Here is a 113,765-nt window from a genome sequence, read left to right on the forward strand (position 1 = left end):
GTCGCCCCGGCGCAGAACGTGGTGATGGCCGATCATGACGGCATCGCCATGGTGATGTTCGGCGCCATGCCGGGGCGCGATCCGAAGATGCAGGGCCAGGGGCGGTTGCCGTCGCTGGGCTGGATGGCGGAGAACCGCTGGGGGCCGCGCCTGCCCTATGCCGACAACCCGCGCTTCACCGATCCGACCGGCGGGATCGTCGGGAACACCAACAACAAGACCATCGACCGCAGCTTCCCGCGCCATGTCACCTTCGACTGGGGCGATACCCAGCGGGTGCAGCGCTGGACCCGGCTGATGCAGGAACGCGAGGTGCATAGCCGCGAAAGCTTCATCGCCGCGCAGCTTGACACCACATCGCCCACCGCGCGCACGCTTCTGCCGCTGATCGCCGCCGATCTGTGGTTCACGGGCGAGGCCGCGCCCGAAGGCACGCCGGAACGGCTGCGGCAGGACGCGCTGGGCCTTCTGGCCGAATGGGACGGCGACATGAACGAACACCTGCCGGAGCCGTTGATCTACGCCGCCTGGGTCCGCGCGCTTCAGACCCGCCTGCTGCGGGATGAGCTTGGGCCGCTTTCGGACAGCATCACCTCGGTCCAGCCACTCTTTATCGAGCGGGTCTATCGTGACGTGGGCGGCGCGGCGCGCTGGTGCGACATCATGCAATCGGCGCCGGTGGAAACCTGTACCGAGATCGCGCGGATGGCGCTGGACGACGCGCTTTTGCAGTTGTCCGAGAAATACGGGCGCAATGTCGAAAGCTGGCGCTGGGGCGATGCGCATCAGGCGATGCAGGACCACGAGGTGTTGGGGAAATTCCCGGTGCTGAAATGGATCGTGAATATCCGCCAGTCGACCAGCGGCGGCGACAATACGCTGAACCGGGGGCTGACCTCGGGGCGCGGGCCGGACCCTTACATGAACGTCAACGGGGCGGGCTATCGCGGGGTTTACGATTTCGCCGATCCCGACAGTTCGGTCTTCATCATCTCAACCGGCCAGTCGGGCCATCCGCTCAGCCGCTATTACGACGATATGAGCGAGCTTTGGCGGCGCGGCGAATATGTGCCGATGTCGCTGGACCCGGCGCTGGCGCGGGCGGCGGCGACGGGGATCACCCGGCTGCACCCGGCGGGCGCCGCGCGGGCCGCCAACTGAGGCGCCGGGCGCGCGACAATATCGCGCCCGTGCAACGACTGCAAAGCACCAGATAGTTCCGCCTTTTTCGTCAGAAGCATTGCCTCTGACCTGGCGGCCTACGTCGAAGCGGCCCTTCGCTGCGATGGTCATGAGCGTCGGTTGTGCGGGACTTTTCTGCCGTTTGAAAGGCCGGGCATTGCCCGACCGCGGGTGGGCGTAGGGCGGGCTGTTCGGCAGCACTTTATGGTGAGATCCACAGCCAACGGCTGTTCGGGGCAAGACGGTGCCGTATCGCCCGCCCGGTGGGGCGGTCGGGCGATGCCCGGCGGCGCGGGACGCGCCTTGGTTCCGGGCAAGAGGGAATGACTGCGAAGGCCTCAGCGCCGCCGTTCGCCGCGGCGTGGATGAACGGCAGCTTCGGGTGCTGATGGGCGCCACCTGGCCCGTGAAAGGCAAGCCTTTCTGACGAAAAAGGTAATCCGCCTCCGCGCTGAGACTTTGCTCCCTGTTTCCAAACGATATTTCTCCGCGCCGGAGGCAGAACTGTGTGCTGCCGCCAACGACTGGGTGTCGCGTGGTGCCTTCGACGCGAAAGGGCTGCAACCATACGAAAAATTCGCTATGCTCGGCTGGCGCGGGGACGGTGCGGAAGGATTTTCATGACGACGCCTATTTGCACGATCTTCGGCGGCCGGGCCGCCCGCGCGGAATTTGTGTCAAAGGCCGTGACCCCGTGACCGATCCCGCCCCCCTGCCCGTCCCGACCCTGAGCCTCGTCATCGCCGCCTATAACGAAGAGGACGTGCTGCACATCCTGTTCGAGCGGCTTGAAACCGTGATGGCCGGGCTTGGCGAAAGCTATGAGATCGTCTGCGTCAACGACGGCAGCCGCGACCGCACGGCCCAGATCCTGAACGCCGCGCATGAGGCCGATCCGCGGATCAAGGTCATTCACCTGGCGCGCAATTTCGGCAAGGAGCTGGCCCTGACCGCGGGCCTCGACTTTGCCACCGGCAAGGCGGTGATCCCTCTCGATGCCGATCTTCAGGACCCGCCGGAACTGATCGCGGATTTCCTGCGGCTCTGGCGCGAGGGCTATGACGTCGTCTTTGCCGTGCGTGAGGCGCGCGACACCGACAGCTGGCTGAAGCGCACGACGGCGGGGGCGTTCTATGCCACGCTGGGGCGCATGTCGAATGTGCGCATCCCGGCCAATGCGGGCGATTTCCGGCTGATGGACCGCCGCGTGGTCGATGCGCTGAAGCAGTTGCGCGAACGCAACCGCTTCATGAAGGGGCTGTTCTCCTGGGTCGGGTTCCGCCAGACCTCCATCCCCTATCGGCGGCCCGAACGCGCGGCGGGCAAGACCAAGTTCAACTACTGGAAGCTGTGGAATTTCGCGCTGGACGGGATCACCGGCTATTCCACCCTGCCCTTGCGGATCGCGGGCTATTCCGGCCTGATCTTCGCGCTTGTGGCGATGATCTACGGCCTTTTTCTGCTGCTGAGGACAGTGGTCCTTGGTGTCGATCTGCCTGGCTATGCCTCGATGATGGTGGCGGTGATCTTCATGGGCGGCGTGCAGCTTGTCGTGCTGGGGATCATCGGGGAATATCTCGGCCGCATGTATGATGAGGCCAAGCAGCGCCCGCTTTACGTCGTCGACAGCGTCAAGGGGCTTGAGACGCCGCCGCTCGTCGCCGTAGCCCTACCGCAGCCGGTGCGGGAGAGGGCATGACCCTGCCGGGGCGGTCAGGGCCGCTGACAGCGCGGGGCAGCCTTCTGGCGGCGGCGCTGCTTTATGTCGCCGTGACCGCCTATGGGGTGGCGAACGACGGCTACCATTCCGACGACTGGCGCCACCTGACCGGCGCCTCGCCGCTTTGGGTGGCGGTGGAGGGGCGCTGGCTTCTGGACCTGATCTATCGCGATCTGCTGGGGGAGCGGTTCCTGCTGCCGGTGCAACTGCTGCTGGCGTTCCCGTGCCTTTTCGGGGTGGCATGGCTGCTGGCGCGGCGCGCGGTGCCTGAGGGGTATCAGGGCCTTGGCGCGGTGCTGATCTTCGGCCTTGGCGTCAACCATCCCTTCATGTCGGACGCGCTGACCTTTGCGTCGAACGTCTTCGCCTATCCGCTGGCGCTTTTCCTCTCCGTCGCCGCCTTCGTGCTGGTGGAGGAAAGCCGGGGCCGGTCCGTGGCGGCGCAGGCGGGGTTGGCCGCGCTGGCCGCACTTCTCCTGTCCTTCAGCGTCGGCATCTACCAGACCTTCGCGGTCGCCGGGCTGATCGTGCCGGTGCTGGCGCTGGTCAGGGCCGACCGGGTGGCTTTCGCCGCCGCGGTCAGGCTGGCGGGGATCGGGGCGCTGGTCTCCGTCGCCGCCATCGCGCTTTACCTTGCCGAATGGCGCCTTTACGCGGCGCTTCAGGGCGTGACCATCGCGTCAGAGAGGTTTCAGGCCGCGGGTGCGGCGGGGATGGCGGCAAAGCTGGGGCAGTTGCCCGGCCTGATCCGCAGCCTGCAAACCGGCACGCTGATGGCGCTGCCCTTCGTGCTGCGCGCCACCATGGGGATGCTGTCGCTGGCCGTTCTGGCGCTGGGCGCTGTCGCCGCGCTCAGGATGCTGGCGGGGCAACTGCCGGGCGGCCGCATCCTTGGGCCACTGCGCATCGGGCTGGGGCTGGGCCTTGCGCTTTTCGTCTTTCCGGTTCTCTTTTGGGTGGCCTATGAGGGCGACACCGTCCCCGCCCGCGCCTTCGGTTATTTCGGCTTTTGGGTCGCGGCCCTTCTGCTGGCCACGCTGACCATGGCCGTTACCGGCCATGTCCTGCGCATCGCGGGGTTAAGCGGCGCCGCGCTGGGCGGCATGATCTTCGCCCTGACCGCCAGCGCCTTCTGGTCCGACACCGCGCGGTCCGGCCAGCGCGATATCGAACTGGCGCGCGCGATCGAGGCCCGCATCACCACCCTGCCCGGCTATGACGGCGGCCCCTTTCGCCTGGTCGGTGGCGTTACCAACCCCGATCTGGACTGGGGGACGCTGGCGAACTGGTCGAGCTTTCATGGCGGCAACCCGAGTATCGGCATCTTCCGCGAGCTTTACGGGCAGGACCATTACACCGCCTCCCTCCCCGCCAGCCCGCGCGCCTGCCGGGCCTTTCCGGCGGACGGGTCGGCCTTTGTCCTGAACGGTATGGCCTATCTCTGCCTTGAGAATTTCCCCGCCTTCACCGACGACCTTCGCTGCGCCGCCCTGACAGGCCTGCCGGGGCAAAGCCTGTGCCTTGGCCCGAAGATCATGGTCCATGTCGGCCCGACCTGCCTGCCAACCGGGCCGGACGATCCGGCGCTGACCGTCGCCTTCCGCAGCGCGGGCCAGCCCTACGCGCCCGAACGCAATTTCAGCGTGGCGAGCTTTGCCGTGCCGCTGGACGGGCGCTGCGCCACGCTGGCGCTGGCCCCGGCCAGCCCAAAGCTCTCCACGCTTGAGGTCGCTTTGCGCGGGGGGGACGGTGCGCCGCTCTGGCAGCAGGACATCGCCGTTGCCGACATGACCGCGCCCTGAAGGGCTATTTCACCGTCAATACGCCCGGCGGATAGATCACGCCCTCCGGCCCCGGCCCGCCTTCGGCGGCAAGCGCCTTCAAAAGCGTATCGCCCAGAAGCCGCCCGGCCTCCTGAATATCCTCGTAGATACAGTCCACCTCGGGGTCGATCAGGCCAAGCAGGCTCGAGGAGACCTTGACGACGGCGTTGTAATCCCGCCCGCGCAGCAGGCCGCGCGGTTTCAGGCCCGCCGTGGCGGCAAGGAAGGTCAGCTCGCCGGGAAAGATGAACCCGTCGGGGACATCGGCCAGCCCCTCGGCCCAGGCGCGGACGGTTTCGGGGGGCGAGTCGATCGACAGCCGGTCGGGGATGGTGACGGACAGCCCGCGCTCCTCCGCCGCGCGGTGAACGCCCGCGTGAAGATGGCCGGCGAAGGTGTATTCCGCAGGCGGCAGGATGATGCAGAGCGATCGCGCGCCCAGATCGGCCAGCCGGATCGCCGCGTTATAGGCAAAGTCGCGGTTGTCGAAATCGACGAAGGGGTGGCGCGTGGACAGCGTCGTTCGGCCATGGCAGGCGAAGGGCACACCCCGGTCCAGCAGGAAGCGGACCCGGCTGTCATCTTCCCGCGTGCGCGAAAAGATCAGCCCGTCGGCAAGGTTGTTGCGCACGACATGCAGGACCGGCGCAAGGCTGTCGGCGCCCGCGACCTGGGGAAAGACCGTCAGGTGATAGCCGGTCCCGGCCAGCGCGCCGGTCAGCCCCGCCAGCAATTCGTTGGTGAAGCCGAGGATTTCCTGATGCGGGTCAAGGATCAGGCTGATGACCTTGGTCCGCCCGGTGCGCAGGCGTTGCGCCGCGCGGTCGGGGACATAGCCCAGCCGTTCGGCGGCCTCGGCCACGATCTGACGCGTCGATTCGGCGATCTTGGGGTCCTTGGCCAGCGCCCGGCTGACGGTCGCCACCGCAAAGCCGGTATCGGCGGCCAGCGTGCGCAGGGTCGGCCGGGTCCGTGCGGTGCCTTCCTTCTCCCTGATATCGCCTGCCACGCGCCCTCCCCCTCACCGCGAAAACCGGGGCCATGATCCCCGCTGAAACCTTCGTCCCGCCATGCTATAATGCCGCCTTCGGGGACTGCAATAAAACGTTACAAAAATCTCTTGCCGCATCAAGAGAGATTTTGTAACGATTTAAAAAGCCATAAACCAATGGGAGGAAATCATGGCATTCGTTCGCAAGCTCGCCCTCGGCGGGGCTGTTGCCGCGTTGATGGGCACCACCTCGGTCGCCTCTGCCGCCGAACAGGTGGAAGTACTCCACTGGTGGACCTCGGGCGGTGAGGCCGCGGCCCTTAACGTGTTGAAGGAAGACCTGGCCAAGAAGGGCGTCGAATGGCTGGACATGCCGGTCGCCGGTGGCGGGGGTGAGGCCGCGATGACGGCGCTGCGCGCCCGCGTGACGGCAGGCAACCCGCCGACCGCCGTGCAGATGCTGGGCTTCGACATCAAGGACTGGGCCAAGGAAGGCGCGCTTGGCAACCTTGATGAGGTCGCGACGGCCGAGGGCTGGGACGCGGTGATCCCCGGCGCGCTTCAGGAGTTTTCCAAATATGACGGCCACTGGGTTGCAGCGCCCGTGAACGTCCATTCGACCAACTGGGTCTGGATCAACAAGGCGGCGCTGGACGCGACCGGGCTTGGCGTTCCGGCCAACTGGGATGAGCTTGTCGCCGTTCTCGACAAGATGAAGGAAAACGGCATCACGCCCTTGGCCCATGGCGGTCAGGCCTGGCAGGACGCGACGATCTTCGACGCGGTCGTGCTGTCGATGGGCAATGACTTCTACAAGCGTTCGATGATCGACCTCGATCCGGCCGCGCTGAACAGCCCGGAAATGGTCGAGGTGTTCAACCGCATGACCAAGCTGCGGTCCTATGTCGATGACAACTTCTCTGGCCGCGACTGGAACCTCGCCTCGGCGATGGTGATCAACAACGAAGCCGGCATGCAGATGATGGGCGACTGGGCCAAGGGCGAGTTCCTGAAGGCCGGCAAGGTGCCGGGCACCGATTTCGTCTGCATCCGTTTCCCCGGCACGCAGGGCTCCGTCACCTTCAACTCCGACCAGTTCGCGATGTTCAACGTGACCGATGCCGACGCCAAGGCGGCTCAGGCCAAGATGGCCTCCTCGGTCGAAGACCCGGTGTTCCAGTCGGCCTTCAACGTCGTCAAGGGATCGGTCCCGGCGCGGACCGACGTGCCTGACACCGACTTTGACGATTGCGGCAAGAAGGGCATCGCCGACCTCGCCGAAGCCAACGGCAATGGCGGGCTTTTCGGCTCCATGGCGCATGGCCATGCCGCCCCGGCGGCGATCAAGAACGCCGTCTATGACGTCGTCACCGCCCAGTTCAACGGCGAATACGATGCCGAAACGGCGGCGGCGGAACTGGCCAACGCGGTCGCCGAGGCGCAGTAACGCCCTCCTCCTGCGGGGCCTTCTCCCGGCCCCGCAGCCTGACCGGCCCCGGCATGAGGGGGCCGGCACACCCTTCGGGAGGTAACGGGACATGATCGACCGCTTGCAGCAATGGCTGCCCCGGCTCGTGCTTGCGCCGAGCTTCATCGTCATCCTTCTCTTCGTCTACGGCTTCATCGCCTATACAGGCGTCTTGTCCTTTACCGACAGCAAGATGCTGGCGAGCTATGACTTCGTGGGGTTCGAGAATTACGCCAAGCTTTTCGGGCTGACGAACTGGAAGACGGCGCTGGTGAACCTCGCGATCTTCGCGACGCTCTACATCGTCATCTGTTCCGTCGTGGGCCTTCTGATCGCGATCCTTCTGGACCAGAAGATCCGCGCCGAGGGCCTCTTGCGGCCGATCTACCTGTACCCGATGGCGCTTAGCTTCATCGTCACCGGGACGGCGTGGAAATGGTTTCTTGACCCCGGTATCGGGCTTGAGAACATCATGCATCTCTGGGGGTGGGACAGCTTTTCCTTCACCTGGATCAAGGACCGCGATTTCGCGATCTATACGCTGGTGATCGCCGCTGTCTGGCAATCCTCGGGCTTTGTCATGGCGATGTTCCTGGCAGGTCTCAGGGGCGTGGATAACGAGATCATCCGCGCCGCCCAGATCGACGGCGCGACCGGCATCCGCATCTATACGCGGATCATCGTGCCGATGATGCGGCCGGTGTTCCTGTCGGCCTTCGTCGTGCTGATGCATCTGGCGATCAAGGTCTATGACCTTGTGATCGCCATGACCGGCGGCGGGCCGGGCCGGGCGACGGAAATGCCCGCGACCTTCATGTATTCCTACACCTTCACCCGCAACCAGATGGGCATTGGCGCGACCTCGGCCGTCATCATGCTGATGATGATCTTCGCCATCGTCGTGCCTTACGTCTACAGCGAACTGTCCAGAGGAGGCCGGAGATGAGCGGCGGCACCAGTCAGGATGTCGCGATCCGTGGCAACACGGTCACGCGCATCATCATCCATGTCGTGCTGTTCCTGTTTGCGGTCTATTACCTGCTGCCGCTTTGGGTGATGCTCGTCAATTCGGTCAAGCCGCTGGACGAAATCCGTGGCGGCAACATGATCGCCACGCCGCAGCACTGGACGTTCGAGCCGTGGTTGCAGGCCTGGTCGCAGGCCCAGATCGGGGTGCAGGCGACGGGGCTGAAGCCTTATTTCCTGAACTCCATCATGATGGTGGTTCCCGCCGTCGCGATCTCCACCATCCTTGGCGCGCTGAACGGCTATGTCCTGACCAAGTGGCGCTTCAAGGGCGACGGGATCGTCTTCGCGATGCTGCTTTTGTCCTGCTTCATCCCGTTTCAGATCGTGTTGATCCCGATGGCGCGGGTGCTGGGGGTTCTGGGGCTGGCGGGCACCATTCCGGGGCTTGTCCTTGTCCATGTCGTCTATGGGCTTGGCTTCACGACGCTCTTTTTCCGCAACTACTACGCCGCCTTCCCGACCGAGCTGATCCGGGCGGCGCAGATCGACGGGGCGGGGTTCTTCCGCATCTTCTTCCGTATCCTGCTGCCCTCCTCGGCGCCGATCATCGTGGTGTCGGTCATCTGGCAGTTCACGAATATCTGGAACGACTTCCTCTTCGGGGCATCCTTCTCGGACGTCGACTCGGTGCCGATGACGGTCGCCTTGAACAACCTCGTGAACTCCTCCACCGGCGTGAAGGAATACAACGTCCATTTCGCGGGCGCGATCCTTGCCGCCCTTCCCACCCTCATCGTCTACGTCCTGTCGGGCCGCTACTTCGTGCGCGGGCTGATGGCGGGCGCGGTCAAAGGATAAGTCATGGCCTCTCTGACCATTCGCAACCTCAAGAAGAACTACGGCGCGGTGGAGATCCTGAAAGGGATCGACATCGAGATCGAGGATGGCGGTTTCCTTGTCCTCGTCGGCCCGTCGGGCTGCGGCAAGTCCACGCTGCTGAACACCATCGCGGGGCTTGAGGACATTACTTCGGGCGACATCCTGATCGGCGACAAGTCGATCGCCGGGCTGCACCCGTCGAAGCGCGACATCGCCATGGTGTTCCAGTCCTACGCGCTTTACCCCAACATGACGGTGGCCAAGAACATCGCCTTCGGGATGGAAATGCGCGGCGTGTCGAAGGCCGAGCGGGACAAGGCCGTGGCCGATGTGGCGGAGCTCTTGCAGATTTCCCAACTCCTCGACCGCAAGCCGAGCCAGTTGTCGGGCGGCCAACGGCAGCGGGTGGCGATGGGCCGCGCGCTGGTCCGCGATCCGCAGGTGTTCCTGTTCGACGAACCCTTGTCGAACCTTGACGCCAAGCTGCGGGTGGACATGCGGACAGAGATCAAGCGCATGCACCTGCGCATGGCCACGACCACGGTCTATGTCACCCATGACCAGATCGAGGCGCTGACGCTGGCGACCAAGATCGCGGTCCTGAAGGACGGCGAGTTGCAACAGTTCGGTACCCCGGACGAAATCTATAACGACCCCGCCAATGTCTTCGTGGCCGAGTTCATGGGCTCACCGTCGATGAACATGCTGACCGTGCCGGTGGAGGAGGACGCGAAGGGCCTCTTCCTGACCCTGACGCGGGCCGGGGGCGACGCGCTGCGCCTGCCGCTGCCCGCCTCCGCCGCCATGAAGGCCCGCATCGGCAAGCCGGTGATCTTCGGGCTGCGGCCCGAGGCGATGACCGACCCCGCCAGCGCCGACCGGCAGGGGGCGGAAATCCTTGAGGATCAGTTCCTTGTCGATGTGGTCGAACCCGCGGGCGCCGATGTCTTTGCCGTCACGGTGCTGAACGGCACCCCCCTGACCGCGCGGATGAAGCCCTCCGCGCGGGTGAAGGAAGGTGAAATGGCACCCTTCGCGCTGAACCTCTCCCGCGCGGTCTTCTTCGACCCCGACACGCAGGTCCGCCTGCGTTAGGGCGATGGCGGACACAACGCTTTGCCATCTGCGGTCGCGTTTCGGACGGGGGACCGTCCGGGCGCTGTCGGGCGCGCTGGTCGATCTGGAATTCGATCTCGGCGGGCGGGTGATCCGCCCGCTGGCCTCTGCGCCATGGGGCGTGTTGCCGCCGATGGCGGACCCGCAACCCGCCGCCCATCTGACGGCGCTCGGGGGCGAATGGCCCTGTGTCCCCTTCGGCCGCAGTTCCGCCGACCCGGTCAAGCACGGGCATGGCACCGATACCGACTGGCATCTGATCGCGGCGGGACCGGCGCAGGCAACGCTTGCCATCGACTATCCCACGGGCCACGCGGTCCGGCGGCTGGAACGCACCGTCACGCTTTCGGACGACGCCCCGCGCGTGGAATTCAGCCTGACCATCCACGCCACCCGTGCCGCCACGATCCCCGTCGGCCTGCACCCGATCTTGGCCTTTCCCGACCATGGCACCCTGCGCCTGACGCCCGCGGCCCATGGCGCGATCCGCACCGCGCCCGCATCCCTGGCCCCCGCCAACGCCTCCCTTGCCCCCGATCAAGCCATCGGCCCCGACGGCATCGCGCGGCGGCGTGATGGCACCACCACCTGTCTCTGGGATCAGCCGGGGCGGCAGGGCGAGGACCTGATCCTTGTCCAGAACTGCGCGGGAGGTGTGGAGGCCGACGACGGCACCACCCTCACCCGCCTGACATGGGAAGCCAGCGCCCTGCCCCATCTCCTCATCTGGATCGCCAATCCCGGCCTTGGGCAGGAACCCCGCCTGAAGGGCTTTCGTGGCCTCGGGCTTGAACCCGTCGCGGCCCATTTCGACGCCACGCCCGCGGGTCAGGGCCTGACCCTGTCGCCCGACCGCCCGACCATCATCCGCTATGCCATCGACTGCCGACCCAGCCGCCCAAAGGAGCCCCGGCCATGAACCGTTCCGACGTCAACGAAATCCTGCTATCCGCCGACCGCTTCATCCGCTCCTTCGGCTATGTCCTGCCGCCCTTCGCCTACTGGACGCCCGATCAGATGAAAGCCGCCCCGCATGGCGAGATCGTGCGCCGCGCGATGGGCTGGGACATCACCGATTATGGTCAGGGCAGGTTCGAGGAGCTGGGGCTGTTCCTTTTCACCGTGCGCAACGGCCTGACCGCCGACCTGCGGACCGGCGGCGGCATGGTCTATGCCGAAAAGATCATGATCAGCCGCGAGCGTCAGATTTCCCCCATGCACCGCCATTTCCTCAAGACCGAGGACATCATCAATCGCGGTGGCGGCGATCTGGTGCTTGAACTTTTCATGGCGGGCGAAGACGGCACCATCGACCGCGACGCCGAGGTCAGCGTGCTGGTCGATGGCAGCCGCAGGCGGCAGAAGGGCGGCGAACACCTGCGCCTGAAGCCCGGCGAAAGCGTCACCCTGACACCGACGGTCTGGCATGCCTTCTGGGGCGAAAACGGTGACGTGCTGATCGGTGAGGTCTCTACCGTCAACGATGACAGCACCGACAACTGGTTCGAGATGGACATCCCGCGCTACACGAAGATCGCCGAGGATACCGATCCGGTGCATCTTCTGGTGTCGGATTACGCGACCTGGCTGGGCTAAGGCGTTTCGAGCTTGCGTTCGGTAAGTAAGTATCAGAATTTGAACGAAATAAGTTCGAATTCCGATTCAGTGCAAACCCGAAATGCCATAAGGCCGGGGTCAGGCCCCGCCGCCGCGCGTGTGGCTGACAAAGACCCAAAGTGCGTATAGTCCCGCCGCCGCGAACAGCATCGCCCAGCCGGGGGAGCCGAAGACAAGTTCCACCACCGCCCAGAGAAGCGCCAGCCCGACAACCGCGACGCGGACCCAGACGGGCCGGAAGAACGGGTGGTCGGGATCGAGGAGTTTCATGGGCGGGGCCTTTCGGGGCTGGCGCGGGGCGCATGAAGATTGCCGCGTAGCGCTTTGATTTTCAATCGTTCCGGCCGCAGAGGTGCGCGACCGTCCCGCCGAACTCCCCCAAAGTTAACCCCGTCACGGCGTCCCTGTCCATCCGCTTCGCCCAGATAAAAAAACCGCCGCATTCCCTTGCGGGGTGCGGCGGGGAAGTGGCGATTTCCGACATCCGGGCGCTTGGGCTTGGGGAAGCCGCGTGACAGGGGACAGGCGCATATACCGGCGGAGAACCGCGAGGCAGAAAACCGTGAAAAACTCAGATCAGGTTGGGCAGATGCAGCGCGACGATCAGCATCGCGACCAGCGAGGCAACCCCGGCGGCGTCGCGCGCCAGCGTGTCGCGGTTGCGAAGGATGACGGATTTGATGTCCTTGGCCATGCTCTGTCCTCATTCAGATCGTCTTGTTGCTTATTTGTTCTCATATCGGAACCGATCTGTAAAGAACTTTTTAAGAACATTTGCGGACAAAGCGGAACGAAGCGGCTAACCCACGGAAATCAAACGGATCGCGCGGTCCTGTTCCATCAGCCACAGCAACACCCGCGCCGCCTTGCCGCGCGGTGTTTCCAGCACCGGATCGTCGGCCAGAAGCTTGCGCGCGTCCGATTGCGCGACGGCCATCAGCGCCGACTGGCGTTCCAGATCGGCGATGCGGAACTTTGGCAGGCCCGATTGCGCGGTACCGATCAGGTCGCCCGCGCCGCGCATCGCCAAATCCTCCTCGGCGATGCGGAACCCGTCCTCGGTCTCGCGCAGGATCTGCAACCGCCGCTCCGCCGTTTCGCCCAAGGGCGGCTGGTACATCAGCAGACAGGTCGATTCGGCCGCCCCCCGCCCGACGCGCCCCCGCAACTGGTGAAGCTGCGCGAGGCCAAAGGTCTCTGCCCGCTCGATCACCATGATCGAGGCATTGGGGACGTTGACGCCGACCTCGATCACCGTCGTCGCAACCAGAACCTTGCTGCGCCCGGCGACGAAATCGGCCATCGCGGCATCCTTGTCGGCGGGCGGCATCTGGCCGTGGACAAGGCCCACGACGCCCTCGCCCAAAGCCGCGCGCAGCGCCTTGAAACGGTCCTCGGCCGCCGTAAGGTCCACGACCTCACTTTCCTCGACCAGCGGGCAGACCCAATAGGCCTGCCGCCCCTCGGCCACCGCCTGCCTCAGATGGCCGACCACCTCATCGTAGCGTCCGGCCGAGATCAGCGCCGTCTTCACCGGCTTGCGCCCCGCCGGTTTTTCGTCCAGCACCGACACGTCCATGTCGCCATATTGCGCGAGGCTCAGCGAACGCGGGATTGGCGTCGCCGTCATCACCAGCACATCCGCAGCCCCGCCCTTGGCGCCCAGCTCCATCCGCTGCGCGACGCCGAAACGGTGCTGTTCATCGACGATCGCCAGCCGCAGGTCGTGAAACGCCACGTCCTTCTGGAACACGGCATGGGTGCCGACGAGGATGCCGATCCGACCGGAGGCGAGTGCCGCAAGCTTGCGCGCCCTCTCCTGCCCCTTGTCGCGGCCCGTCAGCAATTCCAGCACCACGCCCGCGCTTTCGGCCAGGGGCCGCAGGCTGTCGAGATGCTGCCGGGCGAGGATTTCCGTGGGGGCCATCATCACCCCCTGCCCGCCCGCCTCGACCGCGATCAGCAGCGCGAGGAAGGCGACCAGCGTCTTGCCCGCGCCGACATCGCCCTGCAACAGCCGGCTCATCCTGCGGTCCGAGGCCATGTCGCCCGCGATCTCGGCCACGGCGCGGATCTGGGCGTTGGTCGGGGCGTAGGGCAGCGCGGCCAGAACCTTGTCCTGCAAGGCTTTCGTCCCGACCGTCGCCCGCCCCTTGCCACGCCGCATCGAGGCGCGGGCCAGCGCCAGCGTCAGTTGATGGGCCATCAATTCGTCATAGGCCAGCCGCTGCCGCGCAGGCGCCTCGGCCGCCACATCGGCCAGACCGGCGGGCGCGTGCGCAGCCTTCAGCGCCACATCCCAATCCGCCCACCCCTCCCGCGCCTTCAGCGCCGGGTCGATCCAGTCGGGAAGCGCAGGCACCCGCGTCAGCGCCGATGTAGCCGCCTTCTGCATCACCTTCTGCGTCAGCCCGGCGGTCAGGGGATAGACCGGCTCATGCGCGGGCAGATCGCCCGCCTCCTCGGGGGGAAGCACATGATCAGGGTGGACCATCTGCGCCATGCCGTCGAACAGTTCGATCTTGCCGGAAACCACGCGCCGCTGCCCGGTCGGCAGCAGGCGTTGCAGATAATCGCCGCGCGCGTGGAAGAAGACGAGCTGAAACTCCGTCTCGGCATCGCGGACGAAAACCCGCGCCGGGCCGCCCTTGCGCCGCGCCGGCACATGGGCGCCGACCGTCACCTCAACCGTCAGGGTCGAGGGGAACTGCGCGCCGTTGATCGTGTCGCGGCGGCGGCGGTCGATCACCGCATAGGGCAGCGTGAAGATCAGGTCACGCGGCCGTTCCACCCCCATCTGCGCCAGAAGTTTCGCCGATTTCGGGCCGACACCGTCCAGCGTCTCAACCCCGGCGAACAGCGGGAAGAGGATCGCCGGGCGGCTCATCCGCCGATCAGCCGAAGCCAGGCATCCTCGTCGATCAACTCGACGCCAAGCCGTTCGGCATCCTTCGCCTTCGACCCCGCCCCCGGCCCCGCGACGACAAGGTCGGTCTTGGCCGAGACCGAGCCGGACACCTTCGCCCCCAGCGCCTCGGCCCGCGCCTTGGCCTCGGCCCGCGTCATCTTTTCCAACGTGCCGGTGAAGACGACGGTCTTGCCCGCGACCGGCGATGTCGTCGCCCGCGCCTCGGGCGGCAGGTCGGTCAGATGCGCGGTCAGCTTGTCGATGGCGGCGCGTTCCTGCGGGTTGGCGAGCCCGTCGGAGAGCGACAGCGCCATGACAGGGCCGATACCGTCGGTTTCGACGAGGTCGGTCCAGGCCGATTGCGCCTCGGCCGGGACTGCGGCGGCGGCGATGGCGGCCTTGCGGGCCTCGCTGACACGGGCGCGGCGGGCATCAAGGGCGGCGGCGCGGCGCTCTGCCTCCTCCGCCAGATCGGCGGCGCGATGGGCAAGGGCCGCGGGACGGGCGCGATCCAGCGCCGCGACCAGCGCCGCCCAGCTTCCATAGTGGCGGGCAAGGTCCTGCGCGGCCACCTCGCCCACATGGCGGATACCCAGCGCGAAGATCAGGCGGGAAAGCGGGATATTCCGTTTGTCTTCAATGGCCTGGAAGAGGTTTCTGACAGATTTCTCGCCAAACCCGTCGCGGTTCTTCAGCTTCGTCAGGTTCGCGTCGTCCCGCGCCGCGAGGGTGAAGATATCCACCGGCTCCCGGATCGGGAGGGTGTCGTCGTGAAAGAACATCTCGATCTGCTTCGCGCCCAGCCCCTCGATGTCGAAAGCGGCGCGGGAGACGAAATGTTTCAGCTTTTCAACGGCCTGCGCGGGGCAGATCAGGCCGCCGGTGCAGCGCCGCACCGCGTCGCCTTCCTCGCGCACCGCGTCCGATCCGCATTCCGGGCAGGTCACCGGAAAGACGTAAGGCACCGCATCGCCGGGCCGCTGCGTCAGGTCCACATCGGCGACCTTCGGGATCACGTCGCCCGCGCGATAGACCTGCACCCAGTCGCCGACGCGAATGTCCTTGCCGCCCCGGATCTCCTCCCCGCTGGCCGACCGCCCGGCGATGTAATCCTCATTATGCAGCGTCGCGTTCGACACGACGACACCGCCCACCGTCACCGGCACCAGACGCGCGACGGGCGACAGCGCGCCGGTGCGGCCGACCTGGATGTCGATCGCCTCAAGCCGGGTCCAGGCCAGTTCGGCGGGGAACTTGTGCGCGATGGCCCAGCGGGGGGTGGAGGAGCGGAAGCCGAGCCGGGCTTGCAGGTCAAGCGCGTTGACCTTGTAGACCACCCCGTCGATGTCATAGCCGAGCGTCGCGCGGCCCTGTTCGATCCGGCGATACTGGTCCAGCATCTCCGCCGGTCCGGCGCAAAGGCGGGTCAGCGGGTTGGTCTGAAAGCCAAGCGTGGCAAGCCGGTCGATGGCGCCCATCTGCGTGTCGGAAAGCGGCTCTGACAGCGCGCCCCAGGCATAGGCGAAAAAGCGCAGCGGCCGCCCGGCGGTGATCGTGGCGTCAAGCTGGCGCAGCGATCCGGCGGCGGCGTTGCGGGGGTTGGCGAAGGTCTTGGCGTCCTTCCCGGCCTGCCGCGCGTTCAGCGCCGCGAAATCGGCATGGCTCATATAGACCTCGCCGCGCACCTCAAGCAGGTCCGGCGCACCGGTCAGGGTTTCGGGAATGTCGGCGATGGTGCGGGCGTTGGCGGTGACGTTTTCCCCCGTCTCGCCATCGCCGCGCGTCGCCGCCTGCACCAGACGCCCGCCTTCGTAACGCAGCGACAGCGACAGCCCGTCGATCTTCGGCTCCGCCGTATAGGCAAGCGGGGCGTCCGGGCCGAGGCCAAGGAAATTGCGGATGCTCTTGTCGAAGGCCGCGACCTCATCGGCGTCAAAGGCATTGGCGAGGCTCAGCATCGGGACCGCGTGGCGGGTCTTGGCGAAGGTCTCGGAGGGCGCGGCGCCGACCTGATCGCTGGGACTGTCATCGGCCTTGAGATCGGGAAAGCGGGTCTCGATCGCCAGCAGACGGCGCTTCAGCGCGTCATAGGCGGCGTCCGAAATTTCCGGCGCGTCCTCGGTATGATAGGCGCGGTTGGCCTCCCTTATGGCGCGGGTCAGGGCGGCCACCTCCCCGGCGGCGGCCGCGTGGGTCAGGGTCGCGACGTCAGGACGTTCGGACATGTGGGGCAGTCTCCCTCAGGCAGGCCAGACAGCGATAACGTGGCCCACCCCGCCTGTCCAGAAGCCGGTCAGCTAGCCAAGCCGCAGCCGAAGAAGGCGTGGCGCGACCCGGCCAAGGGGCGGCGGCAGGCCGGTGGCGTCGAAGGGATCGGCCCCCTCGATCCGCCAGCGCGGGAAGGCGCGGGCAAGCGCATCCTCGTCCAGCCCGCGCGGCAGCGGCCCTCGCCGTCCAGGCGCCCAGACCAAAAGGACCAGCGCCGCGCCCGGCGCGGCCAGCGCCGTGATCCCCGCCGCCGCGGCGGCCAGATCGCCGGGCGAAAGCCCGTGCAAAGCACCGAAATCCCAGAAGAAATCGAACATGCCAAGGGCCATCGCCCCTTCAAGACGGGTCAGATCTGCCTGACAGAAGCGGACCGAAACCCCGGACGAGGCGGCCCTTTGCCGCGCCTGGCGCAGCGCACCGGGAACATTGTCGACCCCCGTCACCTGCCAGCCGCGCCGGGCGAGGTCGACCGACCAATGCCCGCGCCCGCAGCCGATGTCGAGCGCCCGCCCCGGCCCGCCGCGCGCGACCGTGACCGCGTCGAAACAGGCCGCGACCTGGCGCGAGGCGACCGGATGGGTCGCCGCCGCTTCCCAGGGCGTCAGCCCCAGACGATAGGCTATCTTGAAAAACAGGCTCACGGCGGCAAAGGATAGTCACCGCCCGGCGCCGTGAACAGCCGTCACGAAAGGCCCCGGCGGTCCCCCGCCGAAGCCCGTGGCATTACCTCAGGCGCCGACGGCGAGCTTGCGCGGTGCCATCTCGCCCATCGGTTCGCGCAGCACATAGCCGCGGCCCCAGACGGTCTCGATATAGTTCTCGCCGCCCGTCGCCTCGGCCAGTTTCTTGCGCAGCTTGCAGATGAAGACGTCGATGATCTTCAGCTCCGGCTCATCCATGCCGCCGTAGAGATGGTTCAGGAACATCTCTTTGGTCAGCGTGGTCCCCTTGCGCAGGCTCAAAAGCTCAAGCATCTGGTATTCCTTGCCGGTCAGATGCACCGCCTGCCCGTCCGCCTCGACCGTCTTGGCGTCGAGGTTGACAGCGATCTTGCCGGTATGGATCACCGATTGCGCATGGCCCTTGGACCGGCGGATGATCGCATGGATGCGCGCGATCAGCTCTTCCCGGTGGAACGGCTTGGTCAGATAGTCATCGGCGCCGAAGCCGAAGCTGCGGACCTTGTTTTCGGTGTCATCCGTCCCGGTCAGGATCAGGATCGGTGTGTCCACCTTGGCCATCCGCAACTGGCGCAACACCTCATGCCCGGTCATGTCGGGCAGGTTGAGGTCCAGGAGGATCAGGTCGTAGTCGTAAAGCTTCGCCAGGTCGACGCCCTCTTCGCCCAGGTCGGTGCAATAGACATTCAGGTTCGCGTGGCCCAGCATCAGCTCGATACTGCGCGAGGTGGTCGGGTCGTCCTCTACCAACAGAATTCTCATCTGGCGTACTCCACATTAATCCCTCGATCACGGAGAGCTTGGCTCAGATTGGTTAACCACAAGTTACTGGTACGCGGGCCTTCCGCGAATCTACTCACGGTTGTCGGTAACGCTGGATCGCGGTAACTTTGAGGCCGCTTTCGCCATATTTCGTCACCGCGGCCCGCCAAAGCTCAAACTCCTCCTCGGACAGCGCGTAGCGTTCAAGCGCCTCGGTCAGCGGCAAGAGCCCACAGGTCACCGCCTGCACGACGCGGACCTTGCGGCTGGCCACCCAGCGGCGGGTATTTTCCGGCGGCAGGTCCGCCCGTGTCAGGATCGTGCCATCCGGCAGCGTAACGGCCCTTGGCCCGTCGATTTTCTTCAGGTACATGTCTCACCCCTTGGTCTTCACCCGGGGACAAACCTTGACGCGCAGCCTTAAGGACGGGTGAAACCGGACATTGTGAGTGTTTCGGATTTTCCTATATTCCTACCGATCCGAAGGAGAAAAAGATGGCGCTCGATCATGGCCAACTGAATTCGCTGGGCTTTTCCAAGGCCCCCGCCGACACGCGGGTCGTCGTCGCCATGTCGGGCGGCGTGGACAGTTCCGTGGTCGCCGCGATGCTGAAGGACGAAGGCTATGACGTCGTCGGCGTGACCTTGCAGCTTTACGATCACGGCGCGGCGCTGGCCAAGAAGGGCGCCTGCTGCGCCGGTCAGGACATCCACGACGCCCGCCGCGTGGCCGAGGCGATGGGGTTCCCGCATTATGTCCTTGATTACGAAAACATCTTCCGCGACGCGGTGATCGACGAATTTGCCGACGCCTATCTGGCGGGCGCGACGCCGGTCCCCTGCATCCGCTGCAATGAGAGGGTGAAGTTCAAGGACCTGCTGGCAACCGCCAGGGACCTTGACGCCGATTGCATGGCAACCGGGCATTACATCCAGCGCAAGCTGGGTGAGGCCGGGCCGGAACTGCATTCGGCCGCCGATCCGAACCGCGATCAGAGCTATTTCCTTTTCTCCACCACGCCGGAACAACTGGCCTTCCTGCGCTTCCCGCTGGGCCATCTGGCGTCGAAAACCGAAACGCGGGCGCTGGCGGCGAAATACGGGCTGTCGGTCGCCGACAAGCCCGACAGCCAGGACATCTGCTTTGTCCCGAACGGCAATTATGCCAGCGTGATCGAAAAGCTGCGCCCCGGCGCCGCCGATCCGGGGGAGATCGTGGATATGGAGGGCAATGTCCTTGGCACCCACCGGGGCGTGATCCATTACACCATCGGCCAGCGCCGCGGGCTTGGTATCGGCGGGCTGGAAGACCCGCTTTACGTCGTGCGGCTGGACCCCGATGCGCGCCGCGTCATCGTCGGCCCGAAAGAGGCGCTGTCGACCCGCATCGTTCCGGTGCGGGAGATCAACTGGCTGGGCGACGGGGCGTTCGACGCGCGCGCGGAATGGCCGGTCTCGGTCAAGGTCCGCTCAACCCGCCCGCCGCGCCCGGCGGTGATCCGGCCCTTGTCGCCGACAACGGCAGAGGTGGAGCTTCTGGACCCCGAGGAAGGCGTCAGCCCCGGACAGGCCTGCGTCTTCTACGAAACCGGCGGCAGCCGCATCCTTGGCGGCGGCTGGATCTGGCGCGGGTACTAAGGCGTTTCGGGTTTTCGTTGAGAAAGCAAGTATCAGAATTCGAACGAAATAAGTTCGAATTCTGAGTCAGTGTAAACCCGAAATGCTTTAAAGCCGCGCCAGCACTGACCGCGCCGCGCGCAGGCCCGGCGCCTCGCCGCCCGCGCCAAGGCGCTCCATCGTCAGGGCCATGGCGGCGAATTGCCGTTCGCGCGCGTCCTTGTCGTCGATCAGCGCCATCAGCGCATTGGCGATCGGTCCCGGCTGGCAGGCGGGGCCAAGATATTCCGGCACCGCGCGGGTGTCCGAGACGATATTGACCAGCGTTACCGTGTCGATCAGCGCCGCGCGTTTCATCATCCACCAGGTCAGGCGGTTGAAATCATGTGCGATCACCATCGGCACATGGTTCGCCGCAAGCTCAAGGCTGACGGTGCCGGAGGCGGCCAGCGCCAGATCGGCGGCGGCGAAGGCGGCGCGCTTGTCCTCGGCCGTCTCGACCACCAGCGGCGCGACCTTCCAGCGCGCGGCAAGGTCGCGGACAAGGCCCGCCACGCCCTTGACCGTCGGCAGGACGACGCGCAGGTCGGGTTCACGGTCGCGCAGCCGCGCGATCGCCTCTTCAAAGCGCGGGGCAAGGCGGCTGACCTCGCCCTTCCGCGAGCCGGGCAGGCAGAGGAGGACCGGCTGATCGGGGCTGATGGCGTGGGTGTCGCGAAAGGCCGCCGCCTCATCTGCCGTCCCGCGCCGTTCGGCCACGACCGGATGGCCGACGAAATCGCAGCTCATCCCGGCGGCTTCCATATAGGGCGGCTCGAACGGGAAGAGCGCAAGGACATGATCCACCACCCCGGCCATCTTCGCCGCGCGGCCCGGACGCCAGGCCCAGACGGTCGGCGCGACGTAATGGGTGACGAACTGCCCCGGATCGGCGGCGCGGACAAGGCGCGCGACGCGCAGGCAGAAATCGGGGCTGTCGATGGTGATCAGCGCGTCGGGCTTCAGCGCGGTGACGGCGGCGGCGGCCTCGGCGATGCGGCGCTTCAACTGGCGGTATTTCGGCAGGACCTCAATCAGCCCCATGACCGAAAGCTCCTCCATCGGGAACAGGCTTTGCAGCCCCTCGGCCTCCATCTTCGGGCCGCCGACACCGTGAAATTCCACCCCCGGCGCCAGTGTCCTCATCCCCGCCATCAACGCCGCCCCCAGAGCGTCGCCCGAGGCTTCACCGGCGATCAGGAAGATCTTCATGGCTCCCGCGCCCAAAGGAACAGCCCCGCCGCCGCCGCCGCTGCGACCATCGCGGGGCGGTCGAGAAGGATCACGCCGCCTGCCTCCCACGCGATCCCGGCAAGGCCCGCCTTGGCGGCGCGCTCCACCGTGCCGGGGCCAAGCGTCGGCAGGTCGATCCGGCGGTCCTGACCGGGTTTCGGCGCCTTGTAGAAGACGCCGCGCCCGGCCTTCGGATCGGGACGGAGCGCCCCGGCATGGGCGCCGGCAAAGTCCAGCATCGCATCGGTGCCGGGCAGCGTCTCGACCGCGAGGCAAAGCCCCTGCGCCACCACCGCCCCCTGCCCCAGATCGAGCGGACCAAGCGCCGCGACGATCTCTGCCGCGCGGGCGGCGTCGGAACGATCGGCGGCGGACGGATCACCGGTCAGCAGCCCCGCAGCGGGGACCAGATCGGGCGCCACGGCATCGGCGCCGGTCACCGTGAACCCCCAGTCCTCGAAAATCGCGATCACGGCGCGCAAGAGCGCGTCGTCGCCCGACTGAAGCGCGCCCAGAAGGCGCGGCACCAGCGTGGCGGTCCGCGCGTCGATCAGTTCCGCCTCGATCGGCGGGCGGCGCATGGACCCGGCGAAGACGACGCGTTCCACGCCCTGATCGGCCAGCGCGTCAAGGAAAGGCACCAGACGTTCCACCCGGAACCGGAGCGGATCGGCGAGGTCAGAGGGGAAACCCTCCATCTCGGCCACCACGAACGCCTCCCCCCGGTCGCGAAGCGCCGAGGCGAGCGCCACCGGCAGCGCGCCCTGCCCCGCGATGATCGCCGTCACGCTCATCGCGGCGTCAGGAAGGATCGGTCAGAGGGGCCAAGGATGAAGTCCAGCACTTCCTTCACCAGCGCGTTGTCGCTGCCCTTGGCGGCCTCGGCGCGGGCGGTGTCGCGGAACGTCCCCTGCGCCAGCGCGCCCAGAAGATCGCGCAGCGCCGCGATATCCGCCCGCCCCGCGCCGCGCCGTTTCAGCCCGACAAGGTTCAGCCCGTCCAGCGTCCCGCGCGGCCCCTGCACAAGGCCGTAAGGCACCACGTCGGCGGTCACCATGGTGACAGCCCCGATCATCGCCCCGCGCCCGATGCGGACGAACTGATGCACGCCGGAAAGGCCGCCGACGATCACCCCGTCTTCCAACACGCAATGCCCGGCAAGGGCCGCGTTGTTCACAAGGATCACATGGTCGCCCAACTGGCAGTCATGGGCGACATGGCTTCCGGCCATGAAAAGCCCGTCATTGCCCACCCGCGTGATGCCCCCGCCGCCCTCGGTGCCGGGGTTCATGGTGACGTTTTCGCGGATGCGGTTGCGCGCGCCGATGATCAGCCGCGTCTCCTCGCCCTTGAACTTCAGGTCCTGCGGGATCTCGCCCAGCGTGGTGAAGGGGAAGACGACCGTCTCTTCGCCGATCTCCGTCTGGCCGGTGATGACGACATGGGATTTCAGTTCAACCCCGCGCGCCAGCACGACCTTGGGGCCGACGACGCAGAACGGCCCGATCCGGCAATCCGGGCCGACGACCGCCCCCGGCTCGATCACCGCCGAGGGATGGATAGTCGCGCTGGGGTCCAGAGACATCGTCAGTCCCTGAGGTCCATCATCGCGGCGATGTCCGCCTCGCAGCAGATATCGTCACCGACCTTGGCGACACCGTGGAATTTCCAGATCTTGCCGCCGCCGCGCTTCACGGTCATGTGCAGTTCCAGCCTGTCGCCCGGCACCACCATGCGGCGGAACCGGCAGCCGTCGATGGTCAGGAAATAGGTCAGCAGATCGCGGCCCACCACGTCCATCGAAATGCCGACCAGCACCGCCGCCGCCTGCGCCATCGCCTCGACGACGAGGACACCGGGCATGATCGGCTTGGACGGGAAATGGCCCTGGAAATGCGGCTCGTTGAAGGTGACGTTCTTGATCCCGACACAGCCCTTGTCAGGGACGATGTCGATCACCTTGTCGATCAGCAGAAAGGGATAGCGATGCGGAATGATCCGCTGGATGAGGTCAAGATCGGCCTCGGTGATCGCGTCCACGCTCATGCGCGCTCCTTCCGGGATTGTTTTGGCGATAGCTAGCAACTCCCCCCCGGCGAGGCAAGCATGCCGTCGGTCTAGTTGCCACCCCCGGCGGCGTCGGGCGCGGGCGCAGGCTCTGGCGCGGCGGGCTTTGGCGCCGGGCGCACGGCCTCTGGCTCGGCCCCCGGTTCGGGGGCGGGATCGGGGGCGTCGGTGCCTGCGCCGACCTCATCGTTGATGGCGCGGATCATCTCATCCGTCACGTCGATGGCATCCGCCGAAACGAAGATCGCGCGGGAATCGAGGACCACGACCGCGCCGCGCCTGCGCAACACCTCGCCCATCACCGGCAGGGCGGCGGTGTAGAAGCTCTGCCGCTCGGCCTCCGCAATCCGGCCGATGGCGCGACCCTTGGCGTCCTGCACCCGGCGCAGTTCCACCACCCGCGCGTCGAAATCGTCGGCCTCCTTGCGGAAGGCTTCGGGGTCCATCGTCGGGCGGGCATCGGTCAGCGCGCGTTCCTCGGCCACCAGCTGCGCCTCAAGCGCGCGGTTCTCGGCCGCAAGGCGCGATGACACCTCGGCCAGATGCTCCGCCGCGCGCTTGCCCCAGTCAGAGGTCGCGTAAAGCCGGTCCTGATCTATGGTCAGGATCGCGCTTTGCGCCGCCGGGGGCGTTCCATCCTGCGCAAGAAGCGGCGAGGCCAGAAGCACCGCCGCCAGCCATGCGAACCGTAGCCGCATCAGAACTTCGTCGAGATCGTCAGATCGAAATTCTGGGTCTTGTCATAGCTTTGCTTGTCGAGCGCCTTGGAGAAGTTGAAGCGCAGGGGACCGATCGGCGTGGTCCAGAACAGTGAGAATCCGACAGAGGACCGCAGGTGCATCTTGTCGTCGATCGTCCCGGTCCCGGCGGTGTTGTCCAGCCCCCAGACCGAGCCGACATCGGCAAAAAGACCGCCCGTCAGCCCGTATTCTTCCGGCAGGCCCAGCGGGAATTCCGCCTCAAGCCGCGCGACGGCAAAGTAATTGCCGCCGACCGCGTCCTGGTTCACGGCCGTGACGTCGCGCGGACCGATGCCGTTCGGTTCGAACCCGCGGATCTTGCCGTTGCCGGTAAAGCGGTTGATGAGAAGGCTGTCACCGCCCGAAGTCACCAGCGCGCCGCCCTCGATCTCGGCCCGCAGCGTTACCTCCTCACGGAAGGCCTTGACCTGATAGGAGGCCAGCGCCGTCGTGGAAACCGAGGTGATGTCGCCGCCAAGCCCGGCAAAATCCTGACCGAAGCGGAACAGGAAGCCGCGATTGGGGTCAAGCCCGCCGATCCGCGTGTCATAGCTGTAGTTGTAGCCAATCGCGCTGGTCACCTGCGGGCCAAGCGCCTCTTCGGCTTGCAGCAACGCCGAGGAACTGGCGCTGACGTTGTAAAGCTTGTCGCTCGACCCGGTGTAATGCACGCCCAGCCGGCCATATTCGCTGATCGGGAATTCCAGCCCGATCTCGGTCCCGTAACGCTTGGTCGAGTAGTAGGAATTCTGGTTCTCGGACGTGTTGTACCAGACCTTCCAGCTGAACTTCAGGTCGCGGTCAAGGAAGGCCGGTTCGATGAAGGTGAACCCGCTCGACTTGTTATCGACCCCGCCGGACAGGTTGAAGCTGACATATTGCCCGCGACCGAGGAAGTTCGATTCGCTCAGCCCGATCAGAAGGCCGACGCCGTCCGACACGCTGTAGGTGGCGCCGAAGTTGAGCGAGCCGGTGGGCTTTTCATCGACGTTCACATCGACGATGACCTGATCGCTGGCCGACCCCTGACGCGCGTTCACATCGGCAGTGCCGAAGAAATCGAGCGCGCGGATGCGTTCGGCGGCCTGGCGGATCTCACGCGGGTTGAAGGGATCGCCCTCCACGGTACGGAACTGGCGCCGGATGACCTTGTCGAGCGTCGTGGCGTTACCCTCGATGTCGATCCGTTCGACGAACACGCGCGGCCCCTTGGTCAGCGCGAAGGTCACGTCAAGCGTCTGGGTTTCCGGGTTGCGGGTGATGCGCGGCTCGACCGCAAGGAAGTTCAGCCCCTGCTTCAGCGCGATGTTTTCCATCCGCGTGATCGTGGTGTCGATCGCGGTCGGCGAATAGGTCACGCCCGACCGGATGCGGATCGCCTTTTCATACTCGGCCGCATCGACGCCGTCATATTCGCTGACGACGCGGACCGAGTTGATCTTGTAGCTCAGCCCCTCGCGCACACTGTAGGTGAGGAAGAAACCTTCGCGGTCACGGGCATATTCCTGCGCGACGGAGAGGACCTGAAAGTCGATGAAGCCGCGTTCGCGGTAGAAATCCGTCAGAAGCTGCTTGTCGAATTCGATCCGGTCGGCGTTGTAGCTGTCGCGCTGGATGATCGCGCGCAGGAAACCGGCCTGCTTGCTGGCCAGGACCTGCCGCAAGCGGCGGTCGGAATAGCTGCGGTTGCCGGTGAAGGACAGACGCTCCACCTCGGTGATCTTGCCTTCGCGGATCTCGAAAACGACATCGACGCGGTTGTCGCCCCGGTCGATGACGCGCGGTTCGACCCGCGCCGCCTGACGGCCGGCATCGGCATAGGCCTTGGTGATGGCGGCGGCGTCTGCCTCGATCTGGGCGGTCGAATAGACGCGCCGGGCCTGCGATTTCACCACGGCGGCCAGCGCCTCGTCCTTCAGCCGGGCGTTGCCTTCGAAATCGACGACGTTGATCGTCGGATTTTCCACCACCTTGATGATGAGCGTGCCACCCGACGGTACCAGTTCGACGCTGGAAAAGAGACCCGAGTTGTTCAGCCGCTGATAGGCGTCGTTCAGACCGGCGCCCGAGATCGCGCTGCCCTTCGCCACCTTGGCGAAATTGGCGATGGTCGCCGGTTCGATGCGGTCGTTGCCCTCGACCACGATGTTGTTGAAAACGTAGCTCTGCGCCTGCGCCAGACCGCCCGAAAAGGCGACCGACGCGGCGATCAGACCAACCGCGCCCACACGACGCGCCCCAGCAAGGGAAAACCTGCTTCCGCCGTCCCGTTCCTGCGCCATAACTGCCCCTCACCGCCGCTGCTTTTAAATTTGCCTTGGCAATGTGAGTACCGATAAAGCCGGACCTTGTCAAAAGCCGCGACGCGGCCTTTTTAAGGGGCCGCGCCGTGTAAATTCAAACGTGATTGATTTGCTTCGGTTTCAGCGCATGAAGTCGTGCTGAGGGGCCTGAATCCGGGCGATTTCCGACCCGATCATCGCGCCGCCGACAAGGCCGACCACGATGGCGAGGGGAATCAGTATGCGGTCGGAGGCCAGCGCCAGCACCAGCGTCATCCCGCGATAGCCGTTCTGAATTGCCTGCATCGTCCGCGCCTCCCGAATCCGCCGGTCAACTCCGGCGTTCCGTTACGCTAGGGGGCGAATGTGGCGGCAATGGGGCGGTCGCGCGGGGTCTGGCTCTACGGCCCCGCGAGCGTTTCCCTATTGGCAAAAAAGATCGTTTGTCAGGCCGAAAAGCATCAATCCCAGAACCAATGCCAGCCCGATCCCCATCGCCGCATTCATCACCCGATCCGAGGGCGGGCGGCCAAAGGCCCATTCATAGGCGTGAAACACCAGATGCCCGCCGTCGAGAACCGGAATCGGGAAGAGGTTCACCAGCCCGATGGCGGTCGAAAGCCCCGCGATGAGGCCGATGAAGGCGACCAGCCCGGCCGTGGCGGCGGTCCCCGTCACCTTGGCCATGCCGATCGGCCCGTTGATGTTGCAGGTCGAAATACTGCCCGCGATCATGCTGCCGATGGCGGTGAAGGTGTTGTCGATCACCCCCCAGGTCGCCCTGACCCCGCCCGTCAGCGCCTCGACCGGCCCCGGCATCCGGGTCGTGGGGGTGAAGAAGGTGCCACCCGCGATACCGATCTGATAGCCGGTCTCGAACCCGCCGCCCTCGGCCTCGACCGGCCTTTCGCGCGGCGTCAGCGTGGTGTCGAAGGTCGCGCCATCGCGCCAGACGGTCAGGTCCACCGGCGCACCCTCGCTTTTCATCACCTCATCGCGCAGGTCGTCGAAACGGGCAAGCGCGCGGCCATTGGCGGCGGTGATGACGTCACCCTCCTTCAGCCCGGCATCCTCGGCCGCGCTCAGCGGAATGATGCTGCCGATCAGGGGCGGGATCAGCGTCGGGCCGGTCACGGTCAGCGTGCGCCCGTCGCGGCTGACCTCATATGGGATCTGGTCGGCCTCGGGCAACGTGTTGGCGACATCGCCCAACGCCTCGAAATCCGGGGTGGCGGTGCCGTTCACCGACAGGATCACATCGCCCGGCTGCAATTCGTTCACGACCGGCAGCGCGGGCAGTTTCGCGATGCTGGGCGGTTCGGTCACGATGCCGGTGGAAAAGCCAAGCCCCGCGAAGACGACGATGGAGAGAAGAAAGTTGAAGGCAGGCCCGGCAAAGACCGTCGCCGCCCGCGCCCAAAGCGGCGCGCCATGCAGGGTGTGGCGCTTTTCCTCGTCCGACAGATGCGACATCGTCTGTTCGTCGGCCCCGGCCGAACTGGCATTCGCGTCGCCCAGGAATTTCACATAGCCGCCGAAGGGAAGTGCCGCGAGTTGCCAGCGCGTTCCGCGCTTGTCCATCCGGCTCCAGACCTTCGGGCCAAAGCCGATGGAGAAGACTTCCGCCCGGATGCCCGACCAGCGGCCGACGATGTAATGGCCGAATTCGTGGACGAAGACGATGATCGACAGCGCGACGACGAAGGTCACGACGGTGTAAAGAAAGCTGCCGAAGCTGACGAGAAGGGCGGGAAATTCCACTGGCGGCGTCCTGTCCGTGTTCAGTTCATAAGGTCTGCGGCGGTGCGACGCGCCAGCCGGTCGGTGTCCAGAACCATATCGAGGCTACCGGGCGCTTTGCCAAGCCCCCCGTCCCCCGATAGCCGGTCCAGCACCCGTTCGACCAGCCCCGCCATCTCGGTAAAGCGCAGCCGCCCGGCGATAAAGGCGTCAAGGGCCGCCTCTTTCGCGGCGTTGAAGGCAGCCCCCGTCAGCCCGCCCGCCGCCATCACCTCGCGCGCCAGGCGCAGCGCGGGGTAGCGCGCCTCATCGGGGGCGCGGAAGGTCAGGGCGCCGATTTTCGCCAGGTCCAGCCGCGCCACGGGAAGATGGGCGCGTTCGGGCCAGTTCAGGGCATAGCCGATGGCATGGCGCATATCGGGCGCGCCGAGATGGGCGATCATGCCGCCGTCGCGAAAGCCGACAAGGGCGTGGATCAGGGATTCGGGGTGGATCACGACCTTGATCTGGTCCGGCGCGATACCGAAGAACTCTTTCGTCTCAATGACTTCCAGCGCCTTGTTGAACATGGACGCGCTGTCGATGGTGATCCTTTGTCCCATCGCCCAGTTGGGGTGCGAGGATGCCTGCTCTACCGTCGCGCCCGCCAGCCGATCGACCGGCCAGTCGCGGAACGCCCCGCCCGAGGCGGTGATGGTGATATGTTCCACCGCCGCCATATCCTCGCCCGTCAGGGACTGGAAAATGGCGGAATGTTCGCTGTCCACCGGCAGGATCGTCGCGCCGTGGCGTTTGGCCTCGGCCATCAGAAGCGGGCCTGCGGTCACAAGGCTTTCCTTGTTGGCCAGCGCCAAAGTCGCGCCATGGGAAAGCGCCCGGAACCCCGGCACAAGGCCCGCCGCGCCGACGATGCCGGACATGACCCAGTCCGCCGGACGGTCGGCGGCCTCGGCCACCGCCGCCTGACCGCCCGCAACCTCTATCCCCGTCCCGGCCAGCGCCGCGCGCAGGTCGGGCAGCAACGCCGCATCCGCGATCACGGCCAGTTCCGCCCGCAGGGCGCGCGCCTGTTCGGCCAGCCGTGCGACATTTCGCCCCGCCGTCAGGGCAACGGTGCGATAGCGCCCTGCCCCGCCCTGCCGCATCAGAAGATCGAAGGTGCTTTCGCCAATGGACCCGGTCGCGCCGAAAACGGAAATGCTGCGCATCGGATCAGAACCGGACCACCGGCACCGGCGTCAACAGCGCCACCAGCAGCATCAGAAGTGCCGCCCCCAGAAGCCCGTCGAAACGGTCCATCAACCCGCCATGGCCGGGGATCAGGTTGGAACTGTCCTTGACCCCGGCCCGCCGCTTGATCGCGCTTTCGGCGATGTCGCCAAGCTGCGAGGCGAAGGCGAGGACGGAGGAGATCCACAGAAGGTCGATCCCGGCGGTGGAGATCTTCAGGAACACCGCCCCGATCAGCGCCGCCGCGAGCCAGCCCGCGACGATCCCCGACCAGGTCTTCTTCGGGCTGACCGAGGGCCAGAACTTCGGCCCGCCAAAAATCCGCCCGGCGAAATAGCCCGCCACATCGGTCACCACGACCACAAGGACCAGCCAGAGCAGCCAGAGCATCCCATAGCCTTCGCGGAACGCGACCAGACCATAGCTCGCCCCCATGATCATCGCGCCGTAAAGCGGGATATAAAGTCGGCTTTGCCCGTCCCGCCGCAGCAGCACCGCCGCCAGCAGCAGAAGCGGCGGCACGGCAAGGCTCGCCATGAAGAACGGGTTGCGCCCCAGAAGCACCAGCGCCAGCACAAAGCCCGCCAGCACGCCAAGCCCCTTGGCCTCGAACGGCCGGATCGCGGGCGTCATCGACGCCAGTTCCCAGATCATCAGCCCGCCGCAGACGATGGCGAGCGCGGCGAACCAGTAGCCGCCCATCCAGATCAGGAACAACCCGCCCGCCGCCATCGCCGCGCCCGAGATCAGCCTCGGCGCGAGGTCATTCCATTTCGAAGGCGCGCTCATGCCGTCAGCGCGCCGCCATACCGGCGTTCACGGTCCGAGAAGCGATCCAGCACCTTGGCCAGTTCCTCGGGCGTGAAATCGGGCCAGAGCGTGTCGGTGAATTCATATTCCGCATAGGCCGACTGCCAGAGCAGATAGTTGGAAATCCGTGTCTCGCCGCTGGTGCGGATCACCAGATCGGGATCGGGAATGTCGAAGGTGTCGAGATAGTCGCCGACCGTGTCCTCGGTCACGTCCTCGGGCTTCAACCGGCCCTCGGCGACCGCGGTTGCGATGCGCTGCGCGGCGCGGGCCAGTTCGTCGCGCCCGCCATAGTTGATGGCGACGGTCAGGTGCAGGCGGTCATTGTCCTTCGTCCGCTCCTCGATCCCGGCCATCAGCTTTTGCAGCTTCTTGTCCAGACGCTCCCGTCCGCCGATGAAGCGCAGCCGCACGCCTTCGCGCGACAGCCGCTCTGCCTCGGACTGGATGTAGCGGGCGAAGATCGTCATCAGCCCGATGACCTCTTCGGTCGAGCGTTTCCAGTTCTCGGTCGAGAAGGCGTAAAGCGTCAGGTAGCGGATGCCAAGGCCCGGTGCCGCCTCGACGATCTTGCGCACGCCCTCGGCGCCGCGCCGGTGGCCGACCAGACGCGGCCAGCCACGGGCCGTGGCCCAGCGTCCGTTGCCATCCATGATGATCGCAACGTGGGACGGCATCGTGCCGGTAATGTCCTTCGCGGCCATTGGCCCTGCCCTTTCCGGCCGTGATCCCGCCCCCTGCAAGCCCTCAGACCTGCATGATCTCCGCCTGTTTCTCTTCCAACGCCTTGTCGACGGCGGCGATGGCCTTGTCGGTCAGACCCTGCACCTCATCGTGCCAGAATTTCTGATCGTCCTCGCTCATCCCGTCGGCCTTCGCCTTCTTGATCTGGTCCATTCCGTCACGGCGCACGTTGCGGACCGCCACGCGCGCGTGTTCGGCATATTGTGCCGCGACCTTGGTTAACTCACGACGCCGTTCTTCATTAAGTTCAGGAATGGGCAACATTATGATGGTGCCATTGGTCTGCGGATTGATGCCAAGCCCGCTTTCGCGGATCGCCTTTTCCACCTTGCCGACCAGACCCTTGTCCCAGACATTGACCGTGACCATGCGCGGTTCCGGCACGTTGATCGTACCGACCTGGTTGATCGGCGTCATGGAGCCATAGGCATCGACCATCACAGGCTCAACAATCGCGGCCGAGGCGCGCCCGGTCCTGAGGCTGGCGAATTCGTGCCGGAGCGACACCATCGCGCCATCCATGCGCCGGGACAGGTCATCCACGTCAATTTCGATCTCGTCGGACATCTTGAGGTTCCGTTTCTGCTCGTACAGTCGTGTTGAGCGCCCTTTTACTAAGAACGCCCGAAGAAAGATACAGTTTCAGCCGCCGACCCGCGTATAGGTGCCATGGCCTGCAAGAATGCCACGGAACCCGCCCGGCTCGTCGAGCGAAAAGACGATGATCGGCAGATTGTTGTCCCGCGCCAGCGCGATGGCCGAGGCGTCCATGACGCCCAGATGCCGTTGCAGCACCTCGTCATAGCTGATCGTGTCATAGCGCGTGGCGTCGGCGTGTTTCTTGGGATCCTTGTCATAGACCCCGTCCACCTTGGTGCCTTTGAAGATCGCCTCGCACGCCATTTCGTTGGCGCGCAGGGTCGCGGCGGTGTCGGTGGTGAAATAGGGGTTGCCGGTGCCGGCGGCGAAGATGCAGACCCGCTTTTTCTCAAGATGCCGGACGGCGCGGCGGCGGATATAGGGTTCGCAGACCTGATCCATCGGGATCGCGCTGATGACGCGGGTATGGACGCCAAGCTGTTCAAGCGCCGCCTGCATCGCCAGCGCGTTCATCACGGTGGCGAGCATGCCCATATAGTCGGCCGTCGTCCGCTCCATCCCCTGCGCGGAACCTTGCAACCCGCGAAAGATGTTGCCGCCGCCGATCACCATGCAGATCTCGACACCCAGATCGCGGACCGATTTCACTTCCGCCGCGATGCGGGCCACGGTCGGGGGGTGCAGGCCGTAGCCCTGATCGCCCATCAGCGCTTCCCCCGATATCTTCAGAAGAACACGGTTATACTTTACCTTTGGCTCTTCCGACCCGTTCATTCCGCGCTCCGCTTGCTGCCCCGTGACTTCCGGCGCAAAATGAAGGAAATCCCCGCCGGGTTCAACCACCCGGCACCCGCTTTGGCGTCAATGCGTCCGGCGGGCGGCGGGAAAGGGTGAAGGACGGCGGGCAGGCGCTTGATTCCATGGCATGAAATCTCCTCCGACCGGCCGGTCGTGATCGCCGGGCCGACGGCGTCCGGCAAGTCGGCGCTGGCGCTTGAGATTGCCGAACGGCGGGGTGGCGTGATCGTCAATGCCGACGCGCTTCAGGTCTGGTCCTGCTGGCGGGTTCTGTCGGCGCGCCCGGACGCGGGCGAAGAGGCGCGCGCGCCGCACCGCCTTTACGGCCACCGCGACCCCGGCCAGGACTATTCCGTCGGCCACTGGCTGCGCGAGGTGGCGGGGCTGCTGCACGCGGGCGCGCGGCCGATCATCGTCGGCGGCACCGGGCTTTACCTGACCGCCCTGACCGAGGGGCTGGCCGAAATTCCGCCCGTCCCGGCGGCGATCCGGGCCGAGGCCGATGGCCGTCTTGCGGGGGGCGGTCTGGCGGCGATGATCGCGGACCTGGACCCGGAAACGGCCGCCAGGACCGACCTGCGCAACCCCGCCCGCGTCCAGCGCGCCTGGGAGGTGGCCCGCGCCACCGGGCGCGGTCTGGCGGCCTGGCAGGCAGACACCGGCGCCCCCCTGCTGCCGATTGAAAGCGCGCACACCTTCCTCCTCTGGCCCGACCGCGACTGGCTGGCGGATCGGATCGACACCCGCTTTGACCGGATGCTTGAAGACGGCGCGCTGGAGGAGGTACGGGCCGTCCTGCCGATCTGGGACCCCACGGCGCTTTGGGCCAAAGCCATCGGCGCGCCCGAGCTGATCGCCCATCTGCGGCGGGACCTGCCCCTTGACGAGGCCCGCCGTCAGGCACAGGCGGCCAGCCGCCAATATGCCAAACGCCAGCGCACATGGTTCCGCCGACGGATGCGGGACTGGGCCGCCATCGACCTGCCCTGAGACTGCGGCAAAGATTTCTCTTTGTTTATGGGGCATTTCTACATAGGATTGCGCGCGACACAGACACTTTGCGGCCGGACACCCCGGCCGGAACCGAGGATACGGGACCGTTGAAACTCTTCTCCGGCACGCCTCTGGCGCAGTTCTCGAAGCAGCCGGAAAAGACGGCGCGCGCGCCGCGTCACGTTGTCGCGCTGCCCGAGGCGCCGGAAACCTCGCCGGTGCGCATCACCCCCATCCCGCGCCTTGCCGCCGGGGGCCGCTGGCGGGTCGAGGCGATGCGCTCTCTCTCCGAACCGCTGCTGTTGTGGTTCACGCGCGGTCAAGGCCGGATCACCGTCGGCGGCATCACCCGCGGCTTTGGCGCGCATAACGCGATCTTCATCCCGCCGGGCTGCATGCACGGGTTCGAACTTGGCGCCCAAAGCTACGGCACGGCGGTCTTCTTCGGCCGCGGCGGCGCCTTTGACCTGCCGAAGGAACCGCAACATCTGCGCATCCGCGATGTCGGCCCGCAGGCGGAACTTTCCGGCCTGATCGACAATGTGCAGAAGGAACTGGAAAGCGGCCGCCCCGGCGCGGAAAAGGCCGCGCAACACCATATGGGATTACTTTGCGTCTGGCTGGAACGAAATATGGCCAGCGCAGGCGACCAGGGCAAACGCCCCGACGCCGCCCGCCGTCTTGCGCGCCGCTTCGCCGACCTGCTGGAACGCGATTTCAGGACCGGCAAGGGCGTGGCCGATTATGCCCGCGACCTTGGCGTGACCCCGACGCATCTGACGCGGGTCTGTAACCAGACCTGCGGGCGATCCGCCTCGGACCTCCTCCACGACCGCCTGACATTCGAGGCGCGGATGCTCCTGAGCGAGACGAAGCTGCCCGTCGCGCAAATCTCCGAGGCGCTGGGCTATACCTCGGCGGCCTATTTCACCCGCGCCTTCCAGCACCGGACCGGGAAAACCCCGACGGCCTTCCGGCGCCAGGGTTGAAATCCACAACCACGATGTTGCAGGATGGCGCAAACTGGCTGCGTCGCGTCGTTTTCTGCCATTGACGCAGCGATCAATAACGTCGCAATTTGGGTTCAGGCGACGACGAGCCCAGAAGCAAGCCGGATCAACCGGCAGAGGGCCAGAAATCTCGCCAATCGCAGGGAGAAAAAGCGAATGACCAAACACTTCACCCCGGAAAAGCTGCATCCGGCAATCCGCGGCTATGCCAAGGAAGTCGCAGAAGGCACGCTGAGCCGCCGGGAATTCCTGACCCGCGCCTCGGCGCTGGGCGCCTCGTCGGTCGCGGCCTATGGCCTGCTTGGCCTGAACGCCCCGGCCCGCGCGCAGGACACGCCGCAGATGGGCGGCACGCTGCGGATGCAGATGGAAACCAAGGCGCTGAAAGACCCCCGCACCTGGGACTGGTCGCAGATCGCCGATTTCGGCCGCGGCTGGCTGGAATACCTCGTGGAATACAACGCCGACGGCACCTTCCGCGGCATGTTGCTGGAAAGCTGGGACGTCAATGACGACGCCACCGAATACACGCTTCATGTCCGTCAGGGCGTGAAATGGTCCAACGGCGATGACTTCACCGCCGAGGACGTGGCCAACAACATCACCCGCTGGTGCGATTCGACGGTCGAGGGCAATTCCATGGCCGCGCGCATGGGGACGCTGGTCGACGCCGACACCAAGGTCGCCCGTGACGGCGCCGTGACCGTCGTCGATGCCAACACCGTCAAGCTGGTCCTGACCACGCCCGACATCACCATCGCGGCCGGTTTCGCCGACTATCCGGCGGCCGTCGTCCATTCGAGCTATAATGGCGGCGATCCGGCCGAAAACCCGATCGGCACCGGCCCCTATATGCCCGAAACCAACGAGATCGGCGTCAAGCAGGTGCTGGTGAAATCCGAGACCCCCTGGTGGGGGACGGATGTCTATGGCGGCCCGTATCTGGACCGGATCGAATATGTCGACCTCGGCACCGACCCGTCGGCCTATATCGCCGCCGCCGAATCGGAAGAGATCGACGCGACCTACCAGACCACGGGCGAGTTCGTGGAAATCTTCGACGGCCTCGGCTGGAGCAAGTCCGAAGCCGTCACCTCGGCCACGATCTGCGTTCGCTTCAACCAGCTTTCCGACCTTTACAAGGACGTGAAGGTCCGCAAGGCGCTTCAGACCGCGGTCGACAACGCACAGATCCTTGAGCTTGGCTATGCGGGCCTTGGCACCGTGGCCGAAGACCACCACGTCTGCCCGATCCACCCGGAATATGCCGAACTGCCGCCGATGGCGATCGACCCGGCCGCGTCCAAGCAGGCGCTTGCCGATGCGGGCCATGCCGACACGGAGTTCGAGCTGATCTCCATCGACGACGACTGGCAGGCCGCGACCTGCGACGCCGTCGCGGCCCAGCTGCGCGATGCGGGCGTCAACATCAAGCGGACGATCCTGCCGGGGTCGACCTTCTGGAACGACTGGACGAAATACCCGTTCTCGGCCACCGAATGGAACATGCGTCCGCTCGGCGTCCAGGTCCTCGCCCTGGCCTACAAGTCCGGCGGCGCCTGGAACGAGACGGCGTTCAGCAATGCCGAGTTCGACAGCCTTCTGGACGAGGCGATGTCGATCGCGGATGCCGACAAGCGCCGTGAGGTGATGGCCAAGATCGAAAAGCTGATGCAGGACGAAGGGGTGATCATCCAGCCCTACTGGCGCTCGCTCTACCGCCACTTCACCGACAAGGTGAAGGGCTGCGACATGCATCCGACCTTCGAACATCACCACTACAAGTGGTGGATGACGTCCTGATCCATCGTACCGGGGGCGGCGCGCTGCCGCCCCCGACCGCCCTTCCATAACGGCAGGCGCCCAACGAACCTGCCGCGAAAATTGACTCACGCCGCGAGGGCGTGACCGGATGGGGATTATCTATGCTGAAGTTCCTGCTTCGCCGGCTCGTCACGATGATTCTGACGGCGCTTTGCCTGACATTCATCGTCTTCTATCTCACCAACCTTCCGCCGAACCTCGAAAAGGTCGCCAAGTCCGAGCTTGGGGCAAGGATCAGCGATGCCGAGGTCGCAAGCTGGCTGGACAAATACGGCTATAGCCGGCCGCTTCTGGTGCGCTACGGCGAATGGCTGGGGGTCGCGCCGGGCTGGACCGGCAGCGATCAGGGCGTCAGCATCGGGCGTTGCGTGAAACGCGGCGCGGATCTTGAAAGCGCGCCGAAATATTGCGGTGTCCTTCAGGGGTCCTGGGGCTTTTCGACGGTTTTCAAGGACAATGTCGGCGCGATCATCTCCACCCGCCTGACACTGACCGGCATCCTGATGTTCTGGGTCATGGTGCTGATGGTGCCGACGGCGCTGCTGATTGGCATCCTCGCCGGGATGCGTGAAGGATCGAAGCTCGACCGTTCCCTCTCAACCTTCTCCATCGCCACCTCGGCAACACCGGAATATGTCTCGGGCGTCATCCTGATCGCGGTCTTCGCGTCTTCCATGGTCGGCCTGAAATGGTTCAAGGGGACCGCCACCAGCGCCATGGACGCCCCGAATTTCGAAAACTTCTTCCTGCCGGTCCTGACCGTCGCGCTTTACGGCATCGGCTATATCGCCCGCATGACCCGCGCCTCGATGACCGAGGTGATGACCGCGCAATATATCCGCACCGCGCGGCTGAAAGGCGTCAGCTTCCGCAACGTGGTGATGAAACACGCGCTGAGGAACGCGCTGATCGCGCCCTTCACCGTCATCATGCTTCAGTTTCCCTGGCTCCTGAACGGCGTCGTCATCACCGAAACGCTCTTCAATTACAAAGGCTTCGGCTGGACGCTGGTCCAGGCGGCGGGCAACAACGACATCCAGTTGCTGCTCGGCTGCTCTGTCGTCGCCGTCATCGTGGTTCTGGTCACGCAGCTGATCTCCGATGTCGGCTACGTCTTCCTCAACCCGCGCATCCGCATTTCGTAAGGGGGCAAGACCATGGACATGCTGACCTGGACCGGCGCCCTTTCGGCCCTGAATCCCGTGCTGATGATCGCCGCGGGGCTTCTCCTGATCGCGGTGGTGCTACAGATCCTGACCTCGTTCTTCGCGGCCGATCCCGGCATCACCGCCAACCCCGACGGCACCGTCGCGGCGCAGGGCGGGATCTACGGGCTTGCCGAACGCGCGGTGCGCTGGCTGTTCATCGCCCTGGTGGTGATCTGCCTTGCCTACCTTGTGGCGGGGATCGTGATGCCGATGGGCAAGGCGGGGATCGTCGGCGCGATCTCAAAACGCCTGCTGCCGGTCTGGATCGCGCTCATCGTGCTGTTCGTCCTGTCCTTCAACTTCCGCCGCAAGCTGGGCCTTTACGGCAAGCTTTTCGACTCCACCATCGGCATGATCGGCTTTGGCATGGTGATGTTCTGGGTCTTCACCGCGCTTTTTTCGAACCAGATCATCACCTCGGGCGTTCTCGACCAGATCGCGCAGCTGAAGAACAAGGCCCCCGGCAGCCCGCTGCCCGACGGGACCGGCTGGTATCTTCTGGGCGGCGACCACCTTGGCCGCGACGTCTTCAGCCGCATGATCAAGGGCAGCCTGATCGTGATCGAGATCGCCCCCTTGGCCACCCTCTTCGCCTTCATGGTCGGCATCACGCTGGGCCTGCCCGCGGGCTATTACGGCGGACGGCTCGACGCCGTCCTCTCCTTCCTTGCCAACCTGATCCTGGCCTTTCCGGTGATCCTGCTCTTCTACCTGCTGGTCACGCCGGAAATCGTGACGACCGGCCTGCCGCAATTCATGGCCGTCGTGCTGTTCCTCTTCCCGCTGATCTTCATGATCGTTCTGCTGAACTCGCGCTATTACGTCCAGCCGACACGGCGCAACATCATGATCGCGGCGGTGGTGATCCTCGGCGGCTGGCTCTACCTGTCGCTGATCTCCACGCCGGACACGCGCATCTCCTTCCTGCCGAAGGCCATCGACCTCTTCAACGTCCCGGCGAATATCCTGATCGTCTTCGTCTCCGTCGTCTTCGTGAACTCCCCCACGGTCTTCCGTATCGTCCGGGGCATCACGCTTGACATCAAGACGCGCGATTACGTCTCGGCCGCCCAGACCCGGGGCGAGAGGCCCTGGTACATCATGCTGTGGGAAATCCTGCCAAACGCGCGCGGGCCGCTGATCGTCGATTTCTGCCTGCGCATCGGCTACACCACGATCCTGCTCGGCACGCTCGGCTTCTTCGGCCTTGGCCTGTCGCCGGAAAGCCCGGACTGGGGTTCCACCATCAATGCGGGCCGCAAGCTCCTGACCATCGCGCCGCATCCCGCCATCGTACCGGCGCTGGCGCTTCTCAGCCTCGTCCTCGGCCTCAACCTCCTCGCCGACGGGTTGCGCGAAGAAAGCCTGAAGGATTGATGATGCACCTCCTGCTTCTTCGTTGTTCAAATACTCCGGGGGTCCGGGGGCAGCGCCCCCGGCCTCGCAGAGAGGGAGACGACCAATGACCAAATGGGACTATGACGGCCCGATCCTTGAGATCGACAACCTCTCGATCTCCTTCTTCACCCGTTTGCGGGAAATCCCCGCGGTGATGGATTTCTCCTGCACCGTCCAGCCGGGCGAGGCGATGGGGCTGGTGGGCGAAAGCGGCTGCGGCAAGTCCACCGTCGCGCTCGGCGTGATGCGTGATCTGGGCAAGAACGGCCGCATCGTCGGCGGCTCGATCAAGTTCAAGGGCCGTGACCTGACCACCATGACCGAAGAGGAACTGCGCGAGATACGCGGTTCCCAGATCGCGATGATCTATCAGGAACCGATGGCCTCCCTGAACCCGGCGATGAAGATCGGCCAGCAACTCATGGAAGTGCCGATGATCCATGAGGGCGTGTCGAAGGCCGAGGCCTACAAGCGCGCGCTTGAGGTGGTGACCGACGTCCGCCTGCCCGACCCGGAGCGGATGCTGAAAAGCTATCCGCACCAGCTTTCGGGCGGTCAGCAGCAGCGCATCGTCATCGCCATGGCGCTGATGACGAAACCGGCGCTGCTGATCCTCGACGAACCCACCACCGCGCTCGACGTGACGGTGGAGGCGGCCGTGGTCGATCTGGTCAAGGACCTTGGCAAGAAATACGGCACCTCGATGCTGTTCATCAGCCACAACCTCGGCCTCGTGCTGGAGACCTGCAACCGGCTTTGCGTCATGTATTCCGGCGAGGCGGTGGAAACGGGGTCGATCAAGGACGTCTTCGACAAGATGCGCCACCCCTATACGCAGGCGCTTTTCCGGTCGATCCCGCTGCCGGGGGCGGACAAGAATTCGCGCCCGCTGGTGGCGATTCCGGGCAACTTCCCCCTGCCCCATGAACGCCCGCCCGGATGCAATTTCGGCCCGCGCTGCGATTATTTCGAGGCCGGGCGCTGCGACGCGCAAGAGATCACCATGGCCCCGGTCGAAGGGCAGGATCGCCACGACACGCGCTGCCTGAAATTCACGGAAATCGACTGGAACGCGCCGCCCGAAGTGGCCGCGAAACAGGAAAAGACCGCCGTGGGCGAGGTCGTGCTGCGGATGGAGGATCTGCGCAAATACTATGAGGTCAGCGCCAATGCGCTTTTCGGCGGCGGCGATACCAAGGTCGTCAAGGCCAACGAAACCCTCAGCTTCGAGGCGCGCGAGGGCGAAACGCTGGCCATCGTCGGCGAGTCGGGCTGCGGCAAGTCGACCTTTGCCAAGGTCCTGATGGGGCTGGAAACGGCCACCGCCGGGACCATCATGCTTTACGACAACGAAATTCAGTCGACCCCCATCGAAAGCCGCAACACCGAAACCGTGTCGGGCGTGCAGATGGTGTTCCAGAACCCCTTCGACACGCTCAACCCTTCGATGACCGTCGGGCGCCAGATCATCCGCGCGCTGGAGATATTCGGCGAGGGCAAGACCGATGCCGACAGGCGCGAAAGGATGCTGGAGCTTCTGGACCTCGTGAAGCTGCCCCGCGCCTTCGCCGACCGGATGCCGCGTCAGCTTTCGGGCGGGCAGAAGCAGCGCGTCGGCATCGCGCGCGCCTTTGCGGGCGGGGCGAAGATCGTCGTGGCGGATGAACCCGTCTCGGCGCTCGACGTGTCGGTGCAGGCCGCCGTGACGGACCTGTTGATGGAGATTCAGCGCAAGAACAAGACGACGCTGCTGTTCATCAGCCACGACCTGTCGATCGTGCGTTATCTCAGCGACCGGGTGATGGTGATGTATCTCGGCCATGTGGTCGAACTTGGCACCACCGATCAGGTCTTCGCGCCGCCCTACCACCCCTATACCGAGGCGCTTCTGTCCGCCGTGCCGATCGCAGACACGCGGGTAAAGAAGAAGCATATCGTGCTTGAGGGCGAAATCCCCTCGGCCATGAACCCGCCCCCCGGCTGCCCGTTCCAGACCCGCTGCCGGTGGAAGTCGAAGGTGCCGGGCAACCTGTGCGAAACCGAGGTGCCGCCGGTGCGGCGGCTGGGCAACGGCCATCAGGTGAAATGCCACCTCTCGGATGCGGATTTCGCCTCGATGGAGCCGGTTATCGAGGTCGCGGCCGAATAAGCCGGGGCAGGATCAGGACCGTCGGGCCGAGGCGTCGCCTCTCGGCCCCGGTCCCGGCCTTGAACGTGGCAAGGCCCGGCGTGGCTGCAGCATCGACGTGACCAAGACAGAGCGCGCCGAAGCCCTCATCCTGCAAGTCGCAGGCCGCGCGCCACAGCAAAAGCCGGCCCGCGTTCCGCCGCCGCCCTTCGGCACCCGACCAGGCGATGTGATAGCTGGCCCAGGGCCGGTGCATCAGGATCATGATGCCCGCGACCCGTTCCCCCGCCACCCATGCCTCATAAAGCCGGAAATCCTTTGGCGCCGCCGCGCGCCAGCTTTCGGCAAAGGCGGGCGGCAGGGTGCGATAGCCGCGATCCCGCCGCTGCTGCCCTTCGGCGGCATAGAGCCAGCTTGCATCGGCGCGGGCGCTGGCGCGGATGGTCAGCCCGGCGCTGTCCCGTTCCGCCTTGGTCAGCGCATTGCGCCATTTCGGGTCAAGCGCAGCGCGAAGCCCCGCTCGGTCGCCCGGCAAATGCCAGATCGCCTCGGACCGGGGCGCCATCACCGGGATCAGGCCCGGCCCCGTCGCCGCGCGTTCCGGCGTGGCAAAGGCCAGCCCGCGCCATGACGCGATGTCGCGCAAGAGCAGCCCCGCCTCCCCCGGCGGCCCGGCCCACAAAGGCCCGCGCGACAAAAGCGTCAGACCGGGCCGCGACACGACCAGCGCCCGCGCGACCGGCCCGCCGCCCTGCCACCATTCCGCGACCCGGACCTGACGCCCGAAACGCCGCAGCACCGCGCCATAGGTCGGATGCTGCTGCATCGGCATCCCGCCCCCGCCGAATCCGGGTTCGGAGAGATCACTTTTCGCGGAGAAGTTGCGCCACATCAGATTCATGGCAAAATTAAGGCAGCATAAACCTAACACCACGCTAATATCGACCTATGAGCGCGATTCGATCCCATACGCATCCATCCCCCGCGGACGGAACCGCCCCGGCCCCGCGGCTGACCTTCAGTGGCGCGCTGCTGCTTGTCTCGGCCTTTTCCACCTCACTGATGGTGGCCGCCACCGGCTTCACCGTCGCGATGACGATGGTCTGGCCGAACTGATCAGCGGTAAAGCAGCGACCTGCCATTGTGGAACAGATGCACCTTCTCGGGTGCCGCCGTCAGGCTGACGGTTGTCCGGCGCAGGTTGGCATGAATGCCCGGCAGCTTGGCGATCAGCCCGTGATCCGATCCATTGCGCCGGAAATAAAGCTGCGTGACCTCCCCCAGCGCTTCGGTGATCTCCACCTCACCCGAAAAGATCGCGTCGCTGTCGGTCGGGATGAAATCCTCGGGCCGGATACCGGCGCGGACCTTCAGCCCCTTGTCGCCGCTTTCAGTCGGCACCGTTGACCGCGCAAGGCCACCGCCGTCGATCTGGACCACCGTCTCGGCCCCGGTCTGGACGATCTCACCGTCCAGCAGGTTCATCGCGGGCGAGCCGATGAACTGGGCGACGAATTCGTTTTCCGGCCTCTCGTAAAGCTCAAGCGGCGTGCCGACCTGGCCGATGCCTTCCCCCACCGTCAGGACGACGATCCGGCTGGCCAGCGTCATCGCCTCCACCTGGTCGTGGGTGACGTAAATCATCGTCGATTCCGGCATGTTCTCCTTCAACTGCGCGATCTCGATCCGGGTCGCGACACGCAGGGCCGCGTCGAGGTTCGACAGCGGCTCATCGAACAGATAGACCTTTGGATCGCGCACGATGGCCCGCCCGATCGCCACCCGCTGCCGCTGCCCGCCCGACAGCGCCTTGGGCAGCCGGTCGAGATACGGGGTCAGTTGCAGGATCTCCGCCGCGCGGGTGATGGCCTTGTCGATCTCCTCGGGCGACTTGCGGGCGATCTTCAGCGAAAAGGCCATGTTGTCGCGCACCGTCATATGCGGATAAAGCGCGTAGGACTGAAACACCATGGCGATGCCGCGTTCGGCCGGCGGCACGTCATTCATGCGCTGCCCGTCAATCTCAAGCACCCCCGAGGTGATCGACTCAAGCCCCGCGATCATGCGCAGAAGCGTCGATTTCCCGCAGCCCGAGGGGCCGACGAAAACGATCAGCTCCCCCTGCTTGATGTCGAGGTTGATGTCCTTGAGGATCTTGACCTCACCATAGGCCTTTTCCACATGCGTCAGTTTCAGATCGGCCATCCGCCCGCCCCTCCCTTATGATTTCGCCTGCACCAGCAGGCAGACCTGCCACGGATCAAGCGCCACGGTCCCGTCGCGCGCGGGGCCGGTGCCGCCAAGCTCTGCCCCGATCTGATGCCAGCCATCGCCCGGCCCGTCGATCTGCGCCGCCCGGTCCGACAGGTTGACGGCGACAAAGATCCTCTCCCCCCCGCCGGTGCGGATGAAACGGATGACGTCGCCCTCGGCGCGCATGTCGTCCATCGTGCCTGACCGCAACGCGGCATGGGCGTGGCGGAAGGCGATGGCGCGGCGGTAATGGGCGGGCAGCGCGCCGGGGTCCCCGGCCAGCGCCGCGACCGCATGGGACAGATGTTCCGCCGGGACCGGCAGCCAGGGACGCGCGTCCGAAAACCCGCCATTGAGGTTGTCGCGATCCCAGACCATCGGCGTGCGGCAGCCATCGCGACCCTTGAACTCGGGCCAGAACTCGATCCCGTAGGGGTCGCGCAGGTCCTCGAACGCCAGCTCCGCCTCGCCCAGACCCAGCTCCTCGCCCTGATAAAGACAAACCGACCCGCGCAGGCACATCAGGAGCGTGGCATAGGCTTTCGCCGACGCCTCGCTCAGCCCCCAGCGGGTGAAGTGGCGCATCACGTCATGGTTGGAAAACGCCCAGCAGGCCCAGCCATCCGGCGCGGCTTTCTCAAGCCGGTCAAAGGTTTCCGCCACCCGCGCGGCGGTCAGCTTGTCCTTCGCCAGAAACTCGAACGCATAGCACATCTGCATCAGGTCATCGCCCGATGTGTATTCGCCCATGATCTCAAGCCCGCGCTGGCTGTCGCCGACCTCGCCCACGGCGGCGGCGCCATAGGGTTCCATCACCGCGCGCAGGCGGCGCAGGAAGTCGAGGTTTTCGGGCTGGTTCTTGGAATGGATGTGGTTTTGCCAGTTATAGGGGTTCACGGCGGGCGCGGTCAGGTCGTTGCGCTCCTCCGCCGGCAGCGCGGGGTTGTCGCGCAACTGCTTGTCCGCAAAGTAAAAATTGATCGTGTCGAGACGGAAGCCATCGACGCCCCGTTCCAGCCAGAAGCGCGCCACGTCCAAAAGCGCGTCCTGCACATCCGCGCAGTGAAGGTTCAGGTCAGGCTGGGTGGTCAGGAAGTTGTGCAGGTAATACTGCATCCGCCGCCCGTCCCAGTGCCAGGCGGAACCGCCGAAGATCGACAGCCAGTTGTTGGGCGGCGTGCCGTCGGGTTTCGGATCGGCCCAGACATACCAGTCGGCCTTGGCGTTGGTCCGGTCCCGGCGGCTTTCGGCGAACCAGGGATGCTGGTCCGAGGAATGCGACAGGACGAGGTCGATCATCACCTTCAGGCCCAGCCGGTGCGCCTTGTCCACCAGCGCGTCGAAATCGGCCAGCGTTCCGAACATCGGATCGACATCGCGGTAATCCGAGACATCGTAGCCGAAATCCTTCATCGGCGAGGTAAAGAAGGGCGAAATCCAGACCGCATCGGCGCCAAGATCGGCCACATGGTCCAGCCGCCGTGTGATCCCGGCCAGATCGCCGATCCCGTCGCCGTTCGAATCCTGAAAGCTGCGCGGGTAGATCTGATAGATCACCGCGCCCCGCCACCAGTCCTTGTCCAACCGTCCGCTCATCTGGCTGACGCGCTCCATCATTGTCATGGGTATTCCTATTTCACAGACCCGGCCAGAAGGCCGCGCACGAGGTATTTCTGCATCGCGAAGAAGACGAAAAGCGGCACCGCGATCGAGACGAAGGCCGAGGCCGCGAGGATCTCCCAATCCCCTCCACGGCTGCCCAGAAGGTTCACGAGGGCCGCGGTCAGCACCAGTTGGCTGTCGCCGGTGCCAAGGAAGACCAGCGCCACCAGAAGGTCGTTCCAGGTCCAGAGGAACTGGAATATCGCGAAGGAGGCAAGCGCCGGGAAGCTCAGCGGCAGGATGATCCGGGTGAAGATCTGGAACTCTGTCGCGCCGTCGACGCGGGCGTTTTCGATGATGTCGCGCGGCAGGCCGACCATGTAATTGCGCAAGAGATAGATGGCCAGCGGCAGGCCGAAGCCGGTATGCGCCATCCAGATGCCCAGATACCCCTTCCCGATGCCGATCCAGTTGTGGAACTGCAACAGCGGGATCAGCGCCAGTTGCAGCGGCACGACCAGCAGGCCGACGACGGCAGCCACCAGCAGCGCGCGGCCGGGGAAGTTCATCCAGGCCAGCGCATAGGCCGCGAAGGCCGCGATCAGGATCGGGATGATCGTCGCCGGGATCGACACCGTCGCGGTATTGAGGAACGCGCGCCCGATGCTGGTGCCGGTGGTCTGGCCGAACAGCACCGTCTGGTAGTTGTTCAGCGTGAATTCCGGCGGCTGCGAGGCGGTGGCGAAGATGCGCGGCAACCGCGTGCCTTCCAGCGATGTGGGCGAGGTCAGGACATAATTGCCCTTGTCGTCCAGCGTCAGGCTCTGCCCGTCGCCCAGCTCGGCGGTATCGCCCGGCACATAGGCGTCGATCGCGCGCGAGGACGTCCCCCAGGCGCTGACGGTCGAGGCGCCGCGCGGGAACAGCGTGCCCTCGATGACATAGGCCCCGTCCTTCTGGACCTCATCCCCCTCGACCCGGATCGGCGACAGGCTTTGTTCCTGAGTGGACAGCGCGCTCCACCAGCCCGAGCTTGCGATCTGATCGCCCGTGCGGAACGAGGACACCAGAAGCCCGAAGGTCGGCACGACCCAGAGCAGGACAAGGGCGAGGACCGAGATATGGACGGCCCAGACCAGCGCCGATTTGCGGCCAGCGATGCTTTCCATGACCCTGCCCCCCTATTTCATCTCTTTGCGGACGTTGTAGACGTTCCAGATCAGGATCGGCGTCACCAGAAGCATGATGACCATCGCCGCCGCCGACCCGACGCCCACGTCGAAGGCGCGGAAGAACTTGTCATACATGTAATTGGCAAGGACCTGCGTCTCCCACTGGCCGTTGGTCATGGCCAGGACGATGTCAAAGACCTTGAGGACGACGATGGTGATCGTGGTCCAGACCACGACGATGGTCCCCATGATCTGCGGCACCTTGATCTTGAAGAAGATCTGGAACGGATTGGCGCCGTCGAGGATCGCGGCCTCAAGCGTTTCTTCCGGGATGGCGCGCAGCGCCGCCGACAGGATCACCATGGCAAAACCCGCCTGAATCCAGACCAGCACCGCCATCAGGAAGAAGTTGTTCCAGTAAAGCAGCGTCAGCCAGGTTTGCGGCTGGCCATAGGGCAGCGTCGCCGTGGCAAGGCCGAATATCCCCGTGACGGTCTTCCAGATCAGCCACAGCGCCACCGCCGCGACCACGACCCGAAGAAGCGTGAGAAGCCCCCCGCCCCGCGCGCCCTGACCAGACCGGACCAGCGGCCGGATCATCGTCCAGCCGACCCAGGCCGCCAGCGCGGCAAAGCCCAGCAGCGCCAGTACCGGCAGAACGCGCAGGAAGATCAGCGACCCGATCCCGCCGTCGAAATTCAGCCAGAGCGCGTTCAGAAGGCCGATCTGGTCCTGCCCCTCGGGGCGCGTGTCATAGACCAGCTTCCAGATCACCGAGGCGCCGACGAAGGAAATCGCCATCGGCATGAAGATCAGCGATTTCGCGATATTGCCCCACCAGATGCGGTCGGTCAGCTGCGCCACCAGAAGCCCGAAGGCGGTGGACATCGCGGGAACCACGACCAGCCACAGCATGTTGTTGCGCATGGATTCCCAGAACTTCGCCTCGCCCAGCATGCGGCTGTAATTCTCGAACCCCACGAAACTGCCATTGCGGTTCAGCGATAGCCAGGCGGTCGCAAAGACCGGATAGGCAAGGTAGAGGCCAAGCGCGATGATGGCGGGCATCAGGAACAGCCAGGGCCGGATCATCGACGCGCGGTTGATGTTGCGCGCCGCGTTCGGACCCTTCGCGGGGAACAGAACCTTGTCGAGGAACAGGTTCGATGCGTAGAAGTATCCCACGCAGCCGCCGACCCCGACGACGATGGTGATAAGCGCCTGAAGCACCTGCTGCATCTGCCCCTCCCCCGGCTTGATGGACCGGCCCCGCCCGGCCCCGATGGGTGCCGGGCAAAGGCCCTTTGTCGCGTCAGATCACTTCGGCCACGAGGCGTCGATCGTGCCTGCGACCTCTTCGGCGGACTTGCCGCCGACGAAATCGACCATCCCGGTCCAGAACGTCCCCGCGCCGACCGCGCCCGGCATCAGGTCCGACCCGTCAAAGCGGAAGGTGGTCGAATTCAGCAGGATCTCCCCCTGCTTTTTCAGCGCGTCATTGCCGTAAGCCTCGGGGTTGGCGCCCTTGAACGGCGTCAGGAAGCCCGATTGCGCCATCCAGACCTCATGCGCGATGGGGGTTTCGAGGAAGGCGATAAAGGCGCGCGCGGCGGGCGTGTCATGGGTGATCATCGCCAGCGTGCCTGCGCCCAGAACCGGCTTGCCAAGGTCTTTGCCCGCATAGGCCGGGAAGTAGAAGAAATCCGCATCCACGCCCAGTTGCGTCCCGTCGGGGAAGAAGGAGGGAATGAACGAGGCCTGATGGTGCAGATAGCATTGCGGCGGCGAGGAGAAGAGACCCTTGGGGCTGTCACGGAAATCGGTCGAGGCGACAGCGCCCGCGCCACCGGCGACGAACTTATCGTTCTTCGCGAACCAGCCGAAATCGTTGATCGCCTCGATCACGGCGGGGTCGTTGAACGGGATCTCGTGGCTGATCCACTTGTCATAGGTCTCAGGCGACGCGTTGCGCAGCATCAGATCCTCGACCCAGTCGGTCGCGGGCCAGCCGGTCGCCCCGCCGGAACCAAGCCCGATGCACCAGGGCGTGCCGCCATCGGCCACGATCTGTTCGGTCAGCGCCTTGAGGTCCTCCATCGTCTCGGGAACCTCATAGCCCGCGTCGTCGAAATTGTCCGGCACATACCAGACCAGCGATTTCACGTCGATCTTGTAGGGGAAGGCATAGAAGGCCTCAGCGCCGTCCTTGCCCTTGTAGGTGCCAAGCTTCACCCAGCTGTCACCCGCCGCGTAGTTGTCCCTGATCCAGGCGGCCGTCTCATCGCCCAAGGGCGTCAGAAGGCCCTTCGAGGCGAGATCGGCGATCAGACCGGGCTGCGGCAGGATCGCGATGTCGGGGGGCGAACCGGCCTGGGTGTCGATGACGATCTGCTGTTCGTAATTCTCCGACGAGGAGTAATCGACCTGCACCCCGGTCGCGGCGGCGAAATAGGCCAGCACGGTTTCGACCAGCGCCTGATCCTCGCCCCGCCACGGGCCGAAGATCTTCACCGTCTGCCCGCTCAGATCATTCGCGGCGGCGAAAGCGTCATAGCTCGCCCAGTTGAAACGGGCGTCCTCACCGGGTTTGAATTTCAGGTCCTGCGCCGCAGCGGTCCCGGCAAAAAGCGCGAGCGCGGCGACGCCCGCATAGAACGTCCGTGTCATGCAATCCTCCCAATCGGGGACTTCGCCCCGCAGTTGATCAAAGCCCCGACTCTCAAAGCGCTTTGATAGCGCGCAACATGCAGTTTCGGGGCGATGCTGTCAATCATAGACGCGGCAATCGCCATGCTGCAAAGCAGAAATTTTGCGACTCACCTCGCGCCGCAGGACGCATTGACGCGCGGCACGCCCAAAGATAGGCTGGAAATATCGAAGCGCTTTGAATGCCTTGCCATGAACCTGAAACAGCTTTCGGAAACGCTGGGCCTGTCCCAGACGACGGTCAGCCGCGCCCTGAACGGCTACCCGGAAGTGAACGAGGACACCCGCCGCCGGGTGATGGAGGCCGCCCGCCGCCACGACTACCGCCCCAATACCCGCGCCAAAAGCCTTGCCACCGGGCGGGCGATGGCGATCGGCCATGTGATTCCCATCTCGACCAAGCATGAGATCGTGAACCCGATCTTTGCCGATTTCATCGCCGGCGCGGGGGAGACCTATACCAAGATGGGCTATGACATGCTGCTGTCGGTCGTGCCGGACGCCGATCAGGCGCGCTGCTACCGGGAGATGAAGGCCAAGCGCAATGTCGATGGCGTCATCCTGCACGGCCCCCATTTCGACGACAGCCGCATCCCGCTGCTGACCGAGATCGGATTGCCCTTCATCGTCCATGGCCGCTCCACCAACGCGACGCTGCCCTATTCCTGGCTTGACGTGAACAGCCGCCGCGCCTTCGAACGCGCGACGGGGCTGCTCTTGGACCTCGGCCACCGGCGGATCGCGCTTCTGAACGGCCTGGAACATATGGATTTCGCGCTGCGCCGCCGCGCGGGCTATTCCGCCGCCCTGCAAGGCGCGGGGATCGAGGCAGACCCGGCCCTGATGCGGTCCGAGGAGATGACCGAAGGCTATGGCCACCGCGCCGCGATCCAGATGCTGCGCGCGGACGCGCCCCCGACGGCTTTCCTGACCTCATCGCTCATCATCGCGCTGGGTGTGCGCCGCGCGCTTGAGGAGCTGGGCCTGAAGATGGGCCGCGACGTCTCTATCGTGACCCATGACGACGAACTCAGCTATCTGCGCAATGGCGAGGATATTCCGATCTACACCGCCGTCCGCTCCTCCGTGCGCGAGGCCGGGCGGATGGCGGCGGAAATGCTGATCCGCCGCATCACCGACCCCACCCTGCCGCACCTCGACCGGCTGTTGGAGGCTGAACTGACCATCGGCCAGTCGACCGGCCCGGCGCCAAACCGGGGCGCGCGACAGGGGGGCGCGGGATGACCCTGGCCCGCACCGACTTTCCGCCCGGCTTCCTGTTCGGGGCCGCCACCGCCGCCTATCAGATCGAAGGCGCGCGCTTTGGCGGTGCCGGGATCAGCCATTGGGACAGCTTCGCCGCCACGCCCGGCAATGTCCTGAACGGCGACGACGGCGCCACCGCCTGCGACCATTACCACCGCTGGGAAGAGGATCTGGACCTCCTTCGCGACGGCGGTTTCGACGCCTACCGCTTTTCGACAAGCTGGGCGCGGGTGATGCCCGAGGGGCGCGGGGCGGCGAACCCGGAGGGTCTCGATTTCTACGACCGGCTGGTCGACGGGATGCTGGCGCGCGGGCTGAAACCCTTCCTGACCCTCTATCACTGGGACCTGCCGTCGGACCTGGCGCTCCGCGGCGGCTGGATGAACCCGGACATCGCGGGCTGGTTCACCGATTACGCGCGCATCGTCATGGGCCGGATCGGCGACCGTGTCGCCGCGACCGCCACGATCAACGAACCCTGGTGCGTGGCGTGGCTGTCGCATTTTCTGGGCATCCACGCGCCCGGCCTGCGTGACATCCGCGCCGCCGCCCATGCCATGCACCATGTCTGCCTCGCCCATGGCGATGCCGTCACCGCCCTGCGGTCTGACGGCCACGACAACCTCGGCATCGTGCTGAACTTCGAACAGTGCGGCCCGGCCAGCGACAGCGACGCGGACCGCGCCGCCGCCGCGCGGGAGGATGCGATCTACAACCGCTGGTTCATCGAAGGCATCCGGTCCGCCCGCTACCCGGACAAGGCGCTTGAAGGGCTTGGCCCCTGGATGCCGAAAGGCTGGGAAAGCCAGATGGAACGTGTCGCCGCCCCGATCGACTGGCTGGGCGTGAACTACTACACCCGCCGCCTTTACGCCGATGCCCCCGGCGCGCTCTGGCCCGCGACGCGCGGCGTCGAAGGCCCGCTGCCGAAAACCGCGATGGATTGGGAAATCTACCCCGAGGGCCTCGCTTTCTTCCTCCGCCGCCTTTCGACCGAACAGGCCCCCGGCCTGCCGATCTACATCACCGAAAACGGCATGGCCTGGGACGACCACCTGAAGGGCAACCGCATCGAGGACCCTCAGCGGATCGCCTTCATCCAAAGCCACCTTGCCGCCGTTCGCGACCGTATCGCGGCGGGCGACGACATAAGGGGCTTTTTCTACTGGTCGCTGCTCGACAATTACGAATGGTCCTTTGGCTATGACCGCCGCTTCGGGCTGGTCCATGTCGAACCCGGCACCTTGCAGCGTTACCCCAAAGCGTCCTATCACGCGCTGTCCAAGGCGCTGAACGAACGGTGACCCAACATGCAGGCCCAACCATGACATCCCTTGTCGCGGACATCGGAGGAACCAACACCCGCGTGGCGCTGGCCGGGGGGGCAGAGGTCGACCGCAGCTCCATCCGCCGCTTCCCCAATGCCGACCATGCCGGGCTGGGCGAGGTTCTGACCCGCTATCTGGCCGAGGCCGGTTCGCCGACCGTCGAAGGCGCCTGCGTCGCCGTGGCGGGGCCGGTGGACGATGGCGTCGCGCATATGACCAACCTCGACTGGTGCATCGACTGCGCGGGCGTGGCAGAGGCGACCGGGGCCGCGCGCGTGGCGGTGCTGAACGACCTTCAGGCACAGGGCCACGGGCTCGACACGCTCAACCCCGCCTTTCTGCGCCCGGTCATCGAAGGCCCGGCCAACGATCCCGCCCGCGCGGCGCGGCTGGTGATCGGCGTCGGCACCGGCTTCAACGCGGCCCCTGTCCATCCCGCGCCGGGCGGGCGGCTGGTGGCGCCTTCCGAATGCGGACATGTGACGCTGCCGGTGCGCAACGAGGCCGACCTGGCGCTGATGCGATATGTGGAAAAGGCGCATGGCTTCGCCGGGGTGGAGGATGTTCTGTCCGGCCGGGGCCTTGAACGGCTTTACGCGTTCCACGCGGCCGAGGCGGGGCTGGAGACGCGGCTGAAAGCGTCAGAGATCATGGCGGCGATGGAACGCGGGGACGATCCGGTCGTGACCGCCACGGGCCGCGCCTTCGTGCGGCTTCTGGGCGCGGTGGCGGGGGACCTCGCGCTGATCCATGTGCCTTACGCGGGCATCTTCCTGATCGGCGGCGTCGCCCGCGCCTTCACCGCCCATTACGGCCCCTTCGGCTTTGCCGAGGCGTTCCGGGACAAGGGCCGCTTTGCCGCGTTCCAGCGCGAATTCTCCGTCGCCATCGTCGAGGATGACTACCTCGCGCTGGCAGGCTGCGCGCGCTATCTGGCGGACGGTCTGGCGGACTAACTTAGCCGCGCAGATAGGCGACAAGCTGGCGGGTGGACCCGTCCTTGTCGTCGGCGGCAGCCTCGCCTTTCAGCACCGGGTCGAGCGCAAGGGCAAGCTCCTTGCCAAGCTCCACCCCCCACTGGTCGAAGGAGTTGATGCCAAGGATCACCCCTTCGACAAAGACGCGGTGTTCGTAAAGCGCAACGATCTGGCCAAGGACGAAGGGCGTAAGCTTCGGGTAAAGCAGCGTCGTCGAAGGCCGGTTGCCCGGAAAGACCCGGTGCCGCGCCTGCCGGTCAAGCTCCTTGCCCTTCAGCCCCTTCGCGGCCATCAGCGCCCGCGCCGCTTCAAGGTCGCGCCCGCGTAGCAGCGCCTCGGATTGCGCAAGGCAATTCGCGGCCAGCAGGCGGTGCTGATGGGCCAGGTCGGGTTCATGCCCCTCACGCCCCAGCATGAATTCGCACGGCACCACGCGGGTACCTTGATGGATCAGCTGATAGAAGGCGTGCTGCCCGTTCGTCCCCGGCTCACCCCAGACCACGGGGCCGGAGTTTTCGACCAGATCGGACCCGTCCATGGCGACGCGCTTGCCGTTGCTCTCCATCTCCAACTGCTGAAGATAGGCGGGCAGCCGGGAAAGGCGCTGTTCATAGGGCAGCACCGCGCGGGTCGCGCAATCGCAGATCTGGTTGTGCCAGATGCCGACCAGCGCCAGCATCACCGGCATGTTCTGCGCCAGAGGGGCCGCGCGGAAATGCGCGTCCATCGCCGCGCCGCCTGCGAGGAAACCGGCGAAATTCTCCGGCCCGATGGCGATCATCAGCGACAGCCCGATCGGCCCCCACATCGAATAACGCCCGCCGACCCAATCCTCGAACCCGAAGACGCGGGTGGCCGGGATGCCATAGCTTTCGGTCTTGTCGAGCGCGGTGGACACGGCCGCGAACTGCGCCGTGGGGGTGCGGACGGTTTCGCCCATCCACTTCCGCACGGTTTCGGCATTGGTCATCGTCTCGATGGTGGTGAAGGTCTTGGACGCCACGATCACCAGCGTCGTTTCCGGGTTCAGCCCGGCCAGCACGTCATGCGCCTGCGCGCCATCGACGTTGGAGATGAAATGCGCCCGCGGCCCGTCGGCATAGGGCGACAGCGCGATGGCCGCCATGGCGGGGCCAAGGTCGGACCCGCCGATGCCGATATTCACCACATCGGTGATCTTGCCGCCCTGCCCCTTGAAGCTGCCGGAACGCACGTCGGTCGCAAAGCTGCGCATCCGCTCATAGACGGCGCGGACATCGGGCATGACGTCGCGGCCATCGACGCTGACCGCGCCGTCGAGATTGCGCAGCGCCGTATGCAGGACCGCGCGGCCCTCGGTCTCATTGATCTTCTCGCCGGTAAACATCGCCTCGGCGCGGGGGGCGACACCTGTCGTCTCCGCCAGTTTCACCAGCAGATCGCGGGCCGTTTCGTCAATCGAAGTCTTGGAGTAATCGAACAAAAGCCCGGCCAGATCGACGCTGAATCCCGGTGCACGATTGTCATTTTCGAACAATTCGAGGATCGGACGGTCCGCCGTCGCCTTGCGGTGCTTCCGCAGATCGTCCCATACCGTCATGCCATGTTCTCCGTTCAGGCCGCCCAGTGGACGGTGGCCTCATCCAATACCGCGCGGATCGGCGCCTGATCCGGCGTCAGGTCCATCGCCCGTTCCAGCGCCGCGCGTTTCTCCGCCCCGGTGATCAGGACATGGATCGCCATCGCGTCCCGCAACACCCGCGCCGACAGCGTCACGCGCGGCTCCCCCGCGCCTGCGGCCCGCATCGGCAAAAGGACCGGCGCGTCGGGCGCCAGCGCCTCGGCCAGACGGTCCGCGCCGGGGAAGAGCGAGGCCGTGTGCATATCCGCCCCCATGCCCAAAAGCAGGACCGAGATCGGCAGATGCGGTTCGATCGCCTCGGCCAATGCGTCAATCGCATCCTCCGGTCGCTCCGCCCCGGCATAAAGCGGCAGGAAGGTCGCCGCCGCCGCCTTGCCGGTCAAGAGGCGCTGTTTCAACAGCCGCCCGTTCGACCGTTCGCTCGTCTCCGGCACCCAGCGTTCGTCGTTCGGGAAGACCGTGACCCGGTCCCAGTCAAGCCCCACCCCCGACAGCACGTCGAAGACCGGCCCCGGCGTGGTCCCGCCCGGCACCGACAGGCTCGCCCGGTCATGGGTGCGCAACTGCGTCCCCAGATCGCTGGCCAGTTGATCGGCCAGCGTGAACATCATCAGTTCCGCGTCGGGATATTCGACCAGGTTCATTCCGCAATCTCCCGCCATCGCCGCGCGTCACGATGCAGAAGCATCAGCGCATCCTCGGGGCCAGAGGAAAATGCGTCATAGCCCTTCGGCTTGTCGCCCTTCGCCTCCCACCCCGCGATGATCGGATCGGTCCAGGCCCAGGCGGCCTCCACCTCATCCCCGCGCATGAACAGGGTCTGGTTGCCCCGGATCACATCCATGATCAGCCGCTCATAAGCGTCGGGAATATCGGCCCCGTCCTCGCCCAAAGCCTCGGCAAAGGACATGTCCAGCGGCACCTCGGTCAGGCGCATCCCGCCCGGCCCCGGCTCCTTGATCATCACGCTGAGGGTCATCCCTTCATTCGGCTGCAAGCGGATCGAAAGCACGTTTTCGCGCCAGCCTTCCTCATCGCCGAAGATCGAATGCGGGACCTCCTTGAAGACGATGGCAATCTCGGACGCGCGCGCGCGCAGCCGCTTGCCGGTGCGCAGGTAGAACGGCGTCCCCTTCCAGCGCCAGTTCGCCACCTCCACCTTCAGCGCGATGAAGCTTTCGGTGGTGGAATTGGGGTTCTCCGCATCGGCGGGATAAGAGGCGGTATCCTTCGACGCGCGGTACTGCCCGCGCACGATGTCCTCGGGCGTCACGGGCTCCAGCGCGCGGATGACCTTCAGCTTTTCGTCCCGGACCGCGTCGGGGTCGAACTGATAGGGCGCCTCCATCGCGATCAGGCAAAGAAGCTGCATCATGTGGTTCTGCACCATGTCCCGCATGGCGCCCGAACGGTCGTAATAGGCGCCGCGCCCGCCAACGCCCACGGTTTCGGCCACCGTGATCTGGACGTGATCGACATGGCGCGCGTTCCAGAGCGGCTCGAACAATATATTGGCGAAGCGCACCGCCATCAGGTTCTGAACCGTCTCTTTCCCGAGATAGTGGTCGATCCGGTAGATCTGGCTTTCCGCGAAATGCTCGGCCAGCGTCGCGTTCAGCGCCCTGGCGCTTTCAAGGTCACGGCCAAAGGGCTTTTCGACCACGATCCGCGAGTCCGGCGTCGCGATCTTGTTGCCATGCAGCCGTTCGGCCAGATCGCCGAACAAGGACGGCGCGACGGAGAAATAGAAGGCCTGCACCACATCCTTGCGGATCAGCTTGCCCAGTTCCTTCCAGCCGGTCGTCCCCTTCGCATCGACGCTGACATAGTGCAGATGTTCTAGGAACCGCGCGACCGCCTCGGCATCGCGGGCCTTGGCGGGAACGAATTCCTCGATCGCCTCGGCCACGAAGGCCCGGAACCCGGCATCGTCCAGTTCCGCCCGCGCGGCACCGATGATGCGGGAGCCTTCGGGGATCTGCCCCGCGACATAACGGCGATAAAGCCCCGGCAGGATCTTGCGCCGGGCAAGATCGCCCGTGCCGCCAAAGATGACGAGGTCGAATGTCTCGACCGGAATGACGCGGGAAACCATATGAACCTCGCTCCTGCTGCGTATGTTAGCGCTAACCGGCTTGCTCATAGTGTCTTTGCTTCCTCAAGTCCAGCGCCGCGCGACCCGGCAGGGGTCCCGGCGCGTCGCGGTGCAGAAGAACAGATTCGCGGGTTTTGGGCCAGAGACGGCTGAGGTCGTCCCCCGCCTTCGGCCGGTCTTCGCGAACCGCGCGCGCGGCCTCAGCCGTTCACATCGACGACGACACGGCCCCGCACCTGCCCCTTCAGGATCGCCGCCCCAAGGCGCGGCAGGTCGGCAAGCGTTGCAGGTTCCACCATCGCCTCAAGCTGGTCCATCGGCAGGTCCCTGGCGATCCGTTTCCAGGCCCGCAGGCGGTTGTCGTAAGGCTGCATGACGCTGTCGATGCCCAGAAGGTTCACACCGCGAAGGATGAAGGGTGTGATGAGCGCGCCTTCGATGGCCGCCCCGCCCGCAAGGCCGATGGCGGCGACGGAGCTGCCGTATTTCATCTGCTTCAGCACCCGCCCCAGCATCGCGCCCGCGACGGCGTCGATGCAGCCCGCCCAGACCTCGCTTTCCAGCGGTTTCCTGGTGACCTCGGTCAGTTCCTCCCGCGCGACGATCTGGGTCGCGCCAAGGCTTTTCAGATACTCCGCCTGCTCCGGCCGCCCGGTGACGGCGGCAACCTCATGGCCGAGCTTTGCCAGAATCGCCACCGCGACGGACCCGACACCGCCCGCCGCGCCGGTGACCAGAACCGGACCGTGACCGGGTTTCAGCCCGTGATCCTCAAGCGCCATGACCGCCAGCATCGCGGTCAGCCCCGCCGTCCCGACCGCCATCGCGGCCCGCGTCGTCAGCCCATCCGGCAGCGGCACCAGCCAGTCGGCCCGCACCCGCGCCTTTTGCGCATAGCCGCCCCAATGCGCCTCGCCCACGCGCCAGCCGGTCAGGACGACCTTGTCGCCGGGTCTGTAGCGCGCGTCCGAGGACGCCTCCACCGTCCCGGCGAAGTCGATCCCCGGCACATGCGGATAGCTCCGCACCAGCCCCGCGCCCGGCCCGATGCAAAGGCCATCCTTGTAATTCACCGTCGAATAGTCGACCGCCACCGTGACCTCCGTCTCCGGCAGACGGCTTTCGTCGATCTCCTGCACGGCGGCATGGGTCTTGCCGTCTTCGTCCTTCTCGACGATCAGCGCCTTCATCGGGTGTCCTCCATTCATTCGCTGCGGAGGGCCGGTCAGGCCGCCCGCGAGTCGCCGTCACCATCCCGGCAATGGCCGCAAAGATCAATCACCTGCGGCGGTCGAAAAGGCCACGATGGCGTCAGCCAGACAATCGAGCGTATCGGTCCAGTCTACCCCCTCGGGCAGGCCGGGCGCCAGCATCGACAGTTCGGTGCAGGCGATGGCGAGGTGATCGGCCCCCTGCGCGACAAGCCCGCGCGCCGCATCCGTCAGCGCCGCGCGTTCCTCCGCCCCCGTGCGGCCGGCCTTGACCGCCCGGATCAGCGCCAGCACCGGGGCGTCATCTGCGGGCCAGATCGCCGTCAGCCCCGCCGCTGCAAAAGCATCGTCGAAGACACCGGCCAGCCGCACGGCGGGCGAGGCCAGCATCCCGATCCGCCGCCCCTGCCCCGCAAGCCGCGCGGTGCTGAGGCCGATCATGTCCAGAAACGGCACCCCCGCCGCCGCCCGGATGGCCCCGGCATAGGCATGGGCCGTGTTGCAGGGCATGGCCAGCGCCCGCGCCCCAGCGCCTTCCAGCGCCCGCGCCATAGCGGCCAAGACCGGCGCCGGGCTTTCGCCCGTCCCCTCGATCAGCGCGGCGATCCGGCTTGGCACCTGCGGGTTCTGGTGGACCAGCAGCGGCACATGCCCGGCATCGTCGCCGCCCGCGCGCCGGTCGATCACCTTCTGCATCAGAAGCACCGTCGCCTCCGGCCCCATGCCGCCCAGAATGCCCACCAGCCGCATCTTGCCCTACCTCAGCCGAAAGCTCTCACCCGGAAAGAATCGCTCAAGCCGAATATCGGCGCTGCGGGCATGGCCTTCCATCCCCTCATAGCGCGAGATGCGGGCCGTCACGGCGGCCAGATCGCGCAGCGCGTCCGGGGACACTTCCTGCCAGGTCACGGTCTTGAGGAATTTCAGCACCGAAAGCCCCCCGGTATAGCGCGCCGCGCCTGAGGTCGGCAGCACATGGTTGGTGCCGGACGCCTTGTCGCCAAAGGCCACCGTCGCCTCGGCCCCGAGGAAAAGAGAGCCATAGGCGCTAAGCCGCCCGCGCCACCAGTCCAGATCGGCCGCCTGCACATGCAGATGTTCCGGCGCGATCCGGTCCGCCTCGACCGCCATCCGCTCGCGGTTGGTGCAAAGGATGATCTCCCCCCGCTCCCCCCAGGAGGCCTCGGCCGCCGCGCGGTTGTCGGGCGGCAGCGTGGCGATGAGCGCGGGGATGCGCGCCGCGACCCGCCCGGCCAGATCCGCATCGTCGGTGACCAGCCAGACGGGCGAGGTCGGCCCGTGTTCGGCCTGCCCCACAAGGTCCCAGGCGACCAGTTCCGCATCCGCCGTCCTGTCTGCGATCACAAGGCTGTCGGTCGGCCCGGCGACCATGTCGATGCCGACCTCGCCGAACAACTGCCGCTTGGCTTCCGCCACATAGGCATTGCCCGGCCCGATCAGGATGTCGGCGCGCGGCAGGCCGAAAAGACCAAAGCTCAGCGCCGCGATGGCCTGCACGCCGCCCAGCTTCAAGATCCGGTCGGCCCCGGCCACGCTAAGGGCATAGAGCACCGGCGCTGGTATCCCCTCGCCCGATCGTGGGGGCGAGGCGGCGGCGACATGGCCCACGCCCGCCTCGCGCGCCGTCGTCACGGTCATCAGCGCCGAGGCGATGTGCGAATAGCGCCCGCCCGGCACATAGGCCCCGGCGGCGGCGATGGGGATCAGACGCTGGCCGACACGCAGGCCGGGGCGCAGTTCCACCTCCGTCTCCGACAGGCTGGCACGTTGGGCGCGGGCGAAACCGGCGATATTGTCATGGGCATAGCGGATGTCGTCCTTGACCTGCTGCGGCAGCGCCTTTGCCGCCGCCGCGATCTCCTCCTCCGTCACCAGAACCGGGCCGTCCCAGCCGTCAAGCGCGCGCGCATAGTCCAGCGCCGCCGCGTCGCCCCCGGCACGCAACCGCGCCAGCATCGCGGCGACCCGCGCGCGCAGCTCATCCTCGGCCATCGCGGCCGCTTCCCGGCCCTTTTTCAGAAACTGGACACTCATCCAAACGCTCTCCCTGTCAAATCATCTGCGCCGGGGCTTGACCCGTCCCGGCCTCAAGTTCATTTTTTCGAAATTCGTTGCCACCCCGGAGACCCCGATGCCGACCCTGCCCAAAGGCGTCACGCTGCGCGCGCTGGAACTCTTCGACGCCACGGCGCAGGCCGGGACGCTGGCCGACGGCGCGCGCCGGATCGGCCTCAGCCTGCCCGCCGCCTCGCAGCAGATCAGCAACCTTGAGGCAGCCCTTGGGGTGGAATTGTTCGACCGCGCCCACCGCCCGCTGCAACTGACGCTGGCCGGTCGCCTCGTCCTGCGCCGGGCGCGCGACGCGATGGGGCAGTTGCGTCAGGCGCAGGCGGAACTTGCCGTTCTCGACATTGCCCAGATCGGCCACCTGCATCTGGGCGTCATCGACGATTTCGATGCCGAGATCACGCCCGACCTTGTCATCGCGCTGACGCAGAACCTGCGCGATTGCCATTTCAGCCTGACCACCGGGCCAAGCCATGAAATCACCGCGATGCTGACCCAGCGGGTGCTGGACATCGTCGTGGCCGCCGCCCCGCAGGACGCGGTCGCGGGCGCCACGGAACATCCGCTTCTGCGCGATCCTTACGTTCTGGCGGTTCCGCGCGGCTTTGACCTGCCGAAAGGGCGAGAGATGGAGGCGCTCTCTGCCCTGCCCTTCCTGCGCTACGACCGCGCGCAATTCATGGGCCGCCAGATCGAGGCGCATCTGGCCCGCCACCGTGTCCACCTGCCCGAACGGATCGAGATCGACAGCAATCAGTCGATCATGGCGCTGGTCGCGGCGGGGCTTGGCTTTTCCATCACGACGCCGCTGGCCGTGATCCGCGCCCGCGCCTTCCTGACCAGGGTCGAACTGCACCCCTTGCCGCTGGCCGCCATGTCGCGGCGCATCTCGCTTTTCGCGCCGGCCGACGGGACCATGCCGGTCGCGACCGATATCGCCGGGATGCTGAAGGCGATCATGCGCACCCGCGCGATCCTGCCCGCGCGTGAGGTCGCCCCCTGGCTGGGCGACAGTTTCGCCGTGATGTCCTGACGCCGCCCGCAAATTCCGCCTGCCGGTCCCGATACCCCGGCGCAGTTGGGGGCAAGAGAGGCCCCTACGGCAAGCAAAGCCTGACCCCTTCGCGAAGATCGAAGGGCAGGTTTCAGGAAATGGAAGCGGCTGCGGGCCGGGCGTCGTAGTAAAGCCCCACGACATGCTCGGCTTCCGCGAAGAACAGCCAGCGCGCGGCAAAGGCGCCGATCAGGTGCAAAAGCGCGGCAAAGCCCATGACCACCGGCAGGGGCGGCACGAACAACTGGATCGCGGCCGGCAGGAGGCTTGCGAAAAGGACCGCGATGATCCGCAGGCGGCGGGAATGCTTGCGCCCGACGCGGTAGATCATCTCCTTCATCAGGTAATTTTCCGAGGTATGCGGCGGCGCGACCTGCCGGACCTGACCCGCCAGCCCCGTGGCGGTCCCGATCGTGGACCCGGCGTCGGCAAACGCCCCGTCCCCGCGCCGGAAGGCAAAGACCAGAAGCCCGCCGAGCAGCAGCGCCAGAATCGCGCCCGCCCCGTTATGCCCGCTCAGCATCGCGCCGCCCGTCAGCGCGAAACACATGAACAGCGCGGGCGTGGTCCAGTGGTTCCAACGCGGCACGGTGCGAAGCTGCGCATAGATCATCGAGGTGCAATAAACCGTCAAAAGCGCCATCGCCGCCCCGGTGGCCCCGAACATCGGCGGCAGGAGGCCCCCGAAAATCGCCGCCAGCGCGACCGGGGCAAGAAGAAGAAGCGTCAGGACCGAGGTCCAGCCTTCACGGCTCAGCCAGCTTGTCCGCCATTGGGTGAAGGCCCTCAGCGCCCGCTGCGGATTGCCAAGGTGGAAGGTGGAGGCAAGAAGCCCGCCAACCGCCAGCGCGTAGCCCAGCCCCCAGAGCAGGAAGGCGGCCAAGCCCAAGGGCTGCGCCGCGCCAAGGCCGAGGAAGGCCAGCAGGCCAAAGCCCATGCCGGAAAGGACGGTGAACAGGATAACCGAAGGTGCGGGATGCATCAGAACTTCTCCAGAAGACGGTCGAGCCAGCCCGCGAACCCGCTCGCCTGCACATCCAGAAGCGGGGTCAGGGGCGCGACATCCGCCGCCCCCTTCCTGCGCGGCGGCAGGTATTTGTTCACCGGGGCCGTCTCCATCTCCGGCATCAGGTCATAGCCGCCCCGCTCTGCCACCAGACGGCTGACGGCGCTTTCCGGGTCGCCCAGATCGCCGAAATGGCGCGCGCCGGTCGGGCAGGTGCGCACACAGGCGGGCACGCGGTCCTCTTCGGGCAGGTTCTCGTTATAGATCCGGTCGACGCAGAGGGTGCATTTCTTCATCACCCCCGCCTCACCATCCATTTCCCGCGCGCCGTAAGGGCAGGCCCAGGCACAAAGACCGCAGCCGATACAGGCGTCCTCGTTCACCAGAACGATCCCGTCCTCGGCCCGCTTGTAGCTGGCGCCGGTCGGGCAGACCGTCACACAGGGCGCATTGTCGCAATGCAGGCAGGACCGCGGGAAGTTGACGATTTTCGACGGGGTATCAGACTCTTGCGCCTCATAGCTGTGAACCCGGTTCAGGAACGTCCCGCAAGGTGCTGATCCATAAGCGTCCATGTCGGACAAGGGCGCGCCATAGCCCTGATCGTTCCAGCCCTTGCAGGCGGTCACGCAGGCATGGCAGCCGACGCAGGTGTCAAGGTCGATGACAAGGCCCAGCTTGACCTTCGAAGGGGGTGGCAAAGCGGTCATGGGCGGTTCCTTTTCGCCGGTGGAACCGGGGATGGCAGGGGGCCGAAGGCCGGTTGCGCCTCAACCGGCGCGGCGACCTTCTCGATCCGCACCCGCAGGTCGAACCAGGCCGCCTGTCCGGTGATCGGGTCAGAGTTCGACCAGCGCAACCCATCCCCCTTCCGGGGTAGAAGTTCATGGATCAAGTGATTGAGAAGAAACCCTTTCGTGGCCTCCGGTGCATCATCGTCCAGCGCCCAGGCCCCCTTGCGCTTGCCGATCGCGTTCCAGGTCCAGATCGTGTTCTCGTTCAGCGCCGCCATATGGGCGACCGGCACCGTGATCTCCCCCGAGGGTGAGGTCACGCGCGCCCAGTCGCCGTCGCGGAACCCCTCTGCCTGCCAGATCTTCGTCGGCACATATAGGGGATTGACCCCGTGGATCTGCCGTAGCCAGGCGTTTTGCGAGCCCCAGGAATGGTACATCGCCATCGGCCGCTGCGTCAGCGCGTGGACCGGATAATCCCCGGCCACATCATCGCCGAAAGGCGGATACCAGATCGGCAGCGGGTCCATCGTCGCCTTGATGCGGTCGCGCAGATGGTCGGGCGGCTGGCGTTCGTGATAGCCCTCGGCGGCAAGCTGAAACCGCCGCATCGGCTCGGCGTATAGCTGGAAGATATAGGGTTGCGGCTGGTCGTAGAAGCCCAGCGAAACGGCCCAGTCCTGATAGGCGCTGTTCCACGGCTTGAAGAACGTCGCCTCCTCCGGCACCTCGACCTGAAAGAAGCCGCCATTCTCGATATAGCGCGCGATCTGGTCGGGGTTCGCCGCGCCGCGCCCCACCGCCGACCCGTCGCCGCGAAAGCCCATCAGGGGGCCGACACCGGGGCGGCGTTCATGGTTGGCGATGTAATCGGCATAGTCGCGATAGAGCGGCGCGCCGTCCTTGGCCACGAAGTTCGGCAGGCCCAGACGCCCGGCAAGGTCCACCAGCACCGACTGAAACCCGCGCACGTCGCGGTCGGGCGGCGTGACCGGCCAGCGGATCGCATCGGCGGCATGGTCGGCCTCGCAGATCGGCCGGTCAAGCAGGCTGATGCAGTCGTGGCGTTCCAGATAGGTCGTGTCCGGCAGGATCAGGTCGGCATAGGCCACCATTTCCGAGGCATAGGCATCGGAATAGATGATATGCGGGATCTTGTAGTCGCCGTCTTCGTCCTTGTCGGTCAGCATCTCCATCACGGCGCCGGTATTCATGGAGGAATTCCACGACATGTTCGCCATGTAGAGCATCAGCGTGTCGATCTTGTAGGGATCGCCCGCATGGGCATTGGGGATGACCATATGCATCAGGCCATGCGCCGACAGCGGGTTTTCCCAGGTAAAGCCCTTGTCGATCCGCGCCGGCGTCTGGTCGTCAAGCTTCAGCGCCAGATGTTCCGGCCCGTGCGGGAAGCCAAGATGCGGGCCGTCCAGCGGGCGGCCGGGCAGGAAGTAGGAATGCGGCGTCGGATGCGCGAAGGCGGGCTTTGGATAGGGCGGCTTGAAGCGGAAGCCGCCGGGGGTCTCCACGCTGCCGAGAAGGATCTGAAGGACATGCAGCGCGCGGGCGGTCTGAAACCCGTTCGAATGCGCCGAAATGCCCCGCATGGCATGGAAGCTGACCGGGCGGCCCACCATCCTCTCATGCCGTTCACCCCGAAAGTCGGTCCAGGGACGGTCGAGGATGACGGGGTCGTCAAAGGCCGCATGGGCAATCTCGGCGGCAAGCGCGCGGATACGGTCGGCCGCGATCCCGCAACGCTCCGCCACCGCCTCGGGCGCGTAGTCGGGCGACAGGTAGCGTTCCGCCATATGCTGAAACACGGTGCGGTTGCCGTTCCTGACCGCGGCAAGGTCGGGGCGGATGCCGGGCGTGTCGAACGGCACGAGATCGCCGCTTTGCCGATCGACCACCAGCGGCTTGCCCAGCACGTCACGCAGCAGCAGCCCCTTTTCCTCGCCCTCCGCCTCTTCGATCAGGCAGGGCGCGTTGGTCCAGCGCGACAGGTAGTCAAGATCGACCTTGCCGGCCTTCAAAAGCTCATGGATCAGTGACAGGATCAGCAAGCCGTCGGTCCCCGGCGTGATCCCGTACCAGTCGTCCGCCACGCCGTTATAGCCGGTGCGGATCGGGTTGATGCCGATCACCCGCGCGCCGCGAGATTTCAGCTTGCCGATGCCCATCTTGATCGGGTTGCTGTCGTGATCCTCGGCCACGCCGAACAGCAGGAAAAGCCGGGTCCGGTCCCAGTCCGGCTGGCCGAATTCCCAGAAGGCGCCGCCCATCGTGTAGATGCCCGCAGCCGCCATGTTGACCGAACAGAATCCGCCATGCGCGGCGTAGTTCGGTGTGCCGAAGCCCTGCGCCCAAAGGCTCGTGAAGCTTTGCGACTGGTCGCGCCCGGTGAAGAAGGCAAGCTTTTCGGGCGCCGTCTCACGGATCGGTTTCAGCCAGCCGACGGCAATGTCCAGCGCCTCATCCCAGGAAATCTCCTCGAACGCGCCCGACCCGCGCGGGCCGACGCGCTTCAGGGGCGCGCGCAGGCGGGAAGGTGCCGTCACCTGCATGATGCCCGACGCCCCCTTGGCGCACAGAACGCCCTTGTTGACCGGGTGGTCGCGGTTGCCCTCGATATAGGTGACCTTGCCCGATGTCAGGTGGACGTTGATCCCGCAGCGGCAGGCGCACATGTAGCAGGTGGTCCGCCGCACCTCGTCCGAGACCTTCGGCGACGTTTCAAGCTTTGGCTGCTGATAGCCCATTTATTCCCCACCCTGCCTGTTTTCGGGAACGTTGTCCGCCCCGAGGTCGTATTGCAAGACCTATATTCCCCAACCTACAATCGCCCGGCGATCACTTCTGCCGTCGCGCGCGCGATATGCGCCTCTTCCGCCGCCGGAACGATCAGGACCGCCGGTCCCTGCCCCCGGTCCAGCCGCCCCGCCGCCGCCGCATTGGCCGCGCCGTCGATGGCAACGCCCATGAAGGAAAGCCCGTCGCAGATCGCCGCCCGCATGGCCCCGTCATGTTCGCCGATGCCGCCGGTGAAGGCGACGCAGTCAAGCCCGCCCATCGCCGCGATCATCGAGCCTGCATGGCGCACCGCCCAATAGGCGAAATGGTCGATGGCAAAGCGCGCGGCCTCGGTATCGGCCGCCCGAAGCGCGCGCATGTCGGACACACCGCCCAGCCCCAGCAACCCGCTTTCCCGGTTCAGGATCCGCGCCGCGCCCCCGATCCCGTGCAACTCCGCCAGCCGCAAGACCGCGTTGCCGTCGATGGACCCGGTGCGCGTCCCCATCGTCAGCCCCTCAAGCGGGGAATAGCCCATGGTCGTGGCGACGGACCGCCCGTCCCGGATCGCGCAGAGCGAGGCGCCATTGCCCAGATGCAGCGCCAGCACCCGGCCCGGCATATGGCCCAGAAGATCGGGCAGCCGCCGTGTCAGGCTGTCATAGGAAATACCGTGAAAGCCGTAGCGGCGGATGCCCTCCGCCTCGGCCTTGGGCGGCAGGGCGTAGCGCAGCGCCACCTCGGGGTTCGTGGCGTGAAAGGCGGTGTCGAAACAGGCCACTTGCGGCAGGTCGGGCGCAAGCCGGATCAGCGCCCGGATCGCCGACAGGTTATGCGGGTTGTGCAGCGGCGCGAGCGGCACGCAGGCCTCCACCTGCGCCAGAACGGCGTCGGTCACCCGTACCGGCGCGGTCAGCTCGCGCCCGCCATGGACGACCCGGTGGCCCGCCGCGCGCAAGGCGGACAGCGGATGGCCCTGATCCGCGAAGCCCTCGATCAGGAGCGCCAGCGCCGCTTCGTGGTCCGGCGCGCTGACGGCGCGCGCGGCACCCTTCCCGACCGTCAGCCGCGAAGCCCCGCCAATCTCCCCCACCATGCCCGACAGCGCCTGCACCGCGCCGTCAAAGAGCGCGACCTTGATCGAAGACGACCCGGCATTGACGACGAAGATCATGCGCCCCCCGCAACGATGGCCCCAAGCGCGACCGAGGCCAGCCGCGCCGCCGCGTCCTGCGAGCGTGAGGTCAGAAGGAACGGCACCTTCGCCCCCATCACCAGCCCGCCCGCGCAGGCGCCCATGCCCAGCACCATCAGCTTGAAGATCGCATTGCCGCTGGTGATGTTCGGCACCACCATGACATCGGCATCGCCCGAAACGCGCGAGGCATAATTCTTCGCCACCGCCGCCTCATGCGAAAAGATCAGGTCCAGCGCCATCGGCCCCTCGACGATCGCCTGCGGCAGTGACAGGCGCGCCCATTCGGCGATGGCGGCCGCCTCCTCGGTATTGGGGATCGAGGGGCTGACATCCTCGGACGGGGCCAGAAGGCCGACCTTCGGCGTGTCGATCCCCAGCTTTTCGGCCAGCGTGACGGCATGGGCCAGGCAGGCGTGGCGCGTCTCCATATCCGGGTTCACGTTCAGCGCCGAGTCGGTCAAAAGAAGCGGGCGTTCATGCCCCGGCAGGGTGATGTGAAAGACATGGCCGCAGCGCATCGAACGGTCGCGCAGCCCGACCGAGGACGGCAGAAGCGCCTTGAGGAAGGTGGTCGAATGGATCTGCCCCTTCATGATCGCGTCCGCCTGCCCGTCACGCGCCAGCCGCGCGGCTTCCGGCGCGGCGGTGTCGCGGGGCGCGTGGATCAGGCGCAGCCCGGCGATGTCCCAGCCGATTTCCTCGGCCACGGCGGCGATCTTGTTCCTGTCACCGATCAGGATCGGCTCTGCCAACCCGGCCTCGGCCGCCTCTTGCATCCCCTGCAAGGGAAAGGGTGCTGCGGCATTGACCAGCGCCACGCGGGGCGGGCGAAAGCCGCGCGCGCGGGCGATCAGGCCCGGCGGGCAGACCGGCGCGGTGCCGGAAAGGAAGGGAAAGGGGTCACGCATGGATCTGGTCCTTGGCCGGTTCCTGTCTGTGGCGGCAGTCAGGCATCACAGGACCGCCCGTGCAAGGCCAAGTGCGGCGAGAACGGCCAGAAGACCGATGGCGAGGCGGCGAAAACTCTGCGGGGCGGCGCGGCTGAAGCGATAGTTGCCGAAATGATTGCCGATCAGAAGCGCGGGCAGCGCGAAGGCCAGCGCCACGAAGGTGTCGCGGGTGACAAGCCCCGCCTGCCACAAGAGCGGGAAGGAAAAGATGTCCAGCACCGCGAAATAGGCGATCAGCGTGGCGCGGAAGACCTGCGGCGGGATCGGCTGGGCCGAAAAGACCGCCGCCACCGGCAGACCGGCCATCGCCGCGCCATTGGCCACGCCCGAGACGACGCCAAGTGCGGCATTGGGCCAGCCCCGTATCTCCCGCCCCGTCTGCCACCCGGCCAGAAGGACCCCGCACATGACAAGGATGAAAAGCGAAATCGCCACCCGCGCCCCGTCCACGCCGATGGTCACGAGGCCATGGATGCCCAGCGGCACACCGACCGCCGCGCCCAGCAGCAAAAGCCCCACGCGCGACCAATCGACATGGCCGGCGATCCCCCTTGCGGCCTGAAGCGTCATCACGATCTCACAAAACAGCACCACGGCGACCGCGTTGCGCGGGTCGCTGACAAGCCCGGTGACGGCGACCACGAGGGCGGAAAAGCCAAAGCCGGAAAAGCCCCGCACCACCGCCGCCCCAAGGATCGCCGCCAGCAGAAAGATCGCCACACCGGGGGAAAGCCCGAAGGGCAGCGCCATCACGCGCCCTTCTGCGGCCGCATGTCTGCCGGGTCGATCCCGGCCACCTCGACGGGTTTCTTCATCGCGTCGCGGCGGAAGGGTTCGCCCAGTTCCTGATTGATCAGCGCCTCGATAAAGGTGGTCTTGCCCGCCTTCTGGTCCTTCAGCGCCTGATCCAGAGCGGCGGTCAGCTCCTCCATCGTCCTGGTCTGAACGCCCTGCAAGCCACAGGCCCGTGCGATCCCGGCATAGGTCGCGTCGTCGTTCAGTTCGGTGCCGACGAAGTTGTCCGAATACCACAGCGTCGTGTTGCGCTTTTCCGCGCCCCACTGGTAGTTGCGGAAGACGACCATGGTGATCGCGGGCCATTCCTTGCGCCCGATCGCCACCATCTCGTTCATGGAAATCCCGAAGGCGCCGTCACCGGCGAAGCCGACCACCGGCACGCCCGGGTTGCCGATCTTGGCGCCGACGATGGCCGGAAAGCCATAGCCGCAGGGGCCGAAAAGACCGGGGGCGAGGTATTTGCGCCCCGCCTCGAAGGACGGATAGGCATTGCCGATGGCGCAGTTATTGCCGATGTCGGAGGAAATGATCGCCTCTTTCGGCAGCGCGGACTGGATCGCGCGCCAGGCCATGCGCGGGCTCATCCATTCCGGCTTGGCCTTGCGGGCGCGGTCGTTCCAGTTGGTGCCGGGATCGTCATCCTCATGATCCATCGAGGTGAGTTCCTGCGCCCAGGCGGATTTCGTCTTCGCGATCAGGGCCTTGCGGTCATCGCGCCCGGCATCGCCCGCGCTCGCGCCAAGCTGCGCCAGCAGGCTTTCGGCCACCTTCCTCGCATCGCCGACGATCCCCACAGCGACCGGCTTCGTCAACCCGATCCGGTCGGGGTTGATGTCAACCTGAATAAGCTTCGCGGTCTTCGGCCAGTAGTCGATCCCATAGCCCGGCAGGGTGGAGAACGGGTTCAGCCTTGTGCCAAGCGCAAGGACCACGTCCGCCTTCGAAATCAGTTCCATCCCCGCCTTGGACCCGTTATAGCCCAGCGGCCCGGCGAAAAGCGGGTGCGAGCCGGGGAAGGCATCGTTGTGCTGATAGTTGCAGCAGACCGGCGCGTCGAGCCGTTCGGCCAGCGCCTGGCTCGCCGGGATCGCGCCGCCAAGGACCACGCCCGCGCCATTCAGGATCACCGGGAACTTCGCGGCGGACAGCACCTTCGCCGCCTCGGCAATCGCGTCCTCGCCGCCCGAGGGGCGTTCGAAATCGACGATGGCGGGCAATTCGATGTCGATCACCTGCGTCCACATATCGCGCGGCACGTTGATCTGGACCGGGGCCGACAGCCGCTTGCCCTTGGTGATGACGCGGTTGAGGACCTCGGCGATGCGGGACGGGTCGCGCACCTCTTCCTGATAGGCCACCATGTCCTTGAAGGCGGCCATCTGCTCCACCTCCTGGAAACCGCCCTGCCCGATGGTCTTGTTCGCCGCCTGCGGCGTGACCAGCAGCATCGGTGTATGGTTCCAGTAGGCGGTTTTCACGGCGGTCACGAAATTGGTGATGCCGGGGCCGTTCTGGGCGATGATCATCGCCATCTTGCCGGTGGTGCGGGTAAAGCCGTCGGCCATGTAGCCGCCGTTGCATTCATGCGCCACGTCCCAGAACATGATGCCCGCGCGCGGGAAATAGTCCGAGATCGGCATGAAGGCAGACCCGATGATTCCGAAGGCATGTTCGATCCCGTGCCGTTGCAGCACTTTCACAAATGCCTCTTCCGTCGTCATTTTCATGGTCCGCCTCCCTGATGCGTTGTTCCGGCAAGGTCTTCTACTGCGCGGCCCCGTCCGCCCTATAGGGCCAGTTATCGGGGCGCATTAGGTCCAGCGCGCCGCAGCGCCGCGGCGATCAGCGCGATGCCCTCGGGAATGCGTGTCTGCGCGATCGAGGAATAGGCCAGCCGGTAATGGTTCGACGGCCCCGCCCCCGGTGCAAAGAAGACGCGGCCCGGCTCGATCAGCACCCCCTGCCCGCGCAGATCGGCCGCCAGCCGGTCGGTATCGACGCCTTCGGGCGCCCGCATCCAGAAGCTCGACCCGCCAAAGGCACCCTGCCCTGCGATCTCAAGCCCCTCGGCCCGGATCGCGTCATCCATCACCGTCCGGCGCCGCTTGTAGGCCTGGTTGAGCCGGTTGATGAGGGCATCGTAATGGCCCAGCGACAGGAAATAGGCGACCGTGCGCTGGATATGGCCCGGCGGGTGGCGCAGCATCGCGGCGCGCAGCGCGCGCGCCTCGCGGATGAACCCCTCGGAGGCCACAAGATAGCCAAGCCGAAGGCCCGGAAAAAGCGATTTCGAGAAGGAGCCGACATAGACCACCCGCCCTTCGCGGTCGAGCGACTTCAAGGCCGGCGCGGCGGGTTTCAGGAACGACATCTCGAATTCGTAGTCATCCTCGACCACGATGAAATCCTCATCCGCCGCGCGGGCCAGAAGCGCGGCGCGCCGTTCCACCGGCATGGTCGCATTGGTCGGGCAATGGTGGCTGGCGGTGGTAAAGACCGCGCGCACCCCGTCGGGCAATGCGGCGGGGGGCAGCCCCTCTTCATCCACCTCGACGGCGTGAATTTCCGCCCCCAACTGGCCAAGGATGGCGCGCAGCCCGGCATAGCAGGGGTTTTCGATCGCCACCCGCTCCCCCGGTCCCGCCAGCACCTCCGCCGCGATCCAAAGCGCGTTCTGCGCCCCCATGGTCAGCAGCACCTCCTCCGGCCGCGCGGCGATCCCGCGCCGGGGCAGGATGTTGCGGACGATATATTCGATCAGCATCGGGTCGTCGCGTTCGTAGAAATCGTCCGTCAACACCTCGAAATCACGCCGCCCGAGGGCGCGGAGCGCGCATTGCCGCCAGTTCTGATGGTCGAAAAGCGCCGCATCCGCCTGGCCGTAGATGAAGGGATAGGGGTAGGAATGCCAGTCCTGCGGCTTGGTCGCGACCGGATGGCGGGAAAAGCGCCGCCCGGTCCAGCGGTCCCAGTCGACGCCATCGCGCCGCGGCGCCTCATCCGCCGGGTAAAGCGTCGGCTGTGGCGCGGTGTCGGACACATAATAGCCCGACCGCCCGCGCGCGGCGAGGTAATCGCTGGATACCAGCTCCGTATAGGCCAGCGTCACGGTGATCCGGCTGACGCCGAGATGGCGCGCCAGGCGGCGGCTCGACGGCAGTTTTTCGCCCGCGCGGAAGCGGCCGCGCAGGATGCCCTCGGCCACCATCTGCTGGATCTCCTGCTGGAGCGTGCCGTTGAAACCGGGGGTAAGGAAGAAGGCTTCGGCGGGGATCATGGGCGACTGGACCTATGGGGTGGCATGACTGGACCTATGGAAGCCGGAAAGGCGCCCTGCGTCAAGCCGTCGCAGCAAAGGGGGGAACCGGCCCCAATTGTCCCCGCCCGACCATATTACCGCCATAGTGGTCGTGATATTAGGCGCGAAACCGAAACAGTCCGGCCCGTCGCATGACCAGTTCCTCCCCCGCCCTTACCGCCCCCAGGGCCAAGGCCCGCCCCGCCGCCGGGGTTGCCCTTGCCGTCGCGATCCCGGCCCTGCTCCTGGCCTTCCTCTGGGGCCGCACGGTCAACCACGACACCGCCTGGTTCCTGATCGCGACCCGCGACTGGCTGGAGGGCGCGCGGCTCTATGTCGATATATTCGAGGTGAACCCGCCCCTGAACTTCTACCTGACCGTGCCGCCCCTGATCCTGTCGGACCTGACCGGGATAAGCGGCCCGAACGCGCAATATGCGGTGATCTGCGCGGCAATGGCGGTCAGCCTTCTGACCTGCCTGCGGCTTTTCCCCAAGGACCTCGCCCGCTCCGCCCCGCGCAGCGCCGTGGCGCTTCTGGGGCTGGCCGTGGCGATGATCCTTCCGGCGATGAACGACATCGCGCAGCGCGAACAGGTGATGCTGATCCTGACCGCCCCCTGGCTGATCGCGCAGTTACCGCGCCGCGTGTCCCTGCCCCTGAGGACCGTCATCGCCACCGCCGCCGTCGCAGGCGTCGGCATCTGCCTGAAACCCTTCTTCCTGCTCATCCCGGCCTTCGTCACACTCTGGCAGGTGGCCGCCACGCGCAGCCTGAAACCGATCCTGTCGCCCGCCAACCTGACCATGGGCGCGGTGGGCCTTGCCTATGTCGGCGCCGTCTGGGCGCTGCATCCCGAATATTTCCGCGACGTGATCCCGCTGGCGCGCGACGTCTACGGCGCCATCGCGCTGCCGCAGGACCGCACGCTCGGCTTCCTGCTCGTCACTGCCGCGCCCTTCGCGCCTTTCGCCCTCGCGCTTCTGACCGGGCGCAATGTGCCGCCCGGCACGGGGATTTTCGCCGCCGCGGCCCTTGGCGGCCTCGCCTCCTACATCATCCAGTGGAACGGGTTTCAGTATCACACGATCCCGCTGGAAGGCTTCGCGCTGATGGCCTGCTTCTGGGTCCTCGCCCACAGCCCCCGGCCCACGCCCGTCGCCGCCCTTGCGTCCCTCGCCATAATCGGCGCGGGCTATGTCAGCTTTGCGCAAGGGCTTTACCGCAACCCGCAGCTTGACGAACTCACCGCGAACCTCGACCCCGCCTGGCAGGCCGACGGTGTCCTTGTCCTCTCCACCGAAGTGACCGCAGGCCCGCCCGTCGCCCTTGCCCTCGGTACAAGCTGGGCCGGGCGTTACCCGCATCTCTGGCCGATCCCCGGCGCGCTCAGCGCCCTCGCCGCCACCGATTGCGCCGCCGCGCCAGAGACATGCGCGCGCCTCAACGCCATCCTGACCCGCGTCCGGCAGGACATCGTCACGGATATCGAAAGCCACCACCCGGACCTTCTGATCTTCGACCGCGGCTACGGGTTCATCGACGACCAGAGCTTCACCTGGGACAGCTTCATGGCCCCCGCCCCGGACTGGCAGGCGATCCTGAAGGACTACCGCCCCGCCCGACCCTCGCGCCATTTCGACATCTTGCTGCGCTGCACGGGCGCCACCGGCCCGCGCGCCCAAAGCTGCGCAACGCTGCCGGACTGACCCCTCACCCTTTCATCGTGGCAAAAATACTCCGGGGGTGTGGGGGCAGCGCCCCCACATGGATCGCCCCGGCGTCAGCCGGGGCGAAACCCTTTCTCATAGCATTTCGGGTTTACACCGTATCAGAATTCGAACTTATTTCGTTCGAATTCCGATACTTCCTTTCTCAACGCAGACCCGAAACGCTTTAGCCAAAGACCTTGCTCAGCGCCTTGTCGATGGCCCCGGTGATCTCGTCGATGTCATCCGGGGTGGCGATCAGCGCGGGCGACAGGCAAAGCGTGTTGTTCAGGCCGGGGACCGAGCGGTTGGTCGCGCCGATGATGACGCCCTGCGCCATGCAGTCGGCCACCACCGCCTGCACGCTCTTCTCGTCCACCGGCTCTTTCGTCTGACGGTCGGCCACCAGCTCGGCGCCTAGGAACAGACCCTTGCCGCGCACGTCGCCGATCACCTTGTGCTTTTCCATCAGCGCGTGAAGGTTGCCCATCGCGCGCTCGCCCATCTTGACGGTATTGGCCAGAAGCCCCTCATCCTCGATGATGCGCATGTTCTCGATCGCCGCCGCGGGACCGGCCGTGCAGCCGCCGAAGGTGGAAATGTCGCGGAAATAGTTCAGGGGATCAGAGGCATCGTCCTTGAACATCTCAAAGACCGCCTCGGTCGTGACGCAACAGGCGATGGCGGCATAGCCCGAGGCGACACCCTTCGCCATGGTCACGAAATCCGGCTTGATGCCGTATTGCTGATAGCCGAACCAGGTGCCGGTGCGCCCGACGCCGCAGACGACCTCGTCGATATGCAAAAGGATGTCGTATTTCTTGCAGATCTCCTGCACCCGCTGCCAATAGCCCTCGGGCGGCGTGATGACGCCACCGCCCGCCGTCACGGGTTCAAGGCAAAGTCCGCCCACCGTATCCGGCCCCTCGGCCAGGATCACCTTCTCGATCTGGTCGGCCGCCCATTCGCCGTAATTCTCGACCGGCGCGCCCTCTTGCTTGCGGTATTCCATGCAATGCGGGACGCGGATGAAGCCCGGCGCGAAGGGGCCGTATTGCATGTTGCGCTCTTCCTGACCGCCCGCCGACATGGTGCCGATGGTGCCGCCGTGATAGTCCCGCTCGCGGTAGAGGATCTTGTACTTCTTGCCGCCATAGCGCTTGTGCGCGATCTGGCGGATCATCTTGAAGGCCTTCTCGTTCGCCTCCGAACCCGAGTTCGTGTAGTAGACCCGGCTCATCCCCGGCATCTTCTCGATCAGCTGCTTGGCAAAGATCGAACCGGGGATGGAGCCCGCCGAATTCGCGAAATAGTTGATGCGGATCAGCTGGTCGTAGACCGCCTTGGCGATCGACTCGCGGCCATAGCCCACGTTCACCGTCCAGACGCCGCCCGACACGGCATCCAGATGTTCCTTGCCCCGCGCGTCCCAGACCCGCATCCCCTTGCCCTCGACGATCACCCGCGGGTCGGTCGTCTCGAACGGTTTGTGCTGGATCAGGTGGTGCCAGATATGGGCGCGGTCGGCCTCGACCACTTCGGAAAGATCGTTGCTGTAGCGGGTGGTATCCATGGGGGGAGCCTTTCGGGATTGCGCATCAACGGGCCGGACGGGTCCGGGTTTCCTGCTTCGGGGAAGGTCACCATGAAACCCGCGCGCGCCGTATGTCCAGATCGAACCCTCATCTCGGTCCAGAAATCGCCGCACGGGCCGGTGCGGGACCGCGCAAAGGCGGCTCTGGCCTTATCCCGCTTGCGCTAACTGGTCCTATGACCCAAGGTGAACGGACCCCATAGTGGGACCCAAGCGGGACGGTCCACGATCCTCGCGGGAACAGGGAGAACGACATGAAGAAGACTTTTCTGACGACCACCGTCGCGGCCATGGCCTTTGTGGCCGGAACGCAGGGCGCCTTGGCGCTCGATGAAATCACGGTGGCCTATTTCCTCGAATGGCCGATGCCCTTCGAATACGCCAAGCAGATGGGAACCTATGACGAGGAGATGGGCGTCAAGGTGAACTGGCGCGCCTTCGACACCGGCACCGCGATGTCGGCCGCCATGGCCTCGGGCGACGTGCAGATCGCGGTCAGCCAGGGCGTGCCGCCCTTCGTCGTCGCCACCTCGGCCGGGCAGGACCTTCAGACCATCGCCGTCGCCGTGTCCTATTCCGAGAACGACAACTGCGTCGTGCGCTCGGACCTTGAGATCACCAAGGAGAATGCCGCCGATCTTGCGGGCAAGAAGGTCGCCGTGCCGCTGGGGACCGCCGCGCATTACGGCTTCCTGCGGCAGATGGACCATTTCGGCATCGACCTTGCCTCGCTCGACGTGGTCGACATGGCCCCGCCGGAAGGTGCCGCGGCGCTGGCGCAGGGCGCGGTCGACATGGCCTGCGGCTATGGCGGCGGCCTGACCCGGATGAAGGAGCACGGCAACGTCCTTCTGACCGGGGCCGAGAAGGAAGACCTTGGCATCCTCGTCTTCGACGTGATCTCCGCCCCGGCAAGCTTCGTGGCCGAGAACCCGGACCTTGCGGCGAAGTTCATGAAGGTGACGGAAGACGCCAATGACATGTGGAACGAAGGATCCAAGCAGGAGGAGATGCTGAAGGTCATTGCCGCCGATTCCGGTCAGGACATCGACACGGCGAAGCAGGCCATCTCCACCATGGTCTTCCCCTCGATCGACGAACAACTGTCCGCCAAGTGGCTGGGCGGCAATGCGCAGACCTTCATGAAGGGCGTCAGCCAGGTCTTCGTCGACGCGGGCTCCATCCCCGCGGCGCGCGACAGCTATGACGGGGCCGTCAACACCGGCCCGCTGGAGGCCGCGAAAGGCATGTAACCCCCTTTCCCTGCGCGCGGCCCGGTCGATGCACCGGGCCGCGACTTCTCCATCGGGACCAGAGGGACATGACCGGACTTATCATCGACAATATCTCCATGCGCTTCGACCTGCCGAACGGCAGTTCCGTGCAGGCGCTGAAAAACGTCTCGCTTCACCTTCAACCGGGGGAGCTTTTGTCGGTCCTCGGCCCGTCGGGCTGTGGCAAGACCACGCTTCTGAACATCCTCGCCGGTTTCCTCGCCCCCACCGAAGGCAAGGTCACGCTGGACGGCAAGCGCGTGAACGGCCCCGGCCCGGAACGCGGGATGGTGTTCCAGCAGGGCGCGCTGTTCGAATGGATGAGCGTGCGCAAGAACGTCGATTTCGGCCCCCGCATGAAGGGCATGGCCGAGGCGGAGCGGAATGCCATCACCGATCATCTTCTCGAAACCGTCGGCCTTCAGGATTTCAAGGACAAGGCGGTCTATGAACTTTCGGGCGGGATGCAGCAGCGTGTGGCGCTGGCCCGGTGCCTGGCCAACGAACCGCAGGTCGTGCTGATGGACGAACCCTTGGGCGCGCTCGACGCGCTGACGCGGGAAAAGATGCAGGGTCTGGTCCTGAAGCTCTGGAAGGAGACCGGCAAGACCGTGATCCTCATCACCCATTCGGTCGAGGAGGCGCTGCTTCTGGGCGAACGGCTTCTGGTCATGGCGCCGCGACCGGGCCGCATCTTCAAGGAATACCGCCTGCCCTTCGCCGATGACGGCGTCGGCAAGGACCTGCGCGAGGTCAAGAAATCCGCAGGCTTCGCCGAGCGGCGGGAAGAGATCCTGTCGATGATCTGGGGCATGGAGGAAGAGATCATGGGCCGCGCCGAGGGGGCCGAGGCATGATCGTTCTTGTCTTCTATATCGCGCTTTTCATCCTCTCCTATATCATCGTCCGCCTGATCCGCACCCGCCGCGCGGCGCGCAACGATTTCACCAGCCTCAAGACCGTGACCTTCGGCGACGAAAGCGCCATCGTCCCCGACCGTGTCGCCTCGGTCATCTCGGTCCTGACCATCTTCCTGATCTGGGGCGCCTTCACCGGGTCGAAATACGTCCCCCTCCACGTCCCCGGCCCGTTCATCGGCGAGACGTCCTTTACCTACACCGCCAGGGATGCCTCCGGCGCGACGGATAGCGCGACGGTTCATGTCACCGTGACCGAGCCGCGCCAGTCCGGCGCCGCGCCTGATCCCGCGCCCGGCGACGGTTTTGCCAAGGATGACGGCGCCACGGTGCAGGCCTGGCGCAGCGTGCTGATCCGCCCCGCCGCGAATGACGAGGGCGCGGGGGACGGCTACAGCATCACCGCCGTGGACGGCACACCCATCGCCACCGACCAGAAGGTCAAGCTTGCCGATGGCAGCGTCACGCTGACCTCGAAAGGGTCGCTGAACTTCGAACCTTACTCCGGCTGGCAGATGGAGCCGATCTGGCTCCCCTCGCCCGAGGCCGTCGTGGCGCGGTTTTTCGAGATCGCGACCAACGGCTATCAGAACACATCGCTTCTGGGCCACCTGACCGCCTCGCTCCTGCGGGTCCTCGCCGGGTTCTTCTTCGGCTCGCTCGTCGGCATTCCGCTGGGTTACGCCATGGGCCTCTCGAACTGGTTCCGGGGCTGGTTCGACCCGATCGTCGAATTCATGCGCCCGGTGCCGCCCTTGGCGCTGATCCCGCTGGTCATCATCTGGTTCGGCATCTGGGAAACGGGCAAGATCGTCCTTCTCTTCCTTGCCGCGCTCTGGATCATGACCATCGCGGCGCGGGCGGGCGTGTCGGGGGTGAAAATCTCAAAGATCCACGCCGCCTATTCGCTTGGCGCCTCGAAATGGCAGATCATGCGCCATGTCATCATCCCCAATTCCCTGCCCGACATCTTCACCGGCGCGCGGGTCGCGATGGGGGTCTGCTGGGGGACCGTGGTCGCCGCCGAACTGGTCGCGGCGCAGAAAGGCGCGGGGATGATGATCATCGCGGCGTCGAAATTCCAGCTTACCGACATCGTCGTGATGGGGATCATCCTGATCGGCATCATCGGCTATGGCATCGACATCCTGATGCGGATGGCCGAACGCTGGCTGGTGCCGTGGAAGGGGCGCGGATAGGCGTGTGACCGCCGGGATCAACCGATGATTGAGGCGGATTTCCCCATTCTCGCCATATTTGCGGCAAAGAATCACCACTGCCCTCTGGCCTTCTGCTATCACACGGAAACGTCAGAGAGCTGCCAATGACGCCGATCATCATGCATGCGGGCCGCATGGTCCGCAAAGGGGCGCGGTTCGTCACTCTAGCCGCTGCCATCGCCATCCTCCCGGACGCCGGCGCCTTCGCCGCGCAACCGCCCGACCAGATGAGAATCCGCAAGGCCATCTCGGCGCCCGCGGGTGCTGCGGACCTGTGCGGCCGCTACAGCTGGGCCTGCGCCCGCACCGGGCGGCTGAACATGTCGGACGCCAGCGCGATGAGCGTCGCCAGGGGCATCAACGGCAAGATCAACCGCGCTGTCCGCCCGGTTTCCGACCGGAGCCAGTACGGGACCGAAGAATACTGGACCCTTCCCTCGGCCCGTGGTGGCGATTGCGAGGATGTGGTGCTGGCGAAGAAAAAGGCGCTGATGGCAGCGGGCGTGTCGCCCGACCGGCTGCTGATCGCGACCGTTCTGGACCGCAACCGGGGCAGCCACGCCGTTCTGGTGATCCGCACCGCATCGGCCGATTATGTGCTGGACAGCCTGACGAGTTCGATCAAGCCCTGGCGCGCGACCGGCTACAGCTTTCTGAAGATGCAGGATCCGGCGCGCCCCTCGCGCTGGAACGCGATCTTCTCGGGCGGGATCTTCGCGACCCGCGCCTGAAGCGGGCGGGCGGCACACGGCGGATAAAGGAACGGCGCGCCAGCCTGGGCTGACGCGCCGTTTTTTTCATGCGTTACGGCAGGCCGTTGACCGGCCCCGCGCCGCGATCAGTTCCAGCCGCTACCCGGACCGTAGGTGTCACGCCAGTGATCGTACCCGTCCGGGTCGGTGTTGGAATCCGGCTCAGGCGGGCGCGACCCGCCGGTGCCGGTGCCGCCGTTATCGCCACCGCCGTTGTCACCACCGCCGTTGTCACCACCGCCGGTATCACCACCGCCGGTGCCGCCGCCAAGGTCACCGCCGCCACCGCGGCGGTCCGGCTCGGTCGCCGTCGTCGCCGTCGCGGTATTGGTCAGAACCGCCGCCACGGCCGGGCAGGATTCAAGCGTCCATTCCAGGATCGTCGGGAAATCTTCACTGCGCTGGATCGCCCGGATCTCGCGCGTCGTGAACTCCTGCCGGTCGCAGATCGGATCGCAGGAATTGGCCAGCCCAAGGCCCGGCACGCATTGCGCCGCACCACCCGAAGCGCCACCCGACGTCCCGGCCGTGCGCGTCACCGCCGCACCGCCCGCCAGACCGGCCGCGCCACCGGCGCCGCCCGAACTCCCCGGCAGGCTCGCCGTCGCCCCGTCACCAAGGACAGAGGCCACACCCGCGCACTGATCCGCCGTATAGCGCAGGATCAGCTCATAATCGCTCCGCTTCTGGATCTTGCGGATCTCGGATCGCGTAAACTGCCTGCGGTCGCACAGACGGTAGATCTCCTCCGGGACGATCAGCCGCGTATTCGCCTGGGCCGCAGTCGGCGCCGTGAGCATACCACCTACAACAAGAGACATCGCTGCCGCAGCAGCAACAGACGTACCATTCAACCACTTCATTGCGCACCTCCTGGCGGAATGCGCGCCCCCACCCATTGAGGTCGCTCTGCCCGCCAAATCAACACTGCAAAACTTAGCAGATTTGGCCTTAATTTAAACTTACCTGCGGCAAATTCATGGCACATGTTGCGAAAATGCGAACAGTTTGCGCTAGATGTGAGGGTTTGGCGCCTCTGCACCCCGGTGACTGTTCGCGAATTTGCAACTTTTTAGATAATGCAAATCTATCGAATCTCCTCAAGGTAGAAACTGAGTCTCTTCCGCCACCGCTTCGCCACCCCGCCTTCCACCGCCGCTGATTTGCGCCTAACCTGCGCCGCCCAAGGCAGGAGGATCGGCATGGCCGAAAAGGCAGGCATCAGGCGGGTCGCCGTCACCGGGGCAAGCGGGTTCATCGGCCGCGCTCTGGTGGCGGCGTTGGCGGCCGAGGGGGTCGCGGTCACGGCCCTGTCGCGCGGCCCGATGCCACGCGGCACCGGCACGAACCTCCGCCTGATCGCGGGCGACCTGCGCGATGCGGACAGCGTCGCCCGGCTGCTGGAGGGCGCCGACACGCTTTATAACCTCGCCTATGACGTCCGCGCCTCGGGCGCCGACAATCTGACCGCCTTCGACACGCTTCTGGCCGGGGCCAGGGCGGCCGGGACGCGGCGGATCGTGCATCTGTCGTCGGTGGTCGTCTACGACGCCTGGCCCGATGCCGATTGCGTCGAGACCGGCGCGATGACGCCCCGCGCGCCCGGCTCCTACCGCGACACGAAGATCGCGATGGAGGGGCGGCTGGCGGCCTCTGGCCTTTCCGCCGCGATCCTGCAACCCACCATCGTCTACGGCCCCGGATCGCGCCTCTGGACCGACCGGCTGGCCGACGCGCTTATGATGGGCGAGATGGTGCTGCCCGCGCCCGAGGGGCTGTGCAACGGCGTCCATGTCGATGATCTGGTGCAGGCCTGCCGCCTTGCCGCCCCCCCCGCCGCGCCGGACGGGCGGTTCATCGTCTCCGGCCCTGCGCCCTTTGCCTGGTCCGACCTCCTGCGCGGCTATGCGGCGATCCTTGGCAAAGGCACGGTGCGGCACGTCCCGGTGGCCGACCTGCTCGCCCGTCTCGGCCCCGCGCCCGAGGCGCCGCCCCCCGCCGCCCCGTCCCTGCCCGCCCGGCTCAGCGCGGCGGCGCGGAGCCGCCTTGGCCATGACCGGGTCGATGCGCTTAGCCGCTGGCTGAAGGCGCGGCTTCGCAAGGGCGGCACCTTCTGGCCCGACCGGCATCTGATCGAGGAATTCTCCGGCACCGGCACCTGCCATATCGACCATGCCCGCACCGCCCTTGGCTATGCGCCGCGCCATGACCTGCAAAGCGGCCTTGCCGCCACCGCCGATTACCTGAAAACGCTGCGTCCCTGACCCGTGACAGCCTAGCCCCGTCCGCGGATCTGGCCGCGCGCCAGCAGGCCGACGGCGGCCAGGCCGACCGCGATCACCAGAAGCGCGGGCGGCGCGGCCTGACCAAGCTGCTCAAGGCTCGCCTTCTCATGCACGCGCGTGGCCAGCGTGTCGAAGTTGAAGGGCCGCAGCAGCAGCGTCGCGGGCAGTTCCTTGACGCAATCGACGAAGACCAGCAGCAGCGCCGTCGCGACAGACCCGCGCATCAGCGGCAGGTAGACCTCGCGCAGCGCACCGCCAAGACCCCGGCCCAGCGACCGTGCGGCCATCGGCAGGGATGGCGGCACCCGGCCGAAGGCGGCATCGGTCGCGCCCTGGGCAATCGCGAAGAAGCGCACCGAATAGGCCAGCACGATCGCGGCGGCGGACCCGGTGATGAGAAGGCCCGGATCGGTCCCGGTCAGCCACAGGATCAGGTCGGCCAGACGGTGATCGAAGGCCGCCATCGGGATCAGGATGCCGACCGCCAGCACCGCGCCCGGCGCGGCGTAGCCGATGGTCGTCACCGGCAGCAGCAGGCGCGGCAGCTTGCGCCCGGTCAGGCGCACCCCGTAAACCATGAAAAGCGCCCCCGCGACCGTCAGCACCGCCGCCCCGCCGCCCACCGTCAGCGTGTTGAAGAAGGCGCGTCCCAGACCGGGGCTGACCCAGCCCGCGCCCTGCGCCAGCGCGTGCGACAGGATCACCGCGACCGGCAGGACAAAGCCCATCGCCACCGGCAGAAGGCAAAGGACCGTCGCGATCCAGCCCGCGAGCCCGCCCAGCGGGATCTTCGCCACCGGGCGAGGCTGGCGCGCGGACTGGTAGTAGCGCGACTTTCTCCGGCTGGACTTTTCCAAGGCCACCAGCGCCAGGATCACCCCCAGCATGACGCAGGCGATCTGTGCCGCGCCGCCCGCATTGCCGGTTTCCAGCCAGACGGTGAAGATGCCCATGGTCAGGGTCTGCACCCCGAAGAAATCGACGACACCGAAATCGTTCACCGTCTCCATCATCACGATGGCCGATCCGGCCGCGATGGCGGGCCGCGCCAGAGGCAGGCCCACGCGCCAGAAAAGCGACAGGGCTCCGGCGCCAAGCGCGCGGGCGACCTCATAGCTTCCCGCCGATTGTTCGCGGAACGCCGCGCGGGCCAGCATGTAGACATAAGGATAAAGCGCCGAGGCCAGCACGATCACTGCGGCCCAGCGGCTGCGGATCTGCGGGAAAACGTAATCGCGCGCCGAATTCCACCCCATCGCCTCGCGCAGCATGGTCTGCACCGGGCCGGAATAGTCGAGGAAATCGACCAGCGCATAGGCCCCGACATAGGCCGGGATCGACAGCGGCAGCAGCAAAAGCCATTCCAGCACCCGCGCGCCCGGAAAGCGGTACATGGTCACGATCCACGCCGCCCCCGTCCCCACCGCCGCCGCCAGAAGCCCGGTGCCAAGCGTCAGGATCGCGGTATTGGCTGCGTAGCGCGGCAGGGTGGTGGCCAGAAGATGCGGCCAGATGTTTTCCGTCGGGTGGAAGGCCAGCACCAGAACCGACAGGATCGGCATCAGGACGATGGCCGCGATCGCCACCGCGCCCGCCGACCACGGCCCGCCGCCGGGGCGAATACCCCGCCTGCGTGTGGAGCGGGGGGCGCCAAGAAACTGAGCGTTTTGGTCGGTCATGCCAGCGGGTTACAGGAAAGCGGTTTTCCTGTCCAGCGAGCGCGTATACACCGTAACCAGAACCGGGTGGACCCGGCGAAACGGACGGAGCGGACGCGGATTGATGGATATTGCGCTGCATCTCGGGGTGCATTGCACGGATGAAGAACGGCTGCTGCTGGCGCTGATGAAGAACCGCGCGGCGCTGGCCCAGGCGGGAACGCTGGTCCCCGCCTCGCGCAGCTATCGCCAGATGCTGCCGAAACTGGTCCGCAGCCTGCGCGGGGCGCCTGCGGGCGGCGACGCGCAGGAAATGCTGCGCGACGCACTTCTGGGCGAGAAGACGGCGAAGCGGCTGATCCTGAGCCATGAAAACCTGTCCTGCTTTCCGGCGCAGGCGGTGGGGCCGCAGGGGCTTTACCCCTATCTCGACCTGCGGCTGGCGGCGCTGGCCAATATCTTCCCCACCGACCGCTGCCATTTCTACGTCGCGCTGCGCAATCCCGCGACGCTGGTGCCGGAACTTCTGCGCAAGACCAAGACGCCCTCTCTGACCGAGGCTTTGGGCGATCTCGACCCGCGCGAATTGCGCTGGGGTCCGCTTCTGCTGCGCATGCTCGAAGCGGTGCCGGATGCCGAACTGGTGTTCTGGTGCAATGAGGACACGCCGCTTCTCTGGCCCGACATCCTGGCCGAGATCGCGGGCGACGGCGCCCCCGCCGCGCTTGAGGGCGAGGACGACATGCTGTCGCTTCTGCTGACCGATGAGGGAATGGCAGAGCTTCAGGCCTTCGTCGAAACCGCCGACGGCCATTTCACCCCCGACCGGCGCCGCAACGTGACCGCCGATTTCCTCGAACGCTATGCCCGCCCCGAGGAGATGGAGGTCACGATCGACCTGCCCGGCTGGACGCCGGAGCTGATCGCGGAGCTGACGGCGGGCTATGACGAGGATGTCGCCCGCATATCGGCCCTGCCCGGCGTGCGGTTCCTGCTGCCCTGAGGGGCCTCAGGCCATGCCAAGTGCGGCCTTGTACATCTCAAGCACCGCCTCTTCCTCGGCCAGATCGTCCTTGTCGCGCTTGCGCAGCGCGATCACCTTGCGCATCACCTTGGTGTCGTAGCCGCGGCCCTTGGCCTCGGCCATCACCTCTTTCTGCTGATCGGCGATGTCCTGCTTTTCCGCCTCCAGATGCTCATACCGTTCGATGAACTGGCGCAGCTCATCGGCGGCAACGTTGTAGGTGGCGTCGGAAACCTGGTCGTTCATCCTGCTCTCCTTGGGTCCGGTTTGGTGCCTGACTAAAGCGTTTCGGGTTTTCGTTGAGAAAGTAAGTATCAGAATTCGAACAAAATAAGTTCGAATTCTGATACGGTGCAAACCCGAAACGCTATAGTCGCTTGGCCGCCGCCCTTCAAGCCGCTTCGGGCTTGCCCCGCCCCGGCCCCCGCGTTAAAGCGTTTCGGGTTTTCGTTGAGAAAGTAAGTATCGGAATTCGAACGAAACAAGTTCAAATTCTGATTCAGTGTAAACCCGAAATGCTATAGGGCTGCGGGCCAGAAACGGAGGTCGGCATGGATTGGCTCATCTGGACCGGGGCGGCGGTGACGCTTCTCGGGGTTGCGGTTCTGATCTGGTGCGTGATGGCGATTGCCCGCGCCCGATCCGCGGGCCTGCCGGAGACCGCGCTTCGGGCAAAGCTTCAGCGGGTGATCGCGCTGAATTTCGGCGCGCTGGCGCTGTCGGCCATCGGGCTGATGATGGTCGTGATCGGCATCGTCCTGAAATAGCGGCTCAGCCAGCCCGGTCGCCAAGGTGGCGGCCGTATTTGACCAGTTCATCCCAAAGCGCGGCCGGGGTCCAGAAATCGTCGCCCCCGGCGGCAAAACGGCGAAGCTCGCTCCGCACCGCCAGCGGCCCCGCCTGATCGGCGGCGCAGATCGGCCCGCCGCGCCAGCGCGGGAATCCGATCCCGGCAATGGCGACCGCGTCGATGTCCGACGGCCGCGCAACCTCGCCCGCCTCGACCAGCCGGGCGCCCGCATTGGCCAGCGCGGCCAGCGCGCGGGTCTGGATCTCCTTCATCCCCACGGGCCGGGCGACGATCCCCTGCGCCTCGCGCGCGGCTGCGATCAGCGCCAGAACCTCGTCATCCTCGTGGCCCATGCGCTGCCCGGCGCCGTAGCTGTAAACGCCCTTGCCCTCCGCATGACCCGTCCGGCCCGCCGCGACCAGCACCGCCCCCAGCCAGCCTTTCGGGTCAAGCCCCGCCAGATCGGCCTGCTGATAGGGGCCGCGCGCAAACCCCCAGGCGGCAAGCGCCCGGTCCACGTCATAGGGGCTGGCGCCCGCCGCGACGGCGCTGTCGGCCGCCGTGATCAGCGCCCCCATCAGCGCCGCGCCAATCGCGCCGCCGCCGGGAACCGCGACCGCCATCCGGCCAAGCTTGCGCAGGAAGGCAAGCCCCGTCGCGATGGCCTCGGCCGCCGTCTCAGGCCCGCCGACCACCTCTGCCAGCCGCCCGCCCTCAGCCGCCATCCTCAGGCCGATGACCGCGCCGGGATGGGCCGAGGCCCCGGCCAGCGCGCCGATCTCACCGCCCGCAAGAAGCACGGCGCGCACCGCCTCGGGCCGGATCACCCGGTCAAGCGCCGCCAGAAGCCGCCCGACCTCGACCGCGCCATCGGCATCCTCGATCAGCACCAGATCGCAGCGCTCCAGCTCCCGCAGGTCGACCGATCCGTCGATCCGCGCCCATTCCTCTTCGCGCGCGGCAGGCGTCAGGCGGCCGCTTTCGACCGCCCGGTCATGCAGGATCGCGACCTCGGACATGGCGTCGGCCAGTGTCTCGCTGTCGCCCTCGATCATCGTGACCCGCATCCCCGCCGACAAAAGCCCGGCGGCAAGGGGGGCGGCGCCTGCGCCGGTGCCGACCAGCCCGATCTCGGCCAGCGCGCGCGGCGCGGCCCCGCCGGGCGCATGGGCGGCGCGAAGTTCGGCCAGGAAGGCGTGGCGCAGCCCGACCGATTCCGGCGTCGCGGCCAGTTCGGCGAAGGCGGTCGCCTCGAAGACATGGCCCTCGGCCTCGGGCAGAAGCAGCGCCGCCTCGACGCAGTCGATGATCCTGACCGGCGCGGGCAGACGCGCGCGGCCAAGGCCCGACCGCGCCGCCTCGATCGCCGAAAGCCATTCGCCCGGCTCGGGCCGGGCCGCGCGTTCCTCCCATGTCGGCAGCGGCGCGGTGCCGTCGATATGCGCCTCGGCCAGCCGGGTGGCCATCGCGTCCAGATCGCCCTCGATCACCGCATCGACAAGACCCATCGCCTCGGCCCGCTCTGCGTTGACGGGCAGCCCGCTCAGCATCATCCCCAAGGCCGCCTTCGCGCCGATCAGACGCGGCAGGCGCTGGGTGCCGCCCGCGCCGGGCAGAAGGCCAAGCGAGACGTCGGGAAAGCCCAGTTGCGTCCCCGGCGCGGCGATCCGCAGCCGGGCGCAAAGCGCCAGTTCCAGCGCCCCGCCAAGGACCGAGCCATGCAGCGCCGCGATCACCGGCGTCTCCAGCCCCGCAAGCTTCGCACAAAGCGCAGGCAACGGCGACGGCGCCGTGTCAAGGTCGCGGACATCGGCGCCCGCAGACCAGACCCGGCCCGCGCCGCGCAGGACGATGACCTTGATCTCCCGGTCGGCTGCGGCGCGTTCGACCGCATCGGCCAGCCCCGCGCAGACCCCGTGGGACAGCGCGTTGACCGGCGGATTGTCGATGGTGATCCAGCCTATTCCCGCCTCGGCCCGCAGCGACACAGGTTCCATTCCGCCCCTCCGTTCGGCGTTTTGACCCAGTCTAGAGGACGGCGGCGCGATGGCAATGCCCCCGCCCCACCGGCGGTCGCGTCAAAGCGCGTGTTCGGCGCAAAACGGCGTCGCGGGGATCAGGTCCAGCCGCTCTTCCGAAATCTTCTCGCCGCAGGTGACGCAATAGCCGTATTCGCCCTCTTCGATCCTGACCAGCGCGGCCTCGATCATGCGCAATTCGGTCTGCGCCGACTGGCCCAGATCCTCAAGCACCTCGTCGCCCTCGCGCTCGGTCGCCATCTCTTCCCAGTCCTTGGCGTCATGGCTGTCCAGCTCCGCGCCGATCCCGGCGATACGGCGCTGAAGGAAGTCCCGGCGCGCCTCAAGCTCAGCCTTGCGTTTCGCGGTCGATGTCATGCACGTCTCCTCACATCTTTGCACCGTTTTACCGAGGCTGGAGCCTTGCGGGCCTTGATGCAAGTCAATCCTCTCGGGGGCGTGGCGCGGGCCGAGTTAACCGTTGCGCGGCAGGGGTGCGGCGGCTAGGTCTGTCGCAGCGCAACAGGCGGCCCCGGCGGGGGCCGGGAACGGGGGTAAGAATGCCCATCGAATGGATTTATGGCGCGGCGGGCGGGCTTCTGATCGGCTGCGCCGCCGCGATGTTTCTTCTGGTCAACGGCCGCATCATGGGCGCCTCGGGCATCCTTGGCGATCTGGTCGACGGCACGGCGGGCCGGGCGGCGGGGGAAAAGCTTGCCTTCATCGCCGGGCTGGTGGCGGTTCCCGCAGTTCTGGCCGGGCCGCTGGGGCGCGACGTGACCCATGCGACCGGCGATCTGGCGGTCCTGATCCTGGCCGGGCTGGCGGTGGGCATCGGCACGCGGCTTGCCAATGGCTGCACCTCCGGCCACGGCGTCTGCGGCATCCCGCGCCTTGCCCCGCGCGGGGTCGCGGCGACACTGATCTATATCGCGGCGGGCGGGGCGACGGTGCTTGTCACCCGGCATCTTCTGGGGATCGGCTAGGATGGCGCGGCTTGTCTTCGCGGCCCTCTCGGGCGGGCTTTTCGGCTTTGGCCTGCTTCTGTCGGGCATGACCGACACGCGCCGGGTGATCGGCTGGCTTGACCTTTTCGGCGGCTGGGACCCGACGCTGGCCTTCGTCATGGGCGGCGCGATGATCCCGGTGGCGATGGCCTGGGCCGTCGCGCGGCGGCGGCGGGTGGCGTTTCTCGGGTCCCCCCTGCCAGCGCGCCCTGAACAACGCATCACGCCATCCCTCGCCGCCGGTTCGGCGCTTTTCGGGATCGGCTGGGGCCTTGCCGGGTTCTGCCCCGGCCCCGCCATGGCCTCGATCAGCTTCGGCGGCGTGGCGGGCCTTGTGTTTCTTCTTGCGATGGTCGCGGGCATGTTTATCACAGGCCCCATGCGCGCCCGCCTCGCCCCGCTTTCCAGTTGAGGAGCCTTCGATGGACATCCGTCGCCTGACCGAAACCTACGCCGTCTCACCCCAGATCACGCCCGAGGATGTGGCGGCGATCAAGGCGGCGGGCTTTACCACGATCATCAACAACCGCCCCGACGGTGAGATCCCGGTCGAGGTGCAGACCGACGCGGTGGGCCAGGCCGTCGCGGCGGCGGGCCTGCACTATGTCGTGAACCCGGTGATCGGCGGCGCGATCACGATGGAGAATGTGACGGCGCAGCGCGCGGCACTCGATGCCGCGGCCGGGCCGGTCTTTGCCTATTGCGCCTCGGGCAACCGCTGCTCGATCGTCTGGGCGCTGAGCCAGGCGGGTCGGCGCCCGACCGATCAGCTGATCGCGACGGCGGCGCGGTTCGGCTACAACCTCGAACCCTTCCGGCCGCAGATCGACGGGCTGGCGCGAACGGCGGGCTGAGGTCCGCGCCCCGGTCCGAACACTCCGGCGGGCTGAGGTCCACTCCCCGGCCCGGTCACCCGGCAAGCACCATCCGATTCTGTGGGCCAATCCTTTTGCGGCCGCTGCCCGCTGCGGTCACCCCTCCGGTCCCCGCGGCCCGCGTTACCTGATCCCGTCGCACCCGTCCCGGCCGACCGTCAGGTCGGTCCCCCGGTTCGCGTCCTCTCTGCCAATCCGGCCGCCCGATGCGCGCGCCGGTTTCGGGCGAAGCCCCTTGCGCCATCTCCCCGTCCCGCCAGCTATCCCGCCGCGACCGCCCCGGCGGGGGCGGGTTTATCCTCTGCCTCCTCATCCTCTGTCTCCACCGCCTTGGCGCGGGCCAGCGCGAAATCGCCCTGCGCGACGATGCTGCTGACCTCCCCGCCGCTGAGGCGCAGCGCGAGGTAGCCACGATACTGGCCAAGCTTGGCGTGGCTCAGGAACCGTCCGCCCTTGCCTTCCACCCGCACCCGCGCCAGCGCATCGCTTGGCAGCCGGATCAATGCGCCCGGCGCCAGTGCCAGAACCTCGGACAAGGGCCGTTCGACGCGCGCCAGAACCGCGCCGATCTCCGCCGTGCCGCCCAGAACGGCGGCCTGCAAATCCGCCTCCCACGCGGCGGCATGGGTGGCCGCGACATGGGCCGCACCGGGGCCGGTCTGGCGCGCCGCCGGTTCCGGCATGGCAAGAAACAGCGTCCCTTCCCGCGCGCCGCCGGAGCCAAGCGTCAGCACCGCCCGGATGATCCGGTAGCGCTGATCGTCCAGGAGAAGCGCCAGCAGGCGCGGGTCGTCGATGGTGGAGCTGTAGCGATACTCCGCCTCCCACTCGTTCCAGCCGTCGCCCTCCTCGACCATCGCGTCGGTTTCCCGCAGCACCCGTTCGATCCACGGCACGCAAAGGACCGCATCGGTCCGGGTCGGGCGCCGCACGGCGGGGTCGGCGGCCGACAGCCGCCCGGTCGTCTGCATCTCGATCACCGCGGCGACAAGGCCGGGCGACAGGACGGCAAGCCCCAACCGCCCGTCCGGCGCCTCGATCAGCGCCATCAGCGCCCGCTCCTCCAGCCGTTCGGGCAGATCGGCGAGCGTGGCGGCGCCGAGATCAAGCTGGCCCAGCGTGACGGGCAGCCCCAGCTCCGTCTCCGCCGCCCGCGCGATGGCGGTGCCGAGAACGCGCAACGCAGGCTCCGGCGCCCCCGGCCGGCCGTCGCCGCGCGCCATCCGGCGCAGGATTTCCGTTTCAGCCGCCTCTGCCATCGCTCCGTCCGGGCCACATGCCCCGCCTTTCGCCGACCATGCCCCGCGAAGGGTTATGAAAGCGTTGACGCAGACCTATCCTTCGGCCTCTTTCCGGCTTTCGGGCCGCGACGGCAGCGCCACGCGAAACGCCGCCCCGCCCTGCCCCGGCAGATAGCTGATCGTGCCGCCGAGATTGACCATGATCTCGCGGCAGATCGCAAGGCCAAGCCCCGCCCCGCCCGCGCGCTGGGTATCGGTCAGGCGGGCGAATTTCTCGAAGATCAGCCGTTGCGCGGTCTTCGGGATACCGCTGCCATTGTCGATGAAATCGACCGTGATCCGCCCGCCGCGCTTGCGCACAAGGATCGTCAGTTCCGGCCGCTCCGCATCGCAATATTTCCGCGCGTTGGAGATGAGGTTGATGAACACCTGCACCAGCCGGTCGGTATCGGTGATGATCGGGATATGTTCGGTCGGCAGGTCGCGGTGATAGGTAAAGGTCCGCTCCGGCCGCGTGTTCGAGGCCGCCTGAACCGCGCGATCCAGAAGGTCATGCAGGTTCGCGACCTTGATGTTCAACTGAACCTTGCGGTTTTCCAGCACGCTGAGGTCGAGAAGATCGTCCAGCAGCCGCGTCAGGCGGATCGTCTCCTCATGGATGATCTCGGCGTATTTCTGCTGCATCTCGCCCGGCAGGTCGGGGTCCATCAGGATCTCCGAAAACGCGCGGATAGAGGTCATAGGAGTGCGCAATTCGTGGCTGATCTGGCTGAGAAAGGCATCCTTCTGCACCGACAGGTCGCGCAGCTTCTCATTCGCCTCGGACAGTTGCCGGGCGGTGCGGGCGACCTCTTCGGACTTCGCCTCAAGCTGGGCGGAATATTCAAGGATCTGCTGCGCTTCCGAGGCCACCGCCATCAGGTCCTGCGCCGACACCGCCGCACCGACGGCGAATTGCGCGATCATCGCATGGGCCGTGGCCGCGCCGACGGCGCCTGCCAAACGCCGCTCCAGCTTGTCGATGAAATCGGGTGTGGTTTCGGGCAGGAAATCGGCCTTGCCCTGTGCCGCCGCCTCGGCCTGAAAGAACTCCTGCGCCTCGGCGGCGCCAAGGATGCCTTGCGCCATGATCAGCAGGTCCTCTGCCTCGGCCCCGCCCCGCGACCAGCCGCGCGGTCCCGGCCCGTGGTCATAGACATTCACGAAGGCAAGGCCCTGCATCCGCTCCAGCGGATTGGGGAAGCTCAGCAGAGAGACGAAGACGAAGGTGAAGGTGTTCAGCGACAGCGACCAGAAGACGGCATGCAAAAGCGGGTCCAGCCCCTCGATCCCGAAAAGCGCCTGCGGGCGGAGCCAGCCAAAACCGAACGGCCCCCGGTCCAGCAGCGCGCCCGAGAGCAGCCCCCCCGGCCCGAAGGAGGGCAGGTAAAGCGTATAGATCCAGACGACGAAGCCGACCGTCAGACCCAGCGCCGCGCCGCGCCCGGTTGCCCCGCGCCAGAAGATGCCGCCCAGCATCACCGGCAGGATCTGCGCCACCCCGGCGAAGGAGATCAGGCCGATGGCCGCCAGCGCCGCCGACCCGCCCGACAGCGAGTAATAGGCATAGCCAAGCGCGAGGATACCGGCGATCGACAGCCGCCGCGACATCAGGACAAGGCCGCGCACATCGCCCGGCGCCCGCGCCCCGCCCTGGCGCAGCGACAGCCAAAGCGGCGTGACCACATGGTTCGACACCATCGTCGCCAGCGCGATCGCCGCCACGATCACCATCGAGGTGGCCGAGGAAAACCCGCCCAGAAATGCCAGCGTCGCCAGCTTCTCCTGCCCCGCCGCAAGGGGCAGCGTTAGGACGAACAGGTCCGGGTTCGACCCTTCCGGCAGGACCGACAGGCCGATCACCGCAATCGGCACGACAAAAAGGCTCATCAACATCAGGTAAAGCGGAAAGGCCCAGGAGGCGGTGGCAAGGTGGCGTTCGTCCGCATTCTCGACCACCATCACCTGAAACATCCGTGGCAGGGTCAGGACCGCCGCCCCGGCCAGGAAGGTCAGCCCGATCCAGCGCCCCGGCTGCAAGGGCCAGTCGGCGATAGGCGAGGCCGCGATCCGCGCCGCGACATCGCCGATCCCGTCGGCCACGCCCCAGACGGCATAGACACCGACGATCAGCAGCGCGAGCAGCTTCACCACCGCCTCGACCGCGATGGCCATGACGACGCCGTGGTGGCGTTCGTTGGCGTCAAGGTTGCGGGTGCCGAAGAGGATGGTGAAGACGGCAAGCCCGCCAGCCACCCACAGCGCGGTGCCGTTGCCTTCCGGCAACGCCCAGCCCTCCGGCGCGCCCGAGGCGAAGACCCCGAAGCTCAGCGTCACGGATTGCAGTTGCAGCGCGATATAGGGCGTCGCCGCCACGACCGCGATCACCGTCACGACCACGCCCAAGAGGTTCGACTTGCCGAAGCGTGACGAAATCAGGTCGGCGATCGAGGTCACCCGCTGCGCCCGCCCGATGCGGACCAGCTTGCGCAGCACCACCCACCAGCCGATGAAGACGATGGTCGGGCCAAGGTAGATGGTGGCAAACTCCAGCCCCGAGCGCGCCGCGTAGCCCACCGCGCCGTAAAACGTCCAGGCCGTGCAATAGATCGAGAGCGACAGCGTATAGACCATCGGCGAACGCAGCCAGCCGACCCGGCCCAGCCGCGCCCGCCGCTCGGCCGCGAAGGCGATGACGAACAGAAGGATCACATAGATCAGGCAGACCGCGACGAGGATGTTGAAGGGGATCATCCGGCCTCATCCCGATCGTCCGGCCCGCCTTCGTCCGGTTCGGTCATGACGATCCGCGCCAGCACCCGCGCGGCGATGACCAGCACCGTCCAGGCGCCGAACAGGTAGACGACGCCATGCACCGTGTCGGGTTCCGGCGTGAGGCGCGGCTGCCAGAGGATCGGCAGCAGGAAAAGGAAGATCCCCAGAAGCGGCAAAAGCCGCGCCGCATCCATCATCCGCCGCCGCCGATAGGTCTTGCGCGCAAGGAAGGGGGGCTGGCGCGGCGATCTCATTCCGCCGCCTCGCCGCGCCCGGCGATGGCATTGACGGCCGAGACGACATCGGCATTGGCAAAGGGCTTGGCCATGACCCGCGTCGCGCCCTCTGGCCCGTGCTGGACGCCGCGCGCGGTCAGGACAAGGACCGGCAGCGCCGCAAGGGCCGGATCGCGGCGCAGGTCTTGCAGGATCTCATATCCCGACCGGCCCGGCAGCATCACGTCAAGGACCAGCACATCCGGCCCGACCTGACGGATCACCTCCATCGCGTCGCCGCCGTCGCCGTGGTGGCGCACCTCCCAGCCGTCGCGCGCCAGCACATAGCGGATCGCCTCGGCGATATGCGGTTCGTCCTCGATCAAGAGAACCTGTCTCCCCATGCGGCTCCTCTCCCCAAAGCCTGCGCAGGATCACTATCACCGATTGGTGAGGCGGCGTCAAAAACGAAACCGGGGTGCGACGCTACGGGATGGCGGCGCGGTCCTCGCCCTCGACCCCGATCAGGATCGACGGCTCGCGCCGGGCGACGCAGCCGGGGCGTGGACAGATGCGGCAAGCGGGACCGATGGCGCGTTCGCTGCCCGTGCGCGCCGCCGTCGCGGGCAGGATCAGCATCATCGCCTCCACCACCTGCGGGCCGTCCCAACCGCCGGGATGGCGCGCCTCGGCAAAGGCGTAAAGGACGAAGCGGTGCGGGACGCGGCCCGCCATCTCCACCGGCACGCGGATCAGCGTACCGGGCCGCGCCAGCACCTCATAAAGCGGCCAAAGCGGACAGGCCGCGCCAAAGCGGGGCAGCGCGAAGCCCGGCAGCGGGCGGCGGAAGGTCATCGCGCCCGCCGCGTCGCAGATGACAAGGCCCGCCGCGCCCCCGACCCCGCGCGGCAGCGTGGCCAGCCGCCGGAAGACCGGCCCCGGCGTTACACCAAACCGCGCCGCCAGCCGCGCCGGATCGGGGCCATCCTCAGCCAGCGCCGCCGTGAACGGCCCAAGCGGCAGGCGCTGCGCATCGGCGCGGCTGCGCGCGATATGGGCCAGCGCCAGTTGCCGCGCAGCACCACTGGCCAGATCGGGGATACCTTCGATCATCGCCTCGGGCGCGGGCGGTTGCGGGCGTTCCAGCGCGGCAAGGTGGTAATCCGTCCGCGCCAGCCAGCTTTCGACCTCTTCCTGCGGCGAGGAAAGCCCCGTCTCGCTCTCCTCGGTCGAATCGATATAGGCGACCAGGGCCTGCGCCGCCTCGCTCAGCCGGATGCTGTCCTCATGGATATTGGCGTGAAAGCGCGCGCGCCACTCCGGTTCCATATCCTCGCTCTCGGCCAGGATCGCGGCGGTGGAGCGGACCGAGGTCACGGCGGAAAGAACCTCATGCATCGAGGCCGAAAGGAACGGGTCCTGCGCCATCCGCTCGCTTAACCCCACCAGCGCGTGTTCCAGCGCGCCGACCCGCTCCTGCCGCGCGGCCAGAAGCTCCGCCCAGCCGGGGAAACGGCCCAGGAATTCCTCGATCCGCCCGATCTCCGGCGGCGTTTCGGGCGCCTGCGCCCCGGCGGCGGCGGCCCGCAGCCCCTCCATCACCGCACTTTCCGCGCCCTCGGCCAGCGCGGTTTCCGCGACGCCAAGCGCGCCCGCAAGCGCGGTCAAAAGCGCCTCTCCCACCCGGCGGCGGTTGTGTTCAATAAGGTTCAGATAGGCCGGAGAGATCCCGACATGACGCGCCAGATCGGCCTGTTTCATGCCGATCCGAAGGCGCCTTTCGCGCACCCGCGTGCCGGTCAGCGCCGTGCGCGGCATCCCCAGTCCCCCCGTGATTTACAGCGGGGAGGTTTACAGATTTACAACCGCTTGAAAAGGCTCAGGTGTCGGGGCAGTTCGGCGGCGCGACATCCATCGTGCGCTCCACCGCGGGCTGGTCGCCGACACAGGCGGTCAGCGGATACTTGTTCCGCCCGCAGGCCGAAAGCCCCGCCAGAAGCAGAAGCGCCAGCGCGCCCATCGCCACCCGCCCGGTTGTTATCCTGCCCATACCGCTCATGCCGTCCCCCGTCTCTTGCCGCCCGAAGATAGACCGCGAACGGCGCCAAAGGGCAAGCGAAAAGGCGCGCGGGAAGCCCCCCCGCGCGCCCCTTGCCTTACTGAAGCGCCTTGTCGGTGATCTGATGCGTCCAGGCCCCCTCCGGCGCCTTGGTGATGACCGCATCCGACCCGCCCGACATCAAGGCATCGACCGTGCGCTGATAATCGCCCTCATCCAGCGCGCCATTCGACCCGGCGGTCAGCTTCGCGACCTCGCCCATCATGCGCTTTTGATGCTTTTCGGTCTGCGCGCCGGTGTCGTCATTGTCCAGAACGATCATCGCCGCGTCGTCGGGGTGTTCCTCGGCCCACTTCCAGCCCTTCATGCTGGCGCGGACGAACTTCACCATCTTCTCCTCGAAGGCCGGGTCCTTGAGGTTGTCCTCCATGACGTAAAGCCCGTCCTCCAACGTCGCCACGCCTTCCTGCGTGTAGTTGAAGTTCACCAGCTGGTCGGGCGTGATCCCGGCGTCGATGACCTGCCAGTATTCGTTATAGGTCATGGTGGAGATACAGGCGGCCTGCTTTTGCAAGAGCGGATCGACGTTGAATCCCTGCTTCAGAACCGTCACCCCGTCGGGTGAGCCATCGGTCGCGTAGCCCAGCTTGCCCATCCAGTTCAGGAACGGATATTCGTTGCCGCCGAACCAGACGCCCAGCGTCTTGCCCTTGAAATCGGCGGGCGTCGCGACGCCGGATTCCTTCAGGCAGGTCAACTGCATGCCCGATGACTTGAACGGCTGCGCGATATTGACCAGCGCCAGCCCCTTTTCCCGCGCGGCCAGGGCCGAGGGCATCCAGTCCACCACCACATCGGCCCCGCCGCCCGCGATCACCTGCGTCGGCGCCACGTCCGGCCCGCCCGGCAGGATGGTGACGTTCAGCCCCTCTTCGTCATAAAACCCCTGATCCTTGGCGACGTAATAGCCCGCGAACTGCGCCTGCGTGACCCATTTCAGTTGCAGCGTCACATCCTCGGCCCAGGCGGCCGAGGCCATCAGCGCCGTCATAGCGGTCCCGATCATCAGTTTTTTCATGTCGTCCTCTCCTGTTGCGGGGCCTTTTGCGGCCCCTTGATTAACGCCGTTGCGACGGGTGCCAGAAGGTCACCCGTCTTTCGATAAACCCCACGAGGCCATAGAAGGCCGACCCCGCCAGCGCCGCCACCGCGATCTCCGCCCAGATCATGTCAAGCGAGAGCTGCCCGATGGAGGCGTTGATGCGGAACCCCATGCCGACGATGGGGCTGCCGAAGAACTCCGCCACGATGGCCCCGATCAGGGCAAGCGTGGTCGCGATCTTCAACCCGTTGAAGAGGAATGGCAGCGCGGCCGGGAAGCGCAGCTTCCAGAGCGTCTGCCAGTAGCTTGCGTGATATGTCGCCATCAGGTCGCGCTGCATCGGCTCCGTCGCCTTCAGCCCGGCGACCATGTTCACCAGCACCGGGAAAAAGACCATGACGATGACCACCGCCGCCTTGGATTGCCAGTCGAAGCCAAACCACATCACCATGATCGGCGCGATCCCGACGATGGGTAGGGCGGCGACGAAATTGCCCACCGGCAGAAGGCCGCGTTGCAGAAAGGCCGATCGGTCGATCAGCACCGCCACCGCGACCGCCGCCCCGCAGCCCAGCACATAGCCGGTCAACGCGCCCTTCAGCGCCGTCTGCACGAAATCCGCCCAAAGGATCGGCAGGCTTCCCGCGATCCGCGCCGCGATGGCCGAGGGCGCGGGCAGGATCACCGGCGAGATACCGAACAGCCGCACCGCCAGTTCCCAAAGCGCCAGCAGCGTCAGCCCGAAGATCGCCGGGACCAGCCAGCGCGGCAGCGGGCCTTTCAGCCGCGACAACCGCGCATTGACGAACCACGCCCCCAGCCACAGCGCCAGCAGCATCGCCAGCCGCAGGTCGACGAAAGCCGCCCCCGCCGCGATCACAGCCGCCACGATCCAGCCGGGGGAGATCGCCGCCCCGCTCATCGCGCCAGCCCCATGCGCCGCAGGCTGATCCGCTCGATCAGCCCGATCAGCATCACCAGCCCCGCCGCGACGATGGCGGCGGCAAAAAGCGCGGCCCAGATCAGCACCGTCTGGCCATAGTAGCTCCCCGACAAGAGCCGCGCGCCAAGGCCCGCCACGGCGCCGGTCGGCAACTCGCCTACGATGGCGCCCACAAGGCTCGCCGCGACGCCAACCTTCAGCGAGGCGAAAAGATAGGGCAGAGAGGCCGGCAACCGGAGCTTCAGCAACACATCCGCCGCGCTGGCATTATAGGTCCGCAACAGGTCAAGCTGCATCGCATCGGGGCTGCGCAGCCCCTTTACCATGCCCACGACCACCGGGAAGAACGAGAGATAAGCCGAGATGATCGACTTCGGGACCAACCCCTGAAGCCCCAGCGCGTTCATCACCACGATGATCATCGGCGCGATGGCAAGGATCGGGATCGTCTGGCTGGCGATGGCCCAGGGCATCACGCTCATATCCATCGCGCGGTTGTGGACGATGCCGACGGCCAGCGCGATGCCCATGACGGTGCCGATGGCAAAGCCAAGCAGGGTCGCCGACAGCGTGATCCAGCCGTGATAGACAAGGCTGCGCTTTGAGGTGACCTTCTGCCCGAACAGCCCGTCCCAAAGCCCCTTGGCCACCTGATGCGGCGCGGGCAGGACCGGGCGTTCCTGCGCCAGTGTGTCGGCCACGACCTCACCGAACGTCACCTCCACCCCCGCCCGCGCGGCCTGATCGTAGGTCCAGGTGGAATTCATCCAGACCGCCGCCGCGTACCAGACCGCGACGATCGCCAGCAGGACGGTCAGGATGGGGAGGATCGACCTCACTCGGCCCCCTCCCCGTCCACCAGTTCGTATTGCAGCACCAAAGGCACCCGCACGCCCCGGTTGGCGTCGGTGATGCCGATCTCCGCCCGCCATGTGCCGCGCGCGTCGCCCGCCTCCGCCGACATCTCGATCAGCATCCCGGTCAGGTGCAGCGCCGTCACATCGCCCTCAAGCGCGCCCTTGGCGCAGGGTGATTCCGGGATCGAGCTTTCCGTCCCGTCGGGCCGCACGATCTTCAGGTCGCAACGAATGTCGATGGCGCCGTCCCTGACCTCGGGATTGGCAAAGGCCGTGACCATCCAGGCCCTGTCGCCAACCTTCAACGCCGTCACTTCGGGCAACGCCACCGCATCCTCCGGCGGCACCTCCTTCCAGGCCTTCTGCCAATCCGCATCCCCGGTCATCACCGCCATGGCGTGAAAGCCATCGACCGTCACCCGGTCACCGCCCCCCTCCGCCGCCAGCGGCCCGGCGACAAGGCAAAGCACCAGCCCCGCCATGCCCGCTTTCATCTTGCCGGAAATACCTTCGGGGGGCCGGGGGGCAGACAGCCCCCCGAACGCAACCGAAAGACGCCGCGCGACGCCTGCCTTGCAGCCCTCAAACCTCATCGCCATGTCCTGCCCTCAACCCTTCCCGCACCCTGTGCGCAATCGCTATGAATTCCGGCGTGTCGCGAATATCGAGCGGCCGTTCGCGCGGCAGGGTGCTTTCGATGACATCCGTGATCCGCCCCGGACGGGGCGACATCACCACGATCCGGGTCGACAGATAAACCGCCTCGGGGATCGAATGGGTGACGAAGCCGATGGTCTTTTCCGTCCGCGCCCAAAGCTTCAGAAGCTCCTCGTTCAGCCGGTCGCGCACGATCTCGTCCAAGGCCCCGAACGGCTCGTCCATCAGAAGGATATCGGCGTCGAAAGCCAGGGCGCGGGCGATGGAGGCGCGTTGCTGCATCCCCCCCGACAACTGCCAGGGGTATTTCTTGCCGAAGCCCTCAAGGTCCACAAGCGACAGGACACGCTCGATCCGTTCCTCCTGATCGGCCCGCGAAAACCCCATGATTTCAAGCGGAAGCCGGATATTCCCCGCAATCGTCCGCCACGGGTAAAGCCCCGCCGCCTGAAAGACATAGCCATAGGCCCGCGCCTGCCGCGCGGCATCCGCGCTCATCCCGTTGACACTCAGCGTGCCGGTCGTGGGGTGTTCCAGAGCCGCGACGCAGCGCAGGAAGGTCGTCTTGCCACAGCCCGAGGGGCCGATGAAACTGACGAATTCCCCCTTGCCGATGGACAGGTCCACATCGGTCAAAGCCCGCACCGGGCCGTCATTGGTCTCAAACGTCAGGCCGAGCCCGCGTGCTTCGATGACAGCGGAGGTGGTGGTGTCTTTCATCTACACCCCGCTCGCCGGAATGCCCGACCGCTCCACCGGACGCGGGTTCGTCAGTTCCTTCCACGACGACAGCGCCCTGTTGACCGGGTTCCCGGCCTCGCGCCGCACGAATTCGCCATGGCCCTCGCGGGTCTCGACCTTGCCGTCGTTCACCGCGATCCGGCCCCGCGTCAGCGTGTAGCGCGGCAGGCCCTTGACCTTTTGCCCCTCGAAGACGTTGTAGTCGATGGCGGACTGCTGCGCCCCGGCAGAGATCACCTTTTCCTTCTCCGGGTCCCAGACCACGATATCGGCATCCGCGCCGACAAGGATCGCGCCCTTTTTCGGATAGCAATTCAATATCTTGGCGATATTCGTCGAGGTCACCGCGACAAACTCGTTCGGCGTCAGGCGGCCGGTCGCCACCCCATGCGTCCAGAGCATCGGCATCCGGTCTTCAAGCCCGCCCGTGCCATTGGGGATCTTGGTGAAATCGCCCACGCCGTAGCGCTTCTGCTCGGTGGTGAAGGCGCAGTGATCGGTGGCCACAACGGACAAGGACCCCGACTGCAACCCGGCCCAAAGACTGTCCTGATGGCGCTTGTTGCGGAAGGGCGGCGACATGACGCGGCGGGCGGCATGGTCCCAGTCGGTGTTGAAATACTCGCTCTCATCCAGCGTCAGGTGCTGGATCAGCGGTTCGCCCCAGACCCTTTTCCCCTGCATCCGCGCCCGGCGGATCGCCTCATGGCTGTCCTCGCAACTGGTGTGGACGACGTAAAGCGGCACGCCCGCCATGTCGGCGATCATGATCGCGCGGTTCGTGGCCTCCCCTTCCACCTGCGGGGGCCGCGAATAGGCATGCGCCTCTGGCCCGGTGTTCCCGGCCGCCAGAAGCTGCGCCGAAAGCTCCGCCACCACGTCGCCATTCTCGGCATGGACCAGCGCGATCCCCCCCAGTTCCGCCAGCCGCTTGAACGAGGCGTACATCTCATCGTCATTGACCATGAGGGCGCCCTTGTAGGCCATGAAATGCTTGAAGGTGGTGATGCCTTCCTTCTCGATCACCGTCTTCATGTCGTTGAAGACCTGCTCCCCCCACCAGGTGACGGCCATGTGGTAGGAGTAATCGCAATTCGCGCGGGTCGACTTGTTGTGCCACATGCGCAGCGCGTCATGCAGCCCCTGACCGGGCGCGGGCAGCGCGAAATCGACGACCATCGTCGTGCCGCCCGCCAGCGCGGCACGGGTGCCGCTTTCGAAATCGTCGGTGGAATAGGTCCCCATGAAGGGCATTTCCAGATGCGTATGCGGGTCGATGCCCCCCGGCATGACATAGCAGCCGGTCGCGTCCAGTTCCTTGTCGCCCTTAAGCCCCGCGCCGATCTGGGTGATCTTGCCCCCCTCGACCAGCACATCGGCCTTGTAGGTCAGATCGGCGGTGACGATGGTGCCGTTCTTGATGACTGTGGTCATTGCGATTCTCCTTCACAACCAGCCGCGCGTGAGCCCGGCACTGTTGGTAGCCCTTTGAGTGCGTTGAACGCCGCGAACATGATTGGGTGATCTTTGATTGGGCCGCACTGAACGTCGATCAATGTTCGAATTGACGAAACATCGAGGGCTGAAATGTCAGCCCTTTCGACGCAAAGATCCGTTCCACCAAGATACAAGTTCGCACCGGTCCAATAACCCTGCACCCAGCCAATCAAATCTTGGTCGGAAACCGAGTGCAATTCACTGCACAAAACCATGCCTGCACCAGTCGCCCAATCCAGTCGCGACTCGGCGCCTGCGTTCTCAGCCGACAACACCGCCAGAACAGTGGCTATCGACACAAGGGGTCTCACCCCACAACCTCCGCCGTCTCCAGAACCGCGTGCAGCAGCACATCCGTCCCCGCCGCCGCCCATTCCGGGCTGATCTCCTCGGCCTCGTTGTGGGAAAGCCCATCCACGCAGGGGCACATGATCATCGCGGTGGGCGCCACATCGTTGATCCAGCAGGCATCGTGGCCCGCGCCGCTGACGATATTCATGTGCGAATAGCCCAGCTTCTGCGCCGCGTTCCGCACCGCCGCCACGCAATCCTCATTGAACGCGGGCGGGTTGAACTGGCCGACGATCTTCCACTCCAGCCCGACGCCGATCCCGTCGCAGAGGCCCGGCGCCCTGGCCTCGAACTCCGCCACCATGCCGTCCAGCACCTCCAGAAGATGGGACCGGAAGTCGATGGTGAAGACGACCTTGCCGGGGATGATGTTGCGGCTGTTGGGGTAGACGTCGATATGGCCGATGGCGCCCACCGCGTTCGGCTGGTTCTTCATCGCGATCTCATGCACCAGCTCGGTGATCAGCGCCAACCCGCGGCCTGCGTTCCGGCGCATCGGCATCGGCGTCGATCCGGTGTGGCTTTCCTTGCCCGTCACCGTGCATTCGATCCAGCGCAGCCCCTGCCCGTGGGTGACAACGCCGATATCCTTGCCCTCGGCCTCCAGGATCGGGCCTTGTTCGATATGCAACTCATAAAGCGCATGGATCTTGCGCGCTCCGACCGCCTCCTCACCGACCCAGCCGATGCGCTTCAGCTCATCGCCAAAGGACTTTCCGTCATGGTCCACGCGGTCATAGGCCCATTGCAGATCGTGCTTGCCCGCGAAGACGCCCGAGGCGAGCATGGCGGGGGCAAAGCGCGTCCCTTCCTCATTCGTCCAGTTGACGACGACGATCGGATGTTTCGTCCTGATGCCAAGGTCGTTCATCGTCCGAACCGCCTCAAGCGCGCCCAGAACGCCCAGAACGCCGTCATATTTCCCGCCCGTCGGCTGGGTATCAAGGTGGCTGCCCATATAGACGGGGGCTGCATCCGGGTCCTCACCCGCGCGGGTCGCGAACATGTTGCCGATCTTGTCGATGCCCATGGTCATGCCCGCCGCCTCGCACCATGTCTGGAACAATGCCCGGCCCTTCGCGTCGTCATCGGTCAGCGTCTGGCGGTTGTTGCCGCCTGCGACGCCGGGGCCGATCTTCGCCATCTCCATGAGGCTGTCCCACAGCCGTGCGCTGTCGATCCTGAGGTTCTCTCCGGGTGCGGGCATGCTATCCTCCTGTCGGTTTCGGCCGCCGGGATCTTCGCGCCCCTTGCGCCGACTCGTTTTCTGACCGTATGGTCAAGGTTGAGAGCATCACAGCCAGCCCAATGGGTCAACGGAAAACTCCACGCCGATGAGCGGGAACCAGCGCCAGAGCAAACGCATCCAGACCCGCCGCGAAAATGAGCGGCTGATCCTTGAGGCTGCCGAAAAAGTGTTCGCCGAGGCAGGCTATGGCGGTGCCACGATGCAGTTGATCGCCGATATGGCCGGGCTGCCCAAGGCCAACCTGCATTACTATTTCGCCACCAAGGAAGAGCTTTACCGCACCGTCGTGGCGCGGATCTTCGAGATCTGGCTGCATGCGGCGGAAAGCTTCGACAACGCCCCCGGCCCGGTCGAGGGGATCGGCGCCTATATCGACGCGAAGATGGAAATCTCCCGCCGCCATCCCTTCGGCTCGAAGGTCTGGGCCAGCGAGGTCATGCACGGCGCGCCGGTGATCCAGGACTATCTCGAAACCACTCTGCGCGAATGGACCGACGGGCGGATCGGCGCCATCCAGCGCTGGATCGACGACGGGCTGATGGACCCGGTCGATCCGCGCCACCTGCTTTACATGCTCTGGGCCACGACCCAGCATTACGCCGATTTCGGCCACCAGATCGAAACCCTGAACGGCGGCGCGGCCCTGGATGCAGGGCAATGGGCGGGCGCGACCGAAACCGTCAAAAGGATCATCCTGCGCGGGATCGGGGCCAGGGAAATTCGCCCCGACCTCGCCAAATAGACAAGTTGACCGGCCCCCCTTGCCGGTTCCACTCTTTGAAAAAACGACGAATGGGACAGTCGGACGTTGCGGTTTTTTCAAAAACGCCTGAGCGAGACGCAGGTCTTCTTCGGCGCGCGGGCCAGATACCTTTACGAGCTGATAGGCTGGGTCACGCGCGACGAGACCGACCTGCATTTCATGAATTACGGCTATTCGGACGGTGAGCTTGACACCCAGCTGATCCTCACCCCGCAGGAGGAGTTCGAGCGCTATTCGGCGCAGCTTTACCATGCCGTCGGCGGGCAGGCGCCGCTTGCCGGGCGGCGGGTGCTGGACATCGGCAGCGGCCGGGGCGGCGGGGCGCGCCATCTGCACAGCCATTTCGGCGCGCGCGAAACCATCGGCTGCGACATCGCCCAAAACGCCATCCGCTTCTGCGGCAAGGTCCATGGCGGGGTGCCGGGTCTCAGCTTCCGTCAGGGGGACGCCACCGCGCTGGCCTTCGCCGACGACAGTTTCGATGCCGTCGTGAACGTCGAAAGCGCGCATTGCTACACCGACCCGCGCGCCTTCTTTTCCGAGGTGCGGCGGGTGCTGCGCCCTGACGGGGCCTTCCTGCTGGCCGATTTCACCCCGCCCCGCTGCCACCCGGCCGAGGCGCGGCTGCATCTGGTCGACGGGCTGTCACAGGCAGGCTTCGCCATCACCGCCATCACCGATGTCACCGCCCATATCCTGCGCGGGCTGGACGCCGACGACGCCCGCCGCTGCCGCGAGATCGACCGGCGCTTTCCGCGCTTCATGCGCCGCTTCGCGCGGCTTTGGGCCGGGACGCGGGAAAGCTGGATCTACCGCGATTTCGCCGAAGGACGGCGCGCCTATCTGATGATCCACGCGACCGCCCTGCCCGCCGTGGACGCCCCCGGCCTGCCCCGGCCCGTGGACCTGCCCGAACCCGCCCCCGCGCCGCAAACTGCCGTTGCCTGACCCGCATCGGGATTTGACCCGATGGTCGAAAACGCGCATAGCTGGGTCAGGGCAGGAGAGTAACGATGACGATCGCTGACACCAACCGCAAGGGCGCGACCCGCATCCAGCGCCGCAACCGCGAGGCCATTCTGGACGCGGCCCTTGGCGTTTTCTCGGCGCAGGGGTTCCGGGGCGCGACGCTGGACCAGATCGCGGAACATGCGGGGCTTTCGAAGCCGAACATGCTTTATTACTTCGCCTCCAAGGAGGCGATCCATGAGGCGCTTCTGGCGGGGCTTCTTGATACCTGGCTCGACCCGCTGCGCGCGCTGGACCCCAAGGGGGAGCCGGTGGCCGAGATCATGGCCTATGTCCACCGCAAGCTTGAGATGAGCCGCCTCTACCCCCGCGAAAGCCGCCTTTTCGCCAATGAGATGCTGCAAGGCGCGCCGCGTATCATGGCAGCGCTGACCGGCGATCTGAAGGCGCTGGTGGACGAGAAAGCCGCCGTCTTGCAGGACTGGGCGCGGCAGGGCCATATCGCCGACCTGCCACCGCATCACCTGATCTTCTCCATCTGGGCGCTGACCCAGCATTACGCCGATTTCGACGTCCAGGTCCGCGCGGTGCTGGGCGAGGGCCACGATCCCTATGCCGAGGCCGACAGCTTCCTCGACACTCTGTTCCGCAAGCTGCTGGCGCCCTGATGACGGCAGGGATCGGCGCGTTTCACGCGCCGATCCGCCGGGGGCCAGCCCGTCGTCCATTGGGCTTGAACCAATGGCGCACCAATGGACAACCCCCCGGAGTATTTCGACAACGAAGAAGCATGGGACCTGTTCTGTGGTCTGCGTCGGCGGGGCGTAGGGATGGGCGGTCGACATAGTGGCCCACCGTCTTGCCGCCACGCCGCTGCGGCCCTAACGCGGGCGGTCGGCCCATTTGCGGTAGCGCCCGATCAACTCGCCCTCGAAAAGCTTGAAGCAAAGCCAGCTTGCCAGCGCCATGGCGCCGCTGACCCCCAGTTCGCCCAATTGCCAGAGCGCGCCGTGGCGGATCGCCTCCCACCCCTCACGCTCGATAAACGCGAAATTCGCCATTGCGAACATGAAGAGGTTGAAGGAGGAAAAGGCCAGCACGATCGCCGCCCCGGCCGCGCCGAGGATGACGAAGACCAGCGGCCAGCGCGTGACGTTCAGAACCTGCATGACCGCCCCCTTCCGCCCGCAGGATGCCCCGCGGGACGGCCGCCCGGCAAGCCCGGCCTATTCGGCGGCCTGCGCCATCGGGTTGTTCGGATGGGTGGTCCAGTTGGCATAGTCACCCACCGTCTTGCCGGTGCGGGGATCGACCTCGCCCTTGCCGAGCTGGCGCATGGTGATGCAGCTTTCAACCGGGCAGACGTCGATGCAGAGGTTGCAGGCCACGCAATCCTCATCCTTCACGGTGAAGGTCCGGTCATCCGACATGGCGATGGCCTGATGGCTGGTATCCTCGCAGGCCGCGTAGCAGCGGCCGCATTTGATGCAGAGGTCCTGGTCGATCTGCGCCTTGGTGACGTAGTTGAGGTTCAGCTGGTTCCAATCCGTCACGTTCGGTACCGCGCGGCCGACCAGATCCCCGACCGACATCTGGTGTTCGTCAAGATATTGCGAGAGGCCCGAAATCATCTCCTGCACGACCTTGAAACCGTAGGTCATGGCGGCGGTGCAGACCTGCACCGTGCCCGCGCCAAGGGCCATGAATTCCGCCGCGTCGCGCCATGTCGTCACGCCCCCGATGCCGGAGATGGGCAGCCCACGGGTTTCCGGGTTCCGCGCGATTTCGGACACCATGGAAAGCGCGATGGGCTTCACCGCCGGGCCGCAATAGCCGCCATGGGCGCCCTTGCCGTCGATGGTGGGTTCGGGCGCGAAACTGTCGAGGTTGACGGAGGTGATGGAGTTGATGGTGTTGATAAGGCTGACCGCATCCGCCCCGCCGCGTTTCGCCGCCTCGGCGGGTTTCCTGACATCGGTGATGTTGGGCGTCAGCTTGACGATGCAGGGCATCCGGCTGTGTTGTTTGACCCAGCGGGTCACCATCTCGATATATTCCGGGACCTGGCCGACGGCCGAGCCCATGCCGCGCTCGCTCATCCCATGCGGGCAGCCGAAGTTGAGCTCCACCCCGTCCGCGCCGGTATCCTCGATGGCCTTCAGGATCGCGCGCCAGCTTTCCTCGTCGCACGGCACCATCAGCGAAATCACCAGCGCCCGATCGGGGTAGTCGCGTTTCACCTGCTTGATCTCGCGCAGGTTCACCTCAAGCGGGCGGTCGGTGATAAGCTCGATATTGTTCAGCCCCAGAAGCCGCCGGTCCGCGCCCCAGATCGCGCCATAGCGCGGGCCGTTGACGTTGACGACCGGCGGCCCTTCCGATCCCAGCGTCTTCCACACCACCCCGCCCCAGCCCGCCTCATAGGCGCGGCGCACGTTGTATTCCTTGTCCGTCGGCGGGGCGGAGGCCAGCCAGAACGGGTTCGGGGATTTGATGCCGATGAAGTTGGTGGTCAGGTCAGCCATGTCTCGGTCTCCTGTTGCGCGCGTCCCGGACCTGATCCGGGACCTTGCGGCGCGGGGTGGAGGCCCTGGATCGCGTCCGGGGCGGGTTTTTCTTCAAAGCCTGAGAAAAGAACGGCCATCGGCGTGGTCCTTCCCGTAGGGCGGGGCTTTAGCCCGCCTGTCCCATCAGACTCGCATGAATATCCTCGGCGGCGTCCCTTCCCTCGGCCACCGCCGTCACGGTCAGGTCCTCGCCGCCCGACGCACAATCGCCCGCCGCCCAGACGCCGGGGACCGAGGTCCGCCCCGCGCCCGTCACGGCGATCTTGCCGCCCTCGATCCGCAGCCCCTCGGGCGCGCCGTCAAGCACCTGGCCGATGGCCTTCATCACCTGATCGGCCTTCAGCCGGAAGGTTTCCCCTTTGAGCGTCAGGCCACCCGGCCCGTCCTCGGTATAGGCGAACTCCACCTCCTGCGCGGCGCCATTGCCATGGACCCGGACCGGCGCGGCATTGTGCAGGATGCGCACCCCGGCCGAGGCCGCATGGTCCTGCTCATGCGCGGAGGCCGACATCCTCTCCTGCCCGCGCCGGTAGACGATGGTGACGTTTTCGGCCCCCAGCAGCTTTGACTGCACCGCCGCATCGACCGCCGTCATGCCGCCGCCGATCACCACCACGTCGCGGCCGATCCTCAGCGCTGCCTTGTCCGCCGCCTGCCGCAGACCGGCAATGAAATCGACGGCGTTCAGGACGTTGTCCAGCGCCTCGCCCTCGGCCCGCAAGGCATTGACCCCGGCCAACCCCACGGCCAGCACCACCGCGTCATGATCCTTGCGCAACCCATCAAGCGTCAGCCCCGACCCCAGCGCCTTGCCATGCTCCACCCGGATACCGCCGATCTTCATCAGCCAGGCCACCTCATCGGCGGCGAAATCGCCGGGCGCCTTGTAGCTGGCGATGCCGTATTCGTTCAGGCCGCCCGCCTTGGGACGCGGGTCATAGATCACCACCTCATGCCCCTTCATCGCCAGACGATGCGCGGCCGAAAGGCCCGCAGGCCCCGCGCCCACGACCGCCACGCGCTTGCCCGTCGGCTTGGCGCGGGCGAAGGGATGCACACCCGCCGCCATCAGGCTGTCGGTGGCGAAACGCTGCAAGCGGCCGATCTCGACCGGCTTGCCCTCCGCCACCTCACGCACGCAGACCTCCTCACAAAGCTGCTCGGTCGGGCAGACGCGGGCGCACATGCCGCCAAGGATGTTTTGCGAAAAGATCGTCTTCGCCGCCGCCTCGGGCGTGCCGGTGGCGATCTGGCGGATGAACAAGGGAATGTCGATCGTCGTCGGACAGGCCGTCATGCAGGGCGCGTCGTGGCAGAAATAGCAGCGATCCGCCGCCACGCGCGCCTCATGCGCGTCAAACCTGGGGGCAATGTCGGCGAAGTTTCCCGCCAGCGCCTCGGCGCCCAGGCGGCCCGCCACGATACCCGGCGTCAGGGGTGAATTGGTCAATTGCGCCTCCCTGGCTTTTCGTTGCGGAAAGGCTGCCCCCGATTCATTTTTTTATCAACTGGTAAATTTAACGGCCCGCGATTTTCTGCGACATCCTGACACAAGCCGCCCGTTTTCGCGCCTTTCCTCGTCCATCCCAAGCGCGTATAAGCCGAAAAGACAGGCCAAGATCCGCAGCAAGAACACGGACGGCATCCAAGAACCGATCGAGGACGGAATGACCAAAATCAACCATGACAGCGACGTGGCGTTCATCGAGGCTCTGGCCGAGCTTCTGAACAAGAGCAACCTCGCCGAACTGAGCGTGAAGCGCGAATATGGCGACCATGACAGCCTGAACGTCAAGGTCACGAAATACGCCCCCGTTGCCGCGCCAGCCGCCCCGGCGGCCCCTGCCCCGGCAGCACCCGCTGCCCCCGCTGCGGCGTCCCCGGCAGCCGCAGCGCCCGCAGCAGCCCCGGCCGATCCGGCCAACCATCCCGGCGCCGTGACCTCGCCCATGGTCGGCACCGCCTACCTTTCGCCCGAACCCGGCGCCGATCCCTTCGTCAGCATCGGCGCGACGGTCAAGGAAGGCCAGACGGTGCTGATCGTCGAGGCGATGAAGACCATGAACCACATCCCGGCCCCCAAGGCCGGGACGGTGAAGCGCATCCTCGTCGAGGATGGCAGCCCCGTTGAATACGGCGCTCCGCTTCTCATCATCGAGTGAGGGGGCCATGTTCCAGAAGATCCTGATCGCCAACCGGGGCGAAATCGCGCTGCGCGTCGTGCGCGCCTGCCGCGAAATGGGCATCCGCTCCGTCGCCGTCCATTCCACCGCCGACAGCGACGCGATGCATGTGCGCATGGCCGATGAAAGCGTCTGCATCGGGCCGAATTCCTCGGCGCAAAGCTACCTTTCCATCCCCGCCATCATCTCGGCCTGCGAGATCACGGGCGCGGACGCGATCCACCCCGGCTATGGATTCCTGTCCGAAAACGCCAGCTTCGTGCAGGCGCTTGAGGATCACGGCATCACCTTCATCGGCCCCACGGCGGAACATATCCGCATCATGGGCGACAAGATCACCGCCAAGGAAACCGCGAAATCGCTGGGCATCCCGGTGGTTCCGGGGTCCGACGGCGGGGTGCCGGACACGGCCGCCGCCAAGACGGTCGCGAAGGAAATCGGCTATCCGGTCATCATCAAGGCCACCGCCGGCGGCGGCGGGCGCGGCATGAAGGTCGCGCAGGACGAAGAGGGCCTTGAGATCGCCTTCCGCACCGCCCGGTCCGAGGCCAAGGCCGCCTTCGGCAATGACGAGGTCTATATCGAGAAATACCTCCAGCGCCCGCGCCATATCGAGATCCAGGTCTTCGGCGACGGCAAGGGCAACGCGGTTCATCTGGGCGAACGCGACTGTTCGCTGCAACGCCGCCACCAGAAGGTGTTCGAGGAAGCGCCGGGGCCGGTCATCACCCCCGAACAGCGCGCCGAGATCGGCGGCATCTGCGCCCGCGCGGTCGCCGCGATCAACTATATCGGCGCCGGGACGATCGAGTTCCTGTTCGAGGACGGAGAGTTCTATTTCATCGAGATGAACACGCGGCTTCAGGTCGAACATCCGGTGACCGAAGGCATCTTCGGCGTCGATCTGGTGCGCGAACAGATCCGCGTGGCCGAAGGCATGCCGATGTCCTTCACCCAAGACGATCTGGTCATCAACGGCCACGCGATCGAGGTGCGGATCAACGCCGAAAAGCTGCCGAACTTCTCGCCCAGCCCCGGCAAGATCACCCAGTATCACGCGCCGGGCGGGCTTGGCGTGCGGATGGATTCGGCGCTTTACGACGGCTACAGGATACCGCCCTATTACGACAGCCTGATCGGCAAGCTGATCGTCCATGGCCGCGACCGGCCCGAGGCGCTGGCCCGCCTGCACCGCGCGCTGGGGGAGTTGATCGTGGACGGCGTCGACACCACCGTGCCGCTCTTCCACGCGCTTCTGGCGGAACCCGACATCCAGAATGGCGATTACTCGATCCACTGGCTGGAAAAGTGGCTGGCCCAGCAATTCGGCGGATGATCTTTTCGGCGGGGGCGGCGCCATGCTGACCCCGCAGATCATGCTCTCTGCCTATGCGCAGGGCATCTTTCCGATGGCGGAATCGCGCGATGCGGGCGATCTGCACTGGGTCGACCCCCGGTTTCGCGGGATCTTCCCCCTGTCAAATTTCCACATTTCCCGATCCCTTGCGCGGCGAATACGCCAGGGGACTTATACAATTCGAACAAATTCCGAGTTCTCCGGCGTCGTCCGCGCCTGCGCCGAACGGCCCGAAACCTGGATCAACGACCAGCTTTTCGGCCTTTATGACGCGCTGCACCAGATGGGCCATGCCCAAAGCCTTGAGGTCTGGGAAGGCGATACGCTGACCGGCGGCGTCTTCGGCCTGACGCTTGGCGCGGCCTTCTTCGGGGAAAGCATGTTCTCCCGCCGGACCGATGCGTCAAAGATCGCGCTGGCCTATCTGGTGGACCGGCTGAAGGTCGCGGGCTTCACGCTTTTCGACACGCAGTTCCTGACCCCGCATCTGGCGTCCCTTGGCGCGGTGGAAATCCCGCGCGCTGCCTACCGGGCGCAACTGGCCGATGCCTTGCGGAAAGCTGCGGATTTCAACGCGGTCGCGGTCCCCGCGCCTCAACTCGTCTTGCAGCGAAGCAGCCAGACGTCATAGCGCGGATCGTCCAGCGCCGACAGCGCCGGGCTGGACGCCACCATCCAGCCGGAAAACTCGGTCTTGCCGCTGCGGCGGTCGGCGATGTCCAGATGCGCGAAGGCGTTCGATGTCGGGTCATCCACCGGATAGCGGCAGTCGGACACGGTGACGTTCAGCCGCCCGAACTCCACGCTGCCGCCCGCCAGGACGTCCAGATCCTCGGTCAGGCCGGTGTTCTTGTCGAGCGCGCGCAGGACCGCCCCCCCGGCGCTTGCGACCTCTTGCGCGGCGGCCGGGGCCGCGAGTGCCAGAAGGGCAAGGCAGGCGAACCCCTTCATGGGGCGCTGCCTTCGTCCGCATTCGACCCGCCGCCGACGAATTTCATCAAAAGCGAAATCACGCTGACGGCGCCTTGGGTATCCTCGATCTCATCCCCCGCGGCCAGATCGTCGGGGCTGCCGCCCGGCTGAATCTCGACGAAAGCGCCGCCCAGAAGCCCTTCGGAGGCGACGATGATCGTGCTGTCCGACGGCACCGAGATGCCCTTTTGCACATCGACCGTGGCATCGGCGCGGAAGGTCGCCGGGTTCAGCGCCAGCGCGGTGACGGTGCCGACCTTGACGCCCGACATGCGCACATCGGTGCCGACGGTGATCCCCTCGACCGACCGGAAACTGGCCTTCAGCGCATAGCTGTCGCCGCGCGGCATGAAGCCCGCGCCACCCGCCGCATAGGCGAAGAAGCCGATCGCGACGGCAAGCACCCCGGCGCCGGTCAGGACCTCTGTCGCGCTTTCGCTCATTGCGCGTCCGGGCTCCAGGCTTCGTAATCCTGCCGCTTCACCGGATGCTCCAGCAGGATCGAGCCGCGCGGCACATAGGCAAGCGGCGTCCCGGTCATGTTTTCCTGATGCGGCTTTTCCCAGGCCTTGTGCGGCAGCGCCGCCTTGGTCGGCGGCTCATCCCACGTGAAATGCAGCCAGCCGTGCCAGTCGGGGCTGACCCGGCTTGCCTCCGACTCACCGTTATAGATCACCCAGCGCCGCTTGCCGTCGCGGGTCTGGTAGAAGACGTTGCCCTGATCGTCCTCACCCACCTTCACCCCGCGCCGGGCGGTAAAGATCTGCGTGCCAAGCGTCTGGCCGTTCCACCAGGTCAGAAGGCGAAGCAGGAAATTCATCGGGGACCTCCGGGCGTTGCTGCCCCCTTATAGCGCAGGCACGGGCAAGGTCCAGAGGGCGTGGACCGATCCGCCGCCGACGCGGCGGCCCTGCGGCATCAAAGCCCCCGCAAAGGCAAAGGGCGCGCAGTCACCCGCGCGCCCTTCGCATAACCCTGGGGTGGCTCAGCCCGCCGTCGCGGCCTTTTCGCCCTTCGAATCCGCGTGGATCAGAAGCGGCTTGGCGCCGGAATCCACCGCCTCTTCGTTGACCACCACTTCCTCGACCGAGGTCAGGCCGGGCAGTTCGAACATGGTATCCAGAAGGATGTCCTCCATGATCGAACGCAGCCCCCGCGCGCCGGTCTTGCGCTTGATCGCGCGCTTGGCGATGGCGGTCAGCGCGTCGGCGGTGAAGGTCAGCTTCACGTCCTCCAGGTCGAAAAGCCGCTGATACTGCTTGACCAGCGCGTTCTTCGGCTCCGTCAGGATGGTGACCAGCGCGTCTTCGTCCAGATCGGTCAGCGTCGCGATCACCGGCAGGCGGCCGACGAATTCCGGGATCAGGCCGAATTTCAGCAGGTCTTCCGGCTCAAGCTCATGGAACAGCTCGCCCACGCCGCGCGCATCGGGGTCCTTCACATCGGCGCCAAAGCCGATGGCCGATCCCTTGCCGCGCATCGCGATGATCTTTTCCAGCCCCGCGAAGGCGCCGCCGCAGATGAAAAGGATATTGGTCGTGTCCACTTGCAGGAATTCCTGCTGCGGATGCTTGCGCCCGCCCTGCGGCGGAACAGAGGCGACCGTGCCTTCCATGATCTTCAGAAGCGCCTGCTGCACGCCCTCCCCCGACACGTCGCGGGTGATGGAGGGGTTGTCGGACTTGCGCGTGATCTTGTCGACCTCGTCGATATAGACGATGCCGCGCTGCGCGCGCTCGACGTTGTATTCGCTGGCCTGAAGCAGTTTCAGGATGATGTTTTCCACATCCTCGCCGACATAGCCCGCCTCGGTCAGCGTGGTCGCGTCGGCCATGGTGAACGGCACGTCGAGGATACGCGCCAGCGTCTGCGCCAGAAGCGTCTTGCCGCAGCCGGTGGGGCCGATCAGCAGGATGTTCGACTTCGCCAGTTCGATATCGCCCGATTTGGAGGCGTGGTTCAGCCGCTTGTAATGGTTGTGAACGGCAACCGACAGCACGCGCTTGGCATGCATCTGGCCGATGACATAGTCGTCCAGAACCTTGCAGATATCGCGCGGCGTCGGCACCCCGTCGGCCGATTTCAGCCCGGTGGATTTCGTCTCCTCGCGGATGATGTCCATGCACAGTTCGACGCATTCATCGCAGATGAACACGGTCGGCCCGGCGATCAGCTTGCGCACCTCATGCTGGCTCTTGCCGCAGAAAGAGCAATAGAGGGTGTTCTTGCTGTCGCTGCCTGAATTCGTCGCCATCGTCATCCTCTGCGGTCCGCGCCCGTTCGCGCGCGCGTTAACTTCAACTTTTTGACTGCCCTTTTCGACAAGATTAGGGCAGCCCCGGTATCACCACAATGCCAAATTCCCTTACCCCGCGCCCGCACCGGCGCGGGAGGGGGTCACGATTTGGCGTCCTCGCCCGTCCGGGCCGCCAGAATCTCGTCAATCAGGCCCCAGTCCTTGGCTTCCTCGGGCGACATGAAGTTGTCGCGCTCAAGCGCTGCCTCGACCTTCTTGACCGGCTGGCCGGTGTGCTTGTGGTAGATATCGTTCAGGCGATCCTTGAGTTTCTGGGTCTCCTGCGCGTGGATCATGATATCCGTCGCCTGCCCCTGATAGCCGCCCGAAGGCTGGTGAACCATGACCCGGCTGTTGGGGAGCGAGAAGCGCATCCCCTTTTCGCCCGCCGTCAGCAGGAGCGAGCCCATCGAGGCCGCCTGACCGATCACCAGCGTGGACACTTTCGGCCGGATGTACTGCATTGTGTCGTAAATCGACAGGCCCGAGGTCACGACACCGCCGGGCGAGTTGATGTACATCGCGATTTCCTTCGACGGATTCTCCGCCTCAAGGAACAGGAGCTGGGCGCAGATCAGGGTCGACATGCCGTCATGGACCGGCCCCGACAGGAAGATGATCCGCTCCTTCAGAAGGCGCGAAAAGATGTCATAGGCCCGTTCCCCGCGTGAGGTCTGTTCGACCACCATCGGCACGAGGGTATTCATGTAGATATCCAAGGGGTCTTTCATGCTCTTCCGCCTGCTGCTGTTCCCTGGGTCCGATGCTTATGCGCCGATCCTTGCCAGAGTCTTAGTGGCGCGCACCGGGGCCTG

106 protein-coding genes (1 of these 106 cut by a window edge) are annotated in these 113,765 nt (G+C 66.2%); 38 read left to right on the forward strand and 68 right to left on the reverse strand.

The features are described 5' to 3' along the window. From LX70_RS01620 to LX70_RS01630, 3 genes are all read left to right on the forward strand, one after another. On the forward strand, positions 1–1,161 hold the 3' end of the coding sequence (locus LX70_RS01620) for a penicillin acylase family protein (protein WP_105512785.1). It extends 1,317 nt beyond the left edge of the window; only the last 1,161 of its 2,478 coding nucleotides appear in the window; its start codon lies off the left edge, out of view; the stop codon is at positions 1,159–1,161. A gap of 715 nt (positions 1,162–1,876) precedes the next feature. Then, positions 1,877–2,881, forward strand: coding sequence for a glycosyltransferase family 2 protein (locus LX70_RS01625; RefSeq protein WP_245884894.1), 1,005 nt, complete (start codon positions 1,877–1,879; stop codon positions 2,879–2,881). After that, entirely contained in the window at positions 2,878–4,704 is a 1,827-nt protein-coding gene (locus tag LX70_RS01630; RefSeq protein WP_105512786.1) for a glucosyltransferase domain-containing protein, read from the forward strand. The genes LX70_RS01625 and LX70_RS01630 overlap by 4 nt, the downstream gene beginning before the upstream one ends. Positions 4,705–4,708: 4 nt before the next feature. Here LX70_RS01630 and LX70_RS01635 read toward each other — a convergent pair whose 3' ends face one another. After that, positions 4,709–5,734 carry a LacI family transcriptional regulator gene (locus LX70_RS01635; RefSeq protein ID WP_105512787.1) on the reverse strand — a complete coding sequence of 342 codons (1,026 nt, stop codon included), beginning with the start codon at positions 5,732–5,734 and terminating at the stop codon, positions 4,709–4,711. Positions 5,735–5,906: 172 nt separating this feature from the next. On the opposite strand from LX70_RS01635, the gene LX70_RS01640 reads away from it, so the two are divergent. The 6 genes from LX70_RS01640 (at position 5,907) to LX70_RS01665 (ending at position 11,744) form a co-directional block, all read left to right on the forward strand. Next, positions 5,907–7,163, forward strand: a complete 1,257-nt coding sequence (locus LX70_RS01640) for an ABC transporter substrate-binding protein (RefSeq protein ID WP_105512788.1) — start codon at positions 5,907–5,909, stop codon at positions 7,161–7,163. Positions 7,164–7,254: 91 nt separating this feature from the next. Further along, the gene (locus LX70_RS01645) at positions 7,255–8,130 is read left to right on the forward strand and encodes a carbohydrate ABC transporter permease (protein ID WP_105512789.1); all 876 of its coding nucleotides are present in this window, start codon (positions 7,255–7,257) and stop codon (positions 8,128–8,130) included. Continuing rightward, positions 8,127–9,011, forward strand: coding sequence for a carbohydrate ABC transporter permease (locus tag LX70_RS01650; protein WP_105512790.1), 885 nt, complete (start codon positions 8,127–8,129; stop codon positions 9,009–9,011). Before LX70_RS01645 ends, LX70_RS01650 begins: the two co-directional genes overlap by 4 nt. A gap of 3 nt (positions 9,012–9,014) precedes the next feature. Continuing rightward, positions 9,015–10,127, forward strand: coding sequence for an ABC transporter ATP-binding protein (locus LX70_RS01655; protein WP_105512791.1), 1,113 nt, complete (start codon positions 9,015–9,017; stop codon positions 10,125–10,127). Between the two features lie 4 nt (positions 10,128–10,131). Then, complete coding sequence (locus LX70_RS01660; protein WP_105512792.1) at positions 10,132–11,067, forward strand: aldose epimerase family protein; 936 nt, start codon at positions 10,132–10,134, stop codon at positions 11,065–11,067. Further along, a complete protein-coding gene (locus LX70_RS01665; RefSeq protein WP_105512793.1) occupies positions 11,064–11,744 on the forward strand; it encodes a D-lyxose/D-mannose family sugar isomerase in 681 nt (226 codons plus the stop codon). The genes LX70_RS01660 and LX70_RS01665 overlap by 4 nt, the downstream gene beginning before the upstream one ends. 99 nt (positions 11,745–11,843) lie before the next feature. Here the strand turns inward: LX70_RS01665 and LX70_RS01670 are convergent, their stop codons facing one another. From LX70_RS01670 to sciP, 7 genes are all read right to left on the reverse strand, one after another. Then, positions 11,844–12,035 (reverse strand): hypothetical protein, encoded by a 192-nt coding sequence (locus LX70_RS01670; protein ID WP_105512794.1) that lies wholly within the window; start codon positions 12,033–12,035, stop codon positions 11,844–11,846. Positions 12,036–12,336: 301 nt separating this feature from the next. Then, positions 12,337–12,459, reverse strand: a complete 123-nt coding sequence (locus LX70_RS21010; RefSeq protein ID WP_281260422.1) for a hypothetical protein — start codon at positions 12,457–12,459, stop codon at positions 12,337–12,339. Between the two features lie 105 nt (positions 12,460–12,564). After that, a complete protein-coding gene (gene recG, locus LX70_RS01675) occupies positions 12,565–14,652 on the reverse strand; it encodes an ATP-dependent DNA helicase RecG (protein ID WP_105512795.1) in 2,088 nt (695 codons plus the stop codon). Then, positions 14,649–16,898, reverse strand: a complete 2,250-nt coding sequence (gene ligA / locus LX70_RS01680) for an NAD-dependent DNA ligase LigA (protein WP_105512796.1) — start codon at positions 16,896–16,898, stop codon at positions 14,649–14,651. Before ligA ends, recG begins: the two co-directional genes overlap by 4 nt. Before the next feature lie 72 nt (positions 16,899–16,970). Next, positions 16,971–17,582 (reverse strand): class I SAM-dependent methyltransferase, encoded by a 612-nt coding sequence (locus LX70_RS01685; RefSeq protein WP_105512797.1) that lies wholly within the window; start codon positions 17,580–17,582, stop codon positions 16,971–16,973. 87 nt (positions 17,583–17,669) lie between these two features. Beyond that, positions 17,670–18,383, reverse strand: coding sequence for a response regulator transcription factor CtrA (gene ctrA / locus LX70_RS01690; protein WP_105512798.1), 714 nt, complete (start codon positions 18,381–18,383; stop codon positions 17,670–17,672). A gap of 94 nt (positions 18,384–18,477) precedes the next feature. Then, positions 18,478–18,756, reverse strand: a complete 279-nt coding sequence (gene sciP, locus LX70_RS01695) for a CtrA inhibitor SciP (protein ID WP_105512799.1) — start codon at positions 18,754–18,756, stop codon at positions 18,478–18,480. A gap of 122 nt (positions 18,757–18,878) precedes the next feature. On the opposite strand from sciP, the gene mnmA reads away from it, so the two are divergent. Continuing rightward, positions 18,879–20,021 carry a tRNA 2-thiouridine(34) synthase MnmA gene (mnmA, locus tag LX70_RS01700; protein WP_105512800.1) on the forward strand — a complete coding sequence of 381 codons (1,143 nt, stop codon included), beginning with the start codon at positions 18,879–18,881 and terminating at the stop codon, positions 20,019–20,021. A gap of 87 nt (positions 20,022–20,108) precedes the next feature. Here the strand turns inward: mnmA and lpxB are convergent, their stop codons facing one another. The 13 genes from lpxB to pyrH form a co-directional block, all read right to left on the reverse strand. Next, entirely contained in the window at positions 20,109–21,251 is a 1,143-nt protein-coding gene (gene lpxB, locus LX70_RS01705; protein WP_105512801.1) for a lipid-A-disaccharide synthase, read from the reverse strand. Next, on the reverse strand, positions 21,248–22,066 hold the full coding sequence (locus tag LX70_RS01710) for an LpxI family protein (protein ID WP_105512802.1): 819 nt from the start codon (positions 22,064–22,066) through the stop codon (positions 21,248–21,250). The genes lpxB and LX70_RS01710 overlap by 4 nt, the downstream gene beginning before the upstream one ends. Beyond that, positions 22,063–22,857 (reverse strand): acyl-ACP--UDP-N-acetylglucosamine O-acyltransferase, encoded by a 795-nt coding sequence (gene lpxA, locus LX70_RS01715; protein ID WP_105512803.1) that lies wholly within the window; start codon positions 22,855–22,857, stop codon positions 22,063–22,065. The genes LX70_RS01710 and lpxA overlap by 4 nt, the downstream gene beginning before the upstream one ends. Positions 22,858–22,859: 2 nt before the next feature. After that, positions 22,860–23,318 carry a 3-hydroxyacyl-ACP dehydratase FabZ gene (gene fabZ, locus LX70_RS01720; protein WP_105512804.1) on the reverse strand — a complete coding sequence of 153 codons (459 nt, stop codon included), beginning with the start codon at positions 23,316–23,318 and terminating at the stop codon, positions 22,860–22,862. Positions 23,319–23,389: 71 nt separating this feature from the next. Further along, complete coding sequence (locus LX70_RS01725; protein WP_105512805.1) at positions 23,390–24,037, reverse strand: OmpH/Skp family outer membrane protein; 648 nt, start codon at positions 24,035–24,037, stop codon at positions 23,390–23,392. After that, on the reverse strand, positions 24,037–26,361 hold the full coding sequence (gene bamA / locus LX70_RS01730) for an outer membrane protein assembly factor BamA (protein WP_105512806.1): 2,325 nt from the start codon (positions 26,359–26,361) through the stop codon (positions 24,037–24,039). The genes LX70_RS01725 and bamA overlap by 1 nt, the downstream gene beginning before the upstream one ends. 141 nt (positions 26,362–26,502) lie before the next feature. Then, positions 26,503–26,667 carry a hypothetical protein gene (locus LX70_RS20595; RefSeq protein WP_170076082.1) on the reverse strand — a complete coding sequence of 55 codons (165 nt, stop codon included), beginning with the start codon at positions 26,665–26,667 and terminating at the stop codon, positions 26,503–26,505. A 117-nt stretch (positions 26,668–26,784) separates the two neighbouring features. Further along, positions 26,785–28,122, reverse strand: a complete 1,338-nt coding sequence (gene rseP, locus LX70_RS01735; protein WP_105512807.1) for an RIP metalloprotease RseP — start codon at positions 28,120–28,122, stop codon at positions 26,785–26,787. A gap of 20 nt (positions 28,123–28,142) precedes the next feature. Beyond that, the gene (gene dxr, locus LX70_RS01740; protein WP_105512808.1) at positions 28,143–29,309 is read right to left on the reverse strand and encodes a 1-deoxy-D-xylulose-5-phosphate reductoisomerase; all 1,167 of its coding nucleotides are present in this window, start codon (positions 29,307–29,309) and stop codon (positions 28,143–28,145) included. Between the two features lie 4 nt (positions 29,310–29,313). After that, positions 29,314–30,120 carry a phosphatidate cytidylyltransferase gene (locus LX70_RS01745; protein WP_105512809.1) on the reverse strand — a complete coding sequence of 269 codons (807 nt, stop codon included), beginning with the start codon at positions 30,118–30,120 and terminating at the stop codon, positions 29,314–29,316. Next, positions 30,117–30,845 (reverse strand): undecaprenyl pyrophosphate synthase, encoded by a 729-nt coding sequence (locus tag LX70_RS01750; RefSeq protein WP_105512810.1) that lies wholly within the window; start codon positions 30,843–30,845, stop codon positions 30,117–30,119. Before LX70_RS01750 ends, LX70_RS01745 begins: the two co-directional genes overlap by 4 nt. 43 nt (positions 30,846–30,888) lie before the next feature. Then, entirely contained in the window at positions 30,889–31,452 is a 564-nt protein-coding gene (gene frr, locus LX70_RS01755) for a ribosome recycling factor (protein ID WP_105512811.1), read from the reverse strand. A 75-nt stretch (positions 31,453–31,527) separates the two neighbouring features. Continuing rightward, positions 31,528–32,259: a UMP kinase gene (pyrH, locus tag LX70_RS01760; protein WP_105512812.1), complete on the reverse strand. Its 732-nt coding sequence runs from the start codon at positions 32,257–32,259 to the stop codon at positions 31,528–31,530. Between the two features lie 138 nt (positions 32,260–32,397). Here pyrH and miaA point away from each other — a divergent pair, with 138 nt between their 5' ends. The 6 genes from miaA to LX70_RS01790 all read left to right on the forward strand — a co-directional run bounded on the left by miaA (position 32,398) and on the right by LX70_RS01790 (position 40,865). Then, positions 32,398–33,273, forward strand: a complete 876-nt coding sequence (gene miaA, locus LX70_RS01765) for a tRNA (adenosine(37)-N6)-dimethylallyltransferase MiaA (protein ID WP_105512813.1) — start codon at positions 32,398–32,400, stop codon at positions 33,271–33,273. 110 nt (positions 33,274–33,383) lie between these two features. Continuing rightward, a complete protein-coding gene (locus tag LX70_RS01770) occupies positions 33,384–34,265 on the forward strand; it encodes an AraC family transcriptional regulator (protein WP_245884895.1) in 882 nt (293 codons plus the stop codon). A 177-nt stretch (positions 34,266–34,442) separates the two neighbouring features. Then, positions 34,443–36,089 carry an ABC transporter substrate-binding protein gene (locus LX70_RS01775; protein ID WP_105512814.1) on the forward strand — a complete coding sequence of 549 codons (1,647 nt, stop codon included), beginning with the start codon at positions 34,443–34,445 and terminating at the stop codon, positions 36,087–36,089. A 122-nt stretch (positions 36,090–36,211) separates the two neighbouring features. Next, entirely contained in the window at positions 36,212–37,255 is a 1,044-nt protein-coding gene (locus LX70_RS01780) for an ABC transporter permease (protein ID WP_105512815.1), read from the forward strand. Between the two features lie 12 nt (positions 37,256–37,267). Next, entirely contained in the window at positions 37,268–38,695 is a 1,428-nt protein-coding gene (locus LX70_RS01785) for an ABC transporter permease (protein ID WP_105512816.1), read from the forward strand. Positions 38,696–38,780: 85 nt separating this feature from the next. Beyond that, positions 38,781–40,865, forward strand: a complete 2,085-nt coding sequence (locus tag LX70_RS01790; protein ID WP_105512817.1) for a dipeptide ABC transporter ATP-binding protein — start codon at positions 38,781–38,783, stop codon at positions 40,863–40,865. On the opposite strand, the gene LX70_RS01795 is transcribed toward LX70_RS01790, so the two are convergent. After that, positions 40,843–41,670 (reverse strand): GNAT family N-acetyltransferase, encoded by an 828-nt coding sequence (locus LX70_RS01795; protein WP_211301644.1) that lies wholly within the window; start codon positions 41,668–41,670, stop codon positions 40,843–40,845. The two genes, LX70_RS01790 and LX70_RS01795, sit on opposite strands and share 23 nt — an antisense overlap. Before the next feature lie 122 nt (positions 41,671–41,792). Here LX70_RS01795 and LX70_RS20600 point away from each other — a divergent pair, with 122 nt between their 5' ends. Next, a complete protein-coding gene (locus LX70_RS20600; RefSeq protein ID WP_170076093.1) occupies positions 41,793–41,960 on the forward strand; it encodes a hypothetical protein in 168 nt (55 codons plus the stop codon). On the opposite strand, the gene LX70_RS01800 is transcribed toward LX70_RS20600, so the two are convergent. The 5 genes from LX70_RS01800 to LX70_RS01820 all read right to left on the reverse strand — a co-directional run bounded on the left by LX70_RS01800 (position 41,961) and on the right by LX70_RS01820 (position 48,538). Next, a complete protein-coding gene (locus LX70_RS01800) occupies positions 41,961–43,049 on the reverse strand; it encodes an ABC transporter ATP-binding protein (RefSeq protein ID WP_105512819.1) in 1,089 nt (362 codons plus the stop codon). 15 nt (positions 43,050–43,064) lie between these two features. Next, on the reverse strand, positions 43,065–44,720 hold the full coding sequence (locus LX70_RS01805; RefSeq protein ID WP_211301645.1) for an alpha-amylase family glycosyl hydrolase: 1,656 nt from the start codon (positions 44,718–44,720) through the stop codon (positions 43,065–43,067). Positions 44,721–44,728: 8 nt separating this feature from the next. Continuing rightward, positions 44,729–45,868 (reverse strand): carbohydrate ABC transporter permease, encoded by a 1,140-nt coding sequence (locus LX70_RS01810; protein ID WP_105512820.1) that lies wholly within the window; start codon positions 45,866–45,868, stop codon positions 44,729–44,731. Between the two features lie 12 nt (positions 45,869–45,880). Next, on the reverse strand, positions 45,881–47,110 hold the full coding sequence (locus LX70_RS01815) for a carbohydrate ABC transporter permease (protein ID WP_105512821.1): 1,230 nt from the start codon (positions 47,108–47,110) through the stop codon (positions 45,881–45,883). A gap of 78 nt (positions 47,111–47,188) precedes the next feature. After that, positions 47,189–48,538: an ABC transporter substrate-binding protein gene (locus LX70_RS01820; protein ID WP_105512822.1), complete on the reverse strand. Its 1,350-nt coding sequence runs from the start codon at positions 48,536–48,538 to the stop codon at positions 47,189–47,191. 231 nt (positions 48,539–48,769) lie between these two features. Here LX70_RS01820 and LX70_RS01825 point away from each other — a divergent pair, with 231 nt between their 5' ends. Genes LX70_RS01825 through LX70_RS01835 form a run of 3 tightly spaced genes read left to right on the forward strand, consistent with a single transcriptional unit; the run spans position 48,770 to position 52,127 of the window. Further along, a complete protein-coding gene (locus tag LX70_RS01825; protein WP_105513551.1) occupies positions 48,770–49,822 on the forward strand; it encodes a LacI family DNA-binding transcriptional regulator in 1,053 nt (350 codons plus the stop codon). After that, positions 49,819–51,147, forward strand: a complete 1,329-nt coding sequence (locus LX70_RS01830) for a GH1 family beta-glucosidase (protein ID WP_105512823.1) — start codon at positions 49,819–49,821, stop codon at positions 51,145–51,147. Before LX70_RS01825 ends, LX70_RS01830 begins: the two co-directional genes overlap by 4 nt. Positions 51,148–51,167: 20 nt before the next feature. Next, a complete protein-coding gene (locus LX70_RS01835; RefSeq protein ID WP_105512824.1) occupies positions 51,168–52,127 on the forward strand; it encodes a glucokinase in 960 nt (319 codons plus the stop codon). A 1-nt stretch (position 52,128) separates the two neighbouring features. Here LX70_RS01835 and pgi read toward each other — a convergent pair whose 3' ends face one another. From pgi to hisD, 6 genes are all read right to left on the reverse strand, one after another. After that, the gene (gene pgi / locus LX70_RS01840; RefSeq protein WP_105512825.1) at positions 52,129–53,727 is read right to left on the reverse strand and encodes a glucose-6-phosphate isomerase; all 1,599 of its coding nucleotides are present in this window, start codon (positions 53,725–53,727) and stop codon (positions 52,129–52,131) included. A gap of 14 nt (positions 53,728–53,741) precedes the next feature. After that, on the reverse strand, positions 53,742–54,413 hold the full coding sequence (pgl, locus tag LX70_RS01845) for a 6-phosphogluconolactonase (RefSeq protein WP_105512826.1): 672 nt from the start codon (positions 54,411–54,413) through the stop codon (positions 53,742–53,744). Beyond that, positions 54,410–55,864: a glucose-6-phosphate dehydrogenase gene (zwf, locus tag LX70_RS01850; protein ID WP_105512827.1), complete on the reverse strand. Its 1,455-nt coding sequence runs from the start codon at positions 55,862–55,864 to the stop codon at positions 54,410–54,412. The genes pgl and zwf overlap by 4 nt, the downstream gene beginning before the upstream one ends. Positions 55,865–56,064: 200 nt before the next feature. Continuing rightward, complete coding sequence (gene acuI / locus LX70_RS01855) at positions 56,065–57,054, reverse strand: acryloyl-CoA reductase (protein WP_105512828.1); 990 nt, start codon at positions 57,052–57,054, stop codon at positions 56,065–56,067. An 84-nt stretch (positions 57,055–57,138) separates the two neighbouring features. Then, positions 57,139–57,825, reverse strand: coding sequence for a cysteate racemase (gene cuyB, locus LX70_RS01860; RefSeq protein ID WP_105512829.1), 687 nt, complete (start codon positions 57,823–57,825; stop codon positions 57,139–57,141). Between the two features lie 6 nt (positions 57,826–57,831). Next, positions 57,832–59,130, reverse strand: coding sequence for a histidinol dehydrogenase (gene hisD / locus LX70_RS01865; RefSeq protein ID WP_105512830.1), 1,299 nt, complete (start codon positions 59,128–59,130; stop codon positions 57,832–57,834). Positions 59,131–59,227: 97 nt separating this feature from the next. Here hisD and LX70_RS01870 point away from each other — a divergent pair, with 97 nt between their 5' ends. Beyond that, positions 59,228–60,196 carry a LysR family transcriptional regulator gene (locus LX70_RS01870; RefSeq protein WP_105512831.1) on the forward strand — a complete coding sequence of 323 codons (969 nt, stop codon included), beginning with the start codon at positions 59,228–59,230 and terminating at the stop codon, positions 60,194–60,196. Positions 60,197–60,308: 112 nt separating this feature from the next. Here LX70_RS01870 and LX70_RS01875 read toward each other — a convergent pair whose 3' ends face one another. From LX70_RS01875 to pdxR, 8 genes are all read right to left on the reverse strand, one after another. Continuing rightward, positions 60,309–61,199 carry a dimethyl sulfoxide reductase anchor subunit family protein gene (locus LX70_RS01875; protein ID WP_105512832.1) on the reverse strand — a complete coding sequence of 297 codons (891 nt, stop codon included), beginning with the start codon at positions 61,197–61,199 and terminating at the stop codon, positions 60,309–60,311. After that, positions 61,199–61,933, reverse strand: a complete 735-nt coding sequence (locus LX70_RS01880) for a 4Fe-4S dicluster domain-containing protein (RefSeq protein WP_105512833.1) — start codon at positions 61,931–61,933, stop codon at positions 61,199–61,201. The genes LX70_RS01875 and LX70_RS01880 overlap by 1 nt, the downstream gene beginning before the upstream one ends. Further along, on the reverse strand, positions 61,930–64,719 hold the full coding sequence (locus tag LX70_RS01885; RefSeq protein ID WP_105512834.1) for a molybdopterin oxidoreductase family protein: 2,790 nt from the start codon (positions 64,717–64,719) through the stop codon (positions 61,930–61,932). Before LX70_RS01885 ends, LX70_RS01880 begins: the two co-directional genes overlap by 4 nt. A 74-nt stretch (positions 64,720–64,793) precedes the next feature. After that, the gene (locus tag LX70_RS01890) at positions 64,794–65,924 is read right to left on the reverse strand and encodes an acetate/propionate family kinase (protein WP_105512835.1); all 1,131 of its coding nucleotides are present in this window, start codon (positions 65,922–65,924) and stop codon (positions 64,794–64,796) included. Then, positions 65,921–66,856, reverse strand: a complete 936-nt coding sequence (locus LX70_RS01895; RefSeq protein ID WP_105512836.1) for a phosphate acyltransferase — start codon at positions 66,854–66,856, stop codon at positions 65,921–65,923. Before LX70_RS01895 ends, LX70_RS01890 begins: the two co-directional genes overlap by 4 nt. A gap of 45 nt (positions 66,857–66,901) precedes the next feature. Next, positions 66,902–67,648, reverse strand: coding sequence for a sulfite exporter TauE/SafE family protein (locus tag LX70_RS01900; RefSeq protein ID WP_245884896.1), 747 nt, complete (start codon positions 67,646–67,648; stop codon positions 66,902–66,904). After that, the gene (gene xsc, locus LX70_RS01905) at positions 67,648–69,423 is read right to left on the reverse strand and encodes a sulfoacetaldehyde acetyltransferase (protein WP_105512837.1); all 1,776 of its coding nucleotides are present in this window, start codon (positions 69,421–69,423) and stop codon (positions 67,648–67,650) included. Before xsc ends, LX70_RS01900 begins: the two co-directional genes overlap by 1 nt. 71 nt (positions 69,424–69,494) lie before the next feature. Continuing rightward, the gene (gene pdxR, locus LX70_RS01910; protein ID WP_105512838.1) at positions 69,495–70,973 is read right to left on the reverse strand and encodes a MocR-like pyridoxine biosynthesis transcription factor PdxR; all 1,479 of its coding nucleotides are present in this window, start codon (positions 70,971–70,973) and stop codon (positions 69,495–69,497) included. A gap of 173 nt (positions 70,974–71,146) precedes the next feature. Between pdxR and LX70_RS01915 the strand changes: the two genes are divergently transcribed. Further along, positions 71,147–72,703: a hypothetical protein gene (locus tag LX70_RS01915; protein ID WP_105512839.1), complete on the forward strand. Its 1,557-nt coding sequence runs from the start codon at positions 71,147–71,149 to the stop codon at positions 72,701–72,703. A gap of 187 nt (positions 72,704–72,890) precedes the next feature. Here the strand turns inward: LX70_RS01915 and LX70_RS01920 are convergent, their stop codons facing one another. Beyond that, positions 72,891–74,276 (reverse strand): aminotransferase family protein, encoded by a 1,386-nt coding sequence (locus tag LX70_RS01920; protein ID WP_105512840.1) that lies wholly within the window; start codon positions 74,274–74,276, stop codon positions 72,891–72,893. 275 nt (positions 74,277–74,551) lie between these two features. Here LX70_RS01920 and LX70_RS01925 point away from each other — a divergent pair, with 275 nt between their 5' ends. From LX70_RS01925 to LX70_RS01940, 4 genes are all read left to right on the forward strand, one after another. Further along, the gene (locus tag LX70_RS01925) at positions 74,552–75,550 is read left to right on the forward strand and encodes a taurine ABC transporter substrate-binding protein (protein ID WP_105512841.1); all 999 of its coding nucleotides are present in this window, start codon (positions 74,552–74,554) and stop codon (positions 75,548–75,550) included. A gap of 68 nt (positions 75,551–75,618) precedes the next feature. Next, a complete protein-coding gene (locus LX70_RS01930) occupies positions 75,619–76,428 on the forward strand; it encodes a taurine ABC transporter ATP-binding protein (RefSeq protein ID WP_105512842.1) in 810 nt (269 codons plus the stop codon). Next, entirely contained in the window at positions 76,425–77,687 is a 1,263-nt protein-coding gene (locus LX70_RS01935; RefSeq protein WP_105512843.1) for an ABC transporter permease subunit, read from the forward strand. The genes LX70_RS01930 and LX70_RS01935 overlap by 4 nt, the downstream gene beginning before the upstream one ends. Positions 77,688–77,812: 125 nt before the next feature. Then, the gene (locus LX70_RS01940; protein ID WP_105512844.1) at positions 77,813–78,439 is read left to right on the forward strand and encodes a transglutaminase-like cysteine peptidase; all 627 of its coding nucleotides are present in this window, start codon (positions 77,813–77,815) and stop codon (positions 78,437–78,439) included. 107 nt (positions 78,440–78,546) lie between these two features. Here LX70_RS01940 and LX70_RS20605 read toward each other — a convergent pair whose 3' ends face one another. Then, on the reverse strand, positions 78,547–79,281 hold the full coding sequence (locus LX70_RS20605; protein ID WP_211301646.1) for a hypothetical protein: 735 nt from the start codon (positions 79,279–79,281) through the stop codon (positions 78,547–78,549). A gap of 381 nt (positions 79,282–79,662) precedes the next feature. Here LX70_RS20605 and LX70_RS01950 point away from each other — a divergent pair, with 381 nt between their 5' ends. Beyond that, complete coding sequence (locus LX70_RS01950; protein ID WP_105512845.1) at positions 79,663–80,724, forward strand: NAD-dependent epimerase/dehydratase family protein; 1,062 nt, start codon at positions 79,663–79,665, stop codon at positions 80,722–80,724. 11 nt (positions 80,725–80,735) lie between these two features. On the opposite strand, the gene LX70_RS01955 is transcribed toward LX70_RS01950, so the two are convergent. Beyond that, positions 80,736–82,424: an ABC transporter permease gene (locus LX70_RS01955; protein WP_105512846.1), complete on the reverse strand. Its 1,689-nt coding sequence runs from the start codon at positions 82,422–82,424 to the stop codon at positions 80,736–80,738. 103 nt (positions 82,425–82,527) lie between these two features. On the opposite strand from LX70_RS01955, the gene LX70_RS01960 reads away from it, so the two are divergent. After that, complete coding sequence (locus tag LX70_RS01960; RefSeq protein ID WP_105512847.1) at positions 82,528–83,406, forward strand: hypothetical protein; 879 nt, start codon at positions 82,528–82,530, stop codon at positions 83,404–83,406. A gap of 6 nt (positions 83,407–83,412) precedes the next feature. Here LX70_RS01960 and LX70_RS01965 read toward each other — a convergent pair whose 3' ends face one another. After that, positions 83,413–83,673 (reverse strand): DUF2312 domain-containing protein, encoded by a 261-nt coding sequence (locus LX70_RS01965; protein WP_105512848.1) that lies wholly within the window; start codon positions 83,671–83,673, stop codon positions 83,413–83,415. A gap of 305 nt (positions 83,674–83,978) precedes the next feature. On the opposite strand from LX70_RS01965, the gene LX70_RS01970 reads away from it, so the two are divergent. Continuing rightward, positions 83,979–84,194, forward strand: a complete 216-nt coding sequence (locus LX70_RS01970; protein ID WP_105512849.1) for a hypothetical protein — start codon at positions 83,979–83,981, stop codon at positions 84,192–84,194. A gap of 4 nt (positions 84,195–84,198) precedes the next feature. On the opposite strand, the gene LX70_RS01975 is transcribed toward LX70_RS01970, so the two are convergent. Further along, on the reverse strand, positions 84,199–86,214 hold the full coding sequence (locus tag LX70_RS01975) for an enoyl-CoA hydratase-related protein (RefSeq protein WP_105512850.1): 2,016 nt from the start codon (positions 86,212–86,214) through the stop codon (positions 84,199–84,201). Between the two features lie 81 nt (positions 86,215–86,295). After that, positions 86,296–86,613: a TraR/DksA family transcriptional regulator gene (locus tag LX70_RS01980; protein ID WP_105512851.1), complete on the reverse strand. Its 318-nt coding sequence runs from the start codon at positions 86,611–86,613 to the stop codon at positions 86,296–86,298. 182 nt (positions 86,614–86,795) lie between these two features. Between LX70_RS01980 and LX70_RS01985 the strand changes: the two genes are divergently transcribed. From LX70_RS01985 to LX70_RS01995, 3 genes are read left to right on the forward strand one after another with little or no spacing between them, the layout of a single operon-like run. Continuing rightward, positions 86,796–87,221 (forward strand): YeeE/YedE family protein, encoded by a 426-nt coding sequence (locus LX70_RS01985; RefSeq protein WP_105512852.1) that lies wholly within the window; start codon positions 86,796–86,798, stop codon positions 87,219–87,221. A 1-nt stretch (position 87,222) separates the two neighbouring features. Next, positions 87,223–87,654, forward strand: a complete 432-nt coding sequence (locus LX70_RS01990; protein ID WP_105512853.1) for a DUF6691 family protein — start codon at positions 87,223–87,225, stop codon at positions 87,652–87,654. Between the two features lie 10 nt (positions 87,655–87,664). After that, on the forward strand, positions 87,665–88,096 hold the full coding sequence (locus tag LX70_RS01995) for a protein tyrosine phosphatase family protein (RefSeq protein ID WP_105512854.1): 432 nt from the start codon (positions 87,665–87,667) through the stop codon (positions 88,094–88,096). Positions 88,097–88,377: 281 nt separating this feature from the next. Here LX70_RS01995 and LX70_RS02000 read toward each other — a convergent pair whose 3' ends face one another. From LX70_RS02000 to LX70_RS02055, 13 genes are all read right to left on the reverse strand, one after another. Beyond that, on the reverse strand, positions 88,378–89,376 hold the full coding sequence (locus LX70_RS02000; protein WP_105512855.1) for a FliM/FliN family flagellar motor C-terminal domain-containing protein: 999 nt from the start codon (positions 89,374–89,376) through the stop codon (positions 88,378–88,380). A 75-nt stretch (positions 89,377–89,451) separates the two neighbouring features. After that, positions 89,452–92,148, reverse strand: coding sequence for a sensor histidine kinase (locus LX70_RS02005; RefSeq protein ID WP_170076126.1), 2,697 nt, complete (start codon positions 92,146–92,148; stop codon positions 89,452–89,454). After that, positions 92,148–92,426, reverse strand: coding sequence for a hypothetical protein (locus LX70_RS02010; RefSeq protein ID WP_105512857.1), 279 nt, complete (start codon positions 92,424–92,426; stop codon positions 92,148–92,150). The genes LX70_RS02005 and LX70_RS02010 overlap by 1 nt, the downstream gene beginning before the upstream one ends. Beyond that, positions 92,423–92,791: a response regulator transcription factor gene (locus tag LX70_RS02015; protein ID WP_105512858.1), complete on the reverse strand. Its 369-nt coding sequence runs from the start codon at positions 92,789–92,791 to the stop codon at positions 92,423–92,425. Before LX70_RS02015 ends, LX70_RS02010 begins: the two co-directional genes overlap by 4 nt. Positions 92,792–92,873: 82 nt before the next feature. Further along, positions 92,874–94,205 (reverse strand): helix-turn-helix transcriptional regulator, encoded by a 1,332-nt coding sequence (locus LX70_RS02020; RefSeq protein ID WP_105512859.1) that lies wholly within the window; start codon positions 94,203–94,205, stop codon positions 92,874–92,876. Between the two features lie 61 nt (positions 94,206–94,266). Continuing rightward, positions 94,267–94,446, reverse strand: a complete 180-nt coding sequence (locus tag LX70_RS20345; RefSeq protein WP_146111527.1) for a hypothetical protein — start codon at positions 94,444–94,446, stop codon at positions 94,267–94,269. Positions 94,447–94,543: 97 nt separating this feature from the next. After that, on the reverse strand, positions 94,544–95,524 hold the full coding sequence (locus tag LX70_RS02025) for an ABC transporter substrate-binding protein (protein WP_105512860.1): 981 nt from the start codon (positions 95,522–95,524) through the stop codon (positions 94,544–94,546). Positions 95,525–95,564: 40 nt separating this feature from the next. After that, complete coding sequence (locus LX70_RS02030; protein ID WP_105513553.1) at positions 95,565–96,386, reverse strand: ABC transporter permease; 822 nt, start codon at positions 96,384–96,386, stop codon at positions 95,565–95,567. 80 nt (positions 96,387–96,466) lie between these two features. Continuing rightward, on the reverse strand, positions 96,467–97,330 hold the full coding sequence (locus LX70_RS02035; RefSeq protein WP_105512861.1) for an ABC transporter permease: 864 nt from the start codon (positions 97,328–97,330) through the stop codon (positions 96,467–96,469). Then, the gene (locus tag LX70_RS02040; RefSeq protein WP_105512862.1) at positions 97,327–97,947 is read right to left on the reverse strand and encodes a hypothetical protein; all 621 of its coding nucleotides are present in this window, start codon (positions 97,945–97,947) and stop codon (positions 97,327–97,329) included. Before LX70_RS02040 ends, LX70_RS02035 begins: the two co-directional genes overlap by 4 nt. After that, complete coding sequence (locus LX70_RS02045; protein WP_105512863.1) at positions 97,931–98,725, reverse strand: ABC transporter ATP-binding protein; 795 nt, start codon at positions 98,723–98,725, stop codon at positions 97,931–97,933. The genes LX70_RS02040 and LX70_RS02045 overlap by 17 nt, the downstream gene beginning before the upstream one ends. Then, complete coding sequence (gene hydA / locus LX70_RS02050; RefSeq protein ID WP_105512864.1) at positions 98,726–100,180, reverse strand: dihydropyrimidinase; 1,455 nt, start codon at positions 100,178–100,180, stop codon at positions 98,726–98,728. It abuts the gene before it with no gap. A 370-nt stretch (positions 100,181–100,550) separates the two neighbouring features. After that, a complete protein-coding gene (locus tag LX70_RS02055) occupies positions 100,551–101,801 on the reverse strand; it encodes a Zn-dependent hydrolase (RefSeq protein ID WP_105512865.1) in 1,251 nt (416 codons plus the stop codon). Positions 101,802–101,928: 127 nt separating this feature from the next. Between LX70_RS02055 and LX70_RS02060 the strand changes: the two genes are divergently transcribed. The 3 genes from LX70_RS02060 to LX70_RS02070 all read left to right on the forward strand — a co-directional run bounded on the left by LX70_RS02060 (position 101,929) and on the right by LX70_RS02070 (position 104,243). Then, positions 101,929–102,585 carry a TetR/AcrR family transcriptional regulator gene (locus LX70_RS02060; RefSeq protein WP_105512866.1) on the forward strand — a complete coding sequence of 219 codons (657 nt, stop codon included), beginning with the start codon at positions 101,929–101,931 and terminating at the stop codon, positions 102,583–102,585. A 66-nt stretch (positions 102,586–102,651) separates the two neighbouring features. Beyond that, a complete protein-coding gene (locus LX70_RS02065) occupies positions 102,652–103,554 on the forward strand; it encodes a class I SAM-dependent methyltransferase (protein ID WP_105512867.1) in 903 nt (300 codons plus the stop codon). A gap of 65 nt (positions 103,555–103,619) precedes the next feature. Next, positions 103,620–104,243 (forward strand): TetR family transcriptional regulator C-terminal domain-containing protein, encoded by a 624-nt coding sequence (locus LX70_RS02070; RefSeq protein ID WP_105512868.1) that lies wholly within the window; start codon positions 103,620–103,622, stop codon positions 104,241–104,243. A gap of 213 nt (positions 104,244–104,456) precedes the next feature. Here LX70_RS02070 and LX70_RS02075 read toward each other — a convergent pair whose 3' ends face one another. The 3 genes from LX70_RS02075 to LX70_RS02085 form a co-directional block, all read right to left on the reverse strand. Then, positions 104,457–104,744, reverse strand: coding sequence for a hypothetical protein (locus LX70_RS02075; protein ID WP_105512869.1), 288 nt, complete (start codon positions 104,742–104,744; stop codon positions 104,457–104,459). Positions 104,745–104,801: 57 nt separating this feature from the next. Continuing rightward, positions 104,802–106,100 (reverse strand): NAD-dependent dihydropyrimidine dehydrogenase subunit PreA, encoded by a 1,299-nt coding sequence (gene preA, locus LX70_RS02080; protein WP_105512870.1) that lies wholly within the window; start codon positions 106,098–106,100, stop codon positions 104,802–104,804. 148 nt (positions 106,101–106,248) lie between these two features. Further along, positions 106,249–107,592: an NAD(P)-dependent oxidoreductase gene (locus tag LX70_RS02085; protein WP_105512871.1), complete on the reverse strand. Its 1,344-nt coding sequence runs from the start codon at positions 107,590–107,592 to the stop codon at positions 106,249–106,251. A 217-nt stretch (positions 107,593–107,809) separates the two neighbouring features. On the opposite strand from LX70_RS02085, the gene accB reads away from it, so the two are divergent. The 3 genes from accB to aat are packed head-to-tail and all read left to right on the forward strand — an operon-like array spanning position 107,810 to position 110,313. Beyond that, positions 107,810–108,304: an acetyl-CoA carboxylase biotin carboxyl carrier protein gene (gene accB / locus LX70_RS02090; protein WP_105512872.1), complete on the forward strand. Its 495-nt coding sequence runs from the start codon at positions 107,810–107,812 to the stop codon at positions 108,302–108,304. Positions 108,305–108,311: 7 nt separating this feature from the next. Continuing rightward, the gene (gene accC, locus LX70_RS02095; protein ID WP_105512873.1) at positions 108,312–109,661 is read left to right on the forward strand and encodes an acetyl-CoA carboxylase biotin carboxylase subunit; all 1,350 of its coding nucleotides are present in this window, start codon (positions 108,312–108,314) and stop codon (positions 109,659–109,661) included. A 22-nt stretch (positions 109,662–109,683) separates the two neighbouring features. Then, on the forward strand, positions 109,684–110,313 hold the full coding sequence (aat, locus tag LX70_RS02100) for a leucyl/phenylalanyl-tRNA--protein transferase (protein ID WP_211301647.1): 630 nt from the start codon (positions 109,684–109,686) through the stop codon (positions 110,311–110,313). On the opposite strand, the gene LX70_RS02105 is transcribed toward aat, so the two are convergent. From LX70_RS02105 to LX70_RS02125, 5 genes are all read right to left on the reverse strand, one after another. Beyond that, positions 110,277–110,633: a DUF2155 domain-containing protein gene (locus LX70_RS02105; RefSeq protein WP_105512875.1), complete on the reverse strand. Its 357-nt coding sequence runs from the start codon at positions 110,631–110,633 to the stop codon at positions 110,277–110,279. The two genes, aat and LX70_RS02105, sit on opposite strands and share 37 nt — an antisense overlap. After that, positions 110,630–111,097, reverse strand: coding sequence for an outer membrane lipid asymmetry maintenance protein MlaD (mlaD, locus tag LX70_RS02110; protein WP_105512876.1), 468 nt, complete (start codon positions 111,095–111,097; stop codon positions 110,630–110,632). The genes LX70_RS02105 and mlaD overlap by 4 nt, the downstream gene beginning before the upstream one ends. Beyond that, positions 111,094–111,474, reverse strand: coding sequence for an NADH:ubiquinone oxidoreductase subunit NDUFA12 (locus LX70_RS02115; protein WP_105512877.1), 381 nt, complete (start codon positions 111,472–111,474; stop codon positions 111,094–111,096). Before LX70_RS02115 ends, mlaD begins: the two co-directional genes overlap by 4 nt. 165 nt (positions 111,475–111,639) lie before the next feature. Continuing rightward, entirely contained in the window at positions 111,640–112,908 is a 1,269-nt protein-coding gene (clpX, locus tag LX70_RS02120) for an ATP-dependent Clp protease ATP-binding subunit ClpX (RefSeq protein ID WP_105512878.1), read from the reverse strand. A 143-nt stretch (positions 112,909–113,051) separates the two neighbouring features. After that, positions 113,052–113,681, reverse strand: coding sequence for an ATP-dependent Clp protease proteolytic subunit (locus LX70_RS02125; protein WP_105512879.1), 630 nt, complete (start codon positions 113,679–113,681; stop codon positions 113,052–113,054). Between the last annotated feature and the right edge of the window lie 84 nt (positions 113,682–113,765).

The sequence above is a fragment of the Albidovulum denitrificans genome (assembly GCF_002973535.1).
In the GTDB taxonomy this organism is placed as follows: Bacteria; Pseudomonadota; Alphaproteobacteria; order Rhodobacterales; family Rhodobacteraceae; genus Albidovulum; species Albidovulum denitrificans.

Coding starts and splice junctions, on each gene's coding strand:
- LX70_RS01630 (WP_105512786.1), top strand. CDS start 2,878: ATGACCCTGCCGGGGCGGTCAGGGCCGCTGACAGCGCGGGGCAGCCTT.
- LX70_RS01640 (WP_105512788.1), top strand. CDS start 5,907: ATGGCATTCGTTCGCAAGCTCGCCCTCGGCGGGGCTGTTGCCGCGTTG.
- LX70_RS01645 (WP_105512789.1), top strand. CDS start 7,255: ATGATCGACCGCTTGCAGCAATGGCTGCCCCGGCTCGTGCTTGCGCCG.
- LX70_RS01650 (WP_105512790.1), top strand. CDS start 8,127: ATGAGCGGCGGCACCAGTCAGGATGTCGCGATCCGTGGCAACACGGTC.
- LX70_RS01655 (WP_105512791.1), top strand. CDS start 9,015: ATGGCCTCTCTGACCATTCGCAACCTCAAGAAGAACTACGGCGCGGTG.
- LX70_RS01660 (WP_105512792.1), top strand. CDS start 10,132: ATGGCGGACACAACGCTTTGCCATCTGCGGTCGCGTTTCGGACGGGGG.
- LX70_RS01665 (WP_105512793.1), top strand. CDS start 11,064: ATGAACCGTTCCGACGTCAACGAAATCCTGCTATCCGCCGACCGCTTC.
- LX70_RS01670 (WP_105512794.1), bottom strand. CDS start 12,035: ATGAAACTCCTCGATCCCGACCACCCGTTCTTCCGGCCCGTCTGGGTC.
- LX70_RS21010 (WP_281260422.1), bottom strand. CDS start 12,459: ATGGCCAAGGACATCAAATCCGTCATCCTTCGCAACCGCGACACGCTG.
- recG (WP_105512795.1), bottom strand. CDS start 14,652: ATGAGCCGCCCGGCGATCCTCTTCCCGCTGTTCGCCGGGGTTGAGACG.
- ligA (WP_105512796.1), bottom strand. CDS start 16,898: ATGTCCGAACGTCCTGACGTCGCGACCCTGACCCACGCGGCCGCCGCC.
- ctrA (WP_105512798.1), bottom strand. CDS start 18,383: ATGAGAATTCTGTTGGTAGAGGACGACCCGACCACCTCGCGCAGTATC.
- sciP (WP_105512799.1), bottom strand. CDS start 18,756: ATGTACCTGAAGAAAATCGACGGGCCAAGGGCCGTTACGCTGCCGGAT.
- mnmA (WP_105512800.1), top strand. CDS start 18,879: ATGGCGCTCGATCATGGCCAACTGAATTCGCTGGGCTTTTCCAAGGCC.
- lpxB (WP_105512801.1), bottom strand. CDS start 21,251: ATGAAGATCTTCCTGATCGCCGGTGAAGCCTCGGGCGACGCTCTGGGG.
- LX70_RS01710 (WP_105512802.1), bottom strand. CDS start 22,066: ATGAGCGTGACGGCGATCATCGCGGGGCAGGGCGCGCTGCCGGTGGCG.
- lpxA (WP_105512803.1), bottom strand. CDS start 22,857: ATGTCTCTGGACCCCAGCGCGACTATCCATCCCTCGGCGGTGATCGAG.
- fabZ (WP_105512804.1), bottom strand. CDS start 23,318: ATGAGCGTGGACGCGATCACCGAGGCCGATCTTGACCTCATCCAGCGG.
- LX70_RS01725 (WP_105512805.1), bottom strand. CDS start 24,037: ATGCGGCTACGGTTCGCATGGCTGGCGGCGGTGCTTCTGGCCTCGCCG.
- bamA (WP_105512806.1), bottom strand. CDS start 26,361: ATGGCGCAGGAACGGGACGGCGGAAGCAGGTTTTCCCTTGCTGGGGCG.
- LX70_RS20595 (WP_170076082.1), bottom strand. CDS start 26,667: ATGCAGGCAATTCAGAACGGCTATCGCGGGATGACGCTGGTGCTGGCG.
- dxr (WP_105512808.1), bottom strand. CDS start 29,309: ATGCGCAGCATTTCCGTTTTCGGCGCGACCGGGTCCATTGGCGAAAGC.
- LX70_RS01745 (WP_105512809.1), bottom strand. CDS start 30,120: ATGAGCGCGCCTTCGAAATGGAATGACCTCGCGCCGAGGCTGATCTCG.
- LX70_RS01750 (WP_105512810.1), bottom strand. CDS start 30,845: ATGGCCGCGAAGGACATTACCGGCACGATGCCGTCCCACGTTGCGATC.
- frr (WP_105512811.1), bottom strand. CDS start 31,452: ATGTCCGACGAGATCGAAATTGACGTGGATGACCTGTCCCGGCGCATG.
- pyrH (WP_105512812.1), bottom strand. CDS start 32,259: ATGAACGGGTCGGAAGAGCCAAAGGTAAAGTATAACCGTGTTCTTCTG.
- LX70_RS01775 (WP_105512814.1), top strand. CDS start 34,443: ATGACCAAACACTTCACCCCGGAAAAGCTGCATCCGGCAATCCGCGGC.
- LX70_RS01780 (WP_105512815.1), top strand. CDS start 36,212: ATGCTGAAGTTCCTGCTTCGCCGGCTCGTCACGATGATTCTGACGGCG.
- LX70_RS01785 (WP_105512816.1), top strand. CDS start 37,268: ATGGACATGCTGACCTGGACCGGCGCCCTTTCGGCCCTGAATCCCGTG.
- LX70_RS01790 (WP_105512817.1), top strand. CDS start 38,781: ATGACCAAATGGGACTATGACGGCCCGATCCTTGAGATCGACAACCTC.
- LX70_RS01795 (WP_211301644.1), bottom strand. CDS start 41,670: ATGCAGCAGCATCCGACCTATGGCGCGGTGCTGCGGCGTTTCGGGCGT.
- LX70_RS20600 (WP_170076093.1), top strand. CDS start 41,793: ATGAGCGCGATTCGATCCCATACGCATCCATCCCCCGCGGACGGAACC.
- LX70_RS01800 (WP_105512819.1), bottom strand. CDS start 43,049: ATGGCCGATCTGAAACTGACGCATGTGGAAAAGGCCTATGGTGAGGTC.
- LX70_RS01805 (WP_211301645.1), bottom strand. CDS start 44,720: ATGACAATGATGGAGCGCGTCAGCCAGATGAGCGGACGGTTGGACAAG.
- LX70_RS01810 (WP_105512820.1), bottom strand. CDS start 45,868: ATGGAAAGCATCGCTGGCCGCAAATCGGCGCTGGTCTGGGCCGTCCAT.
- LX70_RS01815 (WP_105512821.1), bottom strand. CDS start 47,110: ATGCAGCAGGTGCTTCAGGCGCTTATCACCATCGTCGTCGGGGTCGGC.
- LX70_RS01820 (WP_105512822.1), bottom strand. CDS start 48,538: ATGACACGGACGTTCTATGCGGGCGTCGCCGCGCTCGCGCTTTTTGCC.
- LX70_RS01825 (WP_105513551.1), top strand. CDS start 48,770: ATGAACCTGAAACAGCTTTCGGAAACGCTGGGCCTGTCCCAGACGACG.
- LX70_RS01830 (WP_105512823.1), top strand. CDS start 49,819: ATGACCCTGGCCCGCACCGACTTTCCGCCCGGCTTCCTGTTCGGGGCC.
- LX70_RS01835 (WP_105512824.1), top strand. CDS start 51,168: ATGACATCCCTTGTCGCGGACATCGGAGGAACCAACACCCGCGTGGCG.
- pgi (WP_105512825.1), bottom strand. CDS start 53,727: ATGACGGTATGGGACGATCTGCGGAAGCACCGCAAGGCGACGGCGGAC.
- pgl (WP_105512826.1), bottom strand. CDS start 54,413: ATGAACCTGGTCGAATATCCCGACGCGGAACTGATGATGTTCACGCTG.
- zwf (WP_105512827.1), bottom strand. CDS start 55,864: ATGGTTTCCCGCGTCATTCCGGTCGAGACATTCGACCTCGTCATCTTT.
- acuI (WP_105512828.1), bottom strand. CDS start 57,054: ATGAAGGCGCTGATCGTCGAGAAGGACGAAGACGGCAAGACCCATGCC.
- cuyB (WP_105512829.1), bottom strand. CDS start 57,825: ATGCGGCTGGTGGGCATTCTGGGCGGCATGGGGCCGGAGGCGACGGTG.
- hisD (WP_105512830.1), bottom strand. CDS start 59,130: ATGAGTGTCCAGTTTCTGAAAAAGGGCCGGGAAGCGGCCGCGATGGCC.
- LX70_RS01870 (WP_105512831.1), top strand. CDS start 59,228: ATGCCGACCCTGCCCAAAGGCGTCACGCTGCGCGCGCTGGAACTCTTC.
- LX70_RS01875 (WP_105512832.1), bottom strand. CDS start 61,199: ATGCATCCCGCACCTTCGGTTATCCTGTTCACCGTCCTTTCCGGCATG.
- LX70_RS01880 (WP_105512833.1), bottom strand. CDS start 61,933: ATGACCGCTTTGCCACCCCCTTCGAAGGTCAAGCTGGGCCTTGTCATC.
- LX70_RS01885 (WP_105512834.1), bottom strand. CDS start 64,719: ATGGGCTATCAGCAGCCAAAGCTTGAAACGTCGCCGAAGGTCTCGGAC.
- LX70_RS01890 (WP_105512835.1), bottom strand. CDS start 65,924: ATGATCTTCGTCGTCAATGCCGGGTCGTCTTCGATCAAGGTCGCGCTC.
- LX70_RS01895 (WP_105512836.1), bottom strand. CDS start 66,856: ATGCGTGACCCCTTTCCCTTCCTTTCCGGCACCGCGCCGGTCTGCCCG.
- LX70_RS01900 (WP_245884896.1), bottom strand. CDS start 67,648: ATGGCGCTGCCCTTCGGGCTTTCCCCCGGTGTGGCGATCTTTCTGCTG.
- xsc (WP_105512837.1), bottom strand. CDS start 69,423: ATGAAAATGACGACGGAAGAGGCATTTGTGAAAGTGCTGCAACGGCAC.
- pdxR (WP_105512838.1), bottom strand. CDS start 70,973: ATGATCCCCGCCGAAGCCTTCTTCCTTACCCCCGGTTTCAACGGCACG.
- LX70_RS01915 (WP_105512839.1), top strand. CDS start 71,147: ATGACCAGTTCCTCCCCCGCCCTTACCGCCCCCAGGGCCAAGGCCCGC.
- LX70_RS01920 (WP_105512840.1), bottom strand. CDS start 74,276: ATGGATACCACCCGCTACAGCAACGATCTTTCCGAAGTGGTCGAGGCC.
- LX70_RS01925 (WP_105512841.1), top strand. CDS start 74,552: ATGAAGAAGACTTTTCTGACGACCACCGTCGCGGCCATGGCCTTTGTG.
- LX70_RS01930 (WP_105512842.1), top strand. CDS start 75,619: ATGACCGGACTTATCATCGACAATATCTCCATGCGCTTCGACCTGCCG.
- LX70_RS01935 (WP_105512843.1), top strand. CDS start 76,425: ATGATCGTTCTTGTCTTCTATATCGCGCTTTTCATCCTCTCCTATATC.
- LX70_RS01940 (WP_105512844.1), top strand. CDS start 77,813: ATGACGCCGATCATCATGCATGCGGGCCGCATGGTCCGCAAAGGGGCG.
- LX70_RS20605 (WP_211301646.1), bottom strand. CDS start 79,281: ATGTCTCTTGTTGTAGGTGGTATGCTCACGGCGCCGACTGCGGCCCAG.
- LX70_RS01950 (WP_105512845.1), top strand. CDS start 79,663: ATGGCCGAAAAGGCAGGCATCAGGCGGGTCGCCGTCACCGGGGCAAGC.
- LX70_RS01955 (WP_105512846.1), bottom strand. CDS start 82,424: ATGACCGACCAAAACGCTCAGTTTCTTGGCGCCCCCCGCTCCACACGC.
- LX70_RS01960 (WP_105512847.1), top strand. CDS start 82,528: ATGGATATTGCGCTGCATCTCGGGGTGCATTGCACGGATGAAGAACGG.
- LX70_RS01965 (WP_105512848.1), bottom strand. CDS start 83,673: ATGAACGACCAGGTTTCCGACGCCACCTACAACGTTGCCGCCGATGAG.
- LX70_RS01970 (WP_105512849.1), top strand. CDS start 83,979: ATGGATTGGCTCATCTGGACCGGGGCGGCGGTGACGCTTCTCGGGGTT.
- LX70_RS01975 (WP_105512850.1), bottom strand. CDS start 86,214: ATGGAACCTGTGTCGCTGCGGGCCGAGGCGGGAATAGGCTGGATCACC.
- LX70_RS01980 (WP_105512851.1), bottom strand. CDS start 86,613: ATGACATCGACCGCGAAACGCAAGGCTGAGCTTGAGGCGCGCCGGGAC.
- LX70_RS01985 (WP_105512852.1), top strand. CDS start 86,796: ATGCCCATCGAATGGATTTATGGCGCGGCGGGCGGGCTTCTGATCGGC.
- LX70_RS01990 (WP_105512853.1), top strand. CDS start 87,223: ATGGCGCGGCTTGTCTTCGCGGCCCTCTCGGGCGGGCTTTTCGGCTTT.
- LX70_RS01995 (WP_105512854.1), top strand. CDS start 87,665: ATGGACATCCGTCGCCTGACCGAAACCTACGCCGTCTCACCCCAGATC.
- LX70_RS02000 (WP_105512855.1), bottom strand. CDS start 89,376: ATGGCAGAGGCGGCTGAAACGGAAATCCTGCGCCGGATGGCGCGCGGC.
- LX70_RS02010 (WP_105512857.1), bottom strand. CDS start 92,426: ATGAGATCGCCGCGCCAGCCCCCCTTCCTTGCGCGCAAGACCTATCGG.
- LX70_RS02015 (WP_105512858.1), bottom strand. CDS start 92,791: ATGGGGAGACAGGTTCTCTTGATCGAGGACGAACCGCATATCGCCGAG.
- LX70_RS02020 (WP_105512859.1), bottom strand. CDS start 94,205: ATGCCGCGCACGGCGCTGACCGGCACGCGGGTGCGCGAAAGGCGCCTT.
- LX70_RS20345 (WP_146111527.1), bottom strand. CDS start 94,446: ATGAGCGGTATGGGCAGGATAACAACCGGGCGGGTGGCGATGGGCGCG.
- LX70_RS02025 (WP_105512860.1), bottom strand. CDS start 95,524: ATGAAAAAACTGATGATCGGGACCGCTATGACGGCGCTGATGGCCTCG.
- LX70_RS02030 (WP_105513553.1), bottom strand. CDS start 96,386: ATGCTGCTGGCGCTGTGGCTGGGGGCGTGGTTCGTCAATGCGCGGTTG.
- LX70_RS02040 (WP_105512862.1), bottom strand. CDS start 97,947: ATGGCGATGAGGTTTGAGGGCTGCAAGGCAGGCGTCGCGCGGCGTCTT.
- LX70_RS02045 (WP_105512863.1), bottom strand. CDS start 98,725: ATGAAAGACACCACCACCTCCGCTGTCATCGAAGCACGCGGGCTCGGC.
- hydA (WP_105512864.1), bottom strand. CDS start 100,180: ATGACCACAGTCATCAAGAACGGCACCATCGTCACCGCCGATCTGACC.
- LX70_RS02055 (WP_105512865.1), bottom strand. CDS start 101,801: ATGCCCGCACCCGGAGAGAACCTCAGGATCGACAGCGCACGGCTGTGG.
- LX70_RS02060 (WP_105512866.1), top strand. CDS start 101,929: ATGAGCGGGAACCAGCGCCAGAGCAAACGCATCCAGACCCGCCGCGAA.
- LX70_RS02070 (WP_105512868.1), top strand. CDS start 103,620: ATGACGATCGCTGACACCAACCGCAAGGGCGCGACCCGCATCCAGCGC.
- LX70_RS02075 (WP_105512869.1), bottom strand. CDS start 104,744: ATGCAGGTTCTGAACGTCACGCGCTGGCCGCTGGTCTTCGTCATCCTC.
- preA (WP_105512870.1), bottom strand. CDS start 106,100: ATGGCTGACCTGACCACCAACTTCATCGGCATCAAATCCCCGAACCCG.
- accB (WP_105512872.1), top strand. CDS start 107,810: ATGACCAAAATCAACCATGACAGCGACGTGGCGTTCATCGAGGCTCTG.
- accC (WP_105512873.1), top strand. CDS start 108,312: ATGTTCCAGAAGATCCTGATCGCCAACCGGGGCGAAATCGCGCTGCGC.
- aat (WP_211301647.1), top strand. CDS start 109,684: ATGCTGACCCCGCAGATCATGCTCTCTGCCTATGCGCAGGGCATCTTT.
- LX70_RS02105 (WP_105512875.1), bottom strand. CDS start 110,633: ATGAAGGGGTTCGCCTGCCTTGCCCTTCTGGCACTCGCGGCCCCGGCC.
- mlaD (WP_105512876.1), bottom strand. CDS start 111,097: ATGAGCGAAAGCGCGACAGAGGTCCTGACCGGCGCCGGGGTGCTTGCC.
- LX70_RS02115 (WP_105512877.1), bottom strand. CDS start 111,474: ATGAATTTCCTGCTTCGCCTTCTGACCTGGTGGAACGGCCAGACGCTT.
- clpX (WP_105512878.1), bottom strand. CDS start 112,908: ATGGCGACGAATTCAGGCAGCGACAGCAAGAACACCCTCTATTGCTCT.
- LX70_RS02125 (WP_105512879.1), bottom strand. CDS start 113,681: ATGAAAGACCCCTTGGATATCTACATGAATACCCTCGTGCCGATGGTG.